This window comes from Brenneria uluponensis (assembly GCF_032395385.1).
Taxonomy (GTDB): domain Bacteria; phylum Pseudomonadota; class Gammaproteobacteria; order Enterobacterales; family Enterobacteriaceae; genus Prodigiosinella; species Prodigiosinella aquatilis.
In genome coordinates, this window is the sequence record NZ_CP135917.1 from 3282902 (window position 1) to 3398244 (window position 115343).

96 protein-coding genes, 1 tRNA gene and 4 pseudogenes (2 of these 101 running past the window's edge) are annotated in these 115343 nt (G+C 49.1%); 48 read left to right on the forward strand and 53 right to left on the reverse strand.

Annotated features, from left to right (window positions below; translation table 11 throughout):
- Positions 1-81, reverse strand: partial view of a DNA-binding transcriptional regulator gene (locus RS889_RS15370; RefSeq protein WP_315707896.1) — the 5' portion only. The gene continues 729 nt to the left of window position 1, outside the view; 81 of the gene's 810 nt are visible here — the first part of the coding sequence; it begins with the start codon at positions 79-81; its stop codon lies beyond the left edge, outside the window.
- 384 nt (positions 82-465) lie between these two features.
- Between RS889_RS15370 and RS889_RS15375 the strand changes: the two genes are divergently transcribed.
- The 7 genes from RS889_RS15375 to mhpT all read left to right on the forward strand — a co-directional run bounded on the left by RS889_RS15375 (position 466) and on the right by mhpT (position 8025).
- Positions 466-2124 carry a bifunctional 3-(3-hydroxy-phenyl)propionate/3-hydroxycinnamic acid hydroxylase gene (locus RS889_RS15375; protein ID WP_315707897.1) on the forward strand — a complete coding sequence of 553 codons (1659 nt, stop codon included), beginning with the start codon at positions 466-468 and terminating at the stop codon, positions 2122-2124.
- Position 2125: 1 nt separating this feature from the next.
- Complete coding sequence (mhpB, locus tag RS889_RS15380; RefSeq protein WP_315707898.1) at positions 2126-3070, forward strand: 3-carboxyethylcatechol 2,3-dioxygenase; 945 nt, start codon at positions 2126-2128, stop codon at positions 3068-3070.
- A gap of 19 nt (positions 3071-3089) precedes the next feature.
- Complete coding sequence (gene mhpC, locus RS889_RS15385) at positions 3090-3959, forward strand: 2-hydroxy-6-oxonona-2,4-dienedioate hydrolase (protein WP_021015280.1); 870 nt, start codon at positions 3090-3092, stop codon at positions 3957-3959.
- Between the two features lie 11 nt (positions 3960-3970).
- Entirely contained in the window at positions 3971-4783 is an 813-nt protein-coding gene (gene mhpD / locus RS889_RS15390; protein WP_315711071.1) for a 2-keto-4-pentenoate hydratase, read from the forward strand.
- Entirely contained in the window at positions 4776-5726 is a 951-nt protein-coding gene (locus RS889_RS15395) for an acetaldehyde dehydrogenase (acetylating) (protein ID WP_315707899.1), read from the forward strand. The genes mhpD and RS889_RS15395 overlap by 8 nt, the downstream gene beginning before the upstream one ends.
- Complete coding sequence (gene mhpE / locus RS889_RS15400) at positions 5723-6730, forward strand: 4-hydroxy-2-oxovalerate aldolase (protein ID WP_315707900.1); 1008 nt, start codon at positions 5723-5725, stop codon at positions 6728-6730. Before RS889_RS15395 ends, mhpE begins: the two co-directional genes overlap by 4 nt.
- 86 nt (positions 6731-6816) lie before the next feature.
- Complete coding sequence (mhpT, locus tag RS889_RS15405; RefSeq protein WP_315707901.1) at positions 6817-8025, forward strand: 3-(3-hydroxy-phenyl)propionate transporter MhpT; 1209 nt, start codon at positions 6817-6819, stop codon at positions 8023-8025.
- A 147-nt stretch (positions 8026-8172) separates the two neighbouring features.
- On the opposite strand, the gene RS889_RS15410 is transcribed toward mhpT, so the two are convergent.
- Positions 8173-8853 carry a GntR family transcriptional regulator gene (locus tag RS889_RS15410; protein ID WP_315707902.1) on the reverse strand — a complete coding sequence of 227 codons (681 nt, stop codon included), beginning with the start codon at positions 8851-8853 and terminating at the stop codon, positions 8173-8175.
- Between the two features lie 513 nt (positions 8854-9366).
- On the opposite strand from RS889_RS15410, the gene RS889_RS15415 reads away from it, so the two are divergent.
- Both RS889_RS15415 and fdhF read left to right on the forward strand, forming a co-directional pair.
- A complete protein-coding gene (locus RS889_RS15415) occupies positions 9367-9909 on the forward strand; it encodes a 4Fe-4S dicluster domain-containing protein (RefSeq protein WP_021015274.1) in 543 nt (180 codons plus the stop codon).
- Between the two features lie 38 nt (positions 9910-9947).
- The gene (gene fdhF, locus RS889_RS15420) at positions 9948-12098 is read left to right on the forward strand and encodes a formate dehydrogenase subunit alpha (protein WP_021015273.1); all 2151 of its coding nucleotides are present in this window, start codon (positions 9948-9950) and stop codon (positions 12096-12098) included.
- A gap of 322 nt (positions 12099-12420) precedes the next feature.
- Here fdhF and flhA read toward each other — a convergent pair whose 3' ends face one another.
- Entirely contained in the window at positions 12421-14604 is a 2184-nt protein-coding gene (gene flhA / locus RS889_RS15425; protein WP_315707903.1) for a formate hydrogenlyase transcriptional activator FlhA, read from the reverse strand.
- Positions 14605-15501: 897 nt separating this feature from the next.
- Here flhA and RS889_RS15430 point away from each other — a divergent pair.
- The 3 genes from RS889_RS15430 to RS889_RS15440 all read left to right on the forward strand — a co-directional run bounded on the left by RS889_RS15430 (position 15502) and on the right by RS889_RS15440 (position 20321).
- Positions 15502-16794, forward strand: a complete 1293-nt coding sequence (locus RS889_RS15430) for a dicarboxylate/amino acid:cation symporter (RefSeq protein ID WP_315707904.1) — start codon at positions 15502-15504, stop codon at positions 16792-16794.
- A 726-nt stretch (positions 16795-17520) separates the two neighbouring features.
- Positions 17521-19044 carry a group II intron reverse transcriptase/maturase gene (gene ltrA, locus RS889_RS15435; protein WP_315707905.1) on the forward strand — a complete coding sequence of 508 codons (1524 nt, stop codon included), beginning with the start codon at positions 17521-17523 and terminating at the stop codon, positions 19042-19044.
- A gap of 74 nt (positions 19045-19118) precedes the next feature.
- Positions 19119-20321, forward strand: coding sequence for an IS256 family transposase (locus tag RS889_RS15440; protein WP_315707906.1), 1203 nt, complete (start codon positions 19119-19121; stop codon positions 20319-20321).
- A 114-nt stretch (positions 20322-20435) separates the two neighbouring features.
- Here RS889_RS15440 and hypT read toward each other — a convergent pair whose 3' ends face one another.
- A complete protein-coding gene (gene hypT / locus RS889_RS15445) occupies positions 20436-21323 on the reverse strand; it encodes a hypochlorite stress DNA-binding transcriptional regulator HypT (protein ID WP_290179583.1) in 888 nt (295 codons plus the stop codon).
- Positions 21324-21479: 156 nt separating this feature from the next.
- Here hypT and cuyB point away from each other — a divergent pair, with 156 nt between their 5' ends.
- The 4 genes and pseudogenes from cuyB to RS889_RS15465 form a co-directional block, all read left to right on the forward strand.
- Positions 21480-22196, forward strand: a complete 717-nt coding sequence (gene cuyB, locus RS889_RS15450) for a cysteate racemase (protein ID WP_315707907.1) — start codon at positions 21480-21482, stop codon at positions 22194-22196.
- Between the two features lie 368 nt (positions 22197-22564).
- Positions 22565-25678 carry a beta-galactosidase gene (locus RS889_RS15455; RefSeq protein ID WP_315707908.1) on the forward strand — a complete coding sequence of 1038 codons (3114 nt, stop codon included), beginning with the start codon at positions 22565-22567 and terminating at the stop codon, positions 25676-25678.
- Between the two features lie 286 nt (positions 25679-25964).
- Positions 25965-26040, forward strand: a tRNA-Asn gene (locus RS889_RS15460).
- A gap of 162 nt (positions 26041-26202) precedes the next feature.
- Positions 26203-26621, forward strand: a pseudogene (locus tag RS889_RS15465) (Arm DNA-binding domain-containing protein); the annotation flags it as partial.
- 168 nt (positions 26622-26789) lie between these two features.
- Here RS889_RS15465 and RS889_RS15470 read toward each other — a convergent pair.
- Positions 26790-27779: a nitrilase family protein gene (locus RS889_RS15470; protein WP_315711073.1), complete on the reverse strand. Its 990-nt coding sequence runs from the start codon at positions 27777-27779 to the stop codon at positions 26790-26792.
- 102 nt (positions 27780-27881) lie between these two features.
- On the opposite strand from RS889_RS15470, the gene RS889_RS15475 reads away from it, so the two are divergent.
- Positions 27882-28571, forward strand: a complete 690-nt coding sequence (locus RS889_RS15475) for a LysR family transcriptional regulator (RefSeq protein WP_315707909.1) — start codon at positions 27882-27884, stop codon at positions 28569-28571.
- Between the two features lie 252 nt (positions 28572-28823).
- Here RS889_RS15475 and RS889_RS15480 read toward each other — a convergent pair whose 3' ends face one another.
- Genes RS889_RS15480 through RS889_RS15500 form a run of 5 tightly spaced genes read right to left on the reverse strand, consistent with a single transcriptional unit; the run spans position 28824 to position 34766 of the window.
- Positions 28824-30017: an MFS transporter gene (locus RS889_RS15480; RefSeq protein ID WP_315707910.1), complete on the reverse strand. Its 1194-nt coding sequence runs from the start codon at positions 30015-30017 to the stop codon at positions 28824-28826.
- A complete protein-coding gene (locus tag RS889_RS15485) occupies positions 30017-30757 on the reverse strand; it encodes an HAD family hydrolase (RefSeq protein ID WP_315707911.1) in 741 nt (246 codons plus the stop codon). Before RS889_RS15485 ends, RS889_RS15480 begins: the two co-directional genes overlap by 1 nt.
- Before the next feature lie 4 nt (positions 30758-30761).
- The gene (gene hypF / locus RS889_RS15490; protein WP_315707912.1) at positions 30762-33131 is read right to left on the reverse strand and encodes a carbamoyltransferase HypF; all 2370 of its coding nucleotides are present in this window, start codon (positions 33129-33131) and stop codon (positions 30762-30764) included.
- Positions 33103-34170: a hydrogenase expression/formation protein HypE gene (hypE, locus tag RS889_RS15495; protein WP_315707913.1), complete on the reverse strand. Its 1068-nt coding sequence runs from the start codon at positions 34168-34170 to the stop codon at positions 33103-33105. Before hypE ends, hypF begins: the two co-directional genes overlap by 29 nt.
- The gene (locus RS889_RS15500) at positions 34167-34766 is read right to left on the reverse strand and encodes a cysteine hydrolase family protein (RefSeq protein WP_315707914.1); all 600 of its coding nucleotides are present in this window, start codon (positions 34764-34766) and stop codon (positions 34167-34169) included. The genes hypE and RS889_RS15500 overlap by 4 nt, the downstream gene beginning before the upstream one ends.
- A 298-nt stretch (positions 34767-35064) precedes the next feature.
- On the opposite strand from RS889_RS15500, the gene RS889_RS15505 reads away from it, so the two are divergent.
- Complete coding sequence (locus RS889_RS15505; protein WP_315707915.1) at positions 35065-35931, forward strand: LysR family transcriptional regulator; 867 nt, start codon at positions 35065-35067, stop codon at positions 35929-35931.
- 280 nt (positions 35932-36211) lie between these two features.
- Here RS889_RS15505 and tnpC (RS889_RS15510) read toward each other — a convergent pair whose 3' ends face one another.
- Positions 36212-37786 (reverse strand): IS66 family transposase, encoded by a 1575-nt coding sequence (gene tnpC, locus RS889_RS15510; RefSeq protein WP_425475083.1) that lies wholly within the window; start codon positions 37784-37786, stop codon positions 36212-36214.
- Positions 37787-37840: 54 nt separating this feature from the next.
- Here tnpC (RS889_RS15510) and tnpA point away from each other — a divergent pair, with 54 nt between their 5' ends.
- The 3 genes from tnpA to tnpC (RS889_RS15525) all read left to right on the forward strand — a co-directional run bounded on the left by tnpA (position 37841) and on the right by tnpC (RS889_RS15525) (position 40102).
- Positions 37841-38146: an IS66 family insertion sequence element accessory protein TnpA gene (gene tnpA / locus RS889_RS15515; protein ID WP_315707916.1), complete on the forward strand. Its 306-nt coding sequence runs from the start codon at positions 37841-37843 to the stop codon at positions 38144-38146.
- Between the two features lie 41 nt (positions 38147-38187).
- Entirely contained in the window at positions 38188-38487 is a 300-nt protein-coding gene (tnpB, locus tag RS889_RS15520) for an IS66 family insertion sequence element accessory protein TnpB (RefSeq protein WP_315707917.1), read from the forward strand.
- An 85-nt stretch (positions 38488-38572) separates the two neighbouring features.
- Positions 38573-40102 (forward strand): IS66 family transposase, encoded by a 1530-nt coding sequence (gene tnpC / locus RS889_RS15525; RefSeq protein ID WP_315707918.1) that lies wholly within the window; start codon positions 38573-38575, stop codon positions 40100-40102.
- Here the strand turns inward: tnpC (RS889_RS15525) and RS889_RS15530 are convergent.
- Together RS889_RS15530 and RS889_RS15535 are read right to left on the reverse strand one after the other, a co-directional pair.
- Entirely contained in the window at positions 40064-41005 is a 942-nt protein-coding gene (locus RS889_RS15530) for a tannase/feruloyl esterase family alpha/beta hydrolase (RefSeq protein ID WP_315707919.1), read from the reverse strand. The two genes, tnpC (RS889_RS15525) and RS889_RS15530, sit on opposite strands and share 39 nt — an antisense overlap.
- A gap of 66 nt (positions 41006-41071) precedes the next feature.
- Positions 41072-41578: a phenolic acid decarboxylase gene (locus RS889_RS15535; RefSeq protein ID WP_315707920.1), complete on the reverse strand. Its 507-nt coding sequence runs from the start codon at positions 41576-41578 to the stop codon at positions 41072-41074.
- A gap of 95 nt (positions 41579-41673) precedes the next feature.
- On the opposite strand from RS889_RS15535, the gene RS889_RS15540 reads away from it, so the two are divergent.
- The 8 genes and pseudogenes from RS889_RS15540 to hxsC all read left to right on the forward strand — a co-directional run bounded on the left by RS889_RS15540 (position 41674) and on the right by hxsC (position 46964).
- Positions 41674-42564 (forward strand): LysR family transcriptional regulator, encoded by an 891-nt coding sequence (locus tag RS889_RS15540; protein WP_315707921.1) that lies wholly within the window; start codon positions 41674-41676, stop codon positions 42562-42564.
- Positions 42565-42732: 168 nt separating this feature from the next.
- Positions 42733-42873 (forward strand): transposase domain-containing protein, encoded by a 141-nt coding sequence (locus tag RS889_RS23840; protein ID WP_425475084.1) that lies wholly within the window; start codon positions 42733-42735, stop codon positions 42871-42873.
- A pseudogene (locus RS889_RS15545) lies at positions 42863-43087 on the forward strand (tryptophan synthase subunit beta); the annotation flags it as partial. The gene RS889_RS23840 and the pseudogene RS889_RS15545, both read left to right, overlap by 11 nt.
- A gap of 244 nt (positions 43088-43331) precedes the next feature.
- Complete coding sequence (locus RS889_RS15550; RefSeq protein ID WP_315707922.1) at positions 43332-43652, forward strand: hypothetical protein; 321 nt, start codon at positions 43332-43334, stop codon at positions 43650-43652.
- 49 nt (positions 43653-43701) lie between these two features.
- A complete protein-coding gene (gene hxsD, locus RS889_RS15555; protein ID WP_315707923.1) occupies positions 43702-44085 on the forward strand; it encodes a His-Xaa-Ser system protein HxsD in 384 nt (127 codons plus the stop codon).
- Between the two features lie 5 nt (positions 44086-44090).
- Positions 44091-44315, forward strand: coding sequence for a hypothetical protein (locus RS889_RS15560; RefSeq protein ID WP_315707924.1), 225 nt, complete (start codon positions 44091-44093; stop codon positions 44313-44315).
- A complete protein-coding gene (gene hxsB, locus RS889_RS15565; RefSeq protein ID WP_315707925.1) occupies positions 44305-45762 on the forward strand; it encodes a His-Xaa-Ser system radical SAM maturase HxsB in 1458 nt (485 codons plus the stop codon). Before RS889_RS15560 ends, hxsB begins: the two co-directional genes overlap by 11 nt.
- A gap of 104 nt (positions 45763-45866) precedes the next feature.
- Entirely contained in the window at positions 45867-46964 is a 1098-nt protein-coding gene (gene hxsC, locus RS889_RS15570; RefSeq protein ID WP_315707926.1) for a His-Xaa-Ser system radical SAM maturase HxsC, read from the forward strand.
- Positions 46965-47632: 668 nt separating this feature from the next.
- Here the strand turns inward: hxsC and RS889_RS15575 are convergent.
- A complete protein-coding gene (locus RS889_RS15575; protein WP_315707927.1) occupies positions 47633-48370 on the reverse strand; it encodes an SDR family oxidoreductase in 738 nt (245 codons plus the stop codon).
- A gap of 512 nt (positions 48371-48882) precedes the next feature.
- Here RS889_RS15575 and RS889_RS15580 point away from each other — a divergent pair.
- Entirely contained in the window at positions 48883-49491 is a 609-nt protein-coding gene (locus tag RS889_RS15580) for an ATP-dependent Clp protease proteolytic subunit (protein ID WP_315707928.1), read from the forward strand.
- Positions 49492-49593: 102 nt separating this feature from the next.
- Positions 49594-50796, forward strand: a complete 1203-nt coding sequence (locus RS889_RS15585; RefSeq protein WP_315707929.1) for an IS256 family transposase — start codon at positions 49594-49596, stop codon at positions 50794-50796.
- Positions 50797-50907: 111 nt separating this feature from the next.
- On the opposite strand, the gene RS889_RS15590 is transcribed toward RS889_RS15585, so the two are convergent.
- Positions 50908-51660 (reverse strand): helix-turn-helix transcriptional regulator, encoded by a 753-nt coding sequence (locus RS889_RS15590; protein ID WP_315707930.1) that lies wholly within the window; start codon positions 51658-51660, stop codon positions 50908-50910.
- A 678-nt stretch (positions 51661-52338) separates the two neighbouring features.
- A complete protein-coding gene (gene fsa, locus RS889_RS15595; protein ID WP_315707931.1) occupies positions 52339-53001 on the reverse strand; it encodes a fructose-6-phosphate aldolase in 663 nt (220 codons plus the stop codon).
- A gap of 142 nt (positions 53002-53143) precedes the next feature.
- On the opposite strand from fsa, the gene RS889_RS15600 reads away from it, so the two are divergent.
- Complete coding sequence (locus tag RS889_RS15600; RefSeq protein WP_315707932.1) at positions 53144-54043, forward strand: glycyl-radical enzyme activating protein; 900 nt, start codon at positions 53144-53146, stop codon at positions 54041-54043.
- A 4-nt stretch (positions 54044-54047) separates the two neighbouring features.
- Positions 54048-56480 carry a formate C-acetyltransferase/glycerol dehydratase family glycyl radical enzyme gene (locus RS889_RS15605; RefSeq protein ID WP_315711075.1) on the forward strand — a complete coding sequence of 811 codons (2433 nt, stop codon included), beginning with the start codon at positions 54048-54050 and terminating at the stop codon, positions 56478-56480.
- Between the two features lie 88 nt (positions 56481-56568).
- On the opposite strand, the gene RS889_RS15610 is transcribed toward RS889_RS15605, so the two are convergent.
- The 9 genes from RS889_RS15610 to RS889_RS15650 form a co-directional block, all read right to left on the reverse strand.
- Positions 56569-57333 carry a DeoR/GlpR family DNA-binding transcription regulator gene (locus tag RS889_RS15610; RefSeq protein ID WP_315707933.1) on the reverse strand — a complete coding sequence of 255 codons (765 nt, stop codon included), beginning with the start codon at positions 57331-57333 and terminating at the stop codon, positions 56569-56571.
- Positions 57334-57477: 144 nt separating this feature from the next.
- Entirely contained in the window at positions 57478-58446 is a 969-nt protein-coding gene (locus RS889_RS15615; RefSeq protein WP_315707934.1) for a chemotaxis protein, read from the reverse strand.
- Positions 58447-58860: 414 nt separating this feature from the next.
- A complete protein-coding gene (locus RS889_RS15620; protein WP_315707935.1) occupies positions 58861-60678 on the reverse strand; it encodes an ABC transporter ATP-binding protein in 1818 nt (605 codons plus the stop codon).
- Positions 60679-60681: 3 nt separating this feature from the next.
- The gene (locus tag RS889_RS15625) at positions 60682-61560 is read right to left on the reverse strand and encodes an ABC transporter permease (protein WP_425475156.1); all 879 of its coding nucleotides are present in this window, start codon (positions 61558-61560) and stop codon (positions 60682-60684) included.
- 41 nt (positions 61561-61601) lie between these two features.
- The gene (locus RS889_RS15630) at positions 61602-62573 is read right to left on the reverse strand and encodes an ABC transporter permease (RefSeq protein WP_315707937.1); all 972 of its coding nucleotides are present in this window, start codon (positions 62571-62573) and stop codon (positions 61602-61604) included.
- Between the two features lie 18 nt (positions 62574-62591).
- A complete protein-coding gene (locus tag RS889_RS15635) occupies positions 62592-63542 on the reverse strand; it encodes a nucleoside hydrolase (protein WP_315707938.1) in 951 nt (316 codons plus the stop codon).
- Entirely contained in the window at positions 63539-64492 is a 954-nt protein-coding gene (locus tag RS889_RS15640) for a nucleoside hydrolase (protein WP_315707939.1), read from the reverse strand. The genes RS889_RS15635 and RS889_RS15640 overlap by 4 nt, the downstream gene beginning before the upstream one ends.
- Positions 64489-65373: a dihydrodipicolinate synthase family protein gene (locus tag RS889_RS15645; RefSeq protein WP_315707940.1), complete on the reverse strand. Its 885-nt coding sequence runs from the start codon at positions 65371-65373 to the stop codon at positions 64489-64491. Before RS889_RS15645 ends, RS889_RS15640 begins: the two co-directional genes overlap by 4 nt.
- A gap of 51 nt (positions 65374-65424) precedes the next feature.
- The gene (locus tag RS889_RS15650) at positions 65425-66987 is read right to left on the reverse strand and encodes an ABC transporter substrate-binding protein (protein WP_021015233.1); all 1563 of its coding nucleotides are present in this window, start codon (positions 66985-66987) and stop codon (positions 65425-65427) included.
- A gap of 152 nt (positions 66988-67139) precedes the next feature.
- On the opposite strand from RS889_RS15650, the gene RS889_RS15655 reads away from it, so the two are divergent.
- Both RS889_RS15655 and RS889_RS15660 read left to right on the forward strand, forming a co-directional pair.
- Positions 67140-68024, forward strand: a complete 885-nt coding sequence (locus RS889_RS15655; protein ID WP_315707941.1) for a LysR family transcriptional regulator — start codon at positions 67140-67142, stop codon at positions 68022-68024.
- Between the two features lie 435 nt (positions 68025-68459).
- Positions 68460-69152: an EAL domain-containing protein gene (locus RS889_RS15660; protein WP_315707942.1), complete on the forward strand. Its 693-nt coding sequence runs from the start codon at positions 68460-68462 to the stop codon at positions 69150-69152.
- 143 nt (positions 69153-69295) lie between these two features.
- Here RS889_RS15660 and RS889_RS15665 read toward each other — a convergent pair whose 3' ends face one another.
- Positions 69296-70075 carry an acetoin reductase gene (locus tag RS889_RS15665; RefSeq protein ID WP_315707943.1) on the reverse strand — a complete coding sequence of 260 codons (780 nt, stop codon included), beginning with the start codon at positions 70073-70075 and terminating at the stop codon, positions 69296-69298.
- A gap of 382 nt (positions 70076-70457) precedes the next feature.
- Between RS889_RS15665 and pfkB the strand changes: the two genes are divergently transcribed.
- A complete protein-coding gene (pfkB, locus tag RS889_RS15670; RefSeq protein WP_315711076.1) occupies positions 70458-71423 on the forward strand; it encodes a 6-phosphofructokinase II in 966 nt (321 codons plus the stop codon).
- Positions 71424-71495: 72 nt separating this feature from the next.
- On the opposite strand, the gene RS889_RS15675 is transcribed toward pfkB, so the two are convergent.
- Positions 71496-71798 carry a chaperone modulator CbpM gene (locus tag RS889_RS15675; RefSeq protein WP_315707944.1) on the reverse strand — a complete coding sequence of 101 codons (303 nt, stop codon included), beginning with the start codon at positions 71796-71798 and terminating at the stop codon, positions 71496-71498.
- Positions 71799-71803: 5 nt separating this feature from the next.
- On the reverse strand, positions 71804-72736 hold the full coding sequence (cbpA, locus tag RS889_RS15680) for a curved DNA-binding protein (protein ID WP_315707945.1): 933 nt from the start codon (positions 72734-72736) through the stop codon (positions 71804-71806).
- A gap of 689 nt (positions 72737-73425) precedes the next feature.
- On the opposite strand from cbpA, the gene RS889_RS15685 reads away from it, so the two are divergent.
- Positions 73426-74127, forward strand: a complete 702-nt coding sequence (locus RS889_RS15685; protein WP_315707946.1) for a 4Fe-4S dicluster domain-containing protein — start codon at positions 73426-73428, stop codon at positions 74125-74127.
- Positions 74128-74153: 26 nt separating this feature from the next.
- Positions 74154-75122: an NrfD/PsrC family molybdoenzyme membrane anchor subunit gene (gene nrfD / locus RS889_RS15690; protein ID WP_315707947.1), complete on the forward strand. Its 969-nt coding sequence runs from the start codon at positions 74154-74156 to the stop codon at positions 75120-75122.
- Between the two features lie 74 nt (positions 75123-75196).
- Here the strand turns inward: nrfD and RS889_RS15695 are convergent, their stop codons facing one another.
- From RS889_RS15695 to RS889_RS15705, 3 genes are all read right to left on the reverse strand, one after another.
- Positions 75197-76564: a carbohydrate porin gene (locus RS889_RS15695; protein WP_315707948.1), complete on the reverse strand. Its 1368-nt coding sequence runs from the start codon at positions 76562-76564 to the stop codon at positions 75197-75199.
- 368 nt (positions 76565-76932) lie between these two features.
- A complete protein-coding gene (locus RS889_RS15700) occupies positions 76933-78828 on the reverse strand; it encodes an FAD-dependent oxidoreductase (protein WP_315707949.1) in 1896 nt (631 codons plus the stop codon).
- A gap of 122 nt (positions 78829-78950) precedes the next feature.
- Positions 78951-80255 (reverse strand): MFS transporter, encoded by a 1305-nt coding sequence (locus tag RS889_RS15705; protein ID WP_315707950.1) that lies wholly within the window; start codon positions 80253-80255, stop codon positions 78951-78953.
- Positions 80256-80898: 643 nt separating this feature from the next.
- Here RS889_RS15705 and RS889_RS15710 point away from each other — a divergent pair.
- Positions 80899-82365, forward strand: a complete 1467-nt coding sequence (locus tag RS889_RS15710; RefSeq protein ID WP_315707951.1) for a sigma-54 interaction domain-containing protein — start codon at positions 80899-80901, stop codon at positions 82363-82365.
- 175 nt (positions 82366-82540) lie between these two features.
- Here the strand turns inward: RS889_RS15710 and RS889_RS15715 are convergent, their stop codons facing one another.
- From RS889_RS15715 to RS889_RS15755, 9 genes are all read right to left on the reverse strand, one after another.
- Positions 82541-83107, reverse strand: coding sequence for an RBBP9/YdeN family alpha/beta hydrolase (locus RS889_RS15715; protein ID WP_315707952.1), 567 nt, complete (start codon positions 83105-83107; stop codon positions 82541-82543).
- 100 nt (positions 83108-83207) lie between these two features.
- Positions 83208-84149 (reverse strand): oligopeptide/dipeptide ABC transporter ATP-binding protein, encoded by a 942-nt coding sequence (locus RS889_RS15720; protein WP_290182277.1) that lies wholly within the window; start codon positions 84147-84149, stop codon positions 83208-83210.
- Positions 84146-85171, reverse strand: coding sequence for an ABC transporter ATP-binding protein (locus RS889_RS15725; RefSeq protein ID WP_315707953.1), 1026 nt, complete (start codon positions 85169-85171; stop codon positions 84146-84148). The genes RS889_RS15720 and RS889_RS15725 overlap by 4 nt, the downstream gene beginning before the upstream one ends.
- Before the next feature lie 2 nt (positions 85172-85173).
- Positions 85174-86007, reverse strand: a complete 834-nt coding sequence (gene ddpC, locus RS889_RS15730) for a D,D-dipeptide ABC transporter permease (protein WP_425475157.1) — start codon at positions 86005-86007, stop codon at positions 85174-85176.
- Positions 86008-86105: 98 nt separating this feature from the next.
- Complete coding sequence (locus tag RS889_RS15735; RefSeq protein WP_315707954.1) at positions 86106-87113, reverse strand: ABC transporter permease; 1008 nt, start codon at positions 87111-87113, stop codon at positions 86106-86108.
- A gap of 195 nt (positions 87114-87308) precedes the next feature.
- Complete coding sequence (locus tag RS889_RS15740; protein ID WP_315711078.1) at positions 87309-88826, reverse strand: ABC transporter substrate-binding protein; 1518 nt, start codon at positions 88824-88826, stop codon at positions 87309-87311.
- Positions 88827-88985: 159 nt separating this feature from the next.
- Positions 88986-89576 (reverse strand): D-alanyl-D-alanine dipeptidase, encoded by a 591-nt coding sequence (gene ddpX / locus RS889_RS15745; RefSeq protein WP_315707955.1) that lies wholly within the window; start codon positions 89574-89576, stop codon positions 88986-88988.
- A 59-nt stretch (positions 89577-89635) separates the two neighbouring features.
- Positions 89636-90511, reverse strand: a complete 876-nt coding sequence (locus RS889_RS15750; protein WP_315711079.1) for a MurR/RpiR family transcriptional regulator — start codon at positions 90509-90511, stop codon at positions 89636-89638.
- 222 nt (positions 90512-90733) lie between these two features.
- Positions 90734-91507 (reverse strand): hypothetical protein, encoded by a 774-nt coding sequence (locus tag RS889_RS15755; RefSeq protein ID WP_315707956.1) that lies wholly within the window; start codon positions 91505-91507, stop codon positions 90734-90736.
- Positions 91508-92165: 658 nt separating this feature from the next.
- Between RS889_RS15755 and RS889_RS15760 the strand changes: the two genes are divergently transcribed.
- From RS889_RS15760 to RS889_RS15785, 6 genes are read left to right on the forward strand one after another with little or no spacing between them, the layout of a single operon-like run.
- Entirely contained in the window at positions 92166-93716 is a 1551-nt protein-coding gene (locus RS889_RS15760; protein ID WP_315707957.1) for an amino acid adenylation domain-containing protein, read from the forward strand.
- Positions 93703-93975 (forward strand): phosphopantetheine-binding protein, encoded by a 273-nt coding sequence (locus RS889_RS15765; RefSeq protein ID WP_021015207.1) that lies wholly within the window; start codon positions 93703-93705, stop codon positions 93973-93975. The genes RS889_RS15760 and RS889_RS15765 overlap by 14 nt, the downstream gene beginning before the upstream one ends.
- Before the next feature lie 2 nt (positions 93976-93977).
- Positions 93978-94925: a chlorinating enzyme gene (locus RS889_RS15770; RefSeq protein ID WP_021015206.1), complete on the forward strand. Its 948-nt coding sequence runs from the start codon at positions 93978-93980 to the stop codon at positions 94923-94925.
- Positions 94926-94940: 15 nt separating this feature from the next.
- Positions 94941-95603 carry an alanyl-tRNA editing protein gene (locus RS889_RS15775; RefSeq protein WP_315707958.1) on the forward strand — a complete coding sequence of 221 codons (663 nt, stop codon included), beginning with the start codon at positions 94941-94943 and terminating at the stop codon, positions 95601-95603.
- A gap of 9 nt (positions 95604-95612) precedes the next feature.
- Positions 95613-96530, forward strand: a complete 918-nt coding sequence (locus RS889_RS15780; protein WP_315707959.1) for a DMT family transporter — start codon at positions 95613-95615, stop codon at positions 96528-96530.
- Positions 96523-97242, forward strand: a complete 720-nt coding sequence (locus tag RS889_RS15785; RefSeq protein ID WP_315707960.1) for a thioesterase II family protein — start codon at positions 96523-96525, stop codon at positions 97240-97242. Before RS889_RS15780 ends, RS889_RS15785 begins: the two co-directional genes overlap by 8 nt.
- Before the next feature lie 68 nt (positions 97243-97310).
- Here the strand turns inward: RS889_RS15785 and RS889_RS15790 are convergent, their stop codons facing one another.
- Positions 97311-97877 (reverse strand): helix-turn-helix domain-containing protein, encoded by a 567-nt coding sequence (locus RS889_RS15790; protein WP_021015202.1) that lies wholly within the window; start codon positions 97875-97877, stop codon positions 97311-97313.
- Between the two features lie 820 nt (positions 97878-98697).
- On the opposite strand from RS889_RS15790, the gene RS889_RS15795 reads away from it, so the two are divergent.
- Positions 98698-99807: an SDR family oxidoreductase gene (locus tag RS889_RS15795; protein WP_315707961.1), complete on the forward strand. Its 1110-nt coding sequence runs from the start codon at positions 98698-98700 to the stop codon at positions 99805-99807.
- A 51-nt stretch (positions 99808-99858) separates the two neighbouring features.
- Here RS889_RS15795 and RS889_RS23845 read toward each other — a convergent pair.
- From RS889_RS23845 to RS889_RS15830, 8 genes and pseudogenes are all read right to left on the reverse strand, one after another.
- A pseudogene (locus RS889_RS23845) lies at positions 99859-99996 on the reverse strand (IS256 family transposase); the annotation flags it as partial.
- 188 nt (positions 99997-100184) lie between these two features.
- On the reverse strand, positions 100185-101273 hold the full coding sequence (locus RS889_RS15800) for an ATP-binding protein (RefSeq protein WP_315707962.1): 1089 nt from the start codon (positions 101271-101273) through the stop codon (positions 100185-100187).
- Positions 101270-102019, reverse strand: a complete 750-nt coding sequence (locus RS889_RS15805) for a response regulator (protein ID WP_315707963.1) — start codon at positions 102017-102019, stop codon at positions 101270-101272. The genes RS889_RS15800 and RS889_RS15805 overlap by 4 nt, the downstream gene beginning before the upstream one ends.
- Positions 102020-102498: 479 nt before the next feature.
- Positions 102499-103767, reverse strand: a complete 1269-nt coding sequence (locus RS889_RS15810; RefSeq protein ID WP_315707964.1) for an MFS transporter — start codon at positions 103765-103767, stop codon at positions 102499-102501.
- Complete coding sequence (locus RS889_RS15815) at positions 103767-104162, reverse strand: hypothetical protein (protein WP_315707965.1); 396 nt, start codon at positions 104160-104162, stop codon at positions 103767-103769. The genes RS889_RS15810 and RS889_RS15815 overlap by 1 nt, the downstream gene beginning before the upstream one ends.
- A gap of 3 nt (positions 104163-104165) precedes the next feature.
- Positions 104166-107312 (reverse strand): multidrug efflux RND transporter permease subunit, encoded by a 3147-nt coding sequence (locus RS889_RS15820; protein WP_315707966.1) that lies wholly within the window; start codon positions 107310-107312, stop codon positions 104166-104168.
- A 53-nt stretch (positions 107313-107365) separates the two neighbouring features.
- Positions 107366-108481, reverse strand: coding sequence for an efflux RND transporter periplasmic adaptor subunit (locus RS889_RS15825; RefSeq protein ID WP_315707967.1), 1116 nt, complete (start codon positions 108479-108481; stop codon positions 107366-107368).
- Positions 108482-108866: 385 nt separating this feature from the next.
- Positions 108867-109413: pseudogene (locus RS889_RS15830) on the reverse strand (efflux RND transporter permease subunit); the annotation flags it as partial.
- Positions 109414-109432: 19 nt separating this feature from the next.
- Between RS889_RS15830 and RS889_RS15835 the strand changes: the two are divergent.
- The gene (locus RS889_RS15835; protein WP_315707968.1) at positions 109433-110023 is read left to right on the forward strand and encodes a sensor histidine kinase; all 591 of its coding nucleotides are present in this window, start codon (positions 109433-109435) and stop codon (positions 110021-110023) included.
- Positions 110024-110224: 201 nt separating this feature from the next.
- Entirely contained in the window at positions 110225-110986 is a 762-nt protein-coding gene (locus tag RS889_RS15840) for a CDP-diacylglycerol diphosphatase (protein ID WP_315707969.1), read from the forward strand.
- A gap of 291 nt (positions 110987-111277) precedes the next feature.
- Here the strand turns inward: RS889_RS15840 and RS889_RS15845 are convergent, their stop codons facing one another.
- The 4 genes from RS889_RS15845 to RS889_RS15860 form a co-directional block, all read right to left on the reverse strand.
- A complete protein-coding gene (locus RS889_RS15845; protein ID WP_021015187.1) occupies positions 111278-111424 on the reverse strand; it encodes a hypothetical protein in 147 nt (48 codons plus the stop codon).
- Between the two features lie 401 nt (positions 111425-111825).
- Complete coding sequence (gndA, locus tag RS889_RS15850) at positions 111826-113232, reverse strand: NADP-dependent phosphogluconate dehydrogenase (RefSeq protein ID WP_290182251.1); 1407 nt, start codon at positions 113230-113232, stop codon at positions 111826-111828.
- Positions 113233-113418: 186 nt separating this feature from the next.
- Positions 113419-114324, reverse strand: coding sequence for a sugar phosphate nucleotidyltransferase (locus tag RS889_RS15855; RefSeq protein WP_315707970.1), 906 nt, complete (start codon positions 114322-114324; stop codon positions 113419-113421).
- 70 nt (positions 114325-114394) lie between these two features.
- Positions 114395-115343 carry the 3' portion of a nucleotide sugar dehydrogenase gene (locus RS889_RS15860; protein WP_315707971.1) on the reverse strand. It continues 218 nt past the right edge of the window, so 949 of the gene's 1167 nt are visible here — the last part of the coding sequence; the start codon falls outside the window, past its right edge; its stop codon occupies positions 114395-114397.

A 115343-nucleotide genomic window follows, 5' to 3' on the forward strand; every position in this document is an offset into this window, starting at 1 on the left:
TGCGCCACCATCCAGACGGTTAAGGGCATTGAGAACATCAAGCCCACGGGATAAACCGCGCACATTTTTATATTCACTCATTGGATTATAGGGCTCATTTTTACTAAAAAGTTTTATTTAACAATGAAGTGCACCTGGTGCACATCCCATCACTTTTTCATTGTAGACCAAAAAATACCCTCTATACTGATCCAACAATTAAAATATATTTCACATAAAATTAACATATAAACACATTACCTAACCCTACACCGTCGCTGCCATGGTCTGATTCTTTTATCCGAGAACCCGATCTGCCCTGCATAACCGCTGCACGGTGTCGCCCCGAAAAGTTGTAACGGGGTAGCAACCATCAGGCACCACTTAGGTGCGTTTCTGCATAACACAGATTTCGCTTGTAAAAGTGTGGATGGCTATTGCCCAAATCCGGCGATAAGTCTCGGCTAAATGCAATGAGGTAACACCATGACAACGACACTGTCGGCGTTAACGCCGAAGGAATATCAATCACAAGTTGCCATTATAGGCACGGGTCCGGTCGGGCTGATGATGGCCAATTATCTTGGTCAGCTCGGCATTGAGGTGCTGGTGATTGAAAAGCTCGATGCGCTTATCGACTACCCTCGCGCCATTGGTATTGATGATGAATCATTACGCACCATTCAGTCCGTGGGATTGATTGAACAAGTCCTGCCGCATACCACTCCCTGGCACGCCATGCGTTTTTTAACCCCCAAAGGACGCTGTTTTGCCGACATTCAACCGATGACCGACGAATTTGGTTGGTCTCGACGTAACGCTTTTATTCAGCCTCAAGTCGATAAGGTGTTATGTGAAGGTCTGAAACGCTTCCCGAACGTACAGATGCGTTTTTCCCGGGAATTGACTCAGGTAACTCAGCAGGAACAAGGCGTCACGCTAACCCTGGACACCGCTGAGGGCAAACAAGAAATCGTCCATGCTCAGTGGCTGGTCGCCTGTGACGGCGGCAACAGTTTTGTACGTCGTACACTGGGCATTGGGTTTGAAGGCAAAACCGCACCTAACCAGTGGATTGTGATTGATATCGCCAACGATCCACTCAGCACTCCGCATGTTTATCTGTGTTGCGATCCGGTCCGTCCCTACGTCTCTGCCGCGTTACCCCATGGTGTGCGCCGCTTTGAATTCATGGTGATGCCGGGAGAGACCGAAGAACAGCTAATCCAGCCGGACAACATACGCGCACTACTGGCAAATGTGTTGCCCGACCCAGATCGCGTCGAACTTATCCGTAAACGGGTCTATACCCACAACGCCCGGATTGCCAGTGAGTTTCGTCGGGATCGTATTCTGCTGGCAGGCGATGCCGCCCACATCATGCCGGTCTGGCAGGGTCAGGGGTATAACAGCGGCATGCGCGATGCGTTCAACCTTGCATGGAAACTGGCTCTAGTGGTGAATGGCGAAGCCAGTGACCAATTGCTGGATACCTACCAGCAAGAACGCCGGGATCATGCCAAAGCGATGATTGATTTATCCGTGATGGCAGGAAATGTCCTGGCGCCACCAAGGCGCTGGCAGGGTGTCGTACGTGATAGCCTGACCTGGGCCATGAACTTCTTTCCACCGGTAAAACGCTATTTCCTTGAAATGCGCTTCAAACCAATGCCGGCCTATCGGCAAGGGGCGTTGATCACCACAAATGACAAAGAGACGCCAATTGGTCGCATGTTTATTCAACCCCCGGTACTGCTGGAAAACGGGAATCGAGTGTTACTCGACGACGTGATCGGGCCTCGCTTTGCGGTACTGGTATGGGGATCTAATCCCTTATGGGGACTGAATGCATCCCAGATAGCGCAATGGCGCCATGTGGGCGTCACGTTTATTGAGGTCGTACCGGATGTGCAACTGTCGGCGCTCGGCGACGGGATACCCGGCGTGATCCGGGTGGGGGATGTGACAGGCCGTTTACGTCACTGGTTCGCCGCCAACAAAGGCTCCGTCGCCATCCTGCGTCCAGACCGCTTTGTGGCTGGCGTGGCTATTCCACAGACGTTGGGCGATACCCTCGATAATCTGGCAGCAATTATGACGCTCGCCCCATCATCTGTAGAAACACAGATTGAAAAGGTGGCCTGATATGAGCGCCTATTTACACTGCCTGTCTCATACCCCGCTGGTGGGATATGTAGACCCGGAACCCGTTGTTCTCAATGCGGTAGATGATGTCATTGCTGCCGCCAGAAAGCGCATCGCCGAATTCAATCCCGAACTGGTCATCCTTTTTGCACCGGACCACTACAACGGTTTTTTCTACGATGTGATGCCGCCATTTTGCATGGCGATGGCCGCCACCTCGATTGGTGATTTTGACAGTGAACCCGGCGAGTTACCGGTTCCCGTCGATATCGCGCAGGCATGTGCCAGTGCACTGCTCCATGACGGTATCGATATGGCCGTATCATGGTGTATGCAGGTCGATCATGGCTTCGCCCAACCACTCTCTTTCTTGCTGGGAGGGCTGGATCGCTGTCCGGTCTTACCGGTGTTCATCAACTGTGTGGCCCCGCCACTGCCGACGTTCCAGCGCACACGTCTGATGGGGGAAGCCATCGGGCGTTTTATCCGCAATCTCAATAAACGCGTGCTGATCCTGGGGTCCGGCGGTCTGTCTCATCAGCCCCCGGTGCCTGAGCTGGCAGGGGCTGATGCCCATCTGCGCGATCGGTTGCTCGGCAGCGGTCGCACTCTACCGCCCCACGAACGCGATCTTCGTCAACAACGCGTCATCAATGCTGCCCGCCAGTTTGTGGGGAATCCCCACTCGCTCCATCCTTTAAACCCGGTATGGGACAACAGCTTCCTGAACATTCTCGATCAAGGGCGTCTTGCCGAGCTCGATGCTATGAACAATGACGAATTGTCTGCCATTGCCGGGAAATCAACCCACGAAATTAAAACCTGGGTTGCCGCGTTTGCGGCGTTATCCGCGTATGGGTCTTACACCACGGAAGCACGCTATTACCGCCCGATCCCGGAATGGATCGCGGGTTTTGCCTCCATCAGTGCTGCACCACATCGTTAACCCTGTCAGGAGAATTATCATGAACACACAATTGTCTTTCAACGAAGCAGAAACCAGTCATTTTGTTGATGTAGAAGAAAATGGTCAGCATCTGCGTATTCATTACAACGACTGTGGCAGCGGCAAAGAAACGGTCGTGATGTTACATGGCTCTGGTCCAGGGGCAACCGGCTGGGCGAACTTCAGCCGCAACATCGACCCGCTGGTAATGGCCGGTTACCGCGTTCTGTTGTTGGACTGCCCAGGCTGGGGGAAGAGTGATTCGATTGTAAACACCGGATCCCGCGCAGATCTCAATGCCCGGGTGCTGAAACAGGTGATCGATCACCTGGATATCGAGAAAGTGCATCTCCTTGGCAACTCCATGGGTGGACACAGTGCGGTGGCGTTCACCCTCAGTTGGCCTGAACGCACCGGCAAGCTGGTATTAATGGGGGGCGGTACCGGTGGTATGAGCCTGTTTACGCCCATGCCGACGGAAGGAATCAAGCGCTTACAAGCGTTGTATCGGGAACCGAACATCGACAACCTGAAAGCGATGATGGACATTTTTGTCTTCGACACTCGCGATTTGACAGACACCCTGTTTAAGACCCGGCTCGACAATATGCTGGCCCATCGTGATCACCTGGAAAACTTTATCAAAAGTAGCGAAGCCAACCCGAAACAATTCCCGGACTTCACCCCCCGACTAAATGAAATCAGTGCGCCGACACTGATTATCTGGGGCCGTAATGACCGTTTTGTGCCAATGGATGCCGGGCTGCGTTTACTTTCCGGAATACCGGGATCACAACTGCACATTTTCCGCGATTGCGGTCACTGGGCTCAGTGGGAACACGCCGACACCTTCAACCGCATGGTTGTTGATTTTCTGGCCCACGCATAAAGGAGCCGATGATGAGTCACCATGAACTTGACGCGCTGGCACTACAGCTACGCGACGCTGAGCATACCGGTCGTCCGATTGATCCACTACGTGACACACTGGGTATAGACAACGCCCAGGATGCCTATCTCATTCAACGACTGAATGTCGCACACTGGACAGCGGAAGGCCGCCGGGTGGTTGGGCGGAAAATTGGGCTGACCAATCCGAACGTCCAGCAACAACTGGGGGTTAATCAGCCCGATTTCGGCACCCTGTTTGCGGATATGTGCTTCGGCGATAACGACCCCATCCCCTGGGATAACGTGATGCAACCCCGTATTGAGGCAGAAATCGCCCTGATCCTTAACCGGGATCTACCAAACACCGACACCACCTTCGCTGAACTGGCGGCGGCAATTGAGTGGGTGATTCCGGCACTGGAAATTGTTGGCAGCCGAATCCGTGACTGGTCAATCAGCTTTGTCGATACCGTGGCGGACAACGCCTCATGCGGACTGTTTGTATTGGGTGGGCCATTCCAACCTCTGGCTGGGGTGGATTTACGTCACTGTACGATGCAAATAACCCGCAATAACGAAGTAGTGTCCACCGGTCAGGGCAGTGAATGTCTCGGTAATCCTATCAATGCCGCCGTCTGGCTGGCGCGAAAGATGGCGATACTTGGTGAACCACTACGCAAAGGCGACCTGATTTTAACCGGTGCGTTGGGGCCAATGGTCAATGTCAATGCCGGGGATCATTTCGAAGCCACCATCAGTGGTATTGGCTGTGTCGCCACCCGTTTCACTCACATCGCCGAACAGGAGTATCCCCATGAGTAAAGTTAACGTTGCCATTATTGGCTCGGGCAATATCGGCACAGATTTGATGATCAAAATCCTGCGCCAGAGTAACCATCTCAACGTCGCGGCGATGGTAGGAATTGACCCCGATTCCGACGGGCTGGCACGGGCACGACGTATGGGCGTGCCAACCACACACGAGGGGGTAAAAGGGCTTATTGCCATGCCCGAGTTTGCCGACATCCGTATTGTATTCGATGCGACCAGCGCCGGTGCCCATGTCCACAATGATGCCTTATTGCATGCCGCGAAACCGGATATTCAACTGGTCGATCTTACCCCTGCCGCAATCGGTCCGTACTGTGTGCCGGTAGTTAATCTGTCCGAAAACCTCACCCAGAGGAATGTCAATATGGTGACCTGTGGCGGACAGGCCACCATTCCAATCGTTGCGGCAATCTCATCCGTGTGCCAGGTGCACTATGCCGAAATCATCGCTTCCATCGCGAGTAAATCCGCCGGGCCCGGCACCCGCGCCAATATCGATGAATTTACCGAAACTACCTCACGAGCGATTGAAGTGGTAGGCGGAGCCAGCAAAGGCAAAGCGATCATCATCCTCAACCCCGCAGAACCACCACTGATGATGCGGGATACGGTGTATGTACTCAGTGAAGCGGCATCTCAGAAACGTATTGAGGAAGCCATCCATCTTATGGCAGCCGCGGTGCAAGCGTATGTACCTGGTTACCGCCTGAAACAGGCGGTTCAGTTCGACGTCATCCCACCGGAACAACCATTGCATATTCCCGGTGTCGGGAATTTCTCAGGGCTGAAAACGGCTGTCTACCTGGAGGTGTTGGGGGCAGCGCACTACTTGCCCGCGTACGCGGGGAATCTGGACATCATGACCTCTGCCGCACTCGCAACCGCCGAGCGGATGGCCGAGTATCAACGTCAATCAGCAGGAGCCATGGCATGAATAAAAAACTCTATATCTCCGATGTCACACTACGTGATGGTATGCATGCTATCCGCCACCAGTACTCATTGGATGATGTCCGGATCATCGCTCAGGCGCTGGATACCGCGGGAGTGGACTCCATTGAGGTCACCCACGGGGATGGATTACAAGGCTCAAGCTTTAACTACGGATTCGGCGCTCACACAGATGTAGCGTGGATTGAAGCGGCAGCAGATGTTGTCAAACAGGCCAGTATCGCCACCTTACTGATCCCAGGTATCGGCACCATCCATGATCTGAAGCGTGCCTGGCGCGCAGGAGCCCGTGTAGTACGCGTTGCCACCCACTGCACTGAAGCAGACGTCTCACGCCAACATCTGGAATGGGCACGGGAAGCCGGGATGGACGCAGTGGGTTTCCTGATGATGAGCCACATGACCACCCCCGAAAACCTGGCCCATCAGGCAAAACTGATGGAAAGCTATGGCGCCACCTGCGTATATGTGGTGGATTCCGGCGGTGCCATGAATATGAACGATGTCCGTGCTCGATTCCGGGCCCTGAAATCGGAGTTAAAACCAGAAACCCAAACCGGTATCCACGCTCACCATAACCTGAGCCTTGGCGTCGCCAACTCACTGGTGGCAGTGGAAGAAGGCTGTGATCGTATCGACGCCAGTCTTGCCGGGATGGGGGCCGGGGCGGGTAACGCACCACTGGAAGTGTTTATTGCCGCTATCGACAAACAGGGCTGGCAGCATGGCACTGATCTGTATGCGTTGATGGATGCGGCGGAGGATCTGGTGCGACCCCTTCAGGACAGACCGGTCAGGGTTGATAGAGAAACGCTGGCGCTGGGCTATGCTGGCGTCTATTCAAGCTTTTTGCGTCACTGCGAAGTGGCCGCCGCTCGCTACGGGCTAAGTGCAGTGGATATCCTGGTTGAACTGGGTAAACGGCGGATGGTGGGAGGCCAGGAGGATATGATCGTCGATGTCGCTCTTGATCTTACTCGTCAGTAATTCCTGATAGTCGAATGATGATAACGCGTCAGCAACGAACTGACGCATCGCATAACGTACTGTTACTTTACCTGCAGGTACCCATTATGAGTATGAACATCGCCCTACCTACGTCCCGATTACTGTTAACTATCTCGTTATGCTTTCTTGTCGCTTTAATGGAAGGACTTGATCTACAGGCTGCGGGTATTGCGGCGCCTGGGATAGCTACCGCGTTCTCCTTCGATAAAATGCAAATGGGCTGGATTTTCAGCGCCGGTATCCTCGGACTATTACCCGGGGCGCTGGCAGGAGGCTGGCTGTCAGACCGATATGGCAGAAAACCGGTTCTGTTTGGCTCCATGGCATTATTTGGTCTGTTTTCTCTTGCAACAGCACTCTCGTGGAATTTTCCCACCCTGGTGCTCGCCCGCTTCCTGACCGGTGTTGGATTGGGTGCCGCCCTACCCAATCTGATTGCACTATGTTCGGAGGCGGCAGGGCCGCGTTTGCGGGGTATCGCCGTCAACGTAATGTACTGTGGCGTACCGCTTGGTGCGGCATTCGCGGCATTCACTGGTACTTTTGTCAGTATCGGTGAGTGGAAAACAGTTTTCTGGATTGGCGGCTTCACGCCGCTGGCACTGTTGCCGTTACTTGGCTGGTTGCTACCGGAATCAGCACATTACCAACGCCAAAACAGCGCAACCCCACCCCCCGTGCGGGTGTTGTTTACTCCCGGCACAATACGGGCAACCGGCTTACTGTGGCTGTGTTATTTCTTCACCCTGCTAGTGGTGTATATGTTGATCAACTGGTTACCCTTGCTACTGGTAGGTCAGGGTTTTTCATCAGGCGAAGCCAGTTGGGTGATGCTGCTTCTGCAACTGGGCGCTACCTTGGGAACCCTGTCGCTGGGATATTTAATGACCCGGTTGAACGCGCTGGCGATGGCAACATTAATCTACCTCGGCATGTTGACGGCATTGCTGGTGTTAGCCAGCGCCGAGCAACTCAGCACCATGCTGCTGGCTGGCTTTATTGCCGGGTTCTTCGCAACAGGCGGTCAGGGGGTCTTGTATGCGCTGGCCCCTCTGTTTTATCCCACCGAGATTCGTGCCACCGGCGTTGGCACGGCGGTGGCGGTCGGGCGCTTGGGCGCGATGAGCGGCCCTTTGCTGGCAGGGAAAATGCTGTCCCTTGGCACCGGAGCGATAGGCGTAATGGGCGCGGCAGCACCTGGACTGGTGATCGCAGGTGTCGCCGTGTTCTGGTTGTTCAACTGGCAACAGCAGCAGTCTCTGGTTAAAGGCTGACCGGCAGGATGAAGTGACATAAAAAGCCACTGTCATGAAGTGGCTTTTTCATCAGATTCCAACGACGAAAACGATCATCTGTCTCGCGGGAGTGGTACTGAATGGTGCTGAGAACTGCCGTATAATTGAAGCTCATTCATCGACTGTCTATGCCAGTTGATCATTACCTTTACTCTCCACACTGTTAAACAGCTTTTCATGACCATCCTGAATATCGTCCTGAATCGCTAATCTGGCGGCCTCTGGATCACTGTTTCTCAGCGCTGCCAGCACGTCCTGATGATGACCGATAGCCATGTGTTGCGAAAACTGGGCATAAGACTGCGCAATCAGCGGTCCGGTTCTCATCCACAAACGATCCAGAAAACTGCAAAGCAGTGGCATCTGTGCGGTTTGCGCCAATAGCAAATGGAATTCGCTGTTCAACCGCAGCGCATCCGGGAAATCCGCCTTGTTAATCGCCTTAATATTTAGCGCGATGTTCTCTTCAATCTGCGACAGCCTGATTGGCGTTACCAGACGCGCGGCGTTCTCCGCGCCGATGCCTTCGATGGCGATACGCAATGTGCGTATTTCCAGGTACTGCGCCAGTGTCAGTTCCGGCACCCGAATATCCCTTGGGGTGCGAAGTTCCAGGGCTTGCTCTTTCGCCAGTTGCAAAATAGCGTCGCGCACCGGTGTGACGCTGGTTCCCAGTTGTGCAGCCAACTCTCTGATACGCAGACGATCATTCGGCTTAAGCCGCCCGGTAATCAATGCATCGCGTAATGTTGCATAAACACTGGCACTTAAACCGGCGCGATTAATAGACGCAATCGGATAGTTCACTCATTCACCCAATAGATAGTCATAAGAAAAGGAAAACAGATAATGTGTTTAGCGAAGATTCACTGGTTATATACCCCAAATAATTCGAGTTGCAGGAAGGCGGCAAGCGAGCGAATCCCGATAAGCTTACTCAGGTAAGTGATTCGGGTGAGCGAACGCAGCCAACACACCTGCGACTTGAAGTATGACGGGTATAAACAACAGATACCTTATGGCAATATATACCCTAAAAGTGAGATCGCTTACCACGCGTACCCACAGAGACGTCTCCATCACGCGCTACGACCCACCGTCGTCAAATCTGCCGACACACTACGGCCAGCAGTCGTCACTCTGCGCTGAGTGACGTATAACTCGGCTAAAAATAATATTTAATACTTTATAAATCAAATAATTAATACATAAGAAACAATCCTGGCATAAACCCTGCTTTAGGTGTGGTGATGTGTCGGCAGCAAGTCTATTGTCGACAAAACCGCAATTTAACCTGAGCCGAGGAAGGAGAAAGATGTCATGAACCGGTTCGTATTAGCAGATCCCAAGAAATGTATTGGCTGTCGCACCTGCGAAGTCGCCTGTGTGCTGGCTCATAGCGATGGCAATCCTTCTTCGCTGTCATCCGAACATTTCTCGCCACGGCTGAAAGTGGTAAAGGGACTGAACGTCAGCACCACCATTCAATGCCGGCAGTGTGAAGATGCCCCTTGTGCCAACGTATGCCCGAACGGTGCCATTATCCACGATGGGGATCACATCAAGGTTCTCCAGGAAAAATGCATCGGTTGTAAAACCTGCGTCGTGGCTTGTCCTTATGGTGCTATGACGGTGATCAGTAAACCGGTCGCTCGTATCAGTCATTATCAGACGCTGGGTCACTGCATTAAGGCCGAGGCGCAAAAGTGCGATTTGTGCGAAGGTCGAGCCGCAGGCCCGGCGTGTATTGAGGTCTGCCCGACAAAAGCGTTACGAATGATCAACCGTGATGAAATTCAGGCCATGATCCAACGTAAACAACGGCGTGCGGCACTTGATGAAGCCGCAGACATGCAATTCTGAGTAGTGCCATTCGGGTACGCTGAAGGAGAAGAATCATCATGCAGAAAGTGATTACCGTCTGTCCTTACTGTGGGTCAGGCTGCAAAATTAATTTACTGGTAGAAAATGGCAAAGTCGTCGGTGCCGAAGGTGCCAACGGTGTCACCAACGAAGGTGAGCTATGCCTGAAAGGCTATTACGGCTGGGATTTCCTCAACGACACCAAACTGCTGACCCCACGGCTGAAACAGCCGATGATTCGTCGTCAGAAAGGGGCGCCGTTTGAAGTGGTCAGTTGGGATGAAGCCATTGAATTCGCCAGTTCCCGCCTGATGGACATCAAGGAAAAGTATGGTCCGGATGCCATCATGCACACCGGTTCGTCCCGTGGTCCGGGTAACGAAACCAACTTTGTAATGCAGAAATTTGCCCGTGCGGTGACCGGCACCAACAATATCGACTGCTGCGCCCGTGTTTGCCACGGCCCGTCGGTTTCCGGCCTGCAAGTCACGCTGGGCAACGGCGCGATGAGTAATTCTATCTGCGAGATTGAACACACCGACTGTATTCTGGTATTTGGTTACAATGCCGCCGATTCACATCCGATAGTCGCACGCCGAATCATAAAGGCCAAAGAGCGCGGTGCCAAAGTCATCGTCTGTGATCCTCGCCATATCGAAACCGCCCGTATCGCCGACTTGTGGTTGCCACTGAAGAATGGCTCCAACATGGCGCTGGTCAATGCGTTCGCCAATGTATTGCTTAACGAAGGTTTATATAACCAGAACTTTGTCGCCCAGCATACCGAAGGGTTGGAAGAATATCGCAACCTGGTGGCCAAATACACGCCGGAATATGTAGCAGAAATCACCGGTCTGTCACCGCAGTTAATCCGCGATGCCATACGAATGTACGCCGCTGCGCCGTCCGCCACTATCTTGTGGGGTATGGGTGTAACGCAATGGACGCAAGGTGTCGACGTCGTGAAGGGGTTATCCGGCCTGGCGTTGTTGACCGGCAATCTGGGTCGTCCCAACGTGGGCGTCGGTCCGGTACGCGGCCAGAACAACGTGCAGGGTGCCTGCGATATGGGCGCGCTACCGAATCAGTTCCCCGGCTATCAAAATGTTACCGACGCGGCTATCCGCGAAAAATTTGCCAAAACCTGGGGCGTACCTTCCCTGCCCGCTCATGTAGGTTACTCGCTCACTGACGTGCCTCATAAAGTGAAAGAAGGTAAAATTCGGGCCAATTATGTCATGGGAGAAGACCCATTACAGACCGAACCCGATTTGTCGGTGGTACGTGAAGCCTTCAATGAGCTGGATTTGTTGATCGTACAAGACATCTTTATGACCAAAACCGCTGCCGTGGCCGATGTCATTTTCCCCGCCACGTCCTGGGGAGAACATGAAGGGGTTTATACTGCGGCAGACCGTGGTTTCCAACGGTTCTACAAAGCGGTGGAACCGCAGGGCAATGTGAAACCGGACTGGGAAATCATTAGTCTGATGGCGACCGCCATGGGCTACCCGATGCACTACAACAACACGCAGGAAATCTGGGATGAACTGCGTCACCTGTGCCCACTGTATTACGGAGCGACCTACGAAAAAATGGCCGGTCTGGGTTATGTTCAGTGGCCGTGTCTTACCGAAGATAGCCCGGGCACACCGTGGTTGTACGCCGGTAACAAGTTTGACCGTCCTAATGGTAAAGGCTTCCTGTTTGCCACCGAATGGCATCCGCCGATGGAGCAGACTGACAGTGAATACCCACTAGTGTTGTGTACCGTGCGTGAAGTTGGGCATTATTCCTGCCGCTCCATGACAGGCAACTGTACCGCATTGCAAACACTGGCCGACGAACCCGGTTATGTGCAGATCAGTCCGGAAGACGCCGAGCATCTTGGTTTGCATGATCAGCAACTGACCTGGGTTGCTTCACGCCGCGGTAAAGTCATCAGCCGAGTATCGATCAGTGAGCGCATCAACAAGGGCGCGGTGTATATGACCTATCAGTGGTGGATCGGTGCCTGTAACGAGCTGACGCTGGATGAAGTTGATCCCATCGCCAAAACACCGGAATACAAACACTGTGCCGTCAAACTGGAAGCGATTGCCGATCAGAACTGGGCGGAAAATTATGTCCAGCAAGAATATAGTGCGCTGAAAGCCAGACTGCGCAAGGAAGCAGAAGTCGCTGGTTGATCTTCATAAGGCGCTCCGCTCTGGAGCGCCTCAGACCGTTGACAAACCTGTGTATCAAGTCAGAACGGTGATAATGAGGGAGAAGAGTAAAGCATCCGCGCCAGGAATGGCGCGGTTTGAGCTTACAAGGAGGTACTTGCAGCGTCTTTACGATCTTCTCATTATCGCCGCGATACCAGACGTTGTCATCACACTCAAGCGCTCCGTTCTGGAGCGCCTTAACTCACAAAAAACAACACGTTTATTGCCATTCCCAGCGATCTCATCACCGTCGTTCTCCTACATGAGATTGAGTTAGCACGGTGGCGATGTTATGTCCGACTCACTCAATATTCTCGATTTCTTTCACCGAGATCCCCATTCGCTGCATACGGGAAAGCAGCGTGGTTCGCTTCAGGCCCAACCGGGCGGCAGCCCCTTTCGGACCCGCGACAATACCGTTGGTTTCCCGCAATACCCGGATGATTTGCTGACGTTCGGACTCCTCCTCGCCCTCTTGCTCCAGGTTTTTTTCGGCCACCATCGGTGACGATGGGACCTCAGTCGCATGATAAACCGGCTTTGGCGCCTCCAGCGGCGAGAGATGGTGTTGCAACTCTTCCATTTGCAGGTTCAGCGTAGTACCACGGGTCAGGATCACCGCTCGCTCAATCACATTCTCCAACTCACGCACATTACCCGGCCACGGTAGACGACTTAATTGGCGCAAAATATCGGACGGTATACTGTCAATAGTGCGATTCATTCGGCGGGCGATCTTGCGAGTGAAAAATTTCACTAGCAACGGAATATCTTCCGGACGCTCACGCAGTGGCGGGATCACAATCGGGAAGACATTAAGACGATAGTAAAGGTCGCTACGGTACTCACGGTCAGCCACCATCTGTTTTAGATCGCGGTTAGTAGCGGCGATCAGCCTTACATTCACAGGAATGACTTTACTGCCACCTAAACGTTCAATTTCCCGTTCCTGCAATACCCGCAGCAACTTGGGTTGCAGCTCAAGTGGAATATCGCCGACCTCATCCAGAAACAGCGAGCTCTTGTCCGCCAGCTCAAAACGTCCCTGCCGTAGGCTAGTCGCGCCGGTAAAGGCGCCTCTCTCATGACCAAACAGATCACTTTCCAGTAAACCGGAAGGGATAGCCGCGCAGTTCATTTTGATCATCCGGTTGGATTTGCGCTGGCTGAGACTATGAATCGCCCGGGCAATCAACTCTTTACCCGTACCAGTTTCTCCGAGGATCAATACCGTGCTATCGCTGGCCGCCACCATTTCCACTTGCTCCAGCACCTGGCGGATAGCAGCACTGCGACCAATAATCTCACCGAACTCTTCACCACCGACACGATGAATGTGCTCGGTCAATTGCTCGGTCAGATAGAAGTTTTCATGAATCAGCGAGTCTTTCAACCGCGTAATCTGCTCATAAGCCAGCGCATTATCCAACGCAATCGCAATACGGGCCGCAATCTGACGCAACAGTTTGATTTCTGCGTCACTTACCGTCAAATCACTGCGATGCGCCAGTTCCAGAACGCCCAGCACCCGGTTTCCAAACGCCAGTGGCAGCAGGCAGGCATGCTTTAACTGGCTGTCAGACCACTGTGCCAGATAGCGCGGCGCACCGGCATGGATAATGGACTGTTCAGCATTAATCAACTGCACCTGATTCGTATCAATAACGCCAGCTGCCAGTGCTTCGGCACGATCTACTTCACCCTGCACCTGTTTGGGCGAGCGCCCGGCAAGGTAGTGAGTGGCGTAATATTTCAATCTTTTTTCATCGCCATCGCTGTCCTTTAATACCAGCGCAATGAAATCGATACCAAAAAAGCGGTGAATTTCCTTTGAAACTTCCAGCGCCAGCGCTTTCAGTTCCAACTTGGAAATCACGGTATTGGTGACATCTACCAAAATACGATAGTGATCGCGCTCATGCCGCAGACGTTCTTCTTCGCGCTGCGTCAGCTCACGCTCACAGATATTCTCGACCACGACAGAGATGACGCCGGACAAAGCCTGGAAAAAATCAATCTCACTATCAGTAAACCGGCTGCCGTCGGTTTTAAGAAACTCGATGCCGCCCAATGCGCGATGAGATGCCAACAATGGTAACTGGCAATAGTCGCTCAACCCAACATAAGCGGATTGTTCAATAAGATGGGGGAAATCACGTTGAAAATACACACGATCACAATGTAGCAAGGCATGGGTGTTCCACACTACGCCGCCCGGACCATCCGCCAGTAACACATTCTCTTCGCTGCATATCGTACAGCTCGCCTCACGGTCATGACGGTAAAACAGGATCTGGTTATGTAGAGGATCGATCAGCAACAGGTTGACGCGCCCAAAACGCACCACTGAAAATGACAGGCCATCCAATACCTGCAACAGCGCATCAATACTTCGTTGCTGCAATAACGTCTGTGACACTTTCAGTAAGGCATCCTGCCACAGAATGGAAAGACGGGAAGGTGAATCTGTCAGTCGTGTCGCCATAACCACCGCAATCAACTTGCTATAACCAATTATGGAGAACAGTTTAGGATCTTCATCCAGTAAATGACACGTTACCTCGCCAATAGCTTGATCTGAATCGTACTTAAGAAGTGCTAATTAACCTTATCAACACCCTAGGATAATAATAAGAATTATTTACCATCATACTGATCTCATTTTTTGTTCACGGTAAGAGCCGTATCGTCACTTTTGACGAATAGGCATTCTGCTGATGGTCATGTGACGTCGCTGCCTTATTTTAGTTATTTATTCCCTGATAACATATGTGACGCCACAATGACATTGTCAATGCAGAAGTGCCATTACCTGGATTCATCGCACTGAGGAAAACCGATATTATCCACTTCGGCGCCAATATTGTGGAAATAATGAACAGCATTAACGATAGATACTCATAATCACGAAACAAATATATTACTTCCTGACAATAAGCGGTTTAATGAATAAACAATAAGATGCTTATAATTAACACAATGAAATTCTGCCAAATTTTATTTATCGTTAATAACACCATTACCATAAATAAATCTTATGATTTAGCCATCTCAGGATTGAAACTTCAACCGTTTTTATACTAACAACTTGTTTATAAGTGTCATTCATGATAGTGCGCAAACGATTGCCAGCAGTCATTCGCTCGCCATTTCCCATCAAAAGAACGCTACCCGCTTTTTTTTCATCCAATATGATAATTTTGAATCTTATCACGCAGAAAAAAATGTAAAAAAAAATAATCGCTGTAATATCTGGGGCGCAGACACAACACCCCAATAACAGGTCAAGGGCGGCAACACCGTGTATTCACACGATACACGTAGCCCGCTATGCCAATAATACTGTGTGTTGTCTGAGTCAATTCATCAACATGAGGTCAATATGCAAAGGCAGAAGTTAGTTATACAAATAGCTCTGGCTATCCTATTAGGGATATTCGTAGGATGGGTATGTCATCAATATCTGGATGGCGGACGTGCAAAAGAAGTAGCGTCTTACTTCAATATGATTACCACCATTTTTCTGCGCTTGATCAAAATGATCATCGCACCACTGGTATTTGCCACGCTGGTTTCCGGTCTGGCCAGTATGGGGAACTCTTCAGCGGTAGGACGCGTCGGTCTGAAAGCCATGACCTGGTTTATCTCCGCCTCTTTCCTTTCCCTGCTTATCGGTATGGTGTTGGCCAATTTCTTCCAGCCGGGCGCAGGAATGAATCTGGTGGTCACCGCCAACGCGCATGTCGCTACCGGTCTGAACACCGACGGCTTCACATTGAAGAACTTCATCAGTCATATCTTCCCGAAAAGCATTGTGGAAGCGATGGCAAACAATGAAATTTTGCAAATTCTGGTCTTCTCTCTGTTCTTCGGCTCGGCTCTCGCTTATGTCAAAAACAAGAATAAAAATGCGACAGCGATTGCATCCCTGATCGAAGAGTTGGCTAAAGTGATGTTCCGCGTAACGGATTACGTCATGAATCTGGCGCCCATTGCCGTGTTTGCCGCGCTGGCTTCTGCCATTACAACGCAAGGCCTGGGACTGATTTATGACTTTGGAAAATTGATCGGCGAATTCTACCTGGGTCTGGCATTACTGTGGGCAGTGCTGTTCTTGGTGGGTTACGTGTTTCTGGGCAAAGCGATCACGGTGTTGGCAAAACTGATCCGCGAACCCACGATGCTGGCATTTGCCACCGCAAGTAGCGAGTCGGCATATCCAAAGACCATGGAAGCGCTAACTAAATTTGGCGTACCGAAGAAAATTACCAGCTTTGTGTTGCCGCTGGGGTACTCTTTCAACCTTGACGGCTCCATGATGTATCAGTCATTTGCCATTCTGTTTATCGCTCAGGCTTACAATATTGATTTAAGTCTGACGCAACAGATCCTGATTCTGCTGACGCTGATGCTCACCAGCAAAGGGATGGCTGGCGTCGCTCGCGCCTCAGTAGTGGTGGTCGCGGCAACATTACCCATGTTTAACCTGCCGGAAGCCGGTATCCTACTAATTATCGGGGTTGATCAGTTCCTGGATATGGGACGTACCGCCACGAATGTGATTGGTAACAGTATCTCCACCGCCGTTGTCGCCAGTCTGGAGAAAGACGTGACTGACGACGAGGAAGAAGATGCTATCGCCTATCAGGAAGCACAGGCCGGCCAGAACAGTTAATCATTCGGGTCATATGTAATCGATTTCAGGTGCAGGAAAGCGACCATCGAGTAAATCCCCAGGAGCTTACGCGAATAAGTGACTGGGGTATGTGAAGGGAGTGTTAGAAATTCCGTGGTGCGACACGAGGCTGTTCCTGCGATTGTTTCAGCCAGTATGTAGTAATCAGTGCGAAGAAACCTGCTGTCTCACCAGCAGTTCCCTACCCGGCTGTGCGTTGAGAGTAATTTCAATGTGCAAAGCGCCGGGGACAACGTAGCCACGGATTATCTGTAAGAGCGGACCGTGAGGTTCAATCTGAAACTGCCAGCCGCAGGCGGTGAAGGCGCCAGGGATAAGGGTATGGTCAGCATAAGCAAACCCCGATAAGCACCGTAATACTTAAGAAGCCAAAGCGGCTGTCAGGCTTCAGCCAAAAAGGCACGCGATCAGGTATGTTCTCTCACAGATGGGACATCGTGAGTGGTGTATCGCCGGTGTTAACGGGGGACCTAACCTCTTGAGTCACAGGAACGGAACGTGGTAATCCCGTACAACTCCGTAAGGTAGCGAACTCGTGAGAGCAAGCCATGGTTGTGCGGGAACGGGACGCTGGAAGAAGCGAATGATCGGTTGTAATGACCGATATACGGTTTTTTTTTTTTAACCGACCCGAAAGGGGGCTGACGTCCAGTGGGTCTTCTCTGGCGAGAAAATCGGGAATATCGACGTTATGAGGGAACGCAAATGACGCAGGCCACAAGCCAATGCGGTGCACCTTCAGCATCGTCCATGTGGTCATCGATCGACTGGCAACAGGTGGAGGATGATGTATTTCGATCACAGATGCGTATCGCCAAGGCAACCAAAGCACAGCGCTGGAATAAAGTGTGTGTGCTCCAACGACTTCTTACCCGGTCTCATCAGGCGAAGTTGTTGGCAGTGAAACGCGTCACATCGAACCGGGGGCGTAATACTCCAGGTATTGATGGCGCATTATGGGTAAATCCGCAGCAAAAATGGCAAGCGGCTCAAGCGCTGACCTGCCGGGGTTATCAGGCTCAGCCTCTAAGACGTATCCATATTCCCAAAAAGAATGGCAAAACAAGGCCGTTAGGGATCCCAACGATGCATGATCGTGCCATGCAGGCACTTTTTCTATTGGCAACAGAACCCGTGGCAGAGACTACAGCTGATCATCACTCGTATGGTTTTCGGCCAAAACGCTCAGCCGCAGATGCAATAGAACGGTGTTTTGTGGTGCTGGCTCAGAGGTCATCAGCGCAATGGATCCTCGAAGGGGATATTAAAGGCTGTTTTGATAACATCAGCCATGACTGGATGATACAACATCTCCGCGTCGAGCGCAGAGTACTCGCGCAGTGGCTGAAGGCAGGGTTTGTGGAGAAAGGGCAGCTTTTCTCAACCGCTGCAGGGACGCCGCAGGGTGGAATAATTTCCCCTTGTCTGGCTAATGGCGTTCTGGACGGCATGGAATCAATGCTGAAAAGCATCACGAGACCCGCTGATAAAGTTCATATGGTCAGGTACGCCGATGATTTTGTGATAACCGGAAGTTCAAAAGAACAGCTGGAAAACATGATCAAACCGGCAGTAACGGTATTCCTGCAGGAAAGAGGGTTAACGTTATCTGAAGAAAAGACTTCGATCGTTTCAATCTCGCAGGGATTTGATTTTCTGGGGTTTAATGTTCGCAAGTATGGAAACAAATTGCTGATTAAACCTGCAAAAAGCAGCATCAAATCTTTCCTTGATATTATTCGAAAAGAGATCAAAGCAGGCATAGCTTTACCCACTGCAACGTTACTAGGCCTTCTCAACCGCAAACTGATGGGTTGGGTAAACTATTATCGACACGTGGTGGCAAAAGCCGTCTTCAGTAAAATTGACGCCGTCATTTTTCGGGCGCTCTATCGGATGATAAGGCGAAAACATAGCAGGAAATCGGCCGGCTGGCTCTGCCGAAAGTATTATGGCAGCAGAGGATTGCGACGCTGGATATTTCACGCGGTCTATCGGGTGAAAAGTGGCGAAATCAGGACCATCAGCCTGAAACAAGCTTCGGCAACGCCAATACGACGTCACAGACAAATCCGTTCAGCCGCCAATCCTTACGATGTGGAATACCTTGATTACTTTAAAGAGCGAATGCGGAAATATCCTTCACAACAGTGGGTTGCTGGGTCAGGTATCTCTGGCCTTATGGAGGGCTTGAGCCGTGTGCAGGAAAACTTGCACGCACGGTTCTGAGGAGAGGGAGTCGCAGAAATGCGGCTCTCTTATCCGACTCATTCCAGTAATATATCATCAAAAAGGAATGACAAATGTCCCAACCCTTTGATTTCGACAAAGCCCTGAAAGCGCTACAGTCCGGTCAGTCACTGACCGGCAAAGATGGCATCTTAACCCCGTTAATCAAACAGTTAACTGAAGCAGCCCTGTCTGCGGAACTTGACTCCCATTTGGCTTCAGATGTGGAAGCCAACCGTAAAAACGGCTCTGGTAAAAAAACCATTAAAGCCCCGACCGGCAGCTTCGAACTGACGACTCCGCGCGATCGTAATGGCACTTTTGAGCCTCAACTGGTGAAAAAGCATCAGACCACACTGTCCGATGAGATCGAGCGCAAAATCATTCGTCTGTTTGCGCTGGGGATGAGTTACCAGGATATCAGCCGGGAGATTGAAGATTTATACGCATTCAGCGTGTCTACCGCCACCATCAGTGCCGTCACCGATAAAGTCATTCCTGAGTTAAAACAGTGGCAACAGCGCCCGCTGGAGAAAGTTTATCCTTTCGTCTGGCTGGACGCCATTCACTATAAAATCCGCGAGGATGGCCGTTACCAGAGCAAAGCCGTTTACACTGTGCTGGCGCTGAATCTGGAAGGCAAAAAAGAAGTTCTGGGTCTGTATCTGTCGGAAAGCGAAGGGGCAAACTTCTGGCTATCTGTATTAAGCGATCTGCAAAACCGTGGCGTTGAAGACATCCTGATAGCCTGCGTGGACGGGCTGACTGGGTTCCCGGAGGCGATAAACAGCATTTATCCGCAGACAGAGGTGCAGTTGTGCGTTATTCACCAGATACGCAACTCGATTAAATACGTGGCCTCAAAGCACCATAAAGCCTTCATGTCCGACCTGAAACCGGTGTATCGTGCGGTGTCAAAAGAAGCCGCAGAAACGGCACTGGATGAGCTGGAGGCCAAATGGGGTCAGCAATATCCGGTGGTGCTCCAGTCATGGCGGCGCAAGTGGGAAAACCTGTCAGCGTACTTCCGCTACCCGGCTAACATACGCAAAGTGATCTACACAACCAACGCGATAGAATCGGTGCACCGTCAGTTCAGGAAACTGACCAAAACCAAAGGCGCTTTTCCGAATGAAAACAGCCTGTTGAAACTGCTTTATCTGGGACTGATGAATGCACAGGAGAAATGGACAATGCCGATCCAGAGCTGGAATTTGACATTGTCGCAGTTAGCCATTTATTTTGAAGGGCGACTGAATAGTGTGATAACGCTATAGAGTTTTTAACGTGACACAGAATTCTGAACGCTCTCTATGTGAAAGCCGACAACGCACCTGCACATGAAAGATAACGAATACCGCGGCCATCGCGGTCGCTATTGTTTTATCTTCCTACTGATGTAACGCTTTCATGTAACGCCAGAACTTTTCTGAAGCCACATTCAGCCGGGCATCAAGGCGATAAAGATAGACCTCCATATGCATAACCGCATTTTCCATCTGAAGAATAACCAATTCCCCATTCTTCAATTCTTCTTTGATGGAATAGTCCGGTAACCAGGCAATACCGTAACCTTTTTGCGTCATGCGCTTCAGCAGATCGCTCATGGAAGAAACGAAATTTACCGTGAATCTTTCGCTATCAATGCTAGAAAGATAACGGTTAACCTGACGTCCCATGTAACTGGTATCAGCATAATTCAGTAGTGGGACAGTAGCAGCATTCACATCAAATATCGGCTTTCCCGCCGGGGAAGCAGCACATACCGGATAAAGCCGCGACGCCAGAATTTCTGTATGTAAAAACGGCTCAGACATCAACTCTTCGTTATAAAAAGAGAAAATAAAATCACTGCGGCCATCTTTAAGGTTTAAAACCGCTTCATCTACATCGATAGATTCCACATAAAATATCTTTTCCTGTGGTTCTGGAACGGTCTTGAGTAATTCCGGCATGATAAATACCGATAATGAATGTGCGGCAGCAATAGTAATTTTGTTTTTGTAATTGCTGCCACCATGCAGTTTATTTATCTGATATTCAAGATCATCTAACGTATTACGGATATGCGCATGGAATACTTTGCCCTGCTCTGTTAATTGCAACGGTGTAGAATTACGGTTAAAAATATCAAAACCTACGGCACTTTCCAGTGCACGAATACGTCGACTAAAGGAAGATTGAGAAATATTTCTTTTTTCGGCGGCAGTAGTAAAACTACGGTATTCCTCCAGAGCGATAAAATCATACAGCCATTTGGTCTCAATATTATTCAGCATGGTATACCCGTCGTTAACATGGATAGTAATGCCAGTAAAAGCATAGAGATAACTAAAGCTATGCAAATCATACATAGCAGATGGGAATTTAGCAATTCACATTCTGAGCGATTATGAGATTATCCTTTTAATTTCAATATATAAGAGGTTAAGAGTGTGAACAGTTTAATCGGTATTCTTGGTGGCATGGGGCCAGGCGCCACTGTCGATGCCATGCAAAAATTGATTAAAAACACGCCGGCCTACAAGGATCAGGACCACATTCCGCTGATTGCCATTTCTATTCCAGATATTCCTGATCGCACTCAATGTATTCTTCAGAATAGCGCCTCACCGCTGAAAAAAATGATTAAATACATGAAAATATTAGAAAATGCGGGCGCAGAATGCATCATTATCCCCTGTAATACCGCGCATTACTGGTTTAATGAATTAAAACAACACACCCAGGTTGAGATGATCAGTATTATTGAAACCACCTGCCAACTGATCAAAGAGAAAAATATTCGCCGGATTGGATTGCTGGCAACGACGGCCACCATTAAAGCCGAAATATATCAAGGCTCTCTGAGGGAAAATCAGGTGCAGTGCTACATCCCTGAAAGGACAGAGCAGGAACAGGTCATGAACAGTATTTACGCCTATAAAGCCGGTGATTTTGATCAGGCTTATCATCTGTTGCTACCGGTAAAAGCACGCCTGCAACAAATGGGCGTGGAAAAAATAATACTGGGTTGTACCGAACTGCCGCTCATACTGGAAAATGAAATCAAAGCCGCACCATCCGACTATATTGACGCCACCGAAGAGTTGATTAAAAAAACCGTGTCTTGGTATTACCAGCACGCAGGTCGCAATAACGTCGCAGCGTAAACGTCCAACCGCTCAATTACCCAAGACTCAGAATAGACGCTACGCGTTGCCATACCGCGTAGCGTCTGAAACACCATGTTCTGCCATAACATTCACCGTGGTGCATATTTCCTTACATTGTCCCGCTACCTGAATTGGTTATAACATACCGACCATATTTCACGTTGCCAGAGTTTTTTATCAAACCACGCGCGGCCACAAATTGCTTCGTCAATTAAAACCACAGTTAATCAGTTTGATTTAATGTGGTGAGACTTCCTATTTACTCCGGCAAAAGATATCGTGATGCTCAAATAAACTCTGAGCGAATAACAATAATACTACTGGTTACTATCATTGTTGCCGACGAAGCAGGGAAACTCAGCTTTATGTCTATTTCAATCTATCCGCATCATACGCTTACGACTCTCACGGCTGTTCTGGCCCGGCGTGATTGGGAGAATCCAGCTTGTACTCACGTTCAGCGCTTGCCGGCACATCCCCCATTCCAGAGCTGGCGGACGCTAGATCAAGCCAGAGATGATGCGCTGTCACCGCAGCGACACTCGTTAAATGGCGAATGGGTTTTCAGCTATTTCCCTCAACCGGAAGTGGTACCAGAAAGCTGGTTACGTCAGGATTTACCTGACGCTGACCAGATCACCGTACCCTCAAACTGGCAGATCGCCGGTTACGACACACCCATTTATACCAATGTCAAATATCCAATTCCTGTCAACCCACCCTATGTACCCAGACAGAACCCCACGGGGTGTTATTCGCTCACATTTTCTATGGACAGTGAGAGAATAAATCACGAACAGACAAGGATTGTTTTTGACGGTGTCAGCTCAGCCTTTCATCTATGGTGTAATGGACATTGGGTGGGCTATTCTCAGGACAGTCGCCTGCCTGCCGAGTTTAACCTCACCGCCTATCTGAAAGTGGGAGAAAACCGACTCGCCGTCATGGTATTGCGCTGGTCGGATGGTACCTATCTGGAAGATCAGGATATGTGGCGTATGAGCGGAATTTTCCGCGATGTCTCGCTGCTGCATAAACCCGATATTCATCTGTGCGATGTGCACATCACCACACCGTTACATCATGATTACACCCAAGGAACGTTGTGTGTGCAGGCGCAGGCCAACCTACCAGAAAAGACGACATCGACCTGGCAACTGCATGTACAGCTGTGGCGCGGAAAAGCGTTGGTGGGAGAAACCCACCGTCCGTTTGGCAGCCAGATCATTGATGAACGTGGACATTATCACGACCGCGTACAGCTACAGTTACCCGTCGAGCATCCCGCACTATGGAGCGCCGAAGCCCCCAATCTGTACCGTGCGGTGATAGCGCTGGAAACCACGGAAGGAGCACTGATTGAAGCCGAAGCCTACGATGTCGGTTTTCGTGAGGTCGCCATCAGCCAGGGATTGCTGAAGCTTAACGGCAAACCGCTGCTGATTCGCGGTGTCAATCGCCATGAACACCAGCCTGAACGCGGACAAGCTATCGACGAAGCCACCATGCGTAACGATATTCTGCTGATGAAACAGCACAATTTCAACGCAGTACGCTGTTCGCACTATCCCAATCACCCATTGTGGTATCGCCTGTGTGATCGCTATGGTTTGTATGTGGTAGATGAAGCCAATATTGAAACCCACGGCATGCAGCCAATGAACCGTTTATCCGACGATCCAGGCTGGCTACCCGCGTTTGCGGAACGGGTAACGCGTATGGTACAACGTGACCGCAACCACCCGTGCATTATCATCTGGTCGTTGGGTAATGAATCAGGGTATGGCCGTAATCACGATGCCATGTACCAATGGATCAAGCAGCAGGAACCTACCCGACCGGTACAATATGAAGGGGGCGGCGCCAACAGCAACGCAACGGATATCGTTTGCCCAATGTATGCTCGCGTCGATCAGGATCAACCCTTCCCGGCCGTCCCAAAATGGTCAATCAAAAAGTGGATTGGTCTACCGGGAGAATCACGTCCACTGATTTTGTGTGAATACGCCCACGCCATGGGCAACAGTCTGGGTGGCTTTGATCGCTATTGGCAGGCATTCCGCCAACATCCCCGGCTGCAAGGCGGGTTTATCTGGGATTGGGTCGACCAGGCATTGATACAGTATGACGATCAACAACACCCTTTCTGGGCTTATGGCGGAGATTTTGGCGACCAACCCAATGATCGCCAATTCTGTCTGGATGGCTTACTGTTCCCCGATCGCTCTGCGCATCCCAGCCTGTATGAGGCTCAGCGCGCCCAGCAATTTTTCCAGTTTGAACTGATTTCCACCCAGCCCCTGATACTGAAAATCACCAGCGAATACCTGTTTCGCCATTGCGACAACGAAACGCTGCACTGGAACATCATGCAGGACGATCAGCAAATCAATGCCGGCAGTCTGCCGTTGACTCTGGCACCACAGTCCAGCGTCACCATTACATTACTGGATACGCTGCCGCACACCGACAGTGTGGAAGCCATGTGGCTGAATGTTGATGTCGTTCAACCCAATGCCACCGACTGGTCAGCCGCTAATCACCACTGCGCCTGGGATCAGTGGCAATTGCCCGTTTCACGGCTATTACCGACGCCTGACCATTTCGATGGAACACCACCACAACTGCATCAGGACGACGCCTGGGCACACGTTTATCACAACGATCAACACTGGGTTTTCAACCGGCAGACCGGCCAGTTGGAACAGTGGTGGCAAAATGGCAACGCAGGTCTGTTCAGCCCGTTACAGGACAATTTTGTCCGCGCCCCGTTAGATAATGACATCGGTATCAGCGAAGTTGACCACATCGATCCCAACGCATGGGTAGAACGCTGGAAGTTGGCGGGCTTATATCAACTGAAAGCTCAATGCATAAGGATGGAGGCGGAGCAGTTAAGCAACCGGGTGCAAATCGTGACCGAACATACCTTCTGCCACCGGCAGCAAACACTACTGATAAGCCGCAAAGTATGGCAGATCAACCATCAAGGCGTACTGACGCTCGATATTAACGTCGATAGGGCAGTGTCCCTGCCAGCGCTAGCCCGCATCGGATTGAGCGTTCAACTGGCGGATTCACACCCATCAGTAAGCTGGCTGGGACAAGGCCCGCATGAGAACTACCCCGACCGTCAACTAGCCGCACGCCACGGGCGCTGGACACTACCGCTGGAGTCCATGCACACACCGTATATTTTTCCGTCAGAAAATGGTTTGCGCTGCCATACCCGACGACTGAATTATGGCAACTGGTGCGTCGAAGGTGATTTCCATTTCGGTATCGGCCGTTATAGCCTGACGCAGTTGATGGACTGTAGCCATCATCACCTGCTGAAACCGGAACATGGCGTATGGCTGAATCTGGATGGTTTCCATATGGGGGTTGGCGGCGATGACTCCTGGAGTCCGAGCGTACATAGCGACTATCTGTTAACCGCCACTCACTACCACTACCAATTACGGCTCCAAAGGCAGTGATCAGCACAGCATCAGGGAAGATAGCCCTGATGCTTTCCGCCTGCTATTAAGCAAATCGGTGTGTTGATGGTTTTGCCAGTACCACTTGCCATGCAGGTCTGAATATAACGGTGCCAAACAATGTCATTCTGACGCGTGTTGCAGAATATTTGACACGGCCCGACAAGGCGTGAGGATCACGGTTTCAGCCAGATCTGGTGATTTATTCTGCACTCGATACAAAAGTGTGAAAACAGGCTTTGACATCCCCTCAGGCCATCGTTAAGATGCGCCCCGTTCACACAATTCCTCTGTAGTTCAGTCGGTAGAACGGCGGACTGTTAATCCGTATGTCACTGGTTCGAGTCCAGTCAGAGGAGCCACATTTAGAAAAGCAGATGTCGAAAGGCATCTGCTTTTTGCTTTTTATTCAGCGTGATGACGTGAAAAACCGTCCCAATGCATGTTCAGTTTGCCCTCCGCGTCGAGAGAATGTAGTGGTCAGATTGGGGGTCAGGTTAGTTCGATGACGGAGTGACCCCCACATGTCTCTTAATGATTCAAAAATCCGCAACGTAAAAGCATCCGCAAAACCCTTCAAAGTCGCCGACTCTCACGGTCTTATCTGTTGGTTAATCCCGGCGGTTCACGTCTCTGGTATCTCAAATATCGTATCAATGGTAAAGAATCCCGCCTCGGCTTAGGTGCCTATCCTGTTGTCTCTCTCGCTAATGCGCGTCAACAGCGTGATGGCATCCGTAAACTGCTGGCGCAGAATATTAACCCCGCACACCAGCGGGCGGCTGAAAAGCGCCCTGTTCACCAGAAAAAACCTTCCAGACCGTGGCATTGAGCTGGCATCAAAGCAACCGGACATGATCAGAACACCACGCTGCTTGCCAGCATGAACAATCATATCTTTCCGGTTATCGGGCATCTGTCAGTGACAGAACTGAAAACCCGGTAAGTATCAGCGCAGTTGACTGCAAGTTCAAAACAACACGACAAACGATTCTCAGGGTAAGGGCTGGGAACTCTTCAGTTGCAAAATTTCGTAGACACAAAAAGCCCGGATGATAAATCCAGGCTAAATATCAGGTTATCAGAATTTTAAGTAATGTTTATTAATCAATTAGTTACTATATTTATCAAAAGAAGGTGATTTGGTTGAAAACCTCGCATCCCAGGCATCGCGTTCGTAACCCTGACGTTCACTCAGTATCTCATAAAGTTCAGGCCGTCGACCATGGATCCACCGTCTTCCAGTGGACATTTCCAGTAGACTTAAATCCAGTTCGGCGCTGACCATGGTATCTTCAAATGAATCTGTTTCTTCTACAATTCGTCCGTATGGGACAAGAATCATGGCATTCCCGGTGCGTACTTCTCCATGATCCAACCCGACGCCATTAGTGAAGAGAATAAACATCCCATTATCATGAGCTCTGGAGGGGAGCCAGCGCATAAGCCATCCACGCCCGCTATCTCCCTGTAATGCAGATCTCAATGCTTCAGGATTGTCATACCGCTTCTGCCACAGTTCAGCAGGTATTGGCTTCATTCCATGTGGACTACGGGAGTTTGTCCCTCCAGTTTGATGAGGAGCAATCAGGATATCAGCCCCCATAAGTGCAGTAGCCCTTACGTTTTCAACCAGATTATTGTCCCAGCAGATAAGAATACCTACTTTCACTCCCCAGGGGGTATCAAATACAGTGAATCGATTACCACAGGCAAAGTCCGGGTGCTCAAAAGCATGAAGTTTGCGGTGAACATGCATCTGGCCATCCGGCATGCAAACAGCGTATGAATTATAAAAATTTCCATCTGCTCCCAATTCAATGAACCCCACTCCTGTTGCAATATCATACTGACTCGCAAGTCTTCTTATTCGCGCTAAAGATGGACTGTCATCAATACTCTCAGCCAGAGCTAAAACGTCTTCACTACTCAGATCTGGTACATGCCAGTAGCCTGTAATGCACATTTCTGGGAAAGCGAGAATTTTGATCTCATCTAGGGCTGCTTTGCGAATAAATGCTTCAATGACTGATAGGTTGTAGTGTTTATCACTTGCGCGGTGACAAAACTGCACGGAAGCAGTTTTCAGACTTTTTACCATGATGTTAACCCCTGTTTCAAAATAGATATTCATCTATTCATCTAAGTCTGAAATGGGAATACTGTATAATTCTGTATTTTCCACAACCGATAACTAAATGGAATGGATATAAAACTTCTGCGAGCATTCGCAATATTAGCTCAACAAGCCAGTTATCATTCCTCTGCGAAAATACTGTGTATTACGCAACCTGCCTTGACAAAGCAAATACAGGCTTTAGAAAATTTCTGTGGCCTTTCCCTTTTTCAGCAAGGCCGCCATGGCGCAACACTCACTGATAGCGGAAAGCTCCTTCATAATCGGGTATGTGATTTACTTTCACAGCATGATGATTTTTTGCAATTTATACGCCAGATACAGAAAGGAAATGCGGGCAGTCTTTCACTGGGATTCGGCATCTCGACGTTCAAACTGGTTCCAGAACCACTTTTATCACACAGCCTAATCGATGAAAAACTGGTGCTAGCTATTCCAACAGGTATAAAGATAAACCCGGTCAACATTCAACCTGTATTTGAAAACTATCAATTACTTCAATTAAACCCCATCCGAGGAAAGGGACTGGTAAATCAAACATCCAGTTTTCTTTCGGAAAATAAACTGAACGTTAATGCAATATCAGCGGCAGATGACATTCATACCTTACTGGCTCTGGTTTCTGCTGGAAATGGAGTAACACTGTTGCCTTCGGGTGTAAGGCATTTTTTACCGTCGGGGGGTGAAACTCGTTCAGGTCAGGGGAAAACATGTAAGCAGGCAGGTTGGCGTTGCCTGGTTTCCCGAAAGAGATGATAGTTTGCGCGATAATTTTCTACAGATGTTGATATACACTCCATACACTCACATCTAAATTATTTGTATCAAAATTGCTCATAAATCCTTCTGCATCACAAGTACCCAAACATCGAGAACCCCATTTATAAAGATCCTCTCACTTCGTTCTTCTTGTAAGCGGGCTTAAAAGCTTACAAGTCGAAGACTTATGCTCAACAATGTGTCCGCCAACATCCGGATATGAGCTCTTGGGTCTGACCTCAATCGCTTTCAATCTTTTACTGCGGCAGTACACGGTTGCTTGGTGCTTATATATTTCAGCTTAATTTCCGCGCTTCGTACCAATGGTGCCAGCAGAAATATTGCTCCCAGCATGAGCGCCATCACCATGTACACATTGGAAAACCCAGTGCGCTGGGCAAAGAAACCTATAGGCGCTGGTGCCATCAATGTACCTAAATAGCCCATGGTGGTGGCGATACTCATGCCGGTACTTGGTGCGATGCGCGGCTGGTTACCTGCGGCTGAAAACGCAATCGGGACAATATTTGCAATACCGACCCCTGCTATTGCGAAGGCGATAATCGCTTGCCACGGACTGGTCGCCAATGCAGCGATTAGAATGCCGGTTGCCGCTAACAAACTTGAAACACGGATGGTACGTACTGCGCCGAAGCGATTACGCACAGAGTCGCCCATGAAGCGAAGAACTGCCATTGACCCGCCGAAAGATGCGAAAGCGAGACTGGCAGTCTCAAGTTTAGCGTTCAAGTCCTTCAACAGATATCGCGATGACCAGTCTACGACCGCGCACTCCGGGATCATACCAAACAGTGCTATGAGGCCGATGAGGTAAACGGCGGGCGAACGCGGCAGGCGCATCGGCTGTTTGACTTCTGTTTTCAGCGCAGGAACATCTTTTAGAACAAACGGACAGATGACAGCGATGAGCGTTACCGCAGTCGCGCTTACCAGGAAGATATGGGTGAGAAATCCGAAATGTTTGATGGTATAGCCTCCAACTGAACCGGCAACGAACAAGCCGATGCTCCAGGAACAATGTGAAAAGGATAACACTGCTCGGGACAGGGTTTTTTCCACCGCCACTGCGTTGGAGTTCATGGCGACGTTCATCGAACCGATCATTGCGCCGAGGAAAAATAGGGCAACCACTAACAGTGAAATGTCCGGAGCAAACCCGAGTGGTAGTAGCGCCATAGAAGTTGCGATGGCAAAAATTCGGACAATGCGCTGCGAGCCGAACTTCGCCATCAACATACCGGACACCGGCATCATGATCAGCGCGCCTAATCCAAATGTTAGGATAAGGCGACCTATTATTCTGTCCGTAGCGCCAAAGCGCGGGACGAGCTGAGCAATCTGCACTGCCCAGCTACCGGTCACAAAGCCGTTGACAAAAAACAACACAGCAACGGCCCACCGCCCTTTTTGTGCCTGTTGCATTAGGAATGGCCTCGTAGCGCTGGCTGCCTATCTTGATGCGCGGATAACCGTTCAACGATCACCTGATGCCCCGGACAAAACGATAGGATCGCGCCATCAGCTCCGTTGGTCAGCACTTTCATGTCCCGGAAATCGGGGAGGATAAATTTTGCGCCGCAGGGCAGCAGGTCTTCATCACCGATGCCGACGCAATAGGCACCGGCAGCAACAGCGGAGGTCACCCCGCTCTTAGCATCCTCGAAAACGACAGTTTTGCTGGCGGGGAGACCCAAGCGTTCGGCCGCGAGCAAATAGGGATCTGGGTATGGCTTGCCACGAGTTACGTCATCCCGTTCAACGATCACCGAGATATAGGGCTGCGCCTGAAGCAGCGCAATGACGCGATCGATCTTCAAGCGCCACCCGCTGGTCACGATACCCAACGGGATCCCGGCCGCGCCAAGGGAAGCGATGAGCTGTGCCACGCCCAGTATGGGCTCGCAGTCAGCGGTGTTTTCCACATGGATGATATGCGCCTGTACCTTCGCTTGGTCGGAAAGCGGCAGGTCATGGAACAGAGCTCGGATGGTATGCGGTCCGGGCTGACCGTGGATGTGTTTCATGATGTCTTCTTCAGTGATTTGGCGACCGTACATCATGGCCGCCTCGCACCATCCTTGCTCAATAACGGCCCTGGAATCGATCAGAACACCGTCCATGTCGAACAAAACCGCCGCTACTCTCTCTACAGACTCACTCATCTAGTTATTCTCCATCACACAATAGTGCTTCGAGCTTGATACGGGCGGCGGCGACGACCACCTGCCCCAGGGAGACGCCACCGTCATTGGTCGGCACCAATTGATGGCAATATGGCTTAAATCCACGCGACTCGAGGCAGCTCAGCGTGTTGATCAGAACAAACTCGTTACAGAAAACGCCGCCGCTCAACACGATCTGTTCAACCCCAAAACGCTCAACTAGGCACTTGCACACCTCGCCAACGATGTCCACGACCGTTGAGTGGAACCGACGGCTGAGTTCGGCGACATCACCCATGGGTGAACACAGCAACTGGACCAGTTCGTCGACGAGGGGGCGATAGTCCACTTCAAGGCAACCATCTCGTTCCTGGATGTCATAGTCCAATGGCTTGGCCATACGGAAGTCGTGCAGCAGCAGCGCCTCCATCTCGATAGCTGCTTGCGCCTCGTATTCAACCTGTGAGCAGATTCCCATAAGTGCCGAGATACCATCGAACAAACGACCCATGCTAGTGGTAGTGGTCGCGTTAATTTTCCTTACGGCCATTTTGGAAAAAACCTCGCGCCGCTGTTCGGACAGACTGCGGATGGCCGGGACGTCTACTTCAGCTACACGATCACCGAAGGTCTCGACCAGCAGCGACATAGCGACGCGGATCGGCTCTTTCACGGCCTGATCTCCTCCCAGCAATAGCATGGGGCGCAAATGGCCAACGCGTTCGAATCCCTCGAAATCGCCGAGCAGGAACTCACCACCCCAGATGGTACCGTCGGTACCGTAACCGGTACCGTCGAAAATTACCCCGATGGTTTTTCCTGATAACCCGTTTTCCGCCATGCACGAGGCCAAGTGGGCATGATGGTGTTGAACCTGGACGACGCGTGTTTCGGATTGTTCGATGGCGTTCCGGGTCGAGCGAAAGGCCGGGTGCAAGTCACAGGCGACCGTGCTGGCCCGCACGGCCAGCAGGTCTTGCATGTGCCTAGCGCAATCGATGTGTGACCTGAAGGTGATATCGTTTTTCAGGTCACCAATATGCTGGCTGATGAAGACCTGTTTGCCTTTGCTGATACTGACGGTGGTCTTCAGCTCGGCACCAAGTGCCACCACAGAACCCAACGAGTAATCTAGGTGAATAGGGTACGGAGCATATCCGCGTGAACGGCGCAGGAAGAATATCTGTGGCTTGTCCCTACCCATGCGGTGAATTATACGCACGACAGAGTCGTCCACACGAGTACGGATGTCGCGATCGTTCAGAACGAAATAATCCGCGATTTTCCCTAGTTGTTCGATTGCCGTATGGTTTTCGAACACGATAGGATGACCGGAAAGATTACCGCTGGTCATGACCAGCATTGGTAGTGCAGGATCCGCGAGCAGCAGGTGGTGCAGTGGCGCTGATGGGAGCATCACACCCAAATTGGGATTATGGGGTGCGATCGCCTCAAGAAGGGTCTCTGGAAGTTTGCGCAGCAATACGATGGGCCGCTGCACGCTCTCGAGAAGCTCCTTCTCGTGCGAACTGATAAAAGCCCACTGAGCGGCGTTCTGGCTGTCGGCAACCATCACTGCAAAAGGTTTTGCATCGCGCCGCTTGCGGCAGCGTAACTCACGTACCGCCACCTCGTTGCTAGCATCTACCGCCAAGTGGAAGCCGCCTAGGCTCTTTATAGCGATGATGGCACCCTCGCGCAGCCTTGAGATGGCATTGCGCACGACATCATCGGTCTCTATTGGAACGCCATTCCGGTCAGTGAGTTGCAGATGAGGTCCGCAAGTCGGACATGCATTCGGCTGGGCGTGGTAGCGACGATCCTCAATGTCTTGGTATTCGTGCCCACATTGCGGGCACATGGTAAACGAACGCATAGTGGTCTGTGCGCGATCGTATGGCATGCCAAGAATGATAGAATAGCGTGGACCACAGTTAGTGCAATTAATGAAAGCGTAGCGGTAACGACGATCACCTGAGGTGCGCATCTCTCGCAAGCAGTCTTCGCAAACGTTTGAGTCTGGTGGAATGATGGTGTCCATGTTTGCCAAGTCGCGACTCTTGTGTATATCGAAGCTCCGGTAGCGTGGTGCGGGCTCGTCCAGCAGCACCTCGCGAACGTCGTTGATACGCGCAAGAGGCGGTGGCTCCGATACCAGCTCTTCAAGGAAGCTTTCAATGGCCTTCGCCGACGCCTGCAGCTCAAGCAAGACACCTTCGGAGTCGTTGAGCACCCAGCCAGTTGCCCCATGTGTGCGTGCCAGCCGATGGACGAAGGGTCGAAAACCTACCCCTTGCACTATCCCGCAAACTCGGTAACGTCGAGTCACGAACGCTTCGAATGACTTAGCAGAGTCTAGGGAGTTCTGCGCCATAGAGTTCCTCGATAATTGTCTGGGTGCCATCCGATTCCACCATGCATACCTTCGGTAAGGAAGAAGCCTGAACCTCGCCGATGATAGCTGCCTTCTTGCCACAGGGGTCCTCGCGCAGTAGTGCCAGGACCCTATCCGCCATGTCGGGCTCGACAAATAGGCACAAGCAACCCTCGTTGGCAAGGTTGATCAGGTTGACTCCCAGCATGTCAGCGGCCATGGCGGCTTCCGGCAGTATCGGCAGCGCTTGCTTGTCGAAGCGGATCGCGCAGTTGACCGCGCGCGCGTGTTCATGTAGCACCGCTGATAGGCCACCGCGGGTAACATCACGTATAGATGCAACCTTACCGGTCGGCACATTATTAAGTACCGCATCGATCATATGATTGAGTGGTGCGCAGTCACTTAGTACCTTACGCTCGAAGCCCAAACCTTCGCGGATCGAGAGCAGGTGGATGGAGTGATTTCCGATGTATCCGCTGAGGATGATTTTTTGCCCAGGCCGGACGTTGTGTACGGAGACTGGGGGACGCTCTAATACACCAACGCCGGCTGTGTTAATGAAGAGCCTGTCAGCCTCTCCCTTGCCGACCACCTTGGTATCCCCTGCTACGATCTTGACGCCCGCCGAACGAGCAGTGTCACGCACGGACTCAATGATCTTGAACAGATCTGCCATCGGCAGACCATCTTCAATGATGAGACTGAGCGTAATATAAAGTGGGCGCGCGCAACTCACAGCAAGGTCGTTCACCGTGCCGCATACGGCGATTTTTCCGATGTCGCCATTTCCAAAAATGAGCGGAGTCACCACGAAAGAGTCAGTGGTGAAAGCGGTACGATTGGTAGGAAGTTCCAGCAGCGCGCTGTCCTCCATGGTACCGAGGTATGTATCGCCTAGGGTCTCGGATATCCGTTCCACGAGCTCTCGGCTTAGCTTGGCACCGGTACCATGGTCTAAAACCACAATTTCGACTAGAGAACCATATGATCCAGCGGCCGAACCATCACTGCCGGTCTGTGTGTAAGCCTTATTCATGCCGACATCCTTTCGCCACGCTCGGGGAGGTCGTCACTTTTGCCTAGCCAGGACAGAATTTCCGCTGAAGGCGCTATGGTCGCACAGTAACCGGCCAACCATTCTAGCGCCCGGTCGGTGTCCTCGACTGTCGGGGAGAAGACGCAGTCATCAGGTACCCAGACATTGTAGCCTCGGAAGAACGCATCAGCAGCAGTGGTCTGCACACAAACATGGGTTTGCAGCCCGGTGACCACCACTGTTTTGACTCCGAGCTTTTGGAGAGTTTCATCTAACTTGGTCTCATAAAAACCGCTGTCCCGCCCTTTCACGACCACCACGTCTGAAGGATGGTATATGGTATCAATCAGCCGGTTTCCTGGAGTACCTGCTATTGCCGGGATACCCGCCGCACGATTGCGGTAGCGGCGTTGCACCATCGGGTCTTCAGGGTCGTGGATAAGTTGCAGGTGAACGACAGCCTGATCTACAGCTCGAATACCATCAAGAAATGTTTTGAATTTATTAAGTTTACGCTCTAAAACCTGCTGGTCAGTAGTTATCTTATAGGTGAATTCATATTGCAGATCGTTGGTGAGCACAGCGACATTTGGCATATTTTCATTCTCTTATGGGCTTACAAATAAATGCTGTACACCTGCAAGTTGTATTATTCCTGGTGTTCCTACATCATGCAGATGGTGCGCTACGAACTTCAGGGCAAAACTATTTCTGTCATCCTGTTCACCTCAATCTCAAGGTGTTAAGCCTTTAGGATTCTTTGGGCGGCTAAATACTCTCGTAAAAGTTATCCTTAACTTGAAACTGACGACAATTTTAGAAACTAATTATAATTTCACGCGCAAAGGACAAACTGTACAATTCCAATTTAACTGGATTTGATTAGTGGCAGGAATGGATATAAAACTGTTGCGGGCATTAGTTACATTGGCTGAGCAGGGAAGTTATCACGCTGCTGCGGATATCCTTTACTTAACACAATCCGCATTGACAAAGCAGATCCAGGCATTGGAGCATGAGACTGGAGTGAGCCTTTTTACGCGTGGTCGTCATGGCGCGAAGCTGACAGTCACAGGGGAGCAGCTTTATTCCAGGGCCTGCAAGTTAGTGAAAAATTACGATGAATTTCAAGATTATACTCGCAGTTTACAGAAAGGGAATGTGGGCAAGCTGGCGATGGGGTTTGGCATATCGTCATTTCAGATTGCGCCGGCATGGGTAAATATTTTCAGTGAGCGGTTCCCTAATGTCGAAGTATCTCTGAATGACATGCCTTCCAGCGTTCAGTGTCGAATGATACTAGAAGGACAGCTTCAGGCTGGATTTATCCGACTGCCTGTGACCGAGGCGCTTAAGGTCAAGGTGCTGATGGAAGAAAAACTGGTCCTGGCCGCCCCGATTGGCGTTCGAGTGGATACAGCGAATATCCAGCCTATACTTGATAAACATCAATTACTGCAAATCAACTCTCATCGTGGGCGAGGTCTGGTGATTCAGACAACCAATTTTCTCAAAGAGAATAAACTCAGCGCTAAAGTGGTGTCTGCTGCTGACGATATTCAAACCTTGCTAGCGCTAGTAGTGGCTGGAAACGGAGTAGCCTTACTGCCTGCCGGAGTAAGGCATATTTTGCCTACCGGTCTGAAGATTGTGCAACCTGATGGGGAACACACGAGATGGCATGTAGGGATTGCCTGGAACCCGGCGATACAGGATGTGTTGCGAGACAAATTTCTACAGATAGTGGCAACTAAAACATGAAACACGTTAGGAGATGTGAATTGATAGTTCGCTTATCGTACAATTTTCCCTTTATTAATAGCAAAAAATTAGCGTACGAATTTTGCGCTTCGTGAATAGGCCCCTACACCGCTAACCCTGTTAGCTCCCTCCCTTCCTCGACTTATCCACCTTCAGTTACTAATTTTGAATTTTTTATGTAAGCGTCCGGCGAACTCGTATTGTTAACAAAACTCTGCTGCCACATGCTTCCCTCATTCAATACAACGAATGTAAGCGCCGTTAAATCGACGTACTCCCCCTATCCATACTGCGGCACATTTTTAAAAAAAGGGACCAGGTCCACATTCCAGGGCAATAACGCGTCGAGTTTTTCTTGCGTATCCGCCTCGCCGATGTGATCCAGCACATACTGGATATACGCCGTCGGCTCTAACTGATTGGCCTTCGCCGTTTCGATCAAGGAATAACACCCGGCACTGGCGCTGGCGCCCTGCGAACTGTCGGCAAATAGCCATGCCTTGCGACCGACCGCAAACGGGCGGATGGCATTTTCCGCCAACGCATTGCTGATGTTCACCTGCCCATGATCGCAATAGCCTATCAATTCTGCCCAGTGGTTGAGCGTGTAGTCCATGGCCTGACGGGTCAGCGATCCCTTCATTATCTTGCCGACATTCTGCTCCAGCCATAGTTTGAATGCCTTGAGCAACGGCAGGCTATATTGCTGACGGGCCAGGTATTTGTCCGTTTCACTGCGCCCCTGCAGGCTCCGTTCAATGCCATACAGTTTACCGATGTAGCCCAGCGCCACATCCGCTTTAGTGGGTTTGCCTTTGGCAGATTTTGCGCCCTTGGGGACCGCTTTGCCCGCTTCAATATATTTGCGCCGGGCATGATCCCAGCAGCCGATACGCACAAGCTTATTTTCACGGCACACCGCGTCATAACCGGCATAGCCATCGGTTTGCAAAATACCGGTGAATTCCGCCAACAGGCGCACGGGAACGCTACCCGAGCGGCTCGGGTCATACTCAAACAGCACTGAAGGTTTATCGGGGGGGCCACCGCGTATCACCCACATCCATTTGTCCGATTGGGCGGTTTTGCCTTCTTCTTTCAGCACCTGGATGCGGGATTCATCTATTTGCAGGTAACGGCTACTGTTTTGCACGTCACGCAACCTGGCCAGCAGCGGGGCAAATACCTTGGCTAACCGGATGATCCAGTGGGCCATATTGGTGCGGCCTACCGGGTGGCCACTGCGGGCAAACATGTTTTCCAGGCGGTACAGCGGCAGCCCATCGGCATATTTGGCGACGATGATATACGCCAGCAAGGCGGTGGTGGCAAAACATTTGCCCAGCGGATGGACCGGGCGGCGGGCAGCCACAATAAACTCCTCGCCATCGCGGTCAAACACCGCTTTTTCCTGCCAGTATTCGATGACTTTTAACTGGGCGGGAATAAACGTCAGCTCTTCTTTAACCTTGCTGAAGAAGGTGGTGCGGGCACCGGTTTTTTCTTCGTCGGACAGGCACAACTCCACACGCTCACGCAGCAGACTATCGGAGAAACCGCGTTGGCGTGTTGTCTTTTTTGGCGCGGATGATGTAGCGGGAACATCTTCAGGTAATTGCGTCTCCATGGCCTCAAGCGCCGCTTCCAGTTCGGCTTCATCGAACAAGGCAATCTGGTCGGCATGTCGCTCACTGCTGGCGGCAAACTGTTGGGCTGTTTTGAGCCTGAGTTTCTCTTCCAACAAGAGAATATAATAGTCACGGTATTGCAGTTGTTGCCGCAATTCTTCGTTCGATGCTAACAATTCAACCGCAGATAAACTGCGGTTGTCTGGTAAGCGCCAATTTAACCCCACCTACCAATAATACCACCCTCGCGGCATAGTGCTCCTAACCACAAGGAGCACATTATGACATCTCACGAAAAACAGCAATACTGGTCTCAACTCTTTGTACAACAAGCTCAAAGTGACCTCTCCATTACCAATTTTTGTAAAGCCCACCAGATTAATATCGGCACCTATTATTACTGGAAACAAAAACTCAGCGACCACTCATCCACACTGCGGATTCACCCAGTACGCGTACAAGAATACCGCGACTTATCGCCTCATGGGGTGGTGATACTCTCACTGCCTTCCGGACTGTCGGTCGAACTGCCCGCCGACTTACCCGCTCACCACATCCAGAGCTGGGTTAACGCGCTGCTATGTTAGTCCCCCATTCGGGTATTTACCTCGTCTCCGGTTCTACCGACATGCGCAAATCAATTGATGGATTGTCTCTGATCGTCGCCGATGTGCTGGAGATGGATCCACTGAGCCAAGCCTGGTTCATCTTCTGCAATCGCGCGCGCGATAAAATCAAAATCCTCTTCTGGGATACCAACGGCTTCTGGCTCTATTATCGACGCCTGGAAAAAGGCCGCTTCAAATGGCCAGCACCCAAACCCGATAATGCGATACACATCAGCCAGGCTCAGCTCCATTGGCTCTTGTCGGGGCTCACTATCGAGCATGCTCAAGCGCATAAGCCGCTGCATCACTTAAACGTGTGACCGGTAAAACTGATCGTCATTTGTCACTTGAACGATCCTTTTAGGCTGTCACACTTGACTCATCTTATTACGATGAGCCTTGACCATGACTGACTTGCCCGATGATGTTGACCAACTGAAAGCCATGTTGCTGCAACTTCAGGCCGAAAATGGCTCGCTCAAAGAGGCACTTCATACGCAAGCAGAAGCGGTGGTTGAACTTGAAAATCGGCTTCAACTGCTTATTGAGCAACTCAACCTAAGCACATCCAGACGCTTCTCGGCCCAAAGTGAGCACGTGCCTAAAGGCACCTTCAACGAAGCCGAGCAACAACATGCCATCAGCAAACCTGCGCCAGCACACCACAAAAAAGGTCGTAAACCGCTACCCAAAGCGCTTGAGCGTGACGTCCACACTCACACGCTGAATGCGCCGCACTGCGAATGTTGTGGTCATGAGCTGCATCCCTGTGGCGTCGAAACGTCTGAGCAGTTAAAAATCATCCCACAACACGTCAGCGTCATTCGTCACGAACGTACCAAATACGCATGCCGCCACTGTGAGTCCACCGAAATGCGCAGCAAAATCGTCACCGCGCCCAAGCCACCGAGCATGATCCCCAAAAGCATCGGCTGTCCAGAAACCTTTGCCGCCGTGGTCACCGCTAAATATGTTGATGCGTTGCCGCTCTATCGCCAGGAAGAGATATTAAAACGCAGTGACATTGAACTGAGCCGCACAACATTGGCCAACTGGTGCGTGCAACTGGGCAGTAAAGTTGGGGTCATCATTGAAGCAATGAAAGGTCACTTGCTGGCTGAGCCTCTCATCTGCGCCGATGAAACCACCGTGCAAGTGCTCAATGAACCGGATAGAAAAGCCCAGAGCCAATCGTACATGTGGGTTTATCGCAGCGGTGAGTTCGAAGCGGATCCGGTGGTGATTTACGATTATCAACCGAGTCGTGCGGGTCTGTGTGTCCAACACTTTTTAGGTGACTACGCCGGGTATTTACTCACCGACGGTTACGCTGGATACGACACATTGAAAACCGTCACTCAAGCAGGATGCTGGGCTCATGCCCGGCGTTACTTCGTTGATGCGCAAAAGTCGCAGCCGAAAAAGAAAGCCGGGCGAGTAGAAAAAGCGCTCAATTACCTCGGCAAATTATATGGAGTGGAGCGAGAAGTCAAAGCCCTCAGTCCGGACGAGCGACAGGCGCTGCGCCAGAAAAAAGCGGTGCCGGTACTGAATGAATTTTATCAATGGCTTGTTGAAACGCAGCCTGGTGTGGTGCCGAAAAGTACGCCAGGCAAAGCCGTTAACTACACGCTGAACCAGTGGATGAAACTGCAAACCTACCTTGAAGATGGGCGAGTGAGCATCGATAATAACGTGACCGAGCGAGATGTCCGCCCGTTCACCACGGGCCGCAAAAACTGGATGTTCTCCCAATCGGTGGGCGGCGCCATCGCGAGCGCGAATCTGTACAGCCTGGTGATGACCTGCCGCGCCAACGATCTCAATCCGTATTACTACTTCATGCATCTGTTCCGCGAACTGCCTAAACGGACATCGAACGATGATCTGAATGATTTACTGCCGTGGAATGTGGTGATCAGCGAAGCTGAATAAGGCTTCACCGGGTAACTCGGCGCTTACCCAGTTATTGATTAAACCATCTTTGATACCGTCTTTGGCATCACAGGCGGCAAGCACGGCACGGCTGACCAAATTTAAATCCTGCGGCGCCAGGGCATTGGCCAGAATAGGTTTACCCTGAGCATTTGGCGGGGCGATTTTTATTAACTGCTGGGTATCCCAGGCCTGTCCCAAAGAAGCCTTGCTTAAGCGAAACCCCGGATTACCGGCAATTATGCCATCAAATTCATTAGGATAGCGCTGCGCCGCAATCATAGCTTCTCGACCGCCGTTTGAACATCCCATAAACAGCGATTTTCCCGGCGATGAATGATAGAAACTATTGATCAGGGCTTTCGCCACGCTGGTGACCTTGCCAATTGAGGCATAGGCATAGTCAATACGCGCCGCCTGATCGGTCCCAAAGTCGGCATTATTGCCCTGATGTCCGCCGTCCATGCTGACCACGGCATAACCACGATTCAGCGCCGGTCTGGCCGTCGAGTTATGGAACGGTATACCACCCACCGCCGGTGCCACTACCCCATCCATTCCTCCGCCACCCTGGAACAGAAAGCCTCCATTCCAGTTTTCCGGCATCCTTAATTCAAAGTGGGTGCCGTATTCCCGATTATCGACCCCCCTGCGCGCTCCGATTACCCCAGTAACCAGGCAGTGTTTCCCTACTTTCTCCTGGTTAGCTGAAGCGCCGGTTAACGCGGAATTTTTACCGGCGCCGACCAAAGCAGAGGGTTGTAACTCGGCATAGCTGAGCGTTGTTGACGGTAGCTTGCTTTGCAATAACGCATGGCAATCCTCGGTGAAGTTGGTCGCAGCAGGACTATTAACAGAAAAAAACAGGATAAGTATCGCGAGGGTGGGGTATCTTTCTTTCATTTTGAATAATCCGGTAAAGCGAGGACGCTGTTAAGCCGTCCTCAATGAGGAATGAGGACATCTTGATTATTTTAAATTTTCAGGAAAATTAGCGGGAAGTTCACTGGCGGCACAGTTGATTACTGTTTCGTTTTGCTCACCGCAATCACGTATAAACGTTATCGTGGCAAATTCATCGATGACTTCAGTCGGGTATGCGGGTCCTTGCTCACGCAGCGATTCCATCGTCGGGATATGATCATTCTGGAAGCAAACCGTTTTTTCAGGATGGTTAATCACCCAGCGCGGGAAAAATATGGTGCCGTGAAAAATCTTATCCCCTAAGTTGACGATCAAACTGACATCGGTACCCGTTGGTTCTGTCCAGGATATTTTATAGACGTCTTTGGCGACGCGAACGATAAACGCGTGCTGATCCCTTACCCAGCGGTTCCCTACGATCCCACTGTGGATACGGTAGTCGAGTGTTGTACCGTTTTTCACATAAATTTCGTAATTCCATCCGTTATCATAGGTATACACAATATGTTTACCGACAAAACCGCTTAGATCATTTTTATCAAAGGTCATCATTAGTTCTCCTGAGGTGTTTTCGCTACTATAAGCATTTCATAAGCAGATAAAAAACCGTAAAATAAGAACATATTAATCTAAATTTTGGATAGGTTATGTCGCTGAAGACCACACTAGAACAATGGGAATTATTACAGTCGATTGTTCAGGAAGGCAGTTTTGCCAAGGCGGCCGAAAAATTCAATCGCAGCCAGTCCGCCATCAGTTATAAAGTATCGTTGTTGCAGGAAAGGCTTGGCGTCCCTCTTCTGGCCATCACTGGCCGCAAAGCCGAGCTGACCAAAGAAGGCCTGGCGCTCCTGGAGCAGGCCAGGCCTATTTTGCGATCATTTTATGCCTTGGAAAAACGGGCCTTAGTGCTCAAAAACGGCGATAAAATGCGCTTGCGTATGGCCGTGGACAGTATTTTCCCCAAGCGTCATCTCTTCAAAGCGATGCGCGCTTTTCAGCGCCAACATCCCACTATCTGCATTGATTTGATGGAGGTATTGCGCAGCGAGAGCACCGCCCAGCTAATCGCACGCCAGGCCGATATTTACCTGATCACCAAGCGTGACGACCTGCCGGGAAAAGGCAATAAGCTTATCGAACTCACCTTTATGGCAGTGGTCAGCGCTTCCCATCCGCTGCTGATGCAACCTTCCCCGTTAATGGAAAGCACGCTTGCCGCATGGCCGCGTATCGAACTTACGCACATTAACCAATATACACCGCCAAAAGAGGCTCTATCCGTGGCAGATAGCTGGACATTCACCACCATTGAAGCCGCCATTGATGCCATATCACATGGGATCGGTTATGGTTGGTTGCCCATTGATCACATTGAAAAACAACTTCAATCGGGAGAGCTTGTCCCATTGCCACTGATGTATGGTCAGACCCGTTCTACTTCGCTTTATCTGGTAATTGACGAAAACAGTAAGGCTTTCGATAACGAAATCAGTGCACTCGCAAACTACTTGTCTTTTTATGCGACAGAGTCATAGGCATTGCTTGTGTTTAATGATATTGCCAAGCTAAGTAACATCTCATCCAACAAACTCAACGACTGTAATAATAACGGCGGCAGTTTGAAAATCAGAACCTTGCTTAGAACCGTGTCCACTTTACGTGGGTAAGATCAGCTAGCCGGTTCGCTGCGGGCCGAACAACGCATGGACACAATTCTGAACCTGCTGGAAGCCGCGAGACTCAACGGTCACTCTCCTTATATATGGCTACGAGATGCATTAATTTGGTTACTAACTTGGCCCGACAACCGAATAAACGAACTGCTTCCCTACGCCGAAAGTTAGATCTCAACATGCTCATCTCAATGCTGTCGGAAGGGTAGAGTACATTGCAGCCACTGACGATGAGGCGTTAGATGCTTTCCAGGCTTTAGCTAAAAGTGAGAGAACTATTCCAGCTTTAGAATCTGCTAATTCACTGGCCCATGCTCTTAAATTGATCGCGGAATCGCCTGAAAAGAAACAACTATTAGTTGTAAATATATCAAGGCGTAGCGATTTACATTCTGGGGAAATACGTTTCATTTGTCACTCCATCGCTTTCTGTATTCATTTTCAGAAAGGGGTGACAACTATGCTGACACTGAGGGAAACCAAGGCATTCTATTCTGTTCCATATTAAAGTAAATATTGTTCTATATCAATTTTTTGCGTCAAAAAGGAAAAGCCAAATAAAATGCATTGGAATACTATTATTTTGGATAACGATCACCCTATGACTTCTAAATTGGTAAGGATTGATAATGAAAGAATTACCAACAATACCTAAGATCTCGTTAGACGAGGTTGAAAACAGTAAAAAAATCAAACCGATTATTGCTGGGATTGTAGTTGGAATTTTAGCTGGGAGCAGTGTGAATGCCATTGCGTCAACGGACACCATGCCGGTGAATAACGGAGCTCAGGAAAACATCATTAATACCCGCACCAACCCGCAGGCCGGAGTAGCCGTTATTTTAAATCAGCCGGCGCTATATGGCCAAGTGTTTGCCGCCCACTATAGCCATTCCAGCCATGCGAGCCATGCAAGCCATTACTCTTGCACACCGGGTAAAACTTGCTAATGAGTCATAGCCAGCAGCAATGCTGGTTATTTATAGGAGTAAGTGAGCCATGTTGCCCATCGGTAAAGGTACAAATGCGCTCGGCGATTATTTTTTTGTCATTGCAGACAAAGATATATATGCAATCAATGCGGTAATGAAAACATGCTACGCATTGACAGACCAATTCTATATGCATGTCACTAAAGCAACAAATAATCAATTGTCGATTTATTTCTACAATAAAAATACTACGGCATCAGCCAACGATATAGACAAGGCAGTTCATGATTTTCTGGATCTACTGCATGAAAACCAGATGCGTCAGATTGTGCTAGACGAAACAAAAATAATTCATGCCGAGATCGTTAGAAAGGCCTTTTCGCCGGTGGCCACGCTAGTATGCGATGCTGCTTCTGACGATAGCCTTCATATACTGACTTCCTCGGTATAACGCTTATGCAGATTATCCTGGATTCTGATTTTTATACGCAGCACGCCGTTGAAGAAATGGCAGTACTATTCGCGGATTATCTATCAGTAACCGCCCAAACCGGAGATGCTATGCTATTGAATTTCACTGTCGCAGAGGCACATCTCCTTGAAAAGGCGGAAATAATCAATACATTTCTCAATAATGTACTGATGCTCAGCATACAAGAAAAATTTAATCATGAGCGTTAAATTCGCAGGCATTGAACATTTTCACCAACCCTATTACCAACTGTTGCCCTTTAGGTTCAGTAAACTGGATGCAGATCGATATTTTATCTCGACCGATTACGGTGAATGGATCTGTTTAACCGCCGAACAGCTCAGCATATTGGTAAATAAAAAAGAAATAGCCGATAAAAAGCTCTACTATGAATTGCGATCGAAGCACATCATCATCAATGACACGGCCCTAGATCCGATCCCCCTGTTGGCATCCAAATATAAAACTAAAAAAGCCTTTCTCGAAAATTTCGCCCAGTTGCATATATTTGTGCTGACCGTGCGCTGCAACAACTCTTGCATTTACTGCCAAGCATCGAGAAAATCCTGCCAGTCTGAGCCCTCTCGCTTTGATATGAGCGAAGCCGTGCTCGACGGTAGCATCGATATGGCATTGTCTATGCCTTCCCCCACGCTCACTCTGGAGTTTCAGGGCGGAGAATCAACGTTGACAATGCCGTTGGTCCGGCGGGCCGTGCAGCGTGTGCAACAAAAAAATACCTCGAAAGAGATCCAATTTGTGCTGTGCACCAACTTATGCGATGTTAATGACGACGATATCAACTTTCTGATCAAGCACAAATTCTCTATTAGCACCTCGTTGGATGGCCCGCAGTCCTTGCACAACGCTAATCGGAAGTTTAGCCAGGCCGGCGCTTGGGAAGCGCTTATCGATACCTTGCACCGCATCAAACAAAAAAACGCCTTCACTAAGGTCAGCGCGTTAATGACGACCACGCGCCAAAGTCTCGGTCTGCACCAAGAAATTATCGATGAATACATCCGGTATGGGTTTAGCAGCATCTTTATCCGCGAGTTGAATCCTTACGGCTTTGCGCAAAAATATTTCAACAAAATTGGCTACTCGACCGACGCCTTTTTAGCATTCTATGAAAAATGCTTGGACTATATCATCCAGTTAAACAAGGATGGACAGCCGTTTCGCGAATCCTATGCCAGTCTGATCGTGAAAAAACTTGTCACGCCCTGGGCAACAGGTTTTGTCGATCTGCAATCGCCCTGTGGTGCCGGTTTCGGCGTCACCTTATATAACTATGATGGCAATATTTACCCCAGCGATGAAAGCCGTATGATGGCCGAGACCGGAGACAGGCATTTTAAAATGGGAAATGTGCTGGAGAATACTCAGGCAGAATTGTTTTTTGGGCCGGTAATGCAGGAATTGGCGGCAGCAGGGGTTAACGACGGTTTGCCCGTCTGCTCAGACTGCGCTTATGCCCCCTATTGCGGCGCCGATCCGGTTCGGCGTTACCAGGTCACGGGTTCCCCCTATGGTCGGCCGGGTAAGGACGACTTCTGTCATAAAAATCAAAGTATCATCAAAATGATTATCAAAAAATTAACTTCGGGTGACAGTCAAACCCGGCATATATTGCTGCAATGGGGTTTGCAATGAGGTCGGCCTCCCCCCTAGACACCTGTTTTCTATTTACACAGGCAGAATCGACCTACGGCCTGGATCGAGCACTATTCGGCAAAGTGGTTACGGGGTCTGCCCCAATGACCAACCGCAGTATTCTCTATTTGACCGCCGATACCGTCCTGCCTTCATTGCAAGAGGTGTGCCCAGCCGCGCTGATTTGTGCAGACAACGACTGCCGTGCGCCTGCGTTGCGGGAAAATAGCCGATTTCCCGTACTTCTGGTTAAACCAAATATTGTCTTCTCGTGTGGAGACATTATCAGCATTAGCGTCAAAGGCAGAATTCACCGCCATTACCGCACTGCGTCTCGCAACAATGCCTTCCTGATTACTGAGATCTGTAATAACTTATGCGTGATGTGTCCCCAGCCTCCCAAGCCGGCAGGGATCATAGCTCCCTTGCAGTTGGAGACCAGTGTTGCTGACACGATAGATCTGCTGGATGACGACCATTTGCCCGAGACATTATGCATTACCGGCGGCGAGCCGACGATGCTGAACGAAGGATTAATCCGCATCATTGATAAGATTGCACAACGCTCCCCGCAGACCCTGATCCATCTTTTGACCAACGGTCGCTATTTTTATTATGAGAGCTATGTCGCCCATCTTGCCGCCGCAGCCCGCGGCAATCTACTCGTCGGCATCCCGATTTTTGCTCATGTTTCAGATATCCATGATTATATTGTGCAAAGCCGGGGCGCATTCGACCAAACCGTAGCGGGATTGCTTAACTGTTATAAGCAGGGTATTCCCATTGAATTGCGTATCGTATTGCACAAAAAGACGATTGAATATCTTATTGATTTAGCGGAGTTTATTGCGAAGAATTTTTTCTTTGTCAAACACGTGGCGCTAATGGGCATGGAGAATATGGGCTACGCCAAGCTTAATCGGTCAGACCTTTATATAGACCCATGGGATTACAAAGATACGCTGTCGGCAGCGGTTGCAACTCTCCAGCGCTATGGCATAGAAGCCCGCATTTTCAACTTGCCACTCTGTGTGGTAAATAGTGATGTCCATGCCGTCTGCGCCAAAAGCATCAGCGATTTTAAAAATATCTATCTGCCATTATGCACTCAGTGTGTAAAACGCAACGACTGCGGCGGCTTTTTCGATTCCTCTACCGATAAATTCTTTCTTACCCAACATATCACGCCATTTTTGGTTTAAGGACGCTGCCTTCCGCCTTATTTCTCTGCGTCAGACCGATACGTTGCAAAAACGCCTTACGAATACGATCGACAATTGTGTTAACCATCTCTGCACCTCGTCGGACGGATCGATACATACGCGAAAAAGACGTTTACTGTAAAGAGCATCAACAATTTCGGCCATCTCAGCAATGACGTCGGCAACATCGGTACTTTCCGGCACGCATGCAGCCAAACCGTTGAGCAACTCAACTCCTCACCTAGACCAGCAGTTGAGCCATTTGCGGTTACTCGCTGAGCAACTAACACATTGATATCATAGAGTTGGTAGACCTGCTCTGCCCGGAACGCTTCGGTTGACCCGTAAACCATATAGCCGACATTGTGCACAACAACATCCAGATGCCCCTGTTCTGTGATGACCTGCGCAATAGCCGCATCAGCGGAATCCTGAGAAACACATCTAGCTCAGCGGTATGTAATGGTCTTTGGCGTAATCCAGCGTGCCAGTTACCTGCGGTGCATTACAGTCTGCGGTATCACGCATGTTGGCGTAAACGGTATGGCCTGCATGGGAAAATGCACGTGCAGACAATGGCCACTGGAAGCACCGGTAATCAGAATAACCTGCTTCATGAATTGACCCCTGAAGGACGGATAGTCTGGCTATCTGCTCAAATATGAAAATTAAGCGAAACCACCATTAACCCGAATAACCTGGGAATTTACCCAGCCACCATCAGGACCTACCAGAGTAGCGACAACACTGGCGATTTCGTCTGGTGTCCCGATACGCTCCAGCGGAGCCATTTTTGCGATGGTATGGATTTGCTCCTCACTCTTGCCGTTGAAGAACAGATCTGTGCCGGTTGGCCCCGGTGCCACAGCGTTGACTGTGATATTCCGACCTCGTAGTTCATTAGCCAGAACATGTACCAGACCTTCCACACCTGCTTTAGAAGCGATATATGGGCCATAAGCCGGGAAGGATTTCGCGATAACGCTGGTGGAAAGTACAACAATACGGCCACCATCGCTGATGTACTCTGCCGCGTTCGCCAGAATCAGAAAGGCACCACGCAGATTGGTGTGGATCACTCTATCGAAATCCGCCAGACCCGCCGTGGTGATTTTCGCCATCGGCATAATGCCGGCGCTGTGTACCACCACATCGAGCTGGCCGCTGATAGCTTTTACTTCTGCAAACAGGCGGCTCACATCGGCTTCGTTAGCAACATCTGCCTGAATAGCGATGGCTTTCCCACCCAGGGAAGTAATCGCCTGAACAGTTTCTCCCGCGCTTACGGCATTGCCTGCATAGTTTACGATAACGGTAAAGCCATCTTTTGCCAGACGTTCTGCAATCGCGCGGCCAATACCACGGGATGCACCGGTAACCAGCGCTGTTTTGTTTGATGTGTTCATTGTTTCTCCCGATATTTTGTTGGGCACTATCAGTGCCGACTATGTTCGATATGTATACTAGTGTTTATCTCAGAGAGATAAAGGTGGCTAATTTAATATAATAATTCCATTATTATTAACAATAGAGAGCATCGCGCCACCAAAGCGCTAGAAAATCATCCTGAATGTCGTCTACTGGAGCACATCACTCGTCATGTGAGGCCGTTGCTGGACGGTCAGGCATACGAACGTTGCACTCATATACTGTCTGAACTGGATGACGATCAGAACCGGCTGGGTGATTAACGGTTCCGGGATATTTTCCGAGGCATTGCTTGGACCACAGTCAACATATTATCCAGCAAAGAAATAGCCTGCCTGCTGAATATTAATCGGAAGAATGAAGGGATATCTTTCTTCGGAGCCAGCCCGATAGCAATGAGATCATCCCCGTTCTGGAGTGATATTTTTACCGGGCAATGAGCGCTATACTGAGGTTGAACTTTATAGCTTGAGTAAAGGAGAGCCTGTCAATGTTGTTACCGATTCAGAAAGATGACGACGAAAAAAAGGAAACTGAGCAGAGCAATGCTTCATCGCTTATTCAGCAAAAAATGTTAGAGTCCCGCTCTATCATTATTTCAGGTGAAATCGATCAGAAGCTGACAGAAAAAGTGGTTTCACAGCTTCTGTTACTGCAAGGAATCAGTGCCGATCCGATCAAAATATACATCAATAGTCAAGGTGGACACGTTGAGGCCGCAGATACTATTCATGATATGATCAAATTCATCAAACCCGAGGTACATATTATCGGTACCGGTTGGGTTGCCAGCGCAGGGATTACTATTTTCCTCGCAGCAAAAAAAGAACACCGTTACTCCCTCACTAATACCCGTTTTATGATTCATCAGCCACTTGGCGGCGTCCGCGGCCCGGCCAGTGACATTGAAATTGAAGCCAAAGAGATCATTAGGATGCTGAACCGGGTCAACCAATTGATTGCTGATGCAACAGGACAACCGGTAGAGAAAGTAAAAAAAGATACGGATCGTAACTACTGGATGACACCGCAAGAAGCGATAGACTATGGGATTGTGGGTAAAGTATTGACTCGCTATGAAGATTTGAATCTGGACTAACTGCCCGACTCTTGCTTATTTTATCCCTGGCTCAAGGCCTTATGGGGGAGTGTTAGAAATTCCGTGTCATTCCAGTAATATATCATCAAAAAGGAATGACAAATGTCCCAACCCTTTGATTTCGACAAAGCCCTGAAAGCGCTACAGTCCGGTCAGTCACTGACCGGCAAAGATGGCATCTTAACCCCGTTAATCAAACAGTTAACTGAAGCAGCCCTGTCTGCGGAACTTGACTCCCATTTGGCTTCAGATGTGGAAGCCAACCGTAAAAACGGCTCTGGTAAAAAAACCATTAAAGCCCCGACCGGCAGCTTCGAACTGACGACTCCGCGCGATCGTAATGGCACTTTTGAGCCTCAACTGGTGAAAAAGCATCAGACCACACTGTCCGATGAGATCGAGCGCAAAATCATTCGTCTGTTTGCGCTGGGGATGAGTTACCAGGATATCAGCCGGGAGATTGAAGATTTATACGCATTCAGCGTGTCTACCGCCACCATCAGTGCCGTCACCGATAAAGTCATTCCTGAGTTAAAACAGTGGCAACAGCGCCCGCTGGAGAAAGTTTATCCTTTCGTCTGGCTGGACGCCATTCACTATAAAATCCGCGAGGATGGCCGTTACCAGAGCAAAGCCGTTTACACTGTGCTGGCGCTGAATCTGGAAGGCAAAAAAGAAGTTCTGGGTCTGTATCTGTCGGAAAGCGAAGGGGCAAACTTCTGGCTATCTGTATTAAGCGATCTGCAAAACCGTGGCGTTGAAGACATCCTGATAGCCTGCGTGGACGGGCTGACTGGGTTCCCGGAGGCGATAAACAGCATTTATCCGCAGACAGAGGTGCAGTTGTGCGTTATTCACCAGATACGCAACTCGATTAAATACGTGGCCTCAAAGCACCATAAAGCCTTCATGGCCGACCTGAAGCCGGTGTATCGTGCGGTGTCAAAAGAAGCCGCAGAAACGGCACTGGATGAGCTGGAGGCCAAATGGGGTCAGCAATATCCGGTGGTGCTCCAGTCATGGCGGCGCAAGTGGGAAAACCTGTCAGCGTACTTCCGCTACCCGGCTAACATACGCAAAGTGATCTACACAACCAACGCGATAGAATCGGTGCACCGTCAGTTCAGGAAACTGACCAAAACCAAAGGCGCTTTTCCGAATGAAAACAGCCTGTTGAAACTGCTTTATCTGGGACTGATGAATGCACAGGAGAAATGGACAATGCCGATCCAGAGCTGGAATTTGACATTGTCGCAGTTAGCCATTTATTTTGAAGGGCGACTGAATAGTGTGATAACGCTATAGAGTTTTTAACGTGACACAGAATTCTGAACGCTCTCCCTTATGGCTTTGAGCTACACCATCCTCCCACTCACATGCCTCATCGTCATGAGTGCAGCGAATCAAGTGTTCGCATCATCCACTAGAAGTAGAAAGAATTGGCGTGATAAGCTGCAACTCAATACCGAGTCTAATCGCATGTTTAGCATTTATAGCGCCGATTTTTTTCACAGCATTACCAATATGAAACTTTACGGTACTCACTTTTATACCCAGGATCAGTGCAATTTCCTGATATGTTTTACCTACACTCGCCCAGTACAGGATTTCATTCTCTCGTTGAGAAAAGATCTCTTTATCATTTGACACTTTATTACTATTATTTTTGGTCATATCACGGTAAAGAGAAGTAATTTTCTCATGCGCTGTAATAAGCAACATTTGCAATTTATCTTTATTATTTTCGATCATCTCTTCAATATCACCAGTTTTAAACTTGTTCAGTAAAATAGACAGCATCGCCAAATTATTATTTTGATCATGAAGTACAAAGGTATATCCATTAACAATATTATATCTTTTTGAAAGATTAAATATTTCTGATAGTTTCAAACTTGAATTAATAAGAATGTTTTTCTCTAACCACAGAAAAGGAGAAACTTTATTTAAAGCGGTGAGAACGACGGGATCGATGTGTTGATAATTGCCTTCTTTATATATTTCAATCCATTCATCGGGGTAATTGGAAATTACCACTGGTTGTGTCAGATTTTTCTTATTCACGATCATATAAGCATATTTTATGTCACTATAATGATTTAATTCCTTATGAAAATAATTTTTCATTATGCTGCTTATAGTTTCGCTATCAAAAAATACCACTGACATTTAATTCCCCCAATACATAGCCAATGTCCCTATAAGGCTCAAAGCATAGTGTGAAACTATACTTAAGTCTAACTACTATCCCTTTATCGTCCCCTTTATACTCCTCGAACAATACTAATACGTCTAATAATGCTGTTCTGTTTTCTATTATGGCTAATGCCAGGGAATACTACTGTCGTTATATATTTTAACCACCCCCTCGCCCTCTTGCGCCCTTTTGAAAGGAGCGTAAGAGGGCGGTTCCAATAAATGTGTGATCCTGCTCACTAAAACCAATACACAGATATTTTAATAATTCATCAAAATTTTTAAATGACTGATGTACTTATGTCAGCCGATTCTTAACTGATTTTTGATAGGCAATCTTGCATAACAACGTCTTTAAAACACCTAACGACAAGACTCGCCTCACGGCTCTTTAGCCAAATCATCAGCGTATCGACTTCCCCAACCATGGGGGAATAAAATGGCAGCATTTATCCACTCAGATTCTAAAACTTGTTACGGCGATGCCATGGCTCTACGTTATATCAAAATTACCATTGAAGACGTCACCGCCGGGCAAAAATGCCAACGCATAACTCGTCATCTTTCAAATTTCAAATCGCAGGTGCATTGGTTTGTATACATATACGGAACTTGCCTTACCGTTAACCTACCTCATTTTTTGCTCAGAATTCATAACGTTAACGTTCCAAAAGCGCCTAGCCAGTCTTTTTCAAATTTTTCAACCGCGGCCTCTACCGCTGGCATTGAAATGAACTGTTCCGCAACGTCAGGAGGCAAAGTGATACATTGACAGCCCGCCAGCAAACACGCCATCACCTGACGCGCCGTTTTAAAACTGGCGGCCAGTATCCTGGAATCCGGCGCATGTAAAGAAAGTAATTGCTGAAGATCCTTGACCATCTGAATACCATCGCCACCTTGTACGTCCAGACGATTGACATAAGGAGCGACATACTCCGCCCCCGCCAGTGCGGACAATAGCCCCTGACCGGCGCCATATACAGCGGTCCCCAAAGTTGGAATACCTTCTGATTTCAAAATATTAATCGCTGCCAGTCCTTCTCTTGTCACCGGGACTTTGATAATCACATCGTCAATGATACAACGTAACTGTCGAGCATGATTGACCATCCCTTCCGCCGTCGTGGCCAACACCTGAGCAAACAGACGGCCTTTTCCACCCAACGCCTCTTTTAACTCAGGCAGCAGGACATCAATCGGCTTCCCCGCATGTGCAACAATACTCGGATTGGTTGTGACACCGGCCAGTGGAAATACGCGTGCCAGACGCTTTACCGCCGCCACATCAGCAGTATCGAGATAAAGTTCCATCGTAGTCTCCTCACAAAGTGTGATATTTCGCATATTTTGCCAGTATAACGATCAGAACCGGTTTCTTTGTTGATAGAAATCAATATAGGTTTCTTTCGAAACATATTAAATCTTCATATGAAGAATTTAGTGGGTTGATTTTATGATCTTCAACATTCAGCGATATTCAACACACGATGGCCCAGGCATCCGTACCGTTGTTTTTTTGAAAGGGTGTGCGCTGAGATGTCGGTGGTGTCAAAACCCGGAAAGTTATTCTCAAACCCAGGATGTGCTGTTCGATGCCAGGCTATGCCTGGAAGGGTGTGAACTGTGCCATCAAGCCGCACCCGATGTGATTACCAGAACGGCACAGGGTCTGGTCATCGATCGTCAGAAACTCCGACCGGAACATTATCGCGCTTTGCAAGACTGCTGTCCGACACTTGCCTTAACGCTGTGTGGCGAAGACATGGATGTAGAGCAGATTATGGCGATAGTGGTGAGGGATAAACCGTTTTACGCCCGCAGTCAGGGTGGCGTTACCTTGTCCGGTGGTGAACCGTTCATCAATCCACAATTGACAGAAGCGCTACTCCGAAAAAGTCATGAGCAGGGTATACATACTGCGGTCGAGACCTGTTTGCATGTGCCCTGGCATTACATTGAACCCGCCCTGCCCTGGGTAGATCTGTTCCTGGCAGATCTTAAACATGTGGACGCGACGGTGTTTAAAGCATGGACCGGGGGTTGTGCCAAACGCGTGCTGGACAACTTGCGTCGCCTTGCCGCCGCCAACCAGAAAATGATTATTCGGGTTCCATTAATCCCCGGCTTTAATGCCGACAAAAAATCAATCCGGGCGATTACGAATTTCGCCGCAGATGAACTGAATGTAAAGGACATCCATTTTCTGCCTTACCACACCCTGGGGATGAACAAATACGTTTTACTCAATCAATCCTATTTTGCCCCGCAGAAACCCTTTGATGATCCACAACTGCTTGATTTCGCAAGATCATACGCTCAGCAGAAAGGTCTGACGGCCACACTAAGAGGATAAGATGATGACTACCCTGAAACTGGATATTCTCAGTGAGCGCATTAAGGCGCATAAAGATGCACTGGTTCATATTGTAAAACCATCGGTATGTACCGAGCGAGCACAGCACTACACCACTGTCTATCAATCCAACATGGATAAGCCACTTCCGGTTCGCCGGGCACTGGCGTTGGCCTACCACCTGACTCACCGTACTATCTGGATTCAACATGATGAATTAATTGTTGGCAACCAGGCGAGTGAAGTTCGCGCCGCCCCTATTTTTCCAGAATACACCGTCAGTTGGATTGAAAAAGAGATTGATGAACTGTCCGAACGCCCGGGAGCTGGCTTTTCAGTCAGCGATGAGAATAAACGCTTATTGCATCTGATTTGTCACTGGTGGCGCGGGCAAACCGTTCAGGATCGCTGCTACGGTATGTTCACCACCGAACAAAAAGCGTTGCTGGAGGCCGGCATAATCAAAGCGGAAGGCAACATGACGTCCGGTGACGCCCATCTTGCCGTCGATTATGCCTTACTGCTGGAAAAGGGTCTGGATGGGTTGCGTGACACGGTAAGCGAACGTCGTTCCCGTATCGATCTGACTGTGCTGGAAGATGTGCACGGAGCGCAATTTCTGAAAGCGATTGATATCACACTTCAGGCGGTAAGCCAGCATATTGAACGTTACGCTGATCTGGCGCGCGGTATGGCAAAGAAAGAGCCTCGTGCCAGCCGCCGGGAAGAGCTACTGATCATCGCGGGAAACTGCGACCAGGTTGCTCATAAACCACCGGAAACCTTCTGGCAGGCGTTGCAGCTTTGCTACTTTATCCAGCTTATTCTGCAAATCGAATCGAATGGCCACTCCGTGTCGTTTGGCCGCATGGACCAATATCTCTATCCGTGGTATCGCCGTGATGTAGAACTCAAGCAGACACTGGGTCGCGAACAGGCGATTGAAATGCTGCAAAGCTGCTGGCTCAAACTGCTGGAAGTCAGCAAAATTCGCTCGGGTTCCCACTCTAAAGCGTCGGCAGGGAATCCGCTGTATCAAAACGTGACGATTGGTGGACAAAACCTGATCAAAGGTAACGCGGTTGATGCGGTGAACCCGCTTTCTTATGCGATTTTGGAATCCTGCGGTCGTCTACGCTCGACCCAACCCAACCTCAGCGTTCGCTACCATGCCGGCATGAGTAATGACTTTCTGGACGCCTGTATACAGGTTATCCGCTGTGGCTTCGGAATGCCGGCCTTTAACAATGATGAGATTGTCATTCCCGAATTCATCAAGCTGGGTATCGAACCACAAGACGCTTACCAGTATGCGGCGATCGGTTGTATTGAAACAGCGGTTGGCGGCAAATGGGGATATCGTTGTACCGGGATGAGTTTCATCAACTTTGCACGTGTCATGTTAGCGGCGCTGGAGGGGGGACGCGACGCGACCAGCGGCCAGGTTTTCCTGCCGCAAGAGAAAGCCTTATCCAAAGGTAACTTTGCTCATTTCAGCGAAATCATGGATGCATGGGACGCTCAGATCCGTTACTACACCAGAAAATCTATCGAGATTGAGTATGTGGTAGATACCATGCTGGAAGAAAATGCGCATGATATCCTCTGTTCCGCACTGGTTGATGACTGTATTGAACGGGCCAAGAGCATTAAACAGGGTGGCGCAAAATATGATTGGGTATCTGGCTTGCAGGTCGGCATCGCCAACCTGGGTAATAGCCTGGCTTCAGTCAAGAAACTGGTATTCGATCAAGGTATTATCGGACAGCAAGCGTTGGCCGAAGCGCTGGCAACCAACTTTGAAGGCCTGAACAATGAACAATTGCGCCAACGTCTGCTCAATACAGCGCCCAAATACGGTAACGACGATGATGATGTTGATCTGCTGCTGGTTCGTGCTTATCAGACCTACATTGATGAAATAAAACATTACCATAACCCACGTTATGGGCGAGGCCCGATTGGCGGTAATTATTACGCGGGTACATCCTCCATTTCCGCGAACGTCCCTTTCGGCGCCGCCACCATGGCAACGCCTGACGGACGTAAAGCAGGAACCCCTCTGGCAGAAGGCGCCAGCCCCGCGTCCGGTACCGACCATCTGGGACCAACCGCCGTGATCAGTTCAGTAGGGAAATTACCCACCGGCTCAATTCTGGGGGGCGTATTACTCAATCAGAAACTAAACCCTGCCACACTGGATAACATAAACGACCGGCAGAAACTGATGGCACTACTGCGTACCTTCTTTGAAGACCATAAAGGCTGGCATATTCAGTACAATATTGTTTCTCGGGAGACGTTGCTCGACGCCAAGAAACATCCCCAGCTTCATCGGGATTTGGTGGTGCGCGTTGCCGGTTATTCCGCGTTCTTCACCGCACTTTCCCCCGATACCCAGGACGATATTATTGCTCGTACCGAACATACCCTGTAATCAATACGACTCAGGATTAAGCTACTTGCCGGTCGGGAGAAAATGAGAGGGTAGCCACTGGCGAGTGGCTACCTGACAGCAGGAGAACTCACATATTCTGCGGCAAAGGTTCTGGCACAATGTCCAGTTGAATATTCTGCTCTTTCAGATGCCGCTGGTAATCAGGCGAGAGTCCGCTGTCGGTGATGACTCTGGAAAAGTGATGTTCGAGGGACAGGGGATAAGGGTGAATAAGCCCAAACTTTGAGGAATCCGTCAGCGCGATATTCTCGACGCCCTTTGCCAGCACTGCGCTCACCACATCGCTGCGCATCATATTACGGCTGGTAAACCCGGTATCTTCGTGATAACCATCAATACCAATGAATGCCTTATGGAAATGCACCTGATGGATACAAGAACGGGTTAACGGACCGACCACGGATTCGCTGCTTTTCTGATACAACCCGCCAAGAATAATCACTGAACAATCGGTGTCTTTGAGAAGATGGGCGATGTAATAGCTGACCGTTACAATCGTCACACGTCGACTCTCGGCCAGACAGCGCGCCAGTAAGGCATTAGTACTGCCACCTTCAATAAATACCGACTCTCCATCGTTGATAATTGAAGCGGCATAGTCAGCAAGGGATTGTTTTAACCGATAACGTGTGCACATGCGGGCACTCACGTCATCACTGTCAATGGCGACGGCGGCACCATGAACACGTTTGAGGTAGCGCTCCCGTTCCAGGATAGTCAAATCCTGACGGACCGTCACTTCTGATACGCCAGTGATCTGCGCCAGCTCACTGACACTGACGTTACCGCGCTCGTTAACCAATTGAATGATGTGCTGCTGGCGTGAATTCATGCGCAATGGCTTTTTTGATTAAGTATCGGGACAGTGTATCAAAAAAGTCGCTTACGGTCAGAGAGGCGCGGGGGGAAAGAATAGAGATTGCATCAAGGTCCGTACATCGTTTACCAACAGTACGATGTACGGACGAATATGAAATTAACCAGGGTTCACTTCATCAAGCACGTTGTGGATCGCCGTTGCCAGCTCGTTCACTTCGAATTTTGCCACATACGCATTAGCGCCCACATTGCGAACATGCTCTTCATTGGCACTGCCAGACAACGAAGAGTGGATAATGACTGGAATTTTCTTTAGAAAATCATCACGTTTAATATTCCGTGTCAGAGTGAAACCATCCATCTCAGGCATTTCCAAATCGGTCAGCACAAACGCGATTTTATCCGAAATCGGCTTACCTTCGGCTTGCGCCTCTTGGGCCATCAACTTTATTTTATTCCAGGCTTCCAGTCCGGTGACATGCATGATGAAGGGAATCGACATGATGTTTAAACCCTGTTCAAGCATCACGCGAGCAACTTTAGAATCTTCAGCCACAATGGCGACCGCCCCTGGCTTTAGGTGAAACGTCTTCGCTTCCACGCTCTCGATCTGCATCTCGCGAGCAGTGGGTATGATGTCATGCAGAATCTGCTCAACATCCAGCACCAACGCCAGACGGTTACTCTCCTTATCCTGGTCAAGGCGAGCGATACTCGTGATATAACTGCTGTTGACACCCGGCTCGGCGGCAAGCACCTGGCTCCAGTCAAGACGAACAATATCGTCAACGGATTCCACAGCAAACGCCTGGGTACTACGCGCATATTCCGTCACCAGAATGATATTGAGCCCGGTACGTGGCACACACCCGACAACGGCAGGGAGATCAATAACCGGGATGACTTGCCCACGAATATCAACCATGCCAAGCAGCGGCGATTTCATACCAGCAGCTTTGGTCAACGATGGCATCGGAACAATTTCCCGGAGCTTAAACACATTGATACCGAACAACTCAGATTGTTCTTCAGGTGAAGCCGACCCCACCTGGAACAATAACAGTTCAAACTTATTAGATGAGGTGAGATTGGTTCTCTCCTCAATCTCTTTTTGAAAATTATCCATATTTGCCTCAATGTGAGTACTTAATTAATGTACGGTAACAACGTGATATGAGTGATACAGGCAACATCCAGCTCCCCCACTGTACGCAATACTTTCATTCAAATCACGTTGACATATTATCCACCGCAAAAAATAAAATATGTGTTCCACATCCTCTGCTACATATTCTTGTTACCAATAGCATAATCCAGCGGACTGATATCCATTCTTTTTTAAACAAAAAACTCTGACGCCACCGCATGGACATTGTCCATCAGTTACCATACCGGCACCAAAAGCGGGTCAGAAGCGCTCAACAATACATAGGGATAAAGATGATGGTATGTCTACGGGAAATGAATAGTCTGAAATAACGCGCCCTCTGAGATAATAGGGAATCACAGCGCGGCAATCGAAATGATTAACACAACCGGCTTACGACTCCTGTACCCAGTGCCCATCTTCATACTGATGATAACGTCGCTCGGGCGGACAATAATCCACCGGTCGCAGTGGGCTGGTCAGTTCTTCTTCGAATAGCGAACGTTTAACCCGTTTTTCAGGATCGGGAACCGGCACGGCGGCCAACAAACGGCGAGTATAGGGATGTTGAGGATTATCAAAAATTGCCTGCCGTGAACCGATCTCAACGATTTCCCCCTGATACATCACCGCGACCCGGTGGCTGATACGTTCGACAACCGCCATATCATGAGAAATAAACAGATAAGCCAACCCCAACTGTTGTTGAAGATCGAGCATTAAATTAATGATTTGCGCTTTCACTGTCATATCCAATGCGGAAACCGACTCATCGGCAATGATCACTTTCGGGTTCAACGCCAATGCACGGGCAATACAAATTCGCTGGCGCTGTCCTCCGGAAAACTGATGAGGGAAACGTTCACTCATATCAGCGCGCAGTCCGACTTTTTTCAATAAGTCGGCCACACTTCTCTTTGCCTGTTCGGGTTTGATGATGCCATGAGTGATCATCGGTTCGGCTATTGCCTCGCCAATACGCAGACGCGGATTCAGGCTTTCATAAGGATCCTGAAATATCATTTGCACCTGCATGCGCAATCGTGCCAATTCACTGCTATCTGCCGCCAGCATATCTTTTCCGTTAATAGACACCATGCCGCCACACGGCGATGTTAAACGCAGAATAGAACGCCCGGTAGTTGATTTACCACAACCAGACTCGCCTACCAGCGACAGCGTTTCTCCTGGAAACAGTTCAAAAGAGACATTTTCAACGGCGTGTACGCGCCCGGTAACGCGTTTCAGCCAACCCGATCTCACCTCAAATCGCGTCACCAAATCCTTTACCGCTAATATCGGCTCACCATGTTGCACCGTATCGGTGATTTGATCTTCAGTGATATTTTGCCAATCTGGTATCGCGGGTTGATCGGGATCAACCAGCGCAAAGCGCTGCGGTAAGCGCGTACCGGCCATGGCGCCCAGCCGTGGCACAGCGGAAAACAGTATCTTGCTGTACGTATGTTGCGGTTGCCGGAACAGCTGCCGGGTGTCAGCCATCTCCACCCCTTCGCCCCGATACATCACCATGGTTCTATCTGCCACTTCCGCCACCACACTCATGTCATGGGTGATGAACAGAATCGACATGCCGGAATCTTCCTGTAGGGTCTTAATCAGTGACAGAATCTGCGCCTGAATCGTCACATCCAGTGCCGTCGTCGGTTCATCGACAATCAGCAGTTTAGGCTGGCACGCCAACGCGATAGCGATCACGACTCGCTGGCGCATCCCGCCGGAAAAACTGAGCGGATACTCGTTAAGCCGCGACTTCGCCGCCGGAATTCGCACCTTCTCCAGCAGCCGAACCGCTTCCGCCTGCGCGCTGGCTCGGTCCATGCCACGATGGCGCCTCAACACTTCGGTAATCTGTGTACCAATCTTCAACACCGGATTAAGGCTGGTCATCGGCTCCTGAAAGACCATCCCAATATGGTTACCGCGAATTCGCTGCATGGCGGATGCAGACAGGGACAATAACGCCTGTCCGTCAAACTGGATGCTACCACTGACGCTGACCTGTGGACCGGCCAGCAGCCGCATGATCGACATGGCGGTCACGCTTTTACCAGAGCCGGATTCTCCCACCAGCGCCACAGTCTCACCTGACGCGATATCAAACGACAGATCGCGCACCACATTCATCCATTCGCCGTTGACGCGAAATGCTGTATTGAGTTGTTTAACGCTAAGCACCGGCTGGCTCACGCCTTACTCCTCATTTCTTGTATTTAATATGTCGCGCAGGGCATCACCAATCAGGTTGATGGAGACAATCAGCAACAGCAGCATGATTCCGGGGAACAAACTGATCCAATAATCGCCCGACATCAAATAGTCGAAACCGTTGGCAATCAGTAACCCCAATGACGGTTCGGTGATCGGCAGACCAATACCCAGAAACGAAAGTGTGGCTTCCAACATGATGGCATAGGCAATCCGCATGGTAGCCACCACGATCAGCGGTGGCAGGCAGTTAGGCAGCATATGATGAAACAGAATACGGCGATCAGACAACGCCATCCCGCGGGCGGCATCGACATAACTGCGTTTACTTTCAATCAGCGCGGAACCGCGAATAGTACGTGCGTAATACGCCCATTGGGTAATCACCAGCGCCAGGATAATTTTATCCACCCCTTGCCCAAAAACAGCCAGCAGAATCAGGGCAATCAGAATCGGCGGGAAACTCAACTGGATATCCACGATACGCATCATTAACGCATCGGTTTTTCCGCCATGCCAGGCGCTGAACATTCCAACCGTCATCCCAATCAGCAGGGCAACGACCGCGCTGCTCACGCCGACAATCAGACTGGTCCGCGTGCCGTAAAGAATGGCACTCAGCAGATCTCGTCCCTGATCGTCGGTACCCAACCAATAGATCAGCCCCGCTGGACTCTGTGAGCCGGGCGGCAGACGATTATCCATGATCTCCAACTGGGCAAGGTCGTAAGGATTCTGCGGTGAGATATAAGGCGCCAGCACGGCCAGAAGAACAATGACCGAGAGTAATACCACCCCCATTAACGATAGACGGTTACTGAGCAGCGCATGCAGCGTGCGGATAAAGGCCGACCGTGTCTCCACGACATGCTGAGTGGTAGAGTGGACTGAATGGTCTGACACGTTTAGCGCCCTCCCAGCCGGATACGCGGATCGACCACCGCATACAGCACATCGACCAGTAAATTAATCAGGCTGAACATGACCACGGTCATCATCAGGTAAGCCAGAATCACCGGTCGGTCGAGCACCGCGATGGAGTCGATAATCAGCTTACCCATGCCCGGCCACGCATAGATGGTTTCTGTCACCACTGCAAAAGCAATCAGCGACCCCAGTTCAAGACCAATCACCGTAATGAGCGGAATCAGCGTATTTTTCAACACGTGGACAAACAAGATGCGCGTCTCGGACAGCCCTTTGGCGCGGGCAAAACGCACATAGTCTTGCTGCAGACACTCCAGCACACCGGCGCGAGTCAGACGGATAATCAGCGAAATTTTGAACAACGCCAGATTGAGTGCTGGCAGGATCAGGTGCCGCCAGCCATCAATGGTCAACAGGCTTGTCGGTATGCCAAATACCTCTACCGTCGTCCCCCGGCCAGAAGACGGCAATATTCCCAGCTTAACGCTGAACAACATGACCATCATCATACCGATCCAGAAAGTAGGCAGGCTGAAACCAAGAATGGAAAACGTCATCACCGATTTGGCCGCCAGACTGTCCGGCCGCATCCCGGCAAATACCCCCAGAGGAATTCCCACCACCAGCGCCATCAGAAAAGCGACCAACGCCAGTTCCAGTGTCGCTGGCATGCGCTGCAAAATAAGATGCAGCGCTGGCTGATTAAAAATATAGGAGTTGCCCAGATTGCCATGCAGCGCATTGACCACAAACAGCGCGTACTGCTGCCATAACGATTTATCCAACCCGAAGGCGTGAATAACCGCATCGCGTTCCGTTGGCGTTGCATTGCTGCCCAGTAATAAATCGATGGGATTGCCGACCAGATAGATCCCGCCAAATACCAGCACCGACATCACAACCAACGTTATCAGCGTTTGTGCCAGACGGTTAAGTAAGAAAGCGGTCATGAGATAGCGGTCCTTGTGTTATCCCTGATGATAGCCGTAGTGGCTCAGTACCCTCGTCAATAGTGCCATAAATTTCGCCTCATCGATGGATTGCATCACCGTTGCATTAGGATCAGTCGGTAACTTGCCATAAAAATCCGCCCAGGTATAACCGGCGGTTTCCCCGGTAACGGCCACGCCGATGGTCGCCGACCTGCCGGCAAACAGCGTCGGTTGCAGTAACCAGGCGATCACGGTGGCATCATGAATCGGCCCACCCTCGCGCCCCAAACGACCAATATCACTACGGTCAAAAGCGGTCAGCAAGTTTGCAATCGCTTGTCCCGGCTGTCCGGCTGTTTGCTGCAAAGTCGTGATCTCTTTCTGAGTGATCAGCGCTTGAAACGTCATATCAAGCGGCATCACGACCAGCGGAATACCGCTGGAAAACACCCGCTGTGCGGCATGAGGATCCGCATAAACATTGAATTCAGCCCACGGAACACGGTGCCCCAGTGCGGTAAACGCACAACTCATGGTAACAATCTGACCAATGCCTTTCGCTACGTCCGGATGCTGAATCAACGCCAGCGCCAGATTGGTCATTGGCCCGATGGCACAAAATGTAATCGGATCATTATCCGCCGCCGCCTGACGTGCAGTGCGCACGATAAAATCAACGGCATGCTCTGACTGCACCGCATAAGATGCGTCAGGCACCAGATCGTCACTGAATGCACCGATCGCCGCATATTTGCCATACCGTTGCGGACCGATCAGCGGCCCGTGGCTACCGGCATAAATTGCTACGCCCTGACGGCCTGAAAGGCTCACAATTTTCGTCGCATTGGTCACCGCATCATGAAGCGGCACATTACCAGCCACCACCGTAATACCCAACACGTCCAACTGTGGAGACGCCAGTGCCAACCATAGTGCAATCGCGTCATCCACGCCTGGATCGGTATCAATAATAATGCGACGTGTCATAGGCCGGTCCCATACACAGAAAATAACTGACAAAACAACTGAAATACCTGTTCTGTATCCACACCGATAACAATGTCCACATTGGCAGTCTGACCCGATTTATTGTACAGATCGGCAATGGTTTGCCCCATGCATAGCTCACTCTGATGCTCGACAAACACCCGGGCCCGTTCAGTCCGAAATAGATCAGGGCGCAGCACCCAGGCAATCACCAGCGGATCGTGGAGCGGCCCGCCACGCGAACCATAGCGGCGGACATCATTACGATCCCAGAAAGCCATCAAGTTGCCCAACGGCGCACTGATTCGCCCGGCCTGCGAGACCAGTTGCGTCACCCGTTCCGGCGTTAATATCACCTGATGGGTAGCATCCAGCGGTAATACGGTGATCGGGAGTGTCTGCGAAAAAACAATATGTGCCGCATGTGGATCGGCAAACATATTGAATTCAGATGTCATAGTACGGTTGCCTGCTTCACGGTAGGCACCGCCCATCAACACTATACGCTCAATTCCCGACACAATATCGGGTGCGATACGGAGCGCAGAGGCAATGTTGGTTAACGGCCCTAACGCACAAAGCGTGATCCGTTCGCCCGAGATAACGGCAGCACGACAGCTATCAATCAAGAAACCGACCGCATGCTGTGTTTTTACCTGCCGTCGCGGGGTGGGAAACTGACAATCACCTAATCCGCTTTCACCATGAAACCGCCCGTGAATCGGTGCACGTAGTATGGGTTGCCAACAACCGGCGAACACCGGTATGTCTTCACGCTGGCCGAGTTCAACAATCTGTAATGCATTGCGCGCGGTGTGGATTACCGGCTGATTGCCATTGACCACGGTGATACCGAGAATGTCGAGCTGAGGGGCGACAAAAGCGCTGAGCAGCGCGATAGCATCATCAATACCGGGATCGCAATCAATAATGATAGGAATTTGACTCATAAAGCACCAACTGTATGCAGTACAGCGGCGATTTCTTGTCTGGCCTGATCGTTCAACGGCTGCTGTGGCGGTATCGGATTACCAACGGCAAAACCCTGTAGTTCCAGCGCAGCTTTGATACAGGCGGCAATAGTGTATTTGGCAAAAATTTCATTAACGCGCCACAGCGGACGCTGTAGATCCATCGCCTGCTGCCAGTCACCACGTTTCGCAGCGTCGTACAGCGCCAGGCTCTGTTTGGGTACGATACACGCCGGTCCCGCCATCCACCCTACCCCGCCAATTAACATGACGCAGGCTGGAATATGTGCCGACGCGGCAAAAACCCGCATCCGCCCCTGCGTTCGTTCTATGATCGATAATAACCGTCCAGTGTTGGTCGAGGCATCCTTAATGTAGTTGATATTGTCAACATGACTGAGGCGCTCGATCACCGGCAGACTTAAGTCGGCACGCTGAAATTGTGGATTGGTGTACAACACCACCGGTTTTTGCTGTGCCGCCTGTGCGATAGCGCGGAAATAGCCTTCAATCCCGGCATCAGTAACCGGGAAATAGGCTTCCAGAATCGCCAGGATGCCATCAACGCCAAGCTGGACATACGTTTGCGTTTGCTCCACCGCCTCCTGAACCGCGGTAGCGGCGACACCGGCAATAATCGGTACTCGCCCCCGCGCAGCATTCACTACGGTACTGACTACATCAAAACGCTGCCTGGTGTTCAGATAAGCAAACTCTCCCGTGCTGCCCAGCGGAACAAGACCGTGCACACCGCTGGCAATCAGGTGCTCCACCAGATCAATCAGCACGGCCTTGTCAACGCTGCCATTGGCATTCACCGGCGAAACCAGATAAGGATAAACGCCGCTAAATTCCTTCATTTTCTTACTCTTATTAGATAAAACCCTGGTGTTAACGCAAAAAATCACACACTACATATTTTCTTTTTTATGTACAAAATAGGGCAATGTATAGCCGTCTGTGCGGCCGGAATAGCTATATCCTTTCTTCATTGCCCAGGTATTGGACAGAAACAGTAAAGGGATAACCCCCTGCTCTTTCATGGCCAAATCGGTTGCCTGCTGTAGCAGTTTGTCGCGCTTAGTATCGTCGAGCGTAGCGCGCGCCTGATTTAGCAGTTTGTCAAATTCGGGATTGGAATAACGCCCACGGTTACCCTGCCCGGCATTCGGTCCAAAGGTTTCCAACAGCGGGCCGAGCACTCCGGAGGCTTCGCCGGTTTCAATCGCCGCGCCGCCCATCACCAGACTGAATTCCCGTTTGGACGCTTTAGCGAAATAGATACTGCCCGGCATGGTCACAACGCTGGTTTTAATCCCAACCTGAGTAAACATCTGCCCCAGCGCCTGAGCGATTTTGGCATCATTGGGGTAACGGTCATTGGAAGCATGGAACGTCAACGTAAATCCATGCGGATACCCAGCTTCCGCCAGTTTCTTCTTCGCCAACGTCGGGTTATAAACCGGAGCCGGAATATCTTTTGAATACCCTGGATAACCGGGTGGCACCAACTGAGATGAAACCAGTCCCTGACCATCCAGAATACGTTGCACAATCGCATTACGATTAATGGCTAACGACATCGCCTGACGAACCAGCAGCTTCTTCAGCGGGTTTTTGCCATCATCACCTTTGGCAAACGGTGATACATCGCGGTCCTGATCCGGATGCAGGTACATGATGCGGTTGCCCGGTATCGAAACAGTGGTCAGGTTCTGTTGCCTGATAATGTTGCTTCTGTCAGCGGTAGGAACCTGTTCAATCATGTCAACGTCGCCAGACAGCAGTGCCGCAACACGTGCGCTACTGTTTTTAAACACACGTAGAGTGACTTTCTTCCACTCGGCTTTGCCCCCCCAATATTGGTCGTTACGCTGCAAAACCACCTTGTCATCAGGGGTGTAGGAGACAAACTTGAACGGACCGGTCCCAATTACATCTTTACCACTGTTCAGGACGTCGGTCGGTACATCGACAAAACGCGCGGGCATAATCGCGATGCGGCTTAAATTGTTCAGTAATAGTGCCGTAGGTGTTTTGGTCTTTATTTCTACGGTCAGCGGATCGATAGCTTTGGCGTCAGCAATATCCGCCACATACGGCGTATAAGCGCTAGGGCTATTTTTAGCCGCCAACGACACCCGTTTGAAACTGGCAATGACATCTTTAGCTGTCAGTGTGCTGCCATCGTGAAATTTGACGTTAGGCCGCAGCGTAAACCGCCAGGTGGTATCATCAATTTTTTTCCATGACACTGCCAATGCTGGCGTAATTTGTTGTCTTTCATTCTGATTAACCAACCCGTCAAAAATATTACGGGCCATCGCACTATTGGCGCCCCCTACGTAAAACAGCGGGTCCATAGAGGTGGTGGACGAAGCCAGTCCGATAGTCAAATCCGCAGCTTGAACCATTGGCAGAGGCAGCAGCGGTGCCAGAGCCATCAGGCTGGCAAATAGCGTTGTTCCTTTCATTCTGCATCCTTGTTATTTTCGTCATAATCGCGTTGTGTGACTCATGACAAACTGTACCTGCTCACTTTTTCGAGTGTAAGAGCTGGTAAAAATAATTAAAAATTGTATTTTGTATCGTACTCATAAATAAACGTTATGATTGGTAACATCTTATGCAGCGTATCAACCTACGACAAGTCGAAGCATTTCATAAAGTGATCCTTACTGGCGGTATTACGCAAGCAGCCAATATCATGAATATTACGCAGCCAGCAGTGAGCCGTTTGATTAAAGATTTTGAATATTCGGTTAATCTGAAGTTATTCGATAGACATGGGCGAGGACTGGAGCCCCGGGAAGAAGCACTCAAACTTTTTCGTGAAATAGAAAGACTCTATATGGGCGTAGACCATATCGCTCACATCGCGGATGATATTCGTCACGCCAAAGGCGGCGTGCTGCGTATCGGTGCCGTGTCGGCATTGTCTAACCTATGTACCAGGTACATTTTCCCTACCTTGTTGCAGCAACACCCCGACATCTCACTATTTATGGATGTAGAAAGTACCGTGTCCATCACCGATATGGTGATGAGTAGTCAATATGACGTCGGTTTTATCAATGGTACACGAGCTATAAAAGGATTACGGGCAGAATTACTGGGTGTCACTCAAGCGGTGGCGGTGATTTCACCACAACACGAACTTGCCAGCGCAGACCAAATCACCCTGGATGATTTGACACGATACCGCGCCATCCTACCCGGGCGTAAAACGGTATTACGCGGACAGTTGGCCAAACTTATCTCAGCGGAAGATCGGGTCCTTCATTGTCCCATAGAGACGTCACTGCGACACTGTTGCGCTATGGCCTCATCCTGTCTGGGAATCGGCATTGTCGATTCCATAACCGCCCACACCAACGAGTCCAATATTCTGATCAAACCGTTTGAACCTAAAATAGATGTGGCCTATCTGGCCATCTTCCCACCCCAAAGTGCGAAAAGTTTACTGGTTGAAGCAATCATTGAAGACATGAAAAAACTCATCACTCTATAACCTCAATACACCCGTTATAGTGAGTGCCTACTATTAAAAATAGCAGGCCTGATGAGATGGAGATGGGCACGTCTCACGGTCCGTCTGAACAGGCAGGTATTAAATATAATGAAGCTTAGTTTCAGACGATGACTCAGCATGAAAATGGTTGAAATCCCCAGACTGGAGAAAACCAAAGACCACATCATGATCCTTTAGTGCTCGATATCAACGACATCTATTAATAATCTGCCAATAACCCGTAGTTATACTAAGATTATTCACATATCTACCCCAACCATCAATCCGGCTACTTTTCACTACTTCTCAACGCTATAACCTATCAAACCATAAAAATTGATCGGTCAACCAATCACACTAATCAATCAATACATAGTTATTGATCGTTTTTATAGATTGATCAATAATGCTCAAAACATACCCAAGCAGGAAGCCATGGTGATTATCAATTCAGCCTTAAATGATAAAAAGCGCTATGTTATGGAGCCGATTTATAGCCGCCAGAACGAGCTGTTCGCTATGGAACTGCTTGCTCGATTTGATAATAGTCAGAATACAGAAAAATATATTCAGCAAATGAATAGTGTTGAAAAACAAGCACTATTTGTCGATAAATTAGAGTGCATTGCAGAGAAGAAATCATATTTTATAGATAACAACATACTATTATCTATCGATGTCGACTTCTCAACAGTGGCATTTCTACTCCAGGATCTGCCCACAAAAAATTTACTGGATAAACTACCATTCATACGCCTGGAAATAAGTGAAAACTTTCCAAATCTTAATGATGGTAAACATAATCCATTGCTTACAAAACTACATGAATGCTACCCACTTTGGCTGGGTGATTTTGGCAGTGGAAACGCAAATCTTTATGCCGTCACTCAGTCTATATTTGATTATATTAAATTAGATAAGAATTTTTACCAGCAAATAATAAAACATGAAAAGAGCTATATATTGTCAGTCCTGATAGAAAGCATAAAAAAATACTGTTCTGGTGTCATTATTGAAGGCGTACAACATCATTCAGAATATTATTTTTTAGAAGACTGCGAAATAGATGGTATACAAGGCGACATTTACCCTAAATATACACTAGATGGTATCAAGATATTGGAATAATGAGAATATTAGCTATAGGATACGTTTTACTTTTTAATCATTTATTCATCGTTCAAATACACCATGAGCATCAATCCAAAAACAAAACCATCGTTTATCAGGCAAACTGATTTGCTGCACTGTTGTGCAGCAAATATCCACTATTACCGGTAAATCAATCCGCCATCAATCATCGGCGCCTGCCCGGTCATATAATCCGAATCCGGACTAGCCAGATAGGCGACAAATGCTGCGACATCATCCGGGGTTTCAGCCCGACCTAATGCAATGCCGCCGACATATTTCTCATAGGTTTCACCAATTTTAGCACCGGTTTCTTCCGACATACGCTTATCAATTTCAACCCACATATCAGTGCCCACTACCCCTGGACAATACGCATTAACAGTAATTCCGGCGCTTGCCAGCTCTTTTGCCGCCGCTTGAGTGATTGCCCGCACGGCAAATTTGGTCGCAGAATAGATCCCCAATAAAGCAAAACCCTCATGCCCGGCAATCGACGAAGCATTGATAATTTTACCCTTCTGCTTTAGTTGTTTAAATTTCTCTGCCGCCGCCTGAATTCCCCACAGCGTACCTTGCAGATTAATACCGAATATTTTATCCACTTCCTGAGGGGTAACCTTAAGTAATGGATTAACCTGGCTGATACCCGCATTGTTGACAATAATATCAAACCCACCCAGTTCTTTTGCGGCAAACTCGACAGCCGCGAATACTTCCTCACGGTGGCTGATATCAGCCTTAAAGGTGACAGCCTTGCGTTTTAATGCTCTGATTTCTTCAGCGACTGCTTTGATTTTGTCATCTTTAACATCCACCAATGCTACATCCGCACCATCTCGCGCCAAACGTAAGGCAATAGCCCGGCCGATGCCTTGCCCCGCACCGGTAACCAACGCAACTTTTCCATCTAACGCCATGATATTTCTCCTCAACGTACAACGACAAAGATGGCTGACATGTTTCATTTTAGCCAGCCCGTTTCACTAAAATTAAAATCTGTTTACTGAGTATAGACGTTAAAATAAGCCCGCTTATCACATTAATGAGTAACAAACTCTCTCTGCTTCAAATGATTTTATTCAACCATCAGGCGATTTAAGTCATCATCTGACATACTCATATTAATTATTCTTGTCCCGGCATAAGCAGGACGATGTCGATCGTGCTACATTTAAATAAATATAAAAATCAATCATGTATATAGCCAATAGATTTCAAGATACCGGAAAGCGGCGAGATGACGCATCTGCAACTTGAAAAATAAAAGGTATATGCATGGCTCTGAATGGAGAACGCATCATGCTACAGATCTTTACGCTCACGCTCGCTCCTTCGCTGGATTGCGCCACCACCACGCCCAGAATTTACCCGGAAGGCAAACTACGCTGCACCACACCGGTATTTGAACCCGGGGGCGGGGGTATCAATGTCGCCCGGGCGATTGTCCATCTGGGTGGTGAAGCCAGTGCCATTTTTCCGACCGGCGGCCCGACGGGCGAACATCTGGCGGAGTTACTTAAACAGGAAGGTGTCGGAACCGACACCGTACCCACGCAGGACTGGACGCGACAGAATCTGCACGTCCATGCAGATAACAGCGGCGAGCAGTATCGCTTTGTGATGCCCGGAGCCAGGCTGACTGAAAGCGAACTTGAACAGTTGCTCGACCGGGTGTTAAAACTTCCCTCGGGTTCAATATTGGTCATCAGCGGTAGCCTGCCGCCGGGTTGTGATGTCGACAAACTGACACATTTAGTGAAACAGTCACAGGCCAACGGGTTACGTTGCATCATCGACAGTTCCGGCCCGGCGTTGGATGCCTGCCTAAAGCTCGGTGGTCTGGCACTGGTGAAACCTAACCAAAATGAGCTGTCAGCCCTGATTGGGCGGCCATTGGAAAGCCCGGATGACGTTTACAACGCCGCATCAGCGCTGGTGAAGAAGGGAGCGACAGAACGGGTCGTGGTATCACTGGGTCCACAGGGGGCGCTGGGCGTAGACCACAAGGGGCGTATACAGTTTGTTCCGCCGCCGGTGAAAAAAATGAGTACCGTCGGTGCCGGTGACAGTATGGTCGGCGCGATAGCCCTAAAGCTGGCCGCCGGGGCCGAACTGGACGAAATGGTACGCTATGGCGTTGCCGCCGGTACCGCCGCGACACTGAACCGCGGAACTCGCCTCTGTACCCGGGAGGATACTCAGCGCCTGTATGACTATATTCTTCAGAGCAACATGGTTTCCCATGACAACATTACGCCAAAGTAACCAACTGATTTAACAGACCATGACAAGGGTTGATACGTCACGAATTCAACCCCTGTCAAGGCGTCCCGCGCCTCAGGGCGTCATCAGAAAACGATCAAGCTGCCGGCGTAACTGCTCATTCTCTTTCTTGAGTTCATCGAGCTTATCCAGCAGCGTTAGCGTCATCGCAATGCCTGACCAGTCCAGATCCAGCTCGGCCTGCAATCGCAAAGCGCGCTTAAGGCAGCTCACCGCGTGAGAATCGAAGATCCAGTGCGGATCTTCCGGTTCCAGTGGGACAATAACACCCAGCCCCACCACTTCAATCAGCTCGTCCTGAGAAATATCCACCGACTGACACAACTCCATCACGGTAAACGTCATTTCTTCAGACATCGTACTTACTCCCATCCGGCTCGAGGATTAAATGCAGCCTGCTCTGCAAGTTGTTTCCACAGAGCACTGACTTTTTCATCTGGTTTCGCGGGCATAACCACCTTCAGAATGGCATACATGTCTCCAGTCCCTTTTTTACTGACCAATCCTTTTCCTTTAATTCTCAGCCGGTTTCCGCTCTGGCTACCGGGAGGAATCGTCAGGGAAATTTTATCCGTGAGTGTCGGCACCTCAATCCGCGAGCCTAACGCAGCCTCCCACGGTGCCAGCGGCACCACAATGTGCAGATCCCGACCGTCAATATCAAACAGAGGATGCGGAGCAATACGAATAACCAGGAATAAATCACCGTCAGGACCACCACCAATTCCCGCACACCCTTGCCCTTTCAGGCGAATACGGTCCCCATCCGCCACACCGGCCGGGATCTTCACATTCAATGTTTTGGCTATTTCTCGAATCTGACGACCGAATTCATCATAGACCGGCAACTGGTAAGAAATAGGCCGGTTTTGTCCCACCAGCGTTTCTTCTAAAAATAACGAGATCTTCATTTCAAGATCTTGCCCACGTATACCATGGGTTCGGTGGGATCGAGCAGAAGATCGATGCCCCGCCGCAGCCTGACTACCAAACATTGACTCAAAGAAATCAGAAAAATCATGCTGCGTCTGCCCATTGCCTCTGTAGCCCGGAGGGGCCTCAGAAAATCGGGGATCGTTACGGTGCTGCCTTAGTTCATCATATTCGGCACGGCGAGCGTCATCTTTCAGCACCTCATACGCTTCGGCAACTGCCTTAAACTTGTTTTCCGCGTCCGGCTCGGTGCTAACATCAGGATGATACTTGCGCGCCAGCCGGCGGTAAGCCGTTTTGATCGTTTTCAGATCGTCTGATGGCTGTACTTCCAGCGCGGCATAGTAATCTTTAAACTCCATGCGGTAGTACCCTCACAATTCACTTGGATTATATACCCGTCATCTTTCAAGTTACTGAAGCGTTGGCCACGCTCAGTTACCCGGCCACATCCGGGCCTCATCCTTGAATCCATTGGCTATATGTTCAACGTTATTTCCATCACTTATTAATGCTAGCTATTTCTTTAACTGTCAGTTCTTAACAATACGCCCTTCAGCAAGCCATTGCGTTATAAAAACCGTAGACGATAAGTCAGCCTTTCGGTGTGATCTGACTAAAGGTGCCTGAAAAAATAACAAATTGACGAACAATATGATTGCAGCCCAGCCCGTTACTCTGGGCATGTTTTTAGCACACGATGAACCATTTATCGAAACTCATGAAGCCGTCTCATGTAAGAAATGGCACCTTTCGGCGCACCGTAAACATCGGGACATGCCGAATACGCGACCATCAGGTGATACTGCGGTGTATTGGAAAAATAGAAAATTGAATCGTTAATTTTTATTAGTCGCCCATTTTATTTCACCCCGATACAGACGCCAGCGTCTGAAAATAAAAAAACATTAAATAACAGCGCATTAAATACTTCTCTCCGTCATTTTCTACAGCCTGGGTAACTGGCGCGTTTATTGCTGTATTTACTGACAGAAAAAGAAAACGCATTTCTGTTTATCTGCTTAATTTAAAAACAATAAAAGGCGATGTTATGAATTACACAAGGCGCCGGTTTATCGGCAACCTCGGAATCAGCAGCATTATATTACTGGGAGGATCCCGTCTGTTATTGGCTGGCGAAAATGTCGCTACCGGGAAACAATATGGACTCTTACATGATGAAACCCGCTGTATTGGCTGTCAGGCATGTGTAGCTGCCTGCCGCAAAACCAATAACGTACCTGAAGGTGTCAGCAGGCTCCAGATAGTCCCTAACAACGATGAAAAAACCGGCAGTCAGGTAGATACTTCTAGTCGTCCCGTCCGGCAGTTTTTTCGCCGCTCCTGTGAACACTGCGATAATCCTCCTTGTGTCAGTGTCTGTCCGACCGGCGCATCATATAAAGATCCGGTAACAGGTATCGTCGATGTTCATCACGATCGCTGCGTTGGCTGTCGCTACTGCCTTGCCGCCTGCCCCTATCATGTCAGATTTATCAATCCGCTCAATAAAACGGCAGATAAATGTAACTTCTGCCGTGATACCAATCTTGCTGCGGGTAAATTACCGGCCTGCGTACTTATCTGCCCAATGAAAGCACTCCTGTTTGGCGATGTTAACGATCCTCAAAGCGATATTTATAAAGCCATTCATAGCCGTGTGGTTTATCGAACCAAAATTTATCTTGGCACCGGCCCCAATTTATATCGGATCGCCGGTAAACAAGGCGAAATTCATCAAAATCGGACCTAATCATTTGTAGAGCTAAGGTGAGCACTATGTTCAGTCAGTATTTTCATTTTAATACGCTAGTCTGGGATTGGCCGATAGCCATTTATTTATTTGTACTCGGTATTTCCTCCGGTATCGTGCTTATTGCCATTACAGCGAAAAACTATTTACCGACAACCGGGCGATTGTTATTTTCCCGCTACGCCGCCGTTATCGCACCAATGATGGTTATACTTGGTCTGTCGATTCTGATTTTTCATCTAACTCAGCCGTATGATTTTTGGTATGTGATGATTTTTTACAATCACACCTCGGTAATGTCACTGGGCGTTATTCTGTTCCAGATTTATTTCATCGCCCTAATTCTATGGCTGATAGTTATTTTTCATCCCTGGATCTATATCCGATTACAGCCTCTTGCTACACGTAATACATTATTTTCGGTCCTCTGGCGAACAATTAACCGACTCAGCCAATTGCTGATACGCCATGAAAAAAAACTGGATCGGGTACTACTGCTACTGGCGGTATTACTGGGTGTCTATACGGGATTTCTACTCTCAACGCTTAAATCATTTCCGCTGCTGAATAATGGATTACTGCCGGTATTATTTTTAAACTCTGGCGTCATCTCTGGGTTAGCCGTGCTGTCTCTCTGCTGTGTCTGGAATAGCGGCACCTGGCAACAGCATTCCCATCCATTACAATTATTGCATCATGTGGAACTGCCACTGGTATTACTCGAAATACTGTTATTGGTAGCTTTTTTCTTTGGCCTATATGCTGGCGGCGGACAAAAAACACTGGCAACCACTACTGCGCTGAGCGGTTTTTGGGGGGGCACTTTCTGGATAGGTGTTGTCGGGTTCGGTATTATGTTACCACTACTGATGCGCGTCATGACGGACAGTTTGCATTCCCGCCAACGGATCATTGCCATGTCCTGCATAGCATTGGTAAGCGTGTTTATCTTCAGGATGTTTATTCTTTACGCCGGGCAAATAGTCACCTCCTGACAATAAACCCGATAGGATTAAGTGAGTAACATTACCGTAAGGCCGGGACTTCCCCGGCCTCTGGTTATCGAACATTAATGAGAAGGAGTGAGACCCAATAACTTATCCAGATAAATATTGGTCTGAATGAAAAAGGTGTAGCCATCTTTGGGTATCTTATTGGTATAAGGATTCGCCCAGTTATTCATTTGCCAGGTACGTGATCCTATCAGTTGAAGTTCGATATTCTGGGTCAGAAAAATATTCCCGGTGAGACTAAGTTGGTACTGATTACGGCTGGGTAACCAACCCTGTCCCGATGAAGACTCAAAGGCGTCTCGCAAAAACAGCTGCTCATCTTTCGTCAACTGGAGCCAACTGAAATTAAGACTATAGTGGTCCAATGGACGGGATTGCCACGGTGCTGAGAGCACAATTCCGGTATGTAGCAACGTCCCCAGACCATTATCGACATTATTGGTCAGCAGATGCGTCACATCACCGTAAATACTGAGCGCTGTTGGTGTCGGATTATCTTTTTCCTTACCACCATCAAGACGCCATATCCCTTTTTTGGCACCGACATATAATGCGGTCACCCCACTGTCACGGCGGGGCGAAGATGACGAATCGTATACCTGTGATGTGCCATTAACCGTGTAATAAGGCTCGTTATATTCCCGATAGCTATGGGTGACCATCATTTCCCACTGTAATGGATAACGCTCCTGCTGCCAGCCCGCATTGCGGGCAACATTCATGGCAATCAGCGCACTTTCCCCCTGTCCATTGCCGTTGAAGCCCCCTTCCCAACCGGTAGTAAAAGGGTACGCTTTATAAGTACGCCAGCCGCCAATACTGGTGCGGATATTCGGGGTTATACGGTAGTCGATCTTCGCCCCCCAACCAGAATAAGGCATTGGCGAAAAGCCAACTGAATTCACCAGTAAGGTATTAACGCAGGCGAATGGGGAATCGCATAGTGGAATACCAAAGTATTGTCCGGGGTTACTCTTGCCAATCTCAAATGAAAATTGATCACCTGGCAATAGTTGTTCATATGTAAAATGCATCAGATGCGCTACTTTCGGAATATAGGGCGGAGGATTGCCCGCCAGCACATCACCAACCTGTGTGCCGTAGTCCCAATTATGGCTAAAAGGCACCCATAGTTGCAAAAAATGAATTTTACCACCGGGAATGAGTGACATTTTTTCCAAATCAAAATCCAGACCGGCAAAAAACATGGTCAAAGCTTCACTTTTACCCGTTTGTAGACCGGCACTGGGATTGTTGAAATATAACTGTGAAGCCTGTAAATAAGGGCTGATGCCACGTTCATTCAACCAATCACCTAATTCTGATAAGGGTTTTTCTGATTTATTCTCCACTTCGATAACGGTGAACAGATTATTAGCGTCATGTTGTTCAGCATGTAAATGCCAAGATGACAGACCCAACATTATGTAACAGGCAGAGATAATTATTGTTCTATAATTAAAAACAAATAACTTTTTCATTGTTATTATTCCATTTTATTATGGCACAACCCCTGATTAACCCGAGTGACAGGAAGGCAGCAAGCGAATAAACCCCCAAAGACTTGCCCCGGTTATATATGCAAAAAACAGAAAGCACCTTGCACGCAATAACAAGGCAAATATTCAGACGAAATATTCAATCGCCACGCGGTAAAATTTATTCTATGAATAGACTTTACCGCACAGTTAACAAGGCCAGGTTCACAGTTTCTATATTATGAAAAGCACTCGCTTAAAATCACAGAGATCAACAACAAGTGACTATCTATAGGGAATTGACCAGATGAAGATTATTTACCTAAAACATAATGTGCTGCATTTTCTCCGGCGATACGCCCCGTATTATATGCATAGCCATTAGCCAGCCCCTGATATGGCGGATAGGTTGGTGTACTGTAAAAACCCGCGGCATCATTACCGACCACATATAAACCGGAAATGGGTTTGACATTACTATCGGTTGCTTCAAGTTTTTCATTCACCCTGACCCCGCCAAGCGTACTCAGGCTCACATCCTGCGCTTTCAGCGCATAAAACGGACCTTTACTCACCGGGAATACCAGATAACGACCGGACTTCAGAAACTGAACATCTTTTTTACTACTGACCGCCATATTGTAACGAGCGATTGTGGCAGTCAGTTTTTCAGGTGCCATACCGGTATTTTTCGCCAGCGCCTCAAGGGTATCGCCTTTAATGATATTACCCGATTTTACCCCGTCCTCACTCAAGGCCACAAAATCCCCGGGTTGTGTCGGATTAGGCGCACCGGCACCGGAAATATCAAAAGGGAGTTTACCTTTGCTGAATGCTTGCAAAGTCGGCGTATCAACAATGATAAAGTAACTACCACCTACGCTATAAGTGGCATTAGACCAGTAAGCCGTGTCATAGACCAGTCCTTCGTCTGCAAAACGATTACCGGTAACATCCACCCATAGTAACGGTGATTTCAATAATCTAATTAACGGGCTGTCATTAAACCCGCTGCCTTTCTGCGCATCGACCCCGACCAGTTTATTGGCATGTAATAACGCTGACTGTAAATTCCATTTTGCCGCCCCCGCTTCCCATGCCATCTTCACCCCTTCCCCACTATTCGGCCAGGATAACAGCGATATATTGGGTGTCAGCATTACGTCAGAAAGCATTTTTTTATTACCGCCGAACCCACCCGTAGCCAGAATAACGGCTTTGGCATGAACAGAAAGTTTGCCACCATCTGCTTTAGTGGCGATCACCCCTACCACATCCCCTTTCTCGTTTTTAATCAGCGAATTTCCGGTAGTACGGGTAAATAATTTACCGCCCATCTGTTCAAAATGAGCATACATATTTTTAAAGGCTGCACCGGTATCTTTATAATGATGGTAGATTTGCCAACGGATCGGATCCTTATTCTGAGCCTGTTGCGGATTCTTATCCGACAAATAAGTTTCCACGCCGTATTTCTGTAACCAGCTGATGGTGGACCCGGATTTATTGATAACTTCACGCGTCAGCGCCGCATTAGACAGATAATGGTTGTAATCCATCAGACGCTTATATAGCTCGTCGGTGGTGAAATTGATTTTTTTAGCTTTTTCAAGTGAAGACTCGACAGCAAATAACCCGCTGGCCAACTTACCGGCGCCGCCAACTGCCGGTGCCTTTTCCAGCACAATAACTTTTACGCCCTTCTCGGCAGCCGCCAGCGCGGCTGCCGTACCTGATGCACCGCCACCGATCACCACAATATCAGTTGTGGTTTCTTCATTCGTACCAGCCGATTTCACTACCTTTTTCTTGTAAGCGCTGATATCGACACCGGCCTGGAGCAGCGCGGCTTCTGCCGCTCTCTTGACGGCATTGCTGGTTTCTGTAGCCCCGGTCATACCATCCACATCCAGACTTTGATGGTCCACAATGGCCTTGCCGACTTCCGGTCCGGCCACACCGCCCAGCTCTGGTGTTTCTTTGGATGCATCCACCGCCACGTTGCTGATTTTCCCTTTCTTATCAACGTCTACAGTGACTTTAACCTCGCTATCTTTACCTTGCGCTGAAGCAGTATAACTGCCCGCTACAATGGCAGAGGTACCATTAGCATAAGCACTGCCCATTACAGTAAACGTCATAATGCAACCGGCTATTATCGACAGGGCCGGTAATAGTCGTTTTTCCTTGCTGTTATTTTTATATTTCATAATAATTACCTTTTATAATGTTATTACGCCAATAATTTACTTTCATCAAGGCCAACAGAATTACTTCATTATTTTTTATATCCGACCATTGATGATCATCTCTATCATTAATATATCCCTCTCTAATGCACTCTCACCTTGCCAGAATTAGCATCCAGCCAGGAAAATAGTGGTGTAATCAGTAGTAATCCCATGCCCATTACTTCAAAGAGCATGTAATATTGCTGATTCAATTCATGGGTGAAGCGCGCAGAATACGAATGCAGGAAAGTAAAACTCAATGAAATACTCAGTAGTATGGAAATAAGCTGCACCACAGTAAGTATGTTATTACCTGCGCCATAGGTCGCGTGATTAAGCTCGGTAAACGCCAAGGTATTAAGACAGCTATAGATCACCGAGCTGGAAATACCAATTGAAAATGCCACAAACAACATGAATTGTGTGGATACCATTAATTTCATACCGGACAATGAGAAAAGCAGTAGTGCAGATATCAGCGTAAACAGGGTTAATAACCACCGGTAGCCCAACCACATCAATATCCGGGGAATAATCAGTTTCGCACTCAATGATCCCAGGGAAAACATCAACATAATCATCGAAGCAGATAACACGGTGTAATGGTATTCAGTTTGTAATGCGAGAGAGAACATCAGCGGCGCAGCAGATAAAAACACCCTCACCAATGCATTTCCTACAATGCTGATCAGATAACTACGTTTTCTGAATAAGGACAGTCGGAATACGCTGCTTTTCACTTTTGAATGATGTAGGAAATAGAGGCTGCCCAGCAAGAGCATCAAAAACGCCAAAAACGTTTTACTATCACTTGATATATATTGTTGCCCGACGCTACTTAACAGCAATAAACCCAATGAAAGCATTGTCGTGATAAGCAGGTAACCATAGAGATCAAAACGACGAACCGGTCCTGATATTGACAAGCCCGCTTCATGTCTCCTGCAACCAAACAGACACAACAGGCATAATGGCAACGCCAGCCAAAAAAGATAACGCCATGCGGAAAAAATCAAGCATCCACCGCCAGCCAGCGGGCCCAGCAACGTACCAAATAGTCCGGCGGCCGTCACCAGATTAAGGGTCTTTACCTGCTCGTCTACCACAGTTCCTTTGAGTAACATCACCCGAGCGGCGGGTAACATTAATGCACCACCGACACCTTGTACCAGACGCCAGAAAACCAGCGCCGACAGGCTATCTGCCTGAGAACAAAAAAAAGCAGCAATGGCAAATAATGCGATTGCCCGGCGATAGACTCGCTGTTCACCGACCTTTTCCATAAGCCAGTCACTGAAAGGCGTGACAATCACTACCGCCACCAGATAAATAACCGCCACCGTATCCATATTTGACGTAGGTTGGTGTAAATCTCTGGCAATAGCGGGCATCGCCAAATAGAACATCGTAGTATCAAATGACTGTATTAAAAACGTAAGTGCAGTGATTCCTAATAACCACCACGATGTGGTGAAATTTTTATTATGACTCTGTGAACAAATCATACTTACGACCTTCCCTGGCTATTTTCAGTAGAGGTATTTCTACTACAAAGCAATTAGCATGCCATTTCATTTACGGCTAATTACCATGAGAACATATTAATTTCATGTTGTTGAAATCAATATAATTAAATAAAAATAAAGATATTTTTTACTTAAGGACAAATGAAAAAATTATCACCAATAATACATATTTGAATTAATATTCATCTCTTCATCCATTTTTAAATCAATCCCCATACGCAATCGTATGATACAATTAATCTGTTAGATCTTTAATACTGTTATCTGTTGAATGAAAATGAAAAGCTGTTCTACAAAAACGAACAAAGAATAGTATTGTTAACATCCAGTTAATTAAAATAAAATAATCAACTTTATATTTACTTTTATTCCTCTCATAAACAAACCATTTTTAGACTGGGTTAACATTCTTTTTTATACCTTCACGATACATTCCAGTATTAACTCTCTGCCACTACAGTAGATAATGATTGCTGTGGAAATTTGGCTACCATACAAGCCAATACATAAGGAATTATTATTGATGAACACCATTGATTGCAAAACAGACATTGATATTAATTTTAAGGAAATTCTCGATCACCTTGAATGCCCGATTTGCATCACCGACTCAAACGGTGTCACCAAATATATCAATCAGGCCTATATAGCAGAGAACCCGATGATTGAACCGGAGCGTATGATTGGCAGACACATTCAGGAAATAGTAGACGAGGGAAATTATTTTGATAAGACTATCGACTTAAGAGTCATTCAGGAACATCGGGAAATACTCGATCTGCTAAACCATCATCTAATGCCGGATAAAAATGCGTTTGTTTCTGGTCGCCCCATTTATGACCAACAGAAATCGGTAAAACACGTTGTATCAATATTGTATGTGGACTCTTTTTTTCAGCGGCTACACACTCATTTCAATTATCCCCTTCGCCCGCTCAGTTCCTTTGAAGGAACCGTAAAAACCGACGCGCCTAAAGACCCACAGCTTGATACCAGCATTATTGGCACCAATCGTGCCATGCAAAAAATAAAAGCCATGATTATGAAAGTAGCACCAGCCGACGTTCCAGTATTGATTACAGGTGAGTCAGGAACCGGCAAGGAAGTGATTGCCAACGCAATACAACAAAACAGCACCCGGGTGGATAAACCCTTTGTCAAAGTTAACTGCGCGGCGATTCCGAACGGGTTACTGGAAAGCGAGCTATTCGGTTATGAACGAGGGGCATTTACCGGTGCCGCAGCAAATGGAAAAATCGGTTTATTCGAACAGGCAAATGGCGGCACTATTTTTCTTGATGAAATCGGTGATCTGCCGTTTGAAGCTCAGTCTAAATTTCTGCGTGTTTTACAACAACAGGAGATTCAACGCGTCGGCGGGAATAAAATCATTCCCCTTAACGTACGTATCATTGCGGCAACCAACTCAGATTTGGAAGAAAAAATACAGCAAAAACAGTTTCGCAGTGATCTCTTCTATCGTTTGAATGTCATCCCGCTATGGGTGCCGCCACTAAGGCAACGGCCAGAAGACATCCCGTTGCTAATCGATCACTTCTGCCATCAATTTGATGTAATCTATCGACGGATAGTGCGTTTCAGCAATCGCAGTATTGCCAAACTCAAGGCTCACGTCTGGCAAGGCAATTTACGTGAACTGAAAAATCTCATTGAGTATTTGTATGTCTGCTCAAGCGAGAATTACATTGACGAGACGATGTTAACTGAATACCTCTGCCAGAATTTCCCTGCCGAGCCATCCTTACCATTATCCTCTTGCGTAGAAACGTCGCTGCATGACTTTTGCCTTGAGCAAATAACGGACAACATGCCATTGAAGACGGTAGTTGAAGATGTCGAACGCCACTTGCTGCGGTTAGCCCTGGAGCAATATAAAACCACTTACAAGATGGCGGAGAAATTGGGGGTCGCCCAGCCAACCATTGTCAGAAAACTTCATTTACTCGGCATCGTCGGCAACAAAAAGTAGCCAACATCGAGGATGAGAATAACCTTCGAGCTATCTGACCGATAAAGGCACGGATCACCACGTTTTTATCGGATTGCCCGCTATCTCGTTCCCGCCAGAGAACGTCGGCAAGACCAGCATTGTTTCGAACAGATGTACGATGACATTGGTACAAATACTGGCATTATGAACCCCATCACACCAATATATCTTTCAGCACCGCGAACAGTTTGTCGAAACGCGTATAGCCGTCTCGTTCAAGAAAATGTCCGCTATCTGGCACGCCGTAAAGATCGGCATCAAGCTGCTGGCTGAGCGCCAGGCTGAGTTCAGGGGGGACAATATCGTCATTGAGAGAAAGAATGACCGCCCGACGCAGGATCTGTGTTTTCAGTTGCGTCATATTGAGGGGTTGTGCGGTAAATTCATCCAGACTAGGCAGTATCGGTAATGATGAGAGAAATCCGGCGGCCAGCACCGCCCCACCCACTTTTACACTGGCAGGTTTACTTTGCAGGTAGCGTAGCAATGTCACGCATCCCAGACTGTGACCGACAAAGAAGGTCTGCTCGTCCAATGTTTTCACATTTTCTGTAATGTGTTTCTGCCAGGCAGCATTGTCTGGGTCAGTAGAGTTCGGCATCGCTAATATAGAGACGTCCGTCCCTAGCGAGTGTAACTGATCCGTTAGCCAGCCAAACCAATGACTGGTGGGCGTTGCGGTATAACCATGAATAACATAAACGTGCTTTTTATCGTTCATCGATACATCCTGCAAAAAGTTAGGGAAGAACTAAAGGGTCACCGTCACGGCTAATCCTATGGTCTTCCCTATTTTCATATCCAGTATCTTTTTATTTTTTTTATAACCGATGGCAACGCACCGCGATACCAGAGGCCGTCGGTAGTAGATCCTGCGGTTTCTGGCAGCGTTCATCCGCGTAAGGACAGCGCTCACGGAAAAAACAGCCCTGTGGCAGATCACGATTGCCAGGCAACTCGCCCTTACGGTCAGTCTGCCCGTCATCAAGAGAACGACCCGCCTGTGGAACGGAGTCCAGTAGCAAGCGGGTATAAGGATGTTGCGGTGCGCCAAGCACCTGTTGTGTCGGGCCGAGTTCGACGATTTGCCCAAGATACATCACGGCTACGCGATCACTCATGTGCCGAATCACCGAGACATTATGGGAAATCAGCACAAAGGTGAGATTGCGCTGTTGCTGTAACTCCACCAGCAGATTCAGGATCTGCGCCTGCACGGAGATATCCAGCGCCGACGTGGGCTCATCCAGCACAATGATATCCGGCTCCGACGATAATGCCCGCGCAATGGAAATACGCTGACGCTGACCGCCGGAAAACTCATGCGGCAATCTGTCGAGATACTCTTGCCGAATGCCGACTTGCGCGGCAAGCTCTGCTGCCAGCGCCCGCCGTTCAGCCACACTGTTATGTTTTTGCACATAAACCGGTTCGGTAATAATACGCCAGACAGGCAGGCGTGAGTCGAGAGAGGATTGCGGGTCCTGAAACACCATCTGCATACCTGAACCGAACCAGGAACCGTCCTGCCGGGCGCGAACCAACTGGCCGCTGCTTGGTGACTGTAACCCCATCAGCAATTGCGCCAACGTACTTTTACCACAGCCGGATTCACCCACAATGCCCAGCGTCTCGCCACGCAGGATGTCCAGGTCCAGACCGTTAAGCGCATGGACAAACGTCTTGGGTTTTCCCAGCCAGTTATAACCGACCGGAAAGTGTACCCGCACATTCCGTAATTCCATCAAGGATTCACTGATCATGACGTCGGCTCCTTCTTCGCCTGTTGTGGATGCCAGCAGGCAACCTGTTGGTGACCATTATCGTTCAGTGCCATAAGTGACGGGGAGACACTGCATTGCGCATCGACATGCTGGCAGCGACCACAGAAACTACAGCCCGGCGGCAAATCTGCCAGATTGGGCACCGTACCGGGAATGGCCTTCAGCATACTGCGTGGCGCTGCATTTTCTGGCGCGGCCTGTAACAAACCGATCGAATAGGGGTGTGCGGGATGGCCGATGACCTCATCGGTAGTACCACTTTCAATCACCTGCCCGGCATACATCACATACACCCGGTCGCAAAGCTGTGACACCACGGCCATATCATGAGTGATAAACAACACCGCCGTGCCACTGGCTTGCGCTTTTTGCTGTAGCAGGCGCAGCACCTGGCGCTGTACCGTTACATCCAGCGCGGTAGTAGGTTCGTCGGCAATAATCAATTCCGGTTCACAGGAAAATGCCATGGCAATCAGCACCCGCTGGCGCATACCGCCGGAGAGTTCAAACGGATAGCGGTTCATCACCTGCTCGGCATCCGCTATCTGCATCTCCCTGAGTAAACCGATGGCCTTAACCCTTGCCTGCTGATAGCTCAGTGCCTGATGCAGACAAATCACCTCACACATCTGACGGCCAATTTTGCGTGTCGGGTTCAGCGCGTTCATCGGCTCCTGAAAGATCATCGCTACCCGGGCGCCACGCAGAGTGCGCATCTGTTTTTCGCTGGCGTTCACCACGTCTACACCCAGCATACGCAGTTGCCCCCCGGTAATGCTAAAACCCTCTGGTGGCAACAATCTCATCGCCATCATGGCCGTTACGGATTTGCCCGAGCCGGATTCCCCCACCACGCCGACGATTTCACCGGCGTTCACGGTCAACGACACCTGATTCAGCGCGTTCACCTGCCCACCGTACACCGGAAAAACCAGTTGCAGCCGGTCAATTTCCAGTATCGGCGCAGACGCATCAGGAGATATTACGGTGGCAGTATTCATGGTTAGCGCCCTCTCCCTTTCGGGTCCAGCAGGTCACGCAGACCATCGCCGAACAGATTAAAACCGGTAGCGGTAATCAAAATAGCCATACCCGGAAATGCCGAATACCACCACTGATCGAGAATATAATTACGCCCATTCGCCACCATCGCCCCCCATTCGGCGGTCGGTTGCTGTGCCCCCAACCCGATGAACCCCAGTGTGGCGGCCATCAGGATCGAGGTGCCGATATCCAGTGAGGCCTGCACCACCAACGGTGGCAGCACATTGCGCAACACATGCCAGGTAATGAGGTGCCAACGCGACGCGCCAAAAGTCCGGGTAGCCTGCATATACGCCTGATGGCGCAGCATTAGCGTTTGCCCACGGGCCAGACGCACATAGAAGGGAATACGCACCACGGCAATCGCCAGCATGGCATTGAATAGACTCGGTCCAAGGGCCGCTGCCAACGCCATGGTCAACACCAGCGACGGTACCGACAGCATGATGTCCATACCACGCATAATCAGCGCATCCGCCATGCCGCCAATCACCCCGGAAAAACAACCGAGCAGTGAGCCAACCGTCCCAGCCAGTATCACCACCGCCAGACCGGCAGTGACCGACTGCTGGCTACCTATCAATACGCGGCTGAACAGATCACGTCCGACTTCGTCGGTACCGAACCAGTGCACGGCAGACGGTGCCTGCAAACGGGCGGCCAGGTCGATAGCATTAGGATCGAACGGCACCAGCCACGGTGAAAACACCATCAGCAACAGCACCATCAACATAATGGCCGCGCCGATCAGCGTCAGCGGGCTACGGCTTAGCAAGTAAAAGGTTTTGCGCATACCGGCAAAGCGCGAGCGCGATGTCACCGCGGTGGCGGTCACCGCACCACAACTCTCGTTCATGACAGGTTCAATCATAGACATCCGGTTCACCCCTCTCATCCGATACGCGGATCAATCCACACATAGAGCAAATCCACCAACAGGTTGACGATCACATAGGCGAACGACACCACCACCGCAAACCCCATCACGGCTGGGAAATCCAGCGCCTGAATCGAATTCACCACGTAAGCCCCCATACCAGGCCAGGCAAAAACAGTTTCGGTCAACACCGCACCATAAAGTAAATCACCGAGTGCCAGCCCAAGCACAGTTACCGAAGGAATCAGTGCATTGGGCAATGCATGACGCAGGATCACCCGCCAGTGAGACAGCCCATTGGCCCGAGCGGTGCGGATATAGTCTTCTCCCATCTGTTCCAGCATCGCCGAACGGATTTGTCGGGCGACAATACCCATATGGACAAACGCTAACGTCAACGCTGGCATGGCAAGATGCCGCAGACTGTTCCACAGGACAGCGCTATTGCCGGTCAGCAATGCATCGATTACGTAAAACCCGGTGATATGCGTAGGCGGATCGAGCCAATCGTCCAGCCGGCCGCCACCCGGCAACAGGTCTAGATGGCCATAGAATAGAATGATCACACCCAGCCCCAGCCAAAACGCCGGAGTTGAGATACCAAGCACCGACAGAAAGCGCACGAGGTGATCAAGAAACTTATTACGATAAACCGCTGACAACACCCCCAGCGGTACGCCAAGCAAGATGGCAATCAACAGTGCACTCAGCGCCAATTCCAGCGTCGCCGGGAAGAAAGCGCGCAAGTCTTCCAGCACCGGCCTGCCGGTACGAATTGAGACACCCAGATTGCCGTGCATCAGATCATACACATAGTGATAAAACTGCACATAAAGCGGCTTATCCAGCCCCAGTTGCTGACGAATATGCTGCACAATCGCATCACTTGCATGGTTGCCTGCCAGCAGTCTTGCCGGATCACCGGGAATCAGGTGCGAGATGATAAAGGTGATGACACACACACCTAACACCACCAGCACCAGTCCCCAGCAACGTTGGCGAATAATGGTCCAGAAAGTCATAAACATCCCCTGACCGGCTCACAGCACAATTCACCGTTTATCTTTCAAGCGGCAGTGGTACCCAAACCTCAGTCACTGAGTTGACTCAGCGCCTGAGTTCTGTTGGATTACCACCTTCTTGTACCTTGAAATCTATCGGGTATAAATGCTGTTCGCCGGGTATAAACCGTCACTACACAGAGCATTACCACGCGGCTACTTCTTGCTCATTTGACCCACGTTAAACACCTGCTCCAACATCGGGTTGAACACAAAACCCTGCACCTGCTTATTCATCGCCACCTGATAGTTCTTCTGGAACAGATACACATAGGCTGCATCGTTGATGACGATGTTCTCCGCCTGCTGGTAGTAGTCCGTACGCTGTTTTTGATCCGAGACCAATACGGCCTTTTTCAGCAACGCGTCCACCGCGGGATTACTGTAGAAAGATCGGTTTCCCGGCAAGCCTTTTTTATCCGACTCGAACCAGTAGTTCATGTACATATACGGGTCGGCGAAATCTGGGCTCCAGTTACCGATAGAGATGTCATAATCCCCTTTACCGATACGGTCGCGCATAGTGGCATTGGCCAGTTTTTCCAGCTTCACATGAATGCCGACGGAAGCCAGTGTGGCCTGCATGGAAAGCGCGATGGATTCCCAGTTCGGATCGTTATCCGAATAGAGGAAGTCCAGCGTCTGGCTGTGATCTTTCACTTTGGACAGTGCGGCTTTGGCTTTGGCCAGATTCAGGCTGTACTGCATTGCCGTAGCATCAAAGCCCCACATACCGTCGGGGATCGGGCCACGCATTTGTTTGGCGTTGCCACCTAGAATCCCTTTCACCATGCCCTGATAGTCCGTCGCCCAGGAGATGGCACGGCGGTAATCGACATTATTCAGCGGCGCTTTGGCGTTGTTGAGATACAAATATGTCACACGCAGCGCCGGGAACTCGTCTACTGCCACTTTGCCTTCTTTTTTCAATGCCGCGAGTTGATCGACAGGCAGCGAATCCGCAATATCGATATCGCCACGGGAAAGCTGCAAACGGCGGGAAGCACTTTCACCGATGATCTTCACCGTAACGCGTTTAAAGGCCGGCTTGGGGCCGTGATAATAGGTGTTTGGCACCATGACCAACTGCTGCCCTTTCTGCCAGCGCGCCAGCATGTACGGACCGGACCCCGCAGTGTGGGTGGACAGCCAGGCTCTGCCCTGATCGTCAGGATGTGCTTTGGCGATAGCCGGGTTCACAATACTTGCGCCGTCGTTTGCCAGTGTATAAAGGAACGGGGCAAAGGGCGTTTTTAGTGTGAAACGCACCGTCATCGGATCAACGACCGTCACCTGCATATCTTTCGGAAACGCTTCCGATGGACCTTGCCCTATCTGCATCAGACGATCGAACGACCACTTCACGGCAGCCGCGTTTACTTCGCTGCCATCATCAAACTTTTCTCCCGGCTTGAGTTTGAACGCCCAGACCAGTTGGTCGTCTGATGCTGTCCAACTGGCGGCCAGTTCACCTTCTACCTGCGTCGAGCCTTTACCGTTTTCAGTTTTGTACTGTACCAATCGCTGATACGCAGGATAGGTTACCGTCCAGTCGTTGTTATCAATGGTGACGGCCGGGTCGAGTGTTTGCGGGTCGGCTGCCTTGCCAATTACCAACATATCCTTGGGTACTGCCGCCTCAGCCGGTAACACAGCGCCAGCCATGGCGAGCATGATGGCTCCGGCTACAACGCAGCGGGTAAATAGATGGTGAAGTGGTGTTGTTGTGCTGGTTATAGCGGTTATTACTGTCGTTATTCTCATGGCAAACTCCTGAAGCAGATAAAAGTTATCGACTGGTGTTGTGATAAAGCCTAAGGACGAACAAGACTGTCACTGGGCCGATATCGGCGGATAACAGCCGAAACGGTCAGTTAACAGCGGGTACGACAATGCGTCTGGCAGTTCGAAATGCCACCATTCGCTGGTAATCCCCCGATATCCTCCGGCTACCATCACCGCATTGAGCAACAGGCGGTTACGCTGAATCTGCGGGGGGAAATCAGGGTAAAACGGGTGAGAACGTTCGTGCATTTCATCAAAATCAGCCCCCATATCGAGCGCCTCACCCTGTTCGTTCAACAAGGTGAGATCGATTGCCACCCCACGGCTGTGATGGGAACCACGACGAATATCCACTACATATTCCGGGTTGGGGAATGCCGTCCACAGGCAGACCTGTGCCTGCTGCGGGCGATAAGCATCAAAAATTTTCAGACCGAAACCGGCCAACTTTGCCACTGCGGCACTGCGTACCAGAGCCTTAGCCGCATCAGGATGCAGGAGACAGTGATGCTTCCGGTAGATAGGCTGACCGGTCAGGTTATCGGCGGTGGCGTATTTCAGGTCGATGACCGCATCCGGCAGTAGTTCGGCGATATCCACCAGCACCACGTTGTCATCGTTAATCAAACCGTTTTGCATCACGGCATTTCCCTCTCTCATCATCAAAATCGTACAATACAGTCGCAGTCCACTCAGCGTCAGGATTCGAACTGACCGAACTGTTTTTGCAGCTGACGGTTATCCGCCAGTCGTTGCTCTATCTCCGTACCACCAAGCTCCAACACTGCCGAAATCAGCAAGTTAAACAGACAACTGAGTGGTGCCAACGAATCCCAAAACTGCCCCGTATCGGTCTTCACTTGCAACAAATCGACGGGGTAGTCACGCGCCCAGGGGCAGTAAATGTCGGTAATTAATGCCACATTCAGGCCGCGTTCACCGGCTACCTGACAATATTTCTGGGCTACCACTGAATAGGCGCGAGTATCGGTCACCACCAAATATGGCGAAGCAAATTCCGAATTCAGCGATTCCACATAGGTGCCGGAAAGCCCGTCGGCGAAATAGACTTTGGGGCGCAAATACTCCAGATGGCTGTAAAAGGCATTAGCGATCCCGCGGGTGGACTGAATACCCAGAATAAACACCGCCTCTGCCTGGGCCAGTCGGCGGCTGATGCGGGTGAAGCTCTCGCTCTGCGCCAGTTGATAGACATGGTTGATGGCTTCCAGTTCTAGCGTTAACGCCTGCTGCAACTTTTGCGGTTGCGGTTGCTGTCGACGTTCCTGATAGGCACCAAGACGATCCGTCACCAGCCATGGCTGATAGAGGCCACCGCTGTTTTGCTGACGCAGTGTGCGTTTGAAGTCATCCAGATTGCGGTAGCCGAGACTGCGCAGATAACGCCCCACCGAAATACCGCTGGTGGCCGCACTGCGGGCAATACTGTCTGCTGTTTCAAACGGCACCTGTGCCAGATTCGCCAGCAGGTATCCGGCAATGCGTTTGCCTGTCGGCGTCTGTACCGCAAACGAGGCTTCTATCTGCGCAATTACATCCTGGTTATCACTCATCATCAGCCCTTTGTTATTCATCCATCATACTTATGACATTTGTTATAAAAGTAACAATGCATGGATTATGCCAATACTGAAATAAACGTGGTTTTTTCATGACAAGCAGTGTGCGACAAGGAGTTCGCAGGAATACGCTAAAACGAAGGGATAACAAGAGAGAGGGAAACAGGTCACCTTTGCACAACAAACAGGCAACCTGGTGAAGCTATGGTGCAATCACTATAAAGCGACGCTTGCCGAACGCCGCATGACGCCGGTCAGCAAAACCGTGACAACCACTGACGCCATAAAAGCCAGAATAAACGTCGCCAGCACCCCAGCCCAAAGTATCAGTTCCCGGATTACCACATAGAACAGGATGACGCCCGTTGCACTGACTGCATTACCACGCACCACAGCGGCCATGTCTCCTCTTCCCCCTTGAATGTGGGCAAATAGCGTCAACGGCCAGGCAATAACGGGGACAGGAGCAAGCATGCCACTTATCTGGGGACCGAGCAGGTGCGCAGAGGAGGTAATCGCAAACAGCAACGCTGTTGCCGTAAGCATACGCAAGGGAATATCCCAGTATGGTACTGCCGGTTCTTTTACTGCCCGCTCACCACGGTCAGTTAACCGCAGGATGATGATAATCGCCACGACACTGACAATAATCGCACCTTCCGTTGACGCTAAGAATAGAAACAGTGTGGAGATCATCCCAAAGAAACAGATAGCACTGACACCAGCCACCAGGATGGAAAAGAACCGGGTCAGGATGAAATAGAAAAGATAGGTGAGTAATACCGCACTCAGTCCGGATAACGCTGCGCCAGCCGCTTCGGCAGCAAAATGCGGCCCCTGTTCGACCGCCAGAAAGACAGCCACCGGGCCAGATGTCAGCGGCATACCGGAGAGTATACCGCCGACGAAACTACCCCACTTCCGGACAGCCAGAGAAACGACAAGCATCAGAATCGGCGTGACAAGCAATTTAATGGTAAATATGTCCAAGTATGCCACCGCCTTTATTAACGACCAGGTTAACCATCGATGAACTGAACAATGCAGTTCCTTTTCATGAAAAATGACATTTAATTAAATAAATTCAACAAGATATAAACCAACGTCATCGCTGAGCGCCCGGTGATAGACAATCAATAATATGCAAGCGACTGCTCTCTCTGCAACCGCGCTGAAACAGTCAAATTGAACCGGTTATCTGTTTCGGTATATTGGCCTGTCTCTCATCACTGGGCAATAGTCCATTTATCCCCATCATCGTTTAAACCGCAAGCACGCTAACGCCCCCACGCCCGGTTGCCATCTTCCTGCATCTTGAAGCCTATTGGATATAACACATCAGATTTCTCTGTATTTATCACTTGATCGTTCTAAACCACACGCTAACCGATGGTTAGCAATCTACAGAGAGGCCCCATGTTTAGACGCAGATCCAAGTGTTCTTAATAAGAAACAATAAGTAAAAATATTCACATTGGTTAGGTTAAAAAAATCAACAAAAATAAATCAAAAACCACTAACGAAATGTAATTTATACATATTTAATTAAATCATTTCGTGGATTTGTTAATTTAAAATTAACATATAAAAAATATTTGTTCGTTTTAATTTTTAATTGTATGTTTATTAAGAACGAAAGGAGGACAACGTGGCTACAAACCTGACCCCAACGCAAGAGCACGTAACGCCACTGCATTGTTTCTTTGACGCTGCGACAAAATATCCAGAGCGCATCGCAGTAAAAGACTGTGCCAAGAGCGTTTGTTACCGAGATCTAAAAAACCAGATAATCAATATTGGCAACTATCTGCGTGGACAAGACATCAAAACAGGTGATCTTATCGCCGTTGAGTTTTTTCCGTCGGTTGAACTTATAGCAGCACTACTTGCGGTACAAAGTGTAGGAGCAGCCTATGTACCTATAGATAAAAAAGCCCCCAGAGAAAGAAATCAGCTGATACTTGACGATGCTCAGCCAGCACTCATTATCAGTGATACGCAAACTTCATTGCATCCCGGCTTTCGTAGCAAAGACATTAGCGACATCATTAATGCGAAACCGACAGAAAATAGTCACGATGAATCAACGCCAGATGGAATTGCCTACGTGATTTACACCTCCGGCACGACTGGCAGACCGAAAGGAGTTCCCGTTTCCCATCAAAGCCTACGCACACTATTTGCGGCAACAGACGGCCTCTACCACTTCAGCGAGAAAGATGTCGTGTTGATGTATCACTCTTATGCGTTCGATTTTTCAGTCTGGGAGATATGGTCAGCTCTTGCCTATGGCGCCACGCTACTGATCCCGGATGAGGAAACCCGGGTGATGCCAGAGAAACTGGCCAGACTCATTAAACATGAGAGAGTCACGATTTTAAACCAAACTCCGACAGCGTTTTCCATCAATGCAGAAAAGCTTTGTCAGCTTAATCCATGGGAACTGTCGTTACGATTTATTATTTTTGGCGGAGAAAGACTCAATTTTCAGACATTAAAAAACTGGAATCATCATTTTGGTCTGTCTTCTCCGCTATTGGTTAATATGTATGGCATTACTGAAACTACAGTTCATGCTAGTTGGCACATAATAAATGAGAGTGATTTAAAACGATCCGAATCTAACATCGGAAAAATACTCCCTGGATTTTATTATATTATCCGACCACTTGGTGATCATGAATGGCCAGATAATAGCGGTGAACTTTTACTGTCTGGTCCTCAGGTCACTTGTGGATATCTAAATATTGATAATGAAGAAAGTGGCAAATTTGTATGGCTGGAAAATGATGGTGTTTCACATCGATATTACTGTTCCGGAGATATTGTTCAACATAATGCCAATAATGATTTAATTTATTTGGGTCGCAGTGATCAACAGGTCAAAATTCATGGCTATCGTATAGAAATAGGTGAAATAGAATCAGTCCTGGCCCAAATGGAAAGTATCAATGATATATCCGTTATCGCTACTCATTCTGAGTTGCACGGCCATCACTTAGTTTGTTTTTTTACTTCCACGACGCCTGCTGCCGAAATTATTGAAAAATTAAAGTCTATGGCAAAAAACCTCTTACCAGTTTATATGCGTCCGGCACTCTATAGAAAAATAGACATTATGCCTAAAACAGTTAATGGGAAAGTTGATAAAAACAATATTATATACTCACTCACTGGAGCAACCTATGAACATCACTAATGATATAATTAAACAAGATAGTCAAATTAAGTCAAAAGCATTAGAAAAATACATATCTTGGTTAGAAGATATACTAGAGCAGCCAATATCCAAGGATGAAAATTTTCTAGATATTGGTGGCCACTCTATGATTGCAATTTCATTGAACGAACGCGTTAAAAATGAATTCGGCCTTAGTCTTTCCATTGAAAGATTATATAACACAACGTTAGACGAAGTATTTTCATCTGCTAATTACCTTTCAGAAGAAGGATGTTAAAAATGAATAAAACACTAAACTTAAATGAAGAACAGTTAGCAAATTTTCATAACAATGGATTCATTGGTCCACTCACTATTTACACCCCGGAAGAAATGGCGGAGATGTGGAATACAATACGCCGTCAACTCCCCAATCGTAGTAACGCAGCTTATCCAGCAGACTCTTATGGCGCGGCTACCAATATATCAAACTATGATCGCCACTTAGATATTCAACTACTCAGCCAGCATATTACCAATCCACAGATAGTGGCGGCCGTATCCAGTATTCTGGGTGACGATGTCTTGTGCTGGAGAACAGAGTTTTTCCCAAAATACCCAGGGGATGAAGGCACTGATTGGCATCAGGCAGACACCTTTGCCAACGCCAGCGGTAAACCACAAATCCTGTGGCCCGGTGAAACTGAAGAGCAGTTTGGTAAAGGAACATTGACAGTTTGGACCGCTTTTACCGATGCGACAATTGAAAATGGCTGTCTGGAAATCATGCCTGGCACCCACAAGAAAATGAACTATGACGAAACCAAGTCGATGGCTTACCAGACCGACATTATTAATGCTTTGAATAAAGAAGGAAAAAACCGTGGATTCTTTGGTTATGACTACCGGAATCTTCAAGTCGATCCAAACTGGAAACCGAATGAAGCACAAGCCGTCCCACTGGAGATGAAAGCGGGCCAATGCGTGATCTTCTGGTCAACACTTATGCACGCTTCTTATCCTAATATTTCCGAAAAAAACTATCGTATGGGTTTTGCATCCCGCTACGCGCCAAGCTACGTCGATATTTATCCGAATACTGATCAGGTAAGTGAATACGGCGGGAATATCCCACTTGATAAGTTTGGCTGCGTGATTGTGTCTGGTAAAAATCACAACAGAAACAATCGTGTCGCGTCTCATAATTTACTTGGTCAACCCTTTATCCAACTGTCAACTGGCGCGTAACGCGGGAGAAATTCGATGACTCAAATTCAGTGTTACCTTGATGATACTTACCGTTTTCACTCATCAAGTGAAATTATTGATAGCGGTTCTGATGAATCAGGCCAATGGATTGCACTAAAAGACAATATTTTTCATCCACAGGGCGGGGGGCAACCCGCCGATGTTGGCTGGGTCAATGATATCCCGGTTCGGGTTGGTAGGCTCTCCGCTGATAAAGTAATTCTCTATCCCGAAACGCCGCTGAGCACTATGGATAGCGTCCCGTTGACCGCGACACTCTCCGCAGCGGATCGCTTGTTACATGCAGCATTGCATACCGCAGGTCACCTTCTGAACTGGGAAATGCGCCAATACGGTTGGATGGCTGTCAGCGGACACCATTTCCCAGGCGAATCGCGGGTCGAATTTTCGCCAATGGGCTCGACAGCCATGCTGGTCGACAAACTGCCATTACCGCTTATTCAGACAAACATTCAGGCATTGCTCAGAGATGGCCGCCCCGTCACAACCTGGCATGAAGAAGAAACGCGTCTCTGTCTGATTGAAGGAACCGAACCCATGCCTTGTGGAGGCACTCATGTAGATAATCTCAATAAGATTACCGAGTTCTCCATTAAGTCTGTCAAATTCAAAAAAGGTAAGTTACGTATCAGCTACGATGCCTCTCATGCGGTTTAAGGACTGACTATGTCTCATGACACATTGCAACTTCCCCGGTCCCAGCTTTATCTATTGGATTTCGGATTACTGGTTGTCGCCCTCTCCTGGGGAGCAAGTTATTCGTTAATGCAACTGACGGTTCGGGCCGGTGTTACCGTACCACTGTTTTTAATGCTTCGTTTTGCACTGGCTGTTCCTTTTATGTTTATCGGCACCCGGATACGTTTACGTGACATACAACGTGGAGAATGGGTTAATGGACTGATATTTGGCGGTTTACTCTATGCAATTCTGACGTTTGAAACCTTGGGGGTATCCCATACTACCGCAGCTAATGCAGGCTTTCTCATCGCCTTGTCTGTCGTTCTGGTGCCATTTTTTGAACGAGTAATTGGTAAACGTAAACAAAGTAAATTCATTTACTTTACCTGCTTTCTTTCTCTGGCTGGAGGAGGATTACTCAGTTTTTCTAATGCGACGGGTTTTGGGTTTAACAGTGGTGATACGTTGATTTTGATCGCAGCGTTAATCCGTGGGTTTCAGATCTTTATGTTCGGCAGACAGACTTCCGGCCAAAATTATTCACTGGTTAATATTACATTAATAGAATTGTTTACTGTTGCCATCCTGGGATTGGTTTTCGTTCTGCTATCTGATCCTGCGTCGCTGAATATCATCCCGACTATTTCCCTTAGTGTCTGGGGATATATTTTGTTTTTAAGTCTGCTGGCCACAGCCTTCGCCTTTTTAATGCAACTGCACGCGGCAAAGACCACCAGTTCTACACGTGTCGGATTAATTCTTTCATTGGAACCCGCGTTTGCCGCCATGTTTGCCGTCTCGATTATGGGCGAAACCATCGGCTTACTTCAGGGTACTGGCGGGATAATCATTGTCTGTGCTGCATTGATGGGGCGTATTGCAGAAGGGAAACGTTATGAATGATCCACGCGCTCATCTGGTTATTTTCCATCATGCAGGCGGTAACGCGGCAGCATTGAGAACATTTGCTAAAAGTTTCCCCAGTGACTTTAACATCATTCTGATGGAGATGCCGGGTCGTGGACGTCGGCGCCAAGAGCCTTTATTGTTTGAAGCTGATAAAGTGATTCAGGACTTTTTTCCTCGTATCCCTGCTGAAGATCCGATTGTTTTCATCGGCCATAGTTTGGGAGCTTATATTGCCTATTTAATGGCAAGTTACTGTCGTACACGCGATCCATACAGAAATATTAGTTTGGTTGCTATTTCTAATTTACCAATTCACTGTCGGCAGTATTTTCCATCGTTAGACCTTAGTGATATATCACAACAACAGTTATTACAATTTGCGGAGCTGGCGGGCCAGCTTCCAGACTGGTTAAAGCAGAATGAACGGCTAATGAGGCAGTTTTTACAAGTATTCGCCGCGGATTTAAGCGTAGCAAATTCAATTAACACTGAGCAGGAGGCTCCTTTGGTGAATACGCCGATACTGGTAATCTATGGAAAGGACGATCCTTTACTCCCCTCGCCGCCCTATCGCTGGCAAGAGTGTACACAGGATACATTCCAAATGATCGGCATACCCGGAGAGCATTTTATATTAAATCAACACGAGACTGATATTAGTGGAATAATTACTCGATTTATTGATAAACATTATTGTATGGGATAGTCGCAAATTTAAATCAGCAAAACTGCTATTGCATGACAGGGAGCCACATGGCTCCCTGTTTGTTAATATCAAATAGAATAGGACATTACCACCGTTGCACTCACTGTCGCTTCAGGACATACATAAGAGTGCAGAACATCACCAGAAAAGGCATAAAAATCACCAGGTTGCAATACAATACTTTTATTATTTTCAAACCGGAGCATCAGTACGCCATAATGGATGATGATATGTTCATGTGTTCCGGAAATATGCGCTGGACTATTAATAATAGTCCCCGGATTCATTTGTAAATGCCATATTTCAGAGATATTCCCCAGCCCGATACGAAACTTCATGACCTGAGAATAGGGGGTCTCCATCGGAAGATATTTTTCCAGATAGGGATAGAGTTCATTATTGCCACCCAGTAGATCCCCCAATGGAAGACGCAGCGCGCTGGCAATGGCGTCCAGTGTATCAACGCGAGGATTAGAACTGCCAGACTCTAATTTGGAGAGTGCAGCCTTGGATACCCCGGACAGTCGAGAAAGCTCGTTTAGCGAAATATTCCTTGCTAACCGTAACTGCTTAACTTTTTTGCCTATAGTACTGCAGGTTTTTTTTAATCCATCTTGCTGTTGAGTTATGTTCATCGCTGAGCCGAGTACCAGTTATATATTTATTTATCATAACAGAATAAAAACACCCTTTCCGCAAAAAAATACCCTTAGATCAAGCCATATTTAACACAAAATAGAACCTGAGATACTTATTAATACCTTCCTGAACATGATAAATACTCAGTAAGATATTAAAATAATTTATACTGGTCATATTAAATAACCGCTTTTAATCATTTAGTACATTACGTGTCCACACCCATTAAATGCGCAAGCAGTTATCATCTGATGACGACTCCAATTGATTGATGCATGGTAATGCCCTTTGGAGCCGGTTCCGATGGCAAGCATTGATGCCATTTATCCTTCTGTGGTGCAATAACCGCCAAGGCGGATTGGGCGCCACTCTATGGAGACTTAATGGAATAATGTGTAAATAATAACGCCTTGACATGCTGATACCGGCCCAGGTAAGTGTAATACTTTGGTCAGAATCCACAGCAATGTAAACCCTCCTAAAAAATTAATATTTTCCCTCGTGATATTGACATTTACCTATGCAGAGAATGGCTTAGAGTACAAATGTGATTATCGGTTGCCCCACTATTTTGTAAGCCCTGGTTTTACATTTGCTAACAGATAACTTACCAAATACACCAAACCTCCACAGAAATACGACAAAATCTCCATAATCAGCGTTTAACATAGCGAAAAGCACAACAGATTTAAGTCATGCAAGGATGAATTAAACGAGTCTGATTAGAAAATACTCCATGTATATAAAGAATGAAATAATCATGGCATTACTGCCCAAGCATTCAACATCGGCAAGATTTATAAAGGTGAAGGTGGCATGTTTAAGATTTTAATTACAGGAAGCACCGGTTTCATTGGGGGTAGTTTCATGGCCTATGCTTTGGAAAAATACGGAGCTGAAAATATCCTCACGATTGCCCGCGAAACCCAGGATAAAAGTGCACTGATACGTGTTAGGGAAAATCTAAAAAATTTTCATGTTAGTGATGAACTACTAGAAAAGTTATCTGATGATAATATCATCAATGGCGATCTATTGAATCCGGAACATTTTCTTAACGATGAACGCTTAAACGTTGTGACTCATGTTGTGAATTGTGCTGCTGTGGCTTCATTTGGCAATAATCCACGCATCTGGGCAGTAAATGTTGAAGGTACGTTTAAGTTAGCCCAAAAAATGGCTGAAGTTGAAGCCCTGCAGAAGTTTGTTCATGTTGGCACGGCAATGGCGTGCCTGCCGGAAAAAGGAGCGTTTGTCACTGAAAGATTATCCTCTTCCAGCCATGGTCAGCATATCGTGCCTTATACTCGTTCCAAAGCCGAAATCGAAGAACGAATAATAAAATATCTTCCTGGATTACCTTTAATTATCGCACGTCCATCCATTGTGGTAGGGCATTCTAAATATGGCTGCGAACCGTCGAGTAGCATTTTTTGGGTGTTCAGCATGGTGATTAAACTGAGCAAATATATGTGCTCACTTCAGGATAAAATAGATATCATTCCGGTGGATTACTGTGCGGAAGGATTGGATCTACTCATGAATTGTGGCGATATCAATGATCCGATTTATCATATCTCTGCGGGAGAAAAGGGAGCGGTTACTTTTTCTGAAATTGACGCCTCATTCGCCGAAGCGCAGGGGACAGTCTCGATCTCAAAAAATTATGAACAGGTTGAATTTGACTATTTTTTAAAAAATAAAAGTGATTTCCGGATCATCTTTGGGGATTGCAATGAAAAATTGATGTTAAAGTCGATTTATTTATATGGTGAATTCTCAAAGCTTAATGTTATTTTTAGTAATGAGAAAATTGTTGCTCTAAGTTTAAAAGAACCAGCCCGGTTCACAACATATATCGACAAGTGTGTTAAAACCACTCAAGGGAAAAATATTATGGAAATGATGATGTGTGATTTTAAATAAACTTACAAGTCTTCGTGAATCTGTAAATAATTATATGTAACTGCCACTATATTAATGGTGATCGCTCATGCGGTCACCAACCTCGAATAATAAAGCAGTTTATCACCAGCGCCAATTTTGGGTGGCCATACTCCATTTTTTCGATACTGCCTGTATTGCCAGATAAATGACCTTACATACTGAGTCATCTATCAGAACCTGGTACACCGCCTTTAATCCTCCAACCACATGCCCAACAGCGTTTTCTGGTCGTTGGTGTTGTAGCAGGCTTTAATTACAAAATAATAAAATAAAACAACTGGATATAGTAAATACAGCAAACAGTTTTGCCATTCGGTAATAAATTATAGTCTCATCGCTGTGGATTATTCCTCAATTTATAGTGAGCTATTTTTAGTCTCGGTTTTGTTAGGCCAGCGTACCTCGAAGAGGGTCCCACCAGTTAATGAGGGGCGGCAAGTCGCTTGCCCGCCATGTGCCAGCGCGATAGCCCGCACGACAGCCAATCCCAGTCCGCTACCGGCACCTTCGCGCGTGCGTGCGGAATCCCCACGCTGAAAGGCATCGAACACGTGGGCCGCAAGTGTTTCGGCAATTCCTGGGCCATCGTCTTCGACGCTCAGGTAGGATGAGTCATGCTCCACTCGCATCTGAACACGAACACCGCCGGGTACAGCGTGGCGTCGTGCGTTTTCCAGCAGCGCCAGCAACGCCTGGAGAATCCTGGCTGGGTCACACCGAACAGGTTTGTCTTCCAAATCGAGTACCGGTGACAAACCGGCCGCGTGCAGGCTGGGTTCAAATAACTGCATGGCGGCCTTGATTTCACCAGAGAGGTCAGCGTCGCACAGCTGAATTTGCAGGTGACCACTGTCGGCAAGTCCTACCACCCTCAAATCCTCGATCAAGCGAGTCAACCCCTCAACCTGAGCGAGTAGGCTACGAAACTGCGCGGCGTCAGGTTCAAAAACGCCTTCGGCAAGCCCTTGCAGTCTACCCCGGAGGATGGTCACCGGCGTACGCAACTCGTGAGCAATCGCCGCGTTCCAGAAGGTTTGCTCTTGCGCCATACGCTGTAGGCGTTCAGCCATAGTGTTAAAGTCATGGACCAACAAAGCAGCTTCGCTCAACGAACTGTCGTTTGTGACTGCCCGGGCATCAAGATCGCCTTGCGCAATCTGACGGAGGCTCTCGGCAACTGACGTTAGCGGTAAAAGGATGCGACGCGAGAGCTTAATGGCGACAGTGAGCGCGAGGGTCAGTGCGACAGCGGTGGTCGATAGTATCCAGCCCCATTCAAGCCCCGATGGTGCCCAGTCGTCATTTGGCGGAAAGCTGTCCGGCCAAAACATCAGCAGGGCCGCATAAAAAGCATAGGATCCCAAGATGATCAGTAGAATGACCCCCAAAACCACTGCCATCATGGTCAGAGCAATCTGGCGGCTGAGCCCGGTCAATATTTTCATGAGGTACTGCCAAACTTGTAACCTACGCCGCGCACACTGGTGGGCACACATTTCACCCCAAGATCCTCCAGTTTCTTGCGCAGTTTGCTAATATGACTGTCCACCGTACGCTCCAGTGTGTCACCCTCTGGCAGGCAAACAGTCAGTAGTTCGCTGCGGCTGAATACCTGTCGGGGTGCTTTCGCCAGGTGCGCCAGCAGCTTGAACTCAGTAAGAGTCAGAATAAGAAGATGCTTGCGATGACCAAGGTCCACCGTGACCTCATGCTGGTCCAGGTCGATCTCGAAGATATCCACCCGCATGACTTTTGGCTCTGAACTCATGCCCCGGGCTGACGTTCGTCGCAACACAGCCTGTACGCGCGCGACGACTTCGGCAGGGTTGAAGGGTTTGACTACGTAATCATCTGCGCCGATACGCAATCCCATTAGCTTGTCGATATCCTGATCCAGCGCGGTAAGCATGATCACTGCCGTATCGCCACGATGGCGGATCTCGGATAGTACCTGCCAACCATCCATACGTGGCATCTGCACATCCAACAGCACAAGGTCGGGTTTAAGTGTCAGGTGTAGCTCCAGCGCCTGTAACCCATCAATGGCGTGGACGGTGCGTAAGCCACTACGCGTAAGATAAGCTGTCAGGATTTCAGCAATCTCAGACTCATCTTCGGCGATGAGTATCAGAGTAGATCCCTTACCATCATCCACTAGCTCAGTGGATAAATTATGTGGAAAGCCTGCCATGTTTATCTTTCTCGTTTGCGAGCATTAAATTTACCAATTTCATCATAATTCCACATATGTTCAACTCAAACTACATTCTTTTTTTGTAAAATCTCCACCTTTTCTGGAAGTACAACGGCAATTATAGTTCGTTGAATAGATTGATCCTGACCCAGCCAAAACCAGAATTCCGGTATGATAAATACGCCCCTGAATGGAGGTTGTGGCGATGAAAAAGTTACGATTTACCGGAGAACTGACGCTCCTCGCTATTAAGCAGACCGAACGGTGTAGTGCAGGATCGAGGACTCTCTGGGGGGCGTCGAATTGAACTCTGGGTTAAAATAACATCGGTTACTTCTGATCATTGTGTTACCTGTTTTTGACTATGAGGCGATGATATCACCGCTATCCAGGTGACCAAATTCAGAATTCCACTTCAATAAAGTCTATCTTTTCAAGAGTCATAATCAGCCATAATGAAAGTATACTGATTGATTTTAAAGCATTTTCTCCAATTTAAGTAATTTAGGAGAAAGAAAACCGGTCAGACACACCAGGCCGCCAAGCACGCCCATCAGCACAAATAACCACCGAATGCCGATCAGTTCACCCAACGGGGTAGAGATCGCCAACCCAATCGGTGCCGCCAATCCCATCACGGTATTCAACAGCGATAACACACGCCCCTGCAAATGGTTAGGTATGGTGCTCTGTAACAATGCGGTGAGCGGCGCATCACCGAGAATAAAGGTGAAACCGCTCACCACCCACCAAGCAATCGCCACCCCAAAAAGCGTGGGCGGTACCAGAGCGGTCAACGCCAGAGAAAAACACGATGCAGTAAAGCCCCAAAGAATCCAGGGCATTTTCCTCCGTGGCGCACTTGCCGCCACCACCAAGCCACCGAGCACCATGCCTATGCCCTCCAGCCCTTCCATGAGGGCTACCTGAGGTGCGCCACCAGCGAAGTATTCTTTCACCAGCAGCGGCACCAGCATAAACGACGGCATAGTAACCAGCACGACAATCCCTAGTAAGCCATAGAGCCTACGCAGACCGGGGTCTGACCATACCAACTGCAGCCCTTCGCGGAACTCGCGCCATATGCTGCTGGAGGCATTCATACCGGCGCATGCCTGAGGAATGCTGAATATCAGCAAAGGCACGATGCCGAGCAACGCGGTGGAGACATCAATACTTAGCGCCCAGCCCAGCGGCATCACGCTGATGGCAAGCGCCCCAAAGGGAGCGGCCGCCACCAGCGTCAAGGCTTGCAGAGTCTGATTGAGTCCCGCTGCGCGCGACAAGAAGCTATGCGGCACCAGCATAGACATGCTAGCTGCCGCCGCCGGGGCCTGAAAAGCCTGCATCGCGCTGCGGATAAACATCATGGTGTAAAGGTGCCACAGCTCGATACGCTGGGTCAGAAACAACACGATCAATACCAGCATGCACAACGCGCTGATCACATCAGCGCCGATCATCAGCAGACGCCGACTATAGCGATCGGCGAACGTACCGCCCAAGGGACTCAGTAAAGCCTGGGGTAGCAGTGCCGCCATGCCGGCAGTAGCCAAGGCGGACACACTGCCGGTGGTATCCGTTATCCACCACAACAGCACAAACTGCGTCAGGGCGGAGCCCAGCAGAGACAGCGCTTGCCCACTGAAAATAGCCCAAAACCGTATCCGCCAATACGGACCGGGGTCAATATTACCTTCCGGTTTGGGCTGGTCCATAGGAACCTGTTTTGATTCAAGACTCATCAGCATAAAGAATCCATACTATTTTGGGCATTTGCCGCATCGATGGTTACGACGGATGAGTCATTAACTAAACCACTCTCCAAGGCTTTATACAGTGTAACCGCATTACTAATTTCATTTCGGCGCAGACCCAGCAACGTCTGGCATATGGCATACAACTGTCGCCCGGCATCAAGCAGATCCCGGTTGTTGACCAACGACAATACCGTCAACCGCGGCAATCGTAGATCGCCGAACATCCTATGCCAGCCTGAGTCAGCGGTTTGGTCAGTTATACTGGCCAAACCGCTCGGTACAGGAAACATTACCAGTACCGAAGTGACAGGCTTAACCAGTTTGGACGTCAGGAAACATGCAATAAGTGTCAGAATGAAAGGAAAAACAAGAAACGGCATTATTTAATCCTTTCTACACTGAGAATGGGCGGTCTTCCTAGCCCGACGTTCGATGCGCCATGCCTCGAAACGCGCCTGTAGCCCCATGACAAATACAAAGAATACCGGAACAAAAAATACCGCCAGCAACGTCGCACTGACCATGCCGCCGAATACGCCCGTGCCGATAGCGTGCTGGGTTTCGGCGCTGGCGCCCATGGCAACCATCAGCGGCACCACGCCCAGCCCAAACGCCAGCGACGTCATCAAGATCGGCCGCAAGCGCAGTCGAGCCGCCAATACTGCGGATTCCACCAGCCCCTTACCTTGCTCGCGCAGTTGCTTGGCAAATTCCACAATCAGAATGGCATTTTTGGCCGACAGGCCAATAACCGTGATAAGGCCGATCTTAAAGAACACATCGTCCGGCAGGCCACGCAACAGTACGGCTGCAACCGCACCGATCAGGCCCAGCGGCACCACCAGCATCACCGACAGAGGAATTGACCAGCTTTCATATAGGGCTGCCAGCACCAGAAATACCACTAGCATGGACAGCACCATCAGCATCGGTGCCTGCGTCGCCGACTGCCGTTCCTGCAAAGACTGCCCGGTCCATTCGACCGTAAAGCCCGGCGGCAACTGTGCGGCCAAACGCTCCATCTCGATCATTGCTTCTCCGCTGGACGTCCCCGGCGCGGCGCTACCCGATATCCTGGCTGTGGGGTAGCCCTGGTATCGCACCAGTTGCAACGGCATTTCGCCCCACACCGGCGTGACTACCTCGCGCAACGGCACCATACCACCCGCCGCGTTACGCACATAAAGCTTGAGCACATCGTCCAACTGCATGCGTGCCGGTGCGTCCGCCTGGATGATGACCTGCTGCATGCGTCCGGCATTGGGGAAATCGTTAACATAAAGCGATCCAATAGCCGCAGACAGGATTTCGCTGATATCGGTGAACGATACCCCTAACGCCTGGGCTTTAGTGCGGTCGATATCCAGGCGGATGCTGGTGCCAGCTGGCAGGCCATCAGGATACACACCAGTGACTTTTTTGCTCTGCTCGGCCAGTTGGATTAACTGGCTTTGAGCGGCCAGCAGCGCGGCATTTCCCTGGTTGGCGCGGTCTTGCAGCCGCAATGCGAATCCCGATGTCGTACCCAGGCCGTCAATAGCCGGAGGCATCAAACTCATCACGGTGCCATCCGCTGTCTGCGACATAACCTGCTGGGCTAGCCAGACTTCCTCCTGCGCCGTCGCGCCGTGGCGGTCACCCCAGTCTTTCAACGTGGTAAATGCCAGCGCAGTATTCGGACCGGAACCGGAGAATCCAAAGCCCAGGATGGAAAGATTCGCTTCCACACCGGGACGCTTAGCCACATACCGCTCAAAAACCTTGACCACATCAAGTGTGCGCTCCATCGTCGCGTCCGCTGGCAACTGGAACGAGGTCATGAAATTACCCTGATCCTCTTCAGGTAGAAAGGCGGATGGCAATTGACGGAACGCCAGCACCAATACCACCACAATGGCGCCAAAGACCATCATAACCCGGCCAGTACGCACCATCTGCGCGGATACGCCCATTTCGTAACCTTGCGTCAAACGGTCGAACCGCTGGTTAAATCCGCCAAAGAAACCGCGCTTTTGTTGATGCGCCGACACCACCGGCTTAAGCAGAGTGGCACATAGGGCTGGCGTCAGGCTCAGCGCCAAGAAGGCTGAAAACAGGATAGGAACCGCCATTGATAACGCAAACTGTTTATAGATCACGCCCACCGAGCCACTGGCAAACACCATCGGGATAAACACCGCGGTCAGCACCAGAGTAATGCCGATCACCGCCCCGGTGATTTCACGCATCGCTTTTATAGTCGCCTCTTTTGGCGATAGGTTTTCGGTGGCCATCAGCCGCTCAACGTTTTCCACGACTACGATGGCATCGTCCACAATGATACCGATAGCCAGCACCATGCCAAACATGGTCAATACATTAATCGAGAATCCGGCAGCCAGCATCACCGCGAAAGTGCCCAGCAAGGCGATAGGTGCCACAATGGCCGGGATCAAGGTATAGCGGATATTTTGCAAAAACAGGTACATCACCAGAAACACCAGTACCATAGCTTCCAGTAGCGTGTAGATAACCTTCTCGATGGAGACTTTTACAAACGGCGCGGTGTCAAACGGTATCGAGTAATGCATGCCACGCGGCATTGACCTACTCAGCTCCGCCAGCCTGGTACGCACCGCGTCAGAGGTTCTCACTGCGTTGGCGCCTGGTGAAAGCTGCACCGCGGCACCCGTGGACAGCTGACCGTTCAGGCGCGTACTAAAACCATAAGATTGCGCACCCAGCGCAACCCTGGCCACGTCACCCATCACCACTTTAGAGCCGTCCGCATTGGCGCGTAGCACAATGGCTGCAAATTGCGCCGGTGTCTCCAACTGCCCTTGTACCGTCAGCGGAATGGTCACCCACTGCCCCGGCAACGCGGGTGCATCACCCACCCGGCCCGGCGCAATCTGGGCATTCTGCTGACTGATCGCAGTGGACAAATCGTTCATGGACAGGTTAAACGAGGTCAGTTTGGCCGGATCGACCCAAATACGCATTGCTCGTTCGGCGCCAAACAACTGGACACGACCCACGCCATCGATGCGCCTAAGCTCTTCGATAATGTTGCGCGACATGTAATCGCTCAACGCAATCTCGTCCAGGTGTCCGTCTGTGGAGGTCAAAGTAACAATCAGTAAAAAATCCGAGCTGGACGACTCGACGTCGACGCCATTTTGTCGCACCACCTGCGGCAAACGTGGTTCGATCGCCTTGAGGCGATTCTGTACGTCCACCTGAGCCAGATCGGGGTTGGTACCCGGCTTAAAAGTTACCGTAATTTGCGCAAAACCGGAAGTATCGGTGGACGACTCGAAATACAGCATATTTTTGACGCTGGACAGTTCCCGCTCAATTAAGCTCACCACCGAGTCATTCAAAGTTTGCGGCGTGGCCCCGGGATAGGACGCAGTAATGTTGACGGTTGGAGGCGCCACTGAGGGATAGCGTTCGATCGGCAATCTGGGAATGGCGATCAGGCCAAACAATACGATGAAGGCCGCAACTGTCCAGGCAAACACCGGGCGGTTAATAAAAAATTGTGGCATCACGAAATTTCTCTATGGTTTAACAGATTGCGGCGTGGGCGCGGAGGCATGGGTCAGCCATGGAGAAGACGCCACTTCGGCCCCCTCTGCCAACCGCTCCATCCCTTCAACCACAATGTCCTGACCAGCATGCAACCTGTAAGGATAAGGTATTGGCGACCCACCAGCTCGCCGAGCCGTACTAATACCAAATGTGCCCGACGCTTCTCGTCTATGACCCAAATACAGGCATCCTCCCCATTACGCACCACCGCCTGCTGCGGCACCAATAGCGCCTCGGCATAGCTCCCGTGCGGCACACGGGCCCGCACGAACATGCCGGGCAATAGCAATCTTTGCGGGTTATCCACCAGAATGCGTAGCAGTACGTCGCCAGTGCTGGCATCCACATTAATGCCCGAGAACAGGATGCGGCCGTTAACCGGATAAGCATCACCATTATTGCGAAGAATGGCCACCGGCAGGCCGTGACTGTCAGCCGTATTTGCTGCGGCGAACACGCCACGCAAAGATTCCAACGTAGACGCCGGTTGCCTCACATCAACATAAACTTGATCGATTTGCTGAATGCGGGCCATGGGATTGGTGTCGGACGCCCCCACCAGCGCGCCCTCAGTGACCAGCGCCTGATCGATACGCCCTGAAATGGGTGCATCCACCGTAGCGAATGTCAAATCCAGACGTTTGCGCTCCAGAGTGGCCCGGGCCTCTGCCACCTCGGCGGCAGCCTGATCGCGTTGCGCGACCGCATCGTCATATACCTGATGGCTAATGGCGTTGGTGGCTACCAAAGGATGCAGACGCCCAGCATGCACTTTTGCGCGTACATACGCGGCTTCGACACGTTGCAAAGCAGCCGACGCTATGTCCACATCAGCTTTAAAGGGGGCCGGGTTAATCTGGAACAGCGGTTGGCCAGCTTTGATTTCAGCACCCTGTTCGAACAGGCGGTGCTGAACGATCCCGCCCACCTGAGCGCGGATTTCCGCCGTACGCACCGCAGCCACACGACCAGGCAATTCATTGGTTAAATCCACCTTGGTCGCCACCAGTGTCATGACTGAGACCTGTCTGGGCGTATCTATGCGTTTCTGCTCAGGCTCGTCGCATCCAACTAATATCAATGCCGCCAGACAAACCACTCCAATATTGCATCGCCACCAGTACATTTTCATATCCATTCAACATCGGTTTTTCTGGAAAGAGCCGCATTATGCAAAATGAAAATGGAGTTTAAGTTGGATATATGTGGAGGCATGATGGAGAGAGCAAATTAAATGACAAAATGGTATATCTGGCCGACAGTTAACGTAAATATCGCCCCACCTGAATAGCAGAGATGATGCCAACATATTGATTGCTGTCCAGTCATACCTTTTGGAGCCAGTTTCGATGGCAAGTATTGATGTCATCGGTCTTTCCTGTAGCGCAGCAGATGGCGTGTTTCGCAATGGTAAAATACCGCTGGTCATCAGCGCTATCGCTGTTTCCCTGCATATTGCAAGCTGCTAGGTATACATTAATGAGCCAAATGACCTATACCAGCCAATAACGTCATTTTTTCCCTTCCCATTGCATCAGTAAACTCAGCGCCGCCGGTAATACCGTCAGCGTAAAGATCGTGGCCACCAGCAATCCACCAATAATGGCATACGCCATCGGCCCCCAAAACACCTGATGCGCAATAGGGATCATACCGAGAATTGCCGCACAGGCGGTGAGCAGAATAGGTCGTGACCGGTGACGAGCAGCCTCAATAATGGCCGTCTGCGCCGCCGCACCACGGCAGATATTGCGGTCTACTTCACTGATCAGAATAACTGCGTTACGGATAATCATCCCCGCCAGCGCAATCACCCCCAACAGAGCAACGAATCCCATTGGCGTACCGGTCGGAAACATCGCGGCCACCACGCCAATCAGCCCGAAGGGCGCCGTCAGAAACGCCAGGATCATCCGAGAAAAACGCTGTAGCTGAATCATCAGCAATATCAGCAACCAGCACCGTCACCGGCAGAACGGCATACACCGAGCCATTGCCTTTGTCAGACTCGACAACCACCCCGCCTTCCTCAATGCGATATCCCGTCGGCAATGTGGCCATGGGGAGAATACAAGGCATGATCGATGGTGTTTTCCCACTGCAAAACGCCCAGCTAACCATGGTAATTAAACAGCTTGAGCAGCTCAACCATGTGATTCAGGATCTTCACTTTCTTTCCCTTGCCAGAGCGGGACAACTCATACTGGTTAAAACACCTTTCTATCTGGAGGAGGTGATTTCAGAAAGACTTTCCTGGTATCGACCACAACTGGAAGCCGCCGGTTTCTGCATCCAGCAACATATTGAGCAAACTGAATTTTGCGTAGCCGATCTTGAGCGATTGGGGCAGGTGTTTTCCATCCTGATAGAAAACGTACTGAACTATGCACGTGAGGGGAAATATCTGGGCATCCACGTCATCGAACAGGAACATCAGTGGGTAATCAGTCTCTCCGACCACGGTCAGGGCATTGATCGCGACTCGCTGCCAATGCTATTCGATCGCTTTTGGCGCGCGGAGCATTCACGGGGACGGCATTCCGGTGGCAGTGGGTTAGGATTATCCATTGCGTCAGCCATCATTACGGCTCACGCTGGAACCATTCATGCCGTTTCTGCACAAGGAAAGGGGCTCACCATTGTAATTACATTACCCCGTGAAACCTGAAATCGCTCACTTTTGATCATCAGCAGGACAGAGTACAGAGACGCGTAACTGGCGTTCGACAGGCGACACTGAATGTGTTTAACGCAATTTAATTTTGAATGTCATATTGGTGACATTGGTTATTCACCATAATCTCCTAAAAATACAATTTCTCGTCTATCTTCCTTTTAGCTACATTCCATTCTGCCAGGAGAGATCAGGATGAAGTATAAAAAATTATTATGGGCCATCGCCATAGTGATTATTTTTTTATTGTTTGTCCTATGGTTTATTTTAGGACGAGGAAACAGTAATGCACTCTGGGAAATAGTGAGTCAGAAATGTGTTCCTAATCAGCAGAGTAATGGTAATCCTGCGCCTTGCTTAAACGTCGATCTGAAAGATGGATACGCCTTACTTAAAGACCTCCGGGGGCCTTACCATGATTTGCTGATACCTTCCACAAAAATTACCGGTATTGAAAGCCCAGTGCTCTTACAAAATAATACGCCTTCCTTCTTCGCGGCCGCATGGAATTACCGTGGGTATATTGTCAAAGAAATCGGTAAACCGGTAAAAAATGAATATTTGTCACTGAGCATTAATTCTCAATATGGTCGTTCTCAAAATCAGCTACATATTCATATATCATGCCTGCGACCTGAGGTTTACCATACGTTACATGAACAATCGACAGCAATTTCAACCCACTGGCAACCACTGGGCGTTGAACTTCAAGGGCATAAATATCTGGCGATAAAACTCACTACAACCGATTTAACGCAGTCAGATCCCTTTAAGACGTTATATCGATATGTTCATAGACAGGATGACAGCATGGGCAATTATGGTCTGGCTGTTGTCTTCACCCCCAGCGGAGACCCCATCCTGCTCGCCAATCGTCTTGATATCCTGGATGCTAATCGCGGATCGGCAGAAGAAATTCAGGATATTACCTGTGCACTGGTTAAAGAAAACAATTAACACGATGCGGCGTATGCCTTAGATAGAATAACGCCCCGATAGCGTATTAAGAAACGGGGATACACGGGGCGGCCGCCACGTTCGGCCTCTTTCCGAGCCCCCCACATCGGAGCCAGGTGAACGACACTGGTGTTAAGCCAACAAGGCGTAAGGTCAGGTAAAGCCACCGGTTTTCCCGGCGACAACACTTACCCACGCCGTTGTTAATGATCAAGCAATACACCAGACTTTTGGTGTGCCGTCGAGAAGATAACGTAGTTTGCTATCAGGGATTTAACTATGACCAGGAAACTAGCCATTAGACGGTTGAAAATGAAAACCACCAGGTCCTCCGCCAGGCCCCCCACCATGTCCACCACCACCCGGAGGAGGGAAAATACACCCATTCAGGGCGACCGTCAGAATAAGTAAGCCCATCAGTTTCAATAAACGCTTCATGTTTTACCTCGTTATACACGTTATTCGGCCGCATCATAGAAAGGAGGTACCGGTTAAACAAGCATCTTATTCCTAAAAAAAAATGTATTAACAATAAGTTATGTTATTTACATTTCTCAATGGGAAAATAACCGTTTCCTTTACGATAATCTGATTGTCGCCAGAAAACAGGCGAAAAAAAACTGACGCTAATCAAGTCAATAATGACCAGACGGGCATCAGTTTTTGCTCAGAAAACCTGATAACGCTCCCAACGGTGAGTTATCACCACTCTGACTGACGAACACAACACCAGCACAGGCAGTAATAGTGATATTCTCTCGACGGATAGAAAAAAGCGCGGTTTGAACAGACGTTCAAACCGCGCTGACACTAATAATTAATCAAAACTGACGTCATGTTTATTCCAACCATTCGGTATGGAATACCCCATCTTTATCAGTACGCTTATATGTATGAGCACCAAAGTAATCACGCTGCGCCTGAATCAGGTTAGCCGGCAGAACCGCTGCGCGGTAACTGTCATAATAGGCGATAGCCGCAGAGAAGGTCGGGGTCGGAATGCCCTGCTGAACAGCGTAAGCCACAACATCACGTAACGCCTGTTGATAGTCATCAGCAATCTGCTTGAAGTAAGGTGCCAGCAGCAGGTTGGCAATATTGGCATTCTGAGTGTAGGCATCGGTGATTTTTTGCAGGAATTGAGCACGGATAATACAACCGGCGCGGAAAATCTTGGCGATTTCTCCGTAATTCAAAGACCAATTGTTTTCATCAGATGCTGCTTTCAGCTGAGAGAAACCTTGTGCATAAGAAACGATCTTTCCCAGATACAACGCACGACGTACTTTCTCCACAAATTCCGTTTTATCACCAGCGAATGGCTGGATTGTCGGGCCGGTTAGCACTTTTGATGCTGCAACCCGCTGAGATTTCAGGGAAGACAGATAACGCGCGAACACGGACTCGGTAATCAGTGACAACGGTTCTCCCAGATCCAGTGAACTCTGACTGGTCCATTTCCCGGTTCCCTTGTTTGCCGCTTCATCCAGAATCACATCCACCAGATAGTTACCATCCTCATCTTTTTTGGTAAAGATATCAGCAGTAATTTCAATCAGATAACTGCTTAATTCACCTTTGTTCCACTCCGAGAATGTTTTAGCCAGATCGTCATTATTCAGGTTCAATGCCTGTTTTAACAGCGAGTAGGCTTCGGCGATCAACTGCATGTCACCATATTCAATACCGTTGTGTACCATCTTGACATAATGACCGGCACCATCAGCACCAATGTAGGTGACACAGGCTTCACCATCAGCACGAGCGGCGATTTTCTCCAAAATCGGCGCCACCAGTTCATATGCGTGTTTCTGTCCGCCAGGCATAATGGATGGCCCTTTTAGCGCGCCTTCTTCGCCGCCGGAAACCCCGGTACCAATGAAGTTGAACCCTTCGGCAGACAGTTCACGATTACGACGAATAGTATCTTTATAGAAGGTATTGCCACCATCGATCAGGATGTCACCTTTCTCCAGGTGCGGTTTCAGTGAATCGATGGTTTTATCTGTTGCTTCACCAGCCTTAACCATTAACAGGATGCGACGCGGTTTTTCCAGGGATTCAACAAACTCCTCAACGGTGTAGTAAGGCACCAGTTTCTTACCCGGATTTTCTGCTACAACCTCATCGGTTTTATCTGCAGAACGGTTAAAGATGGAAACGGTATAACCACGGCTTTCAATGTTAAGCGCCAGATTGCGCCCCATCACCGCCATACCGACAACGCCAATTTGCTGTTTGGACATTAAAGCAACTCCTGTCTGAAGGATAATCTACCTGTTGCGAATATATACGACACAGGCAATTCAAAAGCAGACAGACATGGTAACTCAGCTAACGCTAGGTGGGTAGTAATTGGTTTGATAGGAAGAGGTGTTCTATAACACGGGGATAACACCCTGCCTGAGCATCCGCTCAGACAGGATTGGTCACTAGGCAGAATGTCTGGCGAGCAGTGCCTTGATGTTCTCTTTAAACGCAGCACCCAGTTCTGGATTATGTAATCCATAAGAGACGAAAGCCTGCGCATAACCCAGTTTACGTCCGCAGTTGAAATTATGGCCTGTCATCTGCACCGCATCAACCGGTTGATGTTTGATCAACTCGGCAATGGCGTCAGTCAACTGAATACGTCCCCAGGCACCCGGCAGAATCTGCGACAAAATCGGCCATGCATCCGCCGTCAGCACATAGCGTCCGACAGCAGAAAGGTCAGAGCCTTCAGTAGGCGTTAGCGTCGGTTTTTCAACCATGGAAGTAATGACCGCTGAATCACCCGCATTGATTAACGGCTGTGCGCATTCCACCACGGAGTATTCCGGCAATACTTCATAAGGACGGTGTTTTACCAGCACCTGACTGTGCCCGGTAGCTTCAAAACGAGAGATCAATTGTGCCAGGTTATCTTTGGATTGATCCGCCGAACTTTCATCCATGACCACATCCGGCAAAACAACAACAAAAGGTGCATCGCCCACAATGGGATGCGCACAGGAGACCGCATGCCCAAGTCCCAGCGTTTGCCCCTGGCGAACATTCATAATAGTTACGCCAGCGGGACAAATAGCCTGAACTTCTGCCAATAACTGGCGTTTGGCGCGCTCTTCCAACAAGGATTCCAGCTCAAATGAGGTATCAAAATGGTTTTCGATCGCATTTTTGGAAGCATGTGTTACCAATACAATGTCCTTGATACCCGCATTGGCGCACTCATTAACAATCTTCTCAATCACCGGACGATCGACCAACGGTAGCATCTCTTTCGGGATAGCCTTGGTAACCGGTAATAAATTCATTCCCAAACCAGCAACCGGGATAATCGCTTTTAATGTTGTCATTCGTTGCTCTCTCAAAAAGAACCCGCAGTCTCACCTGCATTCAGAACACACTCTATCACTAGCTTTATACCTAATCGGAACCGAAGAGATCACGTGTATAGACTTTTGCTGCAACATCAGATAATTCCGATGCCATCCGATTAGACAGTATCACGTCCGAAATCTGTTTAAACTCCTCCAGATCATTGATAACCCGCGATCGGAAAAACTCGGTCTCTTTCAGCTCCGGCTCATACACTACCATTTCGATGCCTTTTGCCTTGATACGCTTCATTACCCCTTGAATAGCGGATGCACGGAAGTTATCAGAACCGGTTTTCATCACCAGGCGGTAAACCCCTACAACTTTAGGGTTTCGCTTAATCACCGAGTCGGAAATAAAATCCTTACGCGTCGTGTTGGCATCCACGATGGCACGAATCAGATTATTGGGGACAGCCTCGTAATTTGCCAGCAGTTGCTTGGTATCTTTCGGCAAACAGTAGCCGCCATAGCCAAAAGAGGGATTGTTATAGTGCTGACCAATTCGCGGATCCAGTCCAACCCCTTCAATGATTTGTTTGCTGTCCAAACCCAACGTCTGTGCGTAAGTATCCAGTTCATTGAAATAGGCAACACGCATTGCCAGATAGGTATTGGCAAACAACTTAATGGCTTCTGCTTCCGTGGAACCGGTAAACAATACCGTGATATCGGTTTTTCTGGCACCCTGCACCAAAAGTTGAGCAAATTGTTCCGCACGTGGTGATTGTTCACCCACCACAATCCGCGATGGATACAGATTATCGTACAGTGCGCGACCTTCACGCAGAAATTCTGGTGAAAAAATGATATTTCCCGTACCAAACTGCTCGCGTACCTGCTGGGTATATCCCACCGGAATAGTCGATTTGATGATCATCAGCGCGTGTGGGTTGACGGCAATGACCTCACGGATCACCGACTCAACCGACCGGGTATTGAAGTAGTTGGTTTTGGGGTCATAATCGGTAGGTGTGGCGATAATCACGAAATCCGCC

What these genes read in the sequence shown, in the direction of transcription:
- RS889_RS15820 (WP_315707966.1), bottom strand. Translation starts at nt 107,312, where the DNA reads ATGCCACAATTTTTTATTAACCGCCCGGTGTTTGCCTGGACAGTTGCG.
- RS889_RS15705 (WP_315707950.1), bottom strand. Translation starts at nt 80,255, where the DNA reads ATGTTCTATTTGGCGATGCCCGCTATTGCCAGAGATTTACACCAACCT.
- RS889_RS15725 (WP_315707953.1), bottom strand. Translation starts at nt 85,171, where the DNA reads ATGAATACTGCCACCGTAATATCTCCTGATGCGTCTGCGCCGATACTG.
- RS889_RS15785 (WP_315707960.1), top strand. Translation starts at nt 96,523, where the DNA reads ATGAATGATCCACGCGCTCATCTGGTTATTTTCCATCATGCAGGCGGT.
- RS889_RS15825 (WP_315707967.1), bottom strand. Translation starts at nt 108,481, where the DNA reads ATGTACTGGTGGCGATGCAATATTGGAGTGGTTTGTCTGGCGGCATTG.
- RS889_RS15580 (WP_315707928.1), top strand. Translation starts at nt 48,883, where the DNA reads ATGTTGTTACCGATTCAGAAAGATGACGACGAAAAAAAGGAAACTGAG.
- RS889_RS15645 (WP_315707940.1), bottom strand. Translation starts at nt 65,373, where the DNA reads ATGAAGGAATTTAGCGGCGTTTATCCTTATCTGGTTTCGCCGGTGAAT.
- RS889_RS15750 (WP_315711079.1), bottom strand. Translation starts at nt 90,511, where the DNA reads ATGAGTGATAACCAGGATGTAATTGCGCAGATAGAAGCCTCGTTTGCG.
- RS889_RS15550 (WP_315707922.1), top strand. Translation starts at nt 43,332, where the DNA reads ATGAAAGAATTACCAACAATACCTAAGATCTCGTTAGACGAGGTTGAA.
- RS889_RS15650 (WP_021015233.1), bottom strand. Translation starts at nt 66,987, where the DNA reads ATGAAAGGAACAACGCTATTTGCCAGCCTGATGGCTCTGGCACCGCTG.
- mhpT (WP_315707901.1), top strand. Translation starts at nt 6,817, where the DNA reads ATGAGTATGAACATCGCCCTACCTACGTCCCGATTACTGTTAACTATC.
- RS889_RS15835 (WP_315707968.1), top strand. Translation starts at nt 109,433, where the DNA reads ATGATCGATGGTGTTTTCCCACTGCAAAACGCCCAGCTAACCATGGTA.
- RS889_RS15720 (WP_290182277.1), bottom strand. Translation starts at nt 84,149, where the DNA reads ATGATCAGTGAATCCTTGATGGAATTACGGAATGTGCGGGTACACTTT.
- RS889_RS15800 (WP_315707962.1), bottom strand. Translation starts at nt 101,273, where the DNA reads ATGAAAATATTGACCGGGCTCAGCCGCCAGATTGCTCTGACCATGATG.
- ltrA (WP_315707905.1), top strand. Translation starts at nt 17,521, where the DNA reads ATGACGCAGGCCACAAGCCAATGCGGTGCACCTTCAGCATCGTCCATG.
- RS889_RS15560 (WP_315707924.1), top strand. Translation starts at nt 44,091, where the DNA reads ATGCAGATTATCCTGGATTCTGATTTTTATACGCAGCACGCCGTTGAA.
- RS889_RS15535 (WP_315707920.1), bottom strand. Translation starts at nt 41,578, where the DNA reads ATGATGACCTTTGATAAAAATGATCTAAGCGGTTTTGTCGGTAAACAT.
- hxsC (WP_315707926.1), top strand. Translation starts at nt 45,867, where the DNA reads ATGACCAACCGCAGTATTCTCTATTTGACCGCCGATACCGTCCTGCCT.
- RS889_RS15695 (WP_315707948.1), bottom strand. Translation starts at nt 76,564, where the DNA reads ATGTTGGGTCTGTCATCTTGGCATTTACATGCTGAACAACATGACGCT.
- nrfD (WP_315707947.1), top strand. Translation starts at nt 74,154, where the DNA reads ATGTTCAGTCAGTATTTTCATTTTAATACGCTAGTCTGGGATTGGCCG.
- RS889_RS15740 (WP_315711078.1), bottom strand. Translation starts at nt 88,826, where the DNA reads ATGCTCGCCATGGCTGGCGCTGTGTTACCGGCTGAGGCGGCAGTACCC.
- RS889_RS15735 (WP_315707954.1), bottom strand. Translation starts at nt 87,113, where the DNA reads ATGACTTTCTGGACCATTATTCGCCAACGTTGCTGGGGACTGGTGCTG.
- mhpE (WP_315707900.1), top strand. Translation starts at nt 5,723, where the DNA reads ATGAATAAAAAACTCTATATCTCCGATGTCACACTACGTGATGGTATG.
- tnpB (WP_315707917.1), top strand. Translation starts at nt 38,188, where the DNA reads ATGCGCAAATCAATTGATGGATTGTCTCTGATCGTCGCCGATGTGCTG.
- RS889_RS15815 (WP_315707965.1), bottom strand. Translation starts at nt 104,162, where the DNA reads ATGCCGTTTCTTGTTTTTCCTTTCATTCTGACACTTATTGCATGTTTC.
- RS889_RS15500 (WP_315707914.1), bottom strand. Translation starts at nt 34,766, where the DNA reads ATGCCAAATGTCGCTGTGCTCACCAACGATCTGCAATATGAATTCACC.
- RS889_RS15710 (WP_315707951.1), top strand. Translation starts at nt 80,899, where the DNA reads ATGAACACCATTGATTGCAAAACAGACATTGATATTAATTTTAAGGAA.
- RS889_RS15430 (WP_315707904.1), top strand. Translation starts at nt 15,502, where the DNA reads ATGCAAAGGCAGAAGTTAGTTATACAAATAGCTCTGGCTATCCTATTA.
- RS889_RS15600 (WP_315707932.1), top strand. Translation starts at nt 53,144, where the DNA reads ATGATCTTCAACATTCAGCGATATTCAACACACGATGGCCCAGGCATC.
- tnpA (WP_315707916.1), top strand. Translation starts at nt 37,841, where the DNA reads ATGACATCTCACGAAAAACAGCAATACTGGTCTCAACTCTTTGTACAA.
- RS889_RS15855 (WP_315707970.1), bottom strand. Translation starts at nt 114,324, where the DNA reads ATGACAACATTAAAAGCGATTATCCCGGTTGCTGGTTTGGGAATGAAT.
- RS889_RS15845 (WP_021015187.1), bottom strand. Translation starts at nt 111,424, where the DNA reads ATGAAGCGTTTATTGAAACTGATGGGCTTACTTATTCTGACGGTCGCC.
- flhA (WP_315707903.1), bottom strand. Translation starts at nt 14,604, where the DNA reads ATGGCGACACGACTGACAGATTCACCTTCCCGTCTTTCCATTCTGTGG.
- hxsB (WP_315707925.1), top strand. Translation starts at nt 44,305, where the DNA reads ATGAGCGTTAAATTCGCAGGCATTGAACATTTTCACCAACCCTATTAC.
- RS889_RS15615 (WP_315707934.1), bottom strand. Translation starts at nt 58,446, where the DNA reads ATGGATAATTTTCAAAAAGAGATTGAGGAGAGAACCAATCTCACCTCA.
- RS889_RS15790 (WP_021015202.1), bottom strand. Translation starts at nt 97,877, where the DNA reads ATGAACATAACTCAACAGCAAGATGGATTAAAAAAAACCTGCAGTACT.
- ddpX (WP_315707955.1), bottom strand. Translation starts at nt 89,576, where the DNA reads ATGCAAAACGGTTTGATTAACGATGACAACGTGGTGCTGGTGGATATC.
- RS889_RS15840 (WP_315707969.1), top strand. Translation starts at nt 110,225, where the DNA reads ATGAAGTATAAAAAATTATTATGGGCCATCGCCATAGTGATTATTTTT.
- RS889_RS15585 (WP_315707929.1), top strand. Translation starts at nt 49,594, where the DNA reads ATGTCCCAACCCTTTGATTTCGACAAAGCCCTGAAAGCGCTACAGTCC.
- RS889_RS15575 (WP_315707927.1), bottom strand. Translation starts at nt 48,370, where the DNA reads ATGAACACATCAAACAAAACAGCGCTGGTTACCGGTGCATCCCGTGGT.
- RS889_RS15415 (WP_021015274.1), top strand. Translation starts at nt 9,367, where the DNA reads ATGAACCGGTTCGTATTAGCAGATCCCAAGAAATGTATTGGCTGTCGC.
- RS889_RS15700 (WP_315707949.1), bottom strand. Translation starts at nt 78,828, where the DNA reads ATGAAATATAAAAATAACAGCAAGGAAAAACGACTATTACCGGCCCTG.
- tnpC (WP_315707918.1), top strand. Translation starts at nt 38,573, where the DNA reads ATGACTGACTTGCCCGATGATGTTGACCAACTGAAAGCCATGTTGCTG.
- RS889_RS15530 (WP_315707919.1), bottom strand. Translation starts at nt 41,005, where the DNA reads ATGAAAGAAAGATACCCCACCCTCGCGATACTTATCCTGTTTTTTTCT.
- RS889_RS15630 (WP_315707937.1), bottom strand. Translation starts at nt 62,573, where the DNA reads ATGACCGCTTTCTTACTTAACCGTCTGGCACAAACGCTGATAACGTTG.
- RS889_RS15440 (WP_315707906.1), top strand. Translation starts at nt 19,119, where the DNA reads ATGTCCCAACCCTTTGATTTCGACAAAGCCCTGAAAGCGCTACAGTCC.
- RS889_RS15635 (WP_315707938.1), bottom strand. Translation starts at nt 63,542, where the DNA reads ATGACACGTCGCATTATTATTGATACCGATCCAGGCGTGGATGACGCG.
- hxsD (WP_315707923.1), top strand. Translation starts at nt 43,702, where the DNA reads ATGTTGCCCATCGGTAAAGGTACAAATGCGCTCGGCGATTATTTTTTT.
- cbpA (WP_315707945.1), bottom strand. Translation starts at nt 72,736, where the DNA reads ATGGAGTTTAAAGATTACTATGCCGCGCTGGAAGTACAGCCATCAGAC.
- RS889_RS15640 (WP_315707939.1), bottom strand. Translation starts at nt 64,492, where the DNA reads ATGAGTCAAATTCCTATCATTATTGATTGCGATCCCGGTATTGATGAT.
- fdhF (WP_021015273.1), top strand. Translation starts at nt 9,948, where the DNA reads ATGCAGAAAGTGATTACCGTCTGTCCTTACTGTGGGTCAGGCTGCAAA.
- hypF (WP_315707912.1), bottom strand. Translation starts at nt 33,131, where the DNA reads ATGGCGCAGAACTCCCTAGACTCTGCTAAGTCATTCGAAGCGTTCGTG.
- RS889_RS15375 (WP_315707897.1), top strand. Translation starts at nt 466, where the DNA reads ATGACAACGACACTGTCGGCGTTAACGCCGAAGGAATATCAATCACAA.
- mhpC (WP_021015280.1), top strand. Translation starts at nt 3,090, where the DNA reads ATGAACACACAATTGTCTTTCAACGAAGCAGAAACCAGTCATTTTGTT.
- RS889_RS15475 (WP_315707909.1), top strand. Translation starts at nt 27,882, where the DNA reads ATGGATATAAAACTTCTGCGAGCATTCGCAATATTAGCTCAACAAGCC.
- mhpB (WP_315707898.1), top strand. Translation starts at nt 2,126, where the DNA reads ATGAGCGCCTATTTACACTGCCTGTCTCATACCCCGCTGGTGGGATAT.
- RS889_RS15810 (WP_315707964.1), bottom strand. Translation starts at nt 103,767, where the DNA reads ATGAGTCTTGAATCAAAACAGGTTCCTATGGACCAGCCCAAACCGGAA.
- RS889_RS15540 (WP_315707921.1), top strand. Translation starts at nt 41,674, where the DNA reads ATGTCGCTGAAGACCACACTAGAACAATGGGAATTATTACAGTCGATT.
- RS889_RS15770 (WP_021015206.1), top strand. Translation starts at nt 93,978, where the DNA reads ATGAATAAAACACTAAACTTAAATGAAGAACAGTTAGCAAATTTTCAT.
- RS889_RS15395 (WP_315707899.1), top strand. Translation starts at nt 4,776, where the DNA reads ATGAGTAAAGTTAACGTTGCCATTATTGGCTCGGGCAATATCGGCACA.
- RS889_RS15470 (WP_315711073.1), bottom strand. Translation starts at nt 27,779, where the DNA reads ATGGTAAAAAGTCTGAAAACTGCTTCCGTGCAGTTTTGTCACCGCGCA.
- RS889_RS15765 (WP_021015207.1), top strand. Translation starts at nt 93,703, where the DNA reads ATGAACATCACTAATGATATAATTAAACAAGATAGTCAAATTAAGTCA.
- pfkB (WP_315711076.1), top strand. Translation starts at nt 70,458, where the DNA reads ATGCTACAGATCTTTACGCTCACGCTCGCTCCTTCGCTGGATTGCGCC.
- RS889_RS15660 (WP_315707942.1), top strand. Translation starts at nt 68,460, where the DNA reads ATGGTGATTATCAATTCAGCCTTAAATGATAAAAAGCGCTATGTTATG.
- mhpD (WP_315711071.1), top strand. Translation starts at nt 3,971, where the DNA reads ATGAGTCACCATGAACTTGACGCGCTGGCACTACAGCTACGCGACGCT.
- RS889_RS15480 (WP_315707910.1), bottom strand. Translation starts at nt 30,017, where the DNA reads ATGCAACAGGCACAAAAAGGGCGGTGGGCCGTTGCTGTGTTGTTTTTT.
- RS889_RS15805 (WP_315707963.1), bottom strand. Translation starts at nt 102,019, where the DNA reads ATGGCAGGCTTTCCACATAATTTATCCACTGAGCTAGTGGATGATGGT.
- RS889_RS15775 (WP_315707958.1), top strand. Translation starts at nt 94,941, where the DNA reads ATGACTCAAATTCAGTGTTACCTTGATGATACTTACCGTTTTCACTCA.
- RS889_RS15715 (WP_315707952.1), bottom strand. Translation starts at nt 83,107, where the DNA reads ATGAACGATAAAAAGCACGTTTATGTTATTCATGGTTATACCGCAACG.
- fsa (WP_315707931.1), bottom strand. Translation starts at nt 53,001, where the DNA reads ATGGAACTTTATCTCGATACTGCTGATGTGGCGGCGGTAAAGCGTCTG.
- RS889_RS23840 (WP_425475084.1), top strand. Translation starts at nt 42,733, where the DNA reads ATGGACACAATTCTGAACCTGCTGGAAGCCGCGAGACTCAACGGTCAC.
- hypE (WP_315707913.1), bottom strand. Translation starts at nt 34,170, where the DNA reads ATGAATAAGGCTTACACACAGACCGGCAGTGATGGTTCGGCCGCTGGA.
- RS889_RS15455 (WP_315707908.1), top strand. Translation starts at nt 22,565, where the DNA reads ATGTCTATTTCAATCTATCCGCATCATACGCTTACGACTCTCACGGCT.
- RS889_RS15610 (WP_315707933.1), bottom strand. Translation starts at nt 57,333, where the DNA reads ATGAATTCACGCCAGCAGCACATCATTCAATTGGTTAACGAGCGCGGT.
- RS889_RS15665 (WP_315707943.1), bottom strand. Translation starts at nt 70,075, where the DNA reads ATGGCGTTAGATGGAAAAGTTGCGTTGGTTACCGGTGCGGGGCAAGGC.
- RS889_RS15675 (WP_315707944.1), bottom strand. Translation starts at nt 71,798, where the DNA reads ATGTCTGAAGAAATGACGTTTACCGTGATGGAGTTGTGTCAGTCGGTG.
- RS889_RS15655 (WP_315707941.1), top strand. Translation starts at nt 67,140, where the DNA reads ATGCAGCGTATCAACCTACGACAAGTCGAAGCATTTCATAAAGTGATC.
- RS889_RS15485 (WP_315707911.1), bottom strand. Translation starts at nt 30,757, where the DNA reads ATGAGTGAGTCTGTAGAGAGAGTAGCGGCGGTTTTGTTCGACATGGAC.
- hypT (WP_290179583.1), bottom strand. Translation starts at nt 21,323, where the DNA reads ATGCTGAATAATATTGAGACCAAATGGCTGTATGATTTTATCGCTCTG.
- ddpC (WP_425475157.1), bottom strand. Translation starts at nt 86,007, where the DNA reads ATGCGCAAAACCTTTTACTTGCTAAGCCGTAGCCCGCTGACGCTGATC.
- RS889_RS15605 (WP_315711075.1), top strand. Translation starts at nt 54,048, where the DNA reads ATGACTACCCTGAAACTGGATATTCTCAGTGAGCGCATTAAGGCGCAT.
- RS889_RS15780 (WP_315707959.1), top strand. Translation starts at nt 95,613, where the DNA reads ATGTCTCATGACACATTGCAACTTCCCCGGTCCCAGCTTTATCTATTG.
- gndA (WP_290182251.1), bottom strand. Translation starts at nt 113,232, where the DNA reads ATGTCCAAACAGCAAATTGGCGTTGTCGGTATGGCGGTGATGGGGCGC.
- RS889_RS15590 (WP_315707930.1), bottom strand. Translation starts at nt 51,660, where the DNA reads ATGTCAGTGGTATTTTTTGATAGCGAAACTATAAGCAGCATAATGAAA.
- RS889_RS15505 (WP_315707915.1), top strand. Translation starts at nt 35,065, where the DNA reads ATGGATATAAAACTGTTGCGGGCATTAGTTACATTGGCTGAGCAGGGA.
- RS889_RS15795 (WP_315707961.1), top strand. Translation starts at nt 98,698, where the DNA reads ATGTTTAAGATTTTAATTACAGGAAGCACCGGTTTCATTGGGGGTAGT.
- RS889_RS15685 (WP_315707946.1), top strand. Translation starts at nt 73,426, where the DNA reads ATGAATTACACAAGGCGCCGGTTTATCGGCAACCTCGGAATCAGCAGC.